The sequence below is a fragment of the Geomonas propionica genome, assembly GCF_016458235.1.
Taxonomy (GTDB): domain Bacteria; phylum Desulfobacterota; class Desulfuromonadia; order Geobacterales; family Geobacteraceae; genus Geomonas; species Geomonas propionica.
The window spans coordinates 453,998-569,340 of record NZ_JAEMHK010000001.1; the positions used below are offsets into that span (position 1 = coordinate 453,998).

General features: G+C 63.1%; 95 protein-coding genes, 1 tRNA gene and 1 other RNA gene (2 of these 97 running past the window's edge). 55 read left to right on the forward strand and 42 right to left on the reverse strand.

Annotation, left to right across the window (positions count from 1 at the left end; translation table 11 throughout):
- The 15 genes from JFN90_RS02090 to JFN90_RS02160 all read right to left on the reverse strand — a co-directional run.
- Positions 1–1,017 carry the 5' portion of a complex I subunit 4 family protein gene (locus tag JFN90_RS02090; protein WP_199393440.1) on the reverse strand. The gene continues 462 nt to the left of window position 1, outside the view, so 1,017 of the gene's 1,479 nt are visible here — the first part of the coding sequence; the start codon lies at positions 1,015–1,017; its stop codon lies beyond the left edge, outside the window.
- A gap of 35 nt (positions 1,018–1,052) precedes the next feature.
- Positions 1,053–2,930, reverse strand: a complete 1,878-nt coding sequence (gene nuoL / locus JFN90_RS02095; RefSeq protein ID WP_199393441.1) for an NADH-quinone oxidoreductase subunit L — start codon at positions 2,928–2,930, stop codon at positions 1,053–1,055.
- 14 nt (positions 2,931–2,944) lie between these two features.
- Positions 2,945–3,253: an NADH-quinone oxidoreductase subunit NuoK gene (gene nuoK, locus JFN90_RS02100; protein ID WP_199393442.1), complete on the reverse strand. Its 309-nt coding sequence runs from the start codon at positions 3,251–3,253 to the stop codon at positions 2,945–2,947.
- Positions 3,250–3,735, reverse strand: coding sequence for an NADH-quinone oxidoreductase subunit J family protein (locus JFN90_RS02105; protein ID WP_199393443.1), 486 nt, complete (start codon positions 3,733–3,735; stop codon positions 3,250–3,252). The genes nuoK and JFN90_RS02105 overlap by 4 nt, the downstream gene beginning before the upstream one ends.
- A 130-nt stretch (positions 3,736–3,865) precedes the next feature.
- The gene (gene nuoI, locus JFN90_RS02110) at positions 3,866–4,396 is read right to left on the reverse strand and encodes an NADH-quinone oxidoreductase subunit NuoI (RefSeq protein WP_199393444.1); all 531 of its coding nucleotides are present in this window, start codon (positions 4,394–4,396) and stop codon (positions 3,866–3,868) included.
- A gap of 136 nt (positions 4,397–4,532) precedes the next feature.
- Positions 4,533–4,982 (reverse strand): ankyrin repeat domain-containing protein, encoded by a 450-nt coding sequence (locus JFN90_RS02115; protein ID WP_199393445.1) that lies wholly within the window; start codon positions 4,980–4,982, stop codon positions 4,533–4,535.
- Positions 4,983–5,027: 45 nt separating this feature from the next.
- The gene (nuoH, locus tag JFN90_RS02120; RefSeq protein ID WP_199393446.1) at positions 5,028–6,017 is read right to left on the reverse strand and encodes an NADH-quinone oxidoreductase subunit NuoH; all 990 of its coding nucleotides are present in this window, start codon (positions 6,015–6,017) and stop codon (positions 5,028–5,030) included.
- 66 nt (positions 6,018–6,083) lie between these two features.
- On the reverse strand, positions 6,084–8,021 hold the full coding sequence (locus JFN90_RS02125) for a 2Fe-2S iron-sulfur cluster-binding protein (RefSeq protein WP_199393447.1): 1,938 nt from the start codon (positions 8,019–8,021) through the stop codon (positions 6,084–6,086).
- Positions 8,022–8,027: 6 nt separating this feature from the next.
- A complete protein-coding gene (locus JFN90_RS02130; protein ID WP_199393448.1) occupies positions 8,028–9,290 on the reverse strand; it encodes a complex I 51 kDa subunit family protein in 1,263 nt (420 codons plus the stop codon).
- 134 nt (positions 9,291–9,424) lie between these two features.
- Positions 9,425–9,898, reverse strand: coding sequence for an NADH-quinone oxidoreductase subunit NuoE (nuoE, locus tag JFN90_RS02135; protein WP_199393449.1), 474 nt, complete (start codon positions 9,896–9,898; stop codon positions 9,425–9,427).
- Positions 9,899–9,919: 21 nt separating this feature from the next.
- Positions 9,920–12,304, reverse strand: coding sequence for an NADH-quinone oxidoreductase subunit B/C/D (locus JFN90_RS02140; RefSeq protein WP_199393450.1), 2,385 nt, complete (start codon positions 12,302–12,304; stop codon positions 9,920–9,922).
- Positions 12,301–12,702 (reverse strand): NADH-quinone oxidoreductase subunit A, encoded by a 402-nt coding sequence (locus JFN90_RS02145; RefSeq protein WP_199393451.1) that lies wholly within the window; start codon positions 12,700–12,702, stop codon positions 12,301–12,303. The genes JFN90_RS02140 and JFN90_RS02145 overlap by 4 nt, the downstream gene beginning before the upstream one ends.
- A 101-nt stretch (positions 12,703–12,803) precedes the next feature.
- The gene (locus JFN90_RS02150; protein WP_199393547.1) at positions 12,804–14,186 is read right to left on the reverse strand and encodes a GspE/PulE/PilB domain-containing protein; all 1,383 of its coding nucleotides are present in this window, start codon (positions 14,184–14,186) and stop codon (positions 12,804–12,806) included.
- A gap of 162 nt (positions 14,187–14,348) precedes the next feature.
- A complete protein-coding gene (locus JFN90_RS02155; protein WP_236018800.1) occupies positions 14,349–14,741 on the reverse strand; it encodes a GreA/GreB family elongation factor in 393 nt (130 codons plus the stop codon).
- A gap of 198 nt (positions 14,742–14,939) precedes the next feature.
- Positions 14,940–15,479 carry an acyloxyacyl hydrolase gene (locus tag JFN90_RS02160; protein WP_199393453.1) on the reverse strand — a complete coding sequence of 180 codons (540 nt, stop codon included), beginning with the start codon at positions 15,477–15,479 and terminating at the stop codon, positions 14,940–14,942.
- 212 nt (positions 15,480–15,691) lie between these two features.
- On the opposite strand from JFN90_RS02160, the gene JFN90_RS02165 reads away from it, so the two are divergent.
- Positions 15,692–16,063 carry a hypothetical protein gene (locus JFN90_RS02165; protein WP_199393454.1) on the forward strand — a complete coding sequence of 124 codons (372 nt, stop codon included), beginning with the start codon at positions 15,692–15,694 and terminating at the stop codon, positions 16,061–16,063.
- Between the two features lie 75 nt (positions 16,064–16,138).
- On the opposite strand, the gene JFN90_RS02170 is transcribed toward JFN90_RS02165, so the two are convergent.
- Entirely contained in the window at positions 16,139–16,615 is a 477-nt protein-coding gene (locus tag JFN90_RS02170; RefSeq protein ID WP_199393455.1) for a peroxiredoxin, read from the reverse strand.
- A 135-nt stretch (positions 16,616–16,750) separates the two neighbouring features.
- Here JFN90_RS02170 and JFN90_RS02175 point away from each other — a divergent pair, with 135 nt between their 5' ends.
- Positions 16,751–17,281 (forward strand): hypothetical protein, encoded by a 531-nt coding sequence (locus JFN90_RS02175; protein WP_199393456.1) that lies wholly within the window; start codon positions 16,751–16,753, stop codon positions 17,279–17,281.
- A 120-nt stretch (positions 17,282–17,401) separates the two neighbouring features.
- Here the strand turns inward: JFN90_RS02175 and JFN90_RS02180 are convergent, their stop codons facing one another.
- The gene (locus JFN90_RS02180; protein WP_199393457.1) at positions 17,402–18,601 is read right to left on the reverse strand and encodes a protoporphyrinogen/coproporphyrinogen oxidase; all 1,200 of its coding nucleotides are present in this window, start codon (positions 18,599–18,601) and stop codon (positions 17,402–17,404) included.
- A gap of 151 nt (positions 18,602–18,752) precedes the next feature.
- On the opposite strand from JFN90_RS02180, the gene JFN90_RS02185 reads away from it, so the two are divergent.
- On the forward strand, positions 18,753–19,646 hold the full coding sequence (locus JFN90_RS02185; protein WP_199393458.1) for a DnaJ C-terminal domain-containing protein: 894 nt from the start codon (positions 18,753–18,755) through the stop codon (positions 19,644–19,646).
- A gap of 88 nt (positions 19,647–19,734) precedes the next feature.
- Here JFN90_RS02185 and JFN90_RS02190 read toward each other — a convergent pair whose 3' ends face one another.
- The 3 genes from JFN90_RS02190 to mfd all read right to left on the reverse strand — a co-directional run bounded on the left by JFN90_RS02190 (position 19,735) and on the right by mfd (position 25,272).
- Positions 19,735–20,697 (reverse strand): peptidylprolyl isomerase, encoded by a 963-nt coding sequence (locus JFN90_RS02190; protein WP_199393459.1) that lies wholly within the window; start codon positions 20,695–20,697, stop codon positions 19,735–19,737.
- 95 nt (positions 20,698–20,792) lie between these two features.
- A complete protein-coding gene (locus tag JFN90_RS02195; RefSeq protein WP_199393460.1) occupies positions 20,793–21,740 on the reverse strand; it encodes a peptidylprolyl isomerase in 948 nt (315 codons plus the stop codon).
- A gap of 58 nt (positions 21,741–21,798) precedes the next feature.
- On the reverse strand, positions 21,799–25,272 hold the full coding sequence (gene mfd, locus JFN90_RS02200) for a transcription-repair coupling factor (protein WP_199393461.1): 3,474 nt from the start codon (positions 25,270–25,272) through the stop codon (positions 21,799–21,801).
- A 207-nt stretch (positions 25,273–25,479) separates the two neighbouring features.
- Between mfd and JFN90_RS02205 the strand changes: the two genes are divergently transcribed.
- The 8 genes from JFN90_RS02205 (at position 25,480) to JFN90_RS02240 (ending at position 33,063) form a co-directional block, all read left to right on the forward strand.
- Positions 25,480–25,818 carry a hypothetical protein gene (locus tag JFN90_RS02205; RefSeq protein ID WP_199393462.1) on the forward strand — a complete coding sequence of 113 codons (339 nt, stop codon included), beginning with the start codon at positions 25,480–25,482 and terminating at the stop codon, positions 25,816–25,818.
- A 123-nt stretch (positions 25,819–25,941) separates the two neighbouring features.
- Positions 25,942–26,032, forward strand: a tRNA-Ser gene (locus JFN90_RS02210).
- 33 nt (positions 26,033–26,065) lie between these two features.
- Positions 26,066–26,164: signal recognition particle sRNA small type (ffs, locus tag JFN90_RS02215), an RNA gene on the forward strand.
- A 78-nt stretch (positions 26,165–26,242) separates the two neighbouring features.
- Positions 26,243–28,024, forward strand: coding sequence for a DNA polymerase III subunit gamma/tau (gene dnaX, locus JFN90_RS02220; RefSeq protein WP_199393463.1), 1,782 nt, complete (start codon positions 26,243–26,245; stop codon positions 28,022–28,024).
- A 48-nt stretch (positions 28,025–28,072) separates the two neighbouring features.
- A complete protein-coding gene (locus JFN90_RS02225; RefSeq protein WP_199393464.1) occupies positions 28,073–28,387 on the forward strand; it encodes a YbaB/EbfC family nucleoid-associated protein in 315 nt (104 codons plus the stop codon).
- A 141-nt stretch (positions 28,388–28,528) separates the two neighbouring features.
- Positions 28,529–29,122, forward strand: coding sequence for a recombination mediator RecR (gene recR, locus JFN90_RS02230; RefSeq protein ID WP_199393465.1), 594 nt, complete (start codon positions 28,529–28,531; stop codon positions 29,120–29,122).
- A gap of 78 nt (positions 29,123–29,200) precedes the next feature.
- A complete protein-coding gene (nifJ, locus tag JFN90_RS02235; RefSeq protein ID WP_199393466.1) occupies positions 29,201–32,752 on the forward strand; it encodes a pyruvate:ferredoxin (flavodoxin) oxidoreductase in 3,552 nt (1,183 codons plus the stop codon).
- A gap of 110 nt (positions 32,753–32,862) precedes the next feature.
- The gene (locus JFN90_RS02240; RefSeq protein ID WP_135868829.1) at positions 32,863–33,063 is read left to right on the forward strand and encodes a cold-shock protein; all 201 of its coding nucleotides are present in this window, start codon (positions 32,863–32,865) and stop codon (positions 33,061–33,063) included.
- 80 nt (positions 33,064–33,143) lie between these two features.
- On the opposite strand, the gene JFN90_RS02245 is transcribed toward JFN90_RS02240, so the two are convergent.
- Positions 33,144–33,821, reverse strand: coding sequence for a pentapeptide repeat-containing protein (locus JFN90_RS02245; RefSeq protein WP_199393467.1), 678 nt, complete (start codon positions 33,819–33,821; stop codon positions 33,144–33,146).
- Positions 33,822–34,034: 213 nt separating this feature from the next.
- Between JFN90_RS02245 and uvrA the strand changes: the two genes are divergently transcribed.
- From uvrA to JFN90_RS02265, 4 genes are all read left to right on the forward strand, one after another.
- A complete protein-coding gene (gene uvrA, locus JFN90_RS02250) occupies positions 34,035–36,872 on the forward strand; it encodes an excinuclease ABC subunit UvrA (protein WP_199393468.1) in 2,838 nt (945 codons plus the stop codon).
- Between the two features lie 19 nt (positions 36,873–36,891).
- A complete protein-coding gene (locus JFN90_RS02255) occupies positions 36,892–37,056 on the forward strand; it encodes a hypothetical protein (RefSeq protein WP_199393469.1) in 165 nt (54 codons plus the stop codon).
- A gap of 74 nt (positions 37,057–37,130) precedes the next feature.
- A complete protein-coding gene (locus JFN90_RS02260; protein ID WP_199393470.1) occupies positions 37,131–37,700 on the forward strand; it encodes a hypothetical protein in 570 nt (189 codons plus the stop codon).
- 162 nt (positions 37,701–37,862) lie between these two features.
- The gene (locus tag JFN90_RS02265) at positions 37,863–38,849 is read left to right on the forward strand and encodes a serine/threonine protein kinase (protein WP_199393471.1); all 987 of its coding nucleotides are present in this window, start codon (positions 37,863–37,865) and stop codon (positions 38,847–38,849) included.
- An 85-nt stretch (positions 38,850–38,934) separates the two neighbouring features.
- Here the strand turns inward: JFN90_RS02265 and JFN90_RS02270 are convergent, their stop codons facing one another.
- The 3 genes from JFN90_RS02270 to JFN90_RS02280 form a co-directional block, all read right to left on the reverse strand.
- Positions 38,935–39,429 (reverse strand): hypothetical protein, encoded by a 495-nt coding sequence (locus JFN90_RS02270; protein ID WP_199393472.1) that lies wholly within the window; start codon positions 39,427–39,429, stop codon positions 38,935–38,937.
- Entirely contained in the window at positions 39,426–40,679 is a 1,254-nt protein-coding gene (locus tag JFN90_RS02275) for a HAMP domain-containing protein (protein ID WP_236018802.1), read from the reverse strand. The genes JFN90_RS02270 and JFN90_RS02275 overlap by 4 nt, the downstream gene beginning before the upstream one ends.
- A 145-nt stretch (positions 40,680–40,824) precedes the next feature.
- The gene (locus tag JFN90_RS02280; protein ID WP_199393474.1) at positions 40,825–41,328 is read right to left on the reverse strand and encodes a shikimate kinase; all 504 of its coding nucleotides are present in this window, start codon (positions 41,326–41,328) and stop codon (positions 40,825–40,827) included.
- A gap of 408 nt (positions 41,329–41,736) precedes the next feature.
- Here JFN90_RS02280 and JFN90_RS02285 point away from each other — a divergent pair, with 408 nt between their 5' ends.
- The 4 genes from JFN90_RS02285 to JFN90_RS02300 all read left to right on the forward strand — a co-directional run bounded on the left by JFN90_RS02285 (position 41,737) and on the right by JFN90_RS02300 (position 46,365).
- Positions 41,737–42,264: a DUF4402 domain-containing protein gene (locus tag JFN90_RS02285; protein WP_199393475.1), complete on the forward strand. Its 528-nt coding sequence runs from the start codon at positions 41,737–41,739 to the stop codon at positions 42,262–42,264.
- Positions 42,265–42,351: 87 nt separating this feature from the next.
- Positions 42,352–42,810: a DUF4402 domain-containing protein gene (locus JFN90_RS02290; protein ID WP_199393476.1), complete on the forward strand. Its 459-nt coding sequence runs from the start codon at positions 42,352–42,354 to the stop codon at positions 42,808–42,810.
- A gap of 9 nt (positions 42,811–42,819) precedes the next feature.
- Complete coding sequence (locus JFN90_RS02295) at positions 42,820–43,644, forward strand: fimbrial biogenesis chaperone (RefSeq protein WP_199393477.1); 825 nt, start codon at positions 42,820–42,822, stop codon at positions 43,642–43,644.
- A gap of 30 nt (positions 43,645–43,674) precedes the next feature.
- Positions 43,675–46,365 carry a carboxypeptidase-like regulatory domain-containing protein gene (locus tag JFN90_RS02300; protein ID WP_199393478.1) on the forward strand — a complete coding sequence of 897 codons (2,691 nt, stop codon included), beginning with the start codon at positions 43,675–43,677 and terminating at the stop codon, positions 46,363–46,365.
- Positions 46,366–46,371: 6 nt separating this feature from the next.
- On the opposite strand, the gene JFN90_RS02305 is transcribed toward JFN90_RS02300, so the two are convergent.
- From JFN90_RS02305 to JFN90_RS02315, 3 genes are read right to left on the reverse strand one after another with little or no spacing between them, the layout of a single operon-like run.
- A complete protein-coding gene (locus JFN90_RS02305; protein WP_199393479.1) occupies positions 46,372–46,680 on the reverse strand; it encodes a hypothetical protein in 309 nt (102 codons plus the stop codon).
- Positions 46,681–46,723: 43 nt separating this feature from the next.
- Positions 46,724–47,509 carry a rhomboid family intramembrane serine protease gene (locus JFN90_RS02310; protein WP_199393480.1) on the reverse strand — a complete coding sequence of 262 codons (786 nt, stop codon included), beginning with the start codon at positions 47,507–47,509 and terminating at the stop codon, positions 46,724–46,726.
- A complete protein-coding gene (locus JFN90_RS02315; protein WP_199393481.1) occupies positions 47,496–48,227 on the reverse strand; it encodes a SprT family zinc-dependent metalloprotease in 732 nt (243 codons plus the stop codon). Before JFN90_RS02315 ends, JFN90_RS02310 begins: the two co-directional genes overlap by 14 nt.
- 179 nt (positions 48,228–48,406) lie before the next feature.
- On the opposite strand from JFN90_RS02315, the gene JFN90_RS02320 reads away from it, so the two are divergent.
- Positions 48,407–50,020, forward strand: coding sequence for a hypothetical protein (locus JFN90_RS02320; protein ID WP_199393482.1), 1,614 nt, complete (start codon positions 48,407–48,409; stop codon positions 50,018–50,020).
- 13 nt (positions 50,021–50,033) lie between these two features.
- On the forward strand, positions 50,034–51,392 hold the full coding sequence (locus tag JFN90_RS02325; protein ID WP_199393483.1) for a LysM peptidoglycan-binding domain-containing protein: 1,359 nt from the start codon (positions 50,034–50,036) through the stop codon (positions 51,390–51,392).
- Positions 51,393–51,397: 5 nt separating this feature from the next.
- Here JFN90_RS02325 and JFN90_RS02330 read toward each other — a convergent pair whose 3' ends face one another.
- Positions 51,398–52,117 carry a lytic transglycosylase domain-containing protein gene (locus tag JFN90_RS02330; protein WP_215906652.1) on the reverse strand — a complete coding sequence of 240 codons (720 nt, stop codon included), beginning with the start codon at positions 52,115–52,117 and terminating at the stop codon, positions 51,398–51,400.
- Positions 52,118–52,333: 216 nt separating this feature from the next.
- Here JFN90_RS02330 and JFN90_RS02335 point away from each other — a divergent pair, with 216 nt between their 5' ends.
- Positions 52,334–52,993, forward strand: coding sequence for a YceH family protein (locus JFN90_RS02335; protein WP_199393484.1), 660 nt, complete (start codon positions 52,334–52,336; stop codon positions 52,991–52,993).
- 118 nt (positions 52,994–53,111) lie between these two features.
- Here the strand turns inward: JFN90_RS02335 and gdhA are convergent, their stop codons facing one another.
- The 4 genes from gdhA to JFN90_RS02355 form a co-directional block, all read right to left on the reverse strand.
- Positions 53,112–54,461: an NADP-specific glutamate dehydrogenase gene (gene gdhA / locus JFN90_RS02340; RefSeq protein ID WP_199393485.1), complete on the reverse strand. Its 1,350-nt coding sequence runs from the start codon at positions 54,459–54,461 to the stop codon at positions 53,112–53,114.
- Between the two features lie 348 nt (positions 54,462–54,809).
- Positions 54,810–55,880 (reverse strand): type IV pilus twitching motility protein PilT, encoded by a 1,071-nt coding sequence (locus tag JFN90_RS02345; RefSeq protein WP_199393486.1) that lies wholly within the window; start codon positions 55,878–55,880, stop codon positions 54,810–54,812.
- Positions 55,881–55,927: 47 nt separating this feature from the next.
- Entirely contained in the window at positions 55,928–57,646 is a 1,719-nt protein-coding gene (locus tag JFN90_RS02350; protein WP_199393487.1) for a DUF4388 domain-containing protein, read from the reverse strand.
- A 122-nt stretch (positions 57,647–57,768) separates the two neighbouring features.
- Positions 57,769–58,575, reverse strand: coding sequence for a triphosphoribosyl-dephospho-CoA synthase (locus JFN90_RS02355; RefSeq protein WP_199393488.1), 807 nt, complete (start codon positions 58,573–58,575; stop codon positions 57,769–57,771).
- 412 nt (positions 58,576–58,987) lie between these two features.
- On the opposite strand from JFN90_RS02355, the gene JFN90_RS02360 reads away from it, so the two are divergent.
- From JFN90_RS02360 to priA, 5 genes are all read left to right on the forward strand, one after another.
- Positions 58,988–61,486, forward strand: a complete 2,499-nt coding sequence (locus JFN90_RS02360) for a penicillin-binding protein 1A (RefSeq protein WP_199393489.1) — start codon at positions 58,988–58,990, stop codon at positions 61,484–61,486.
- Positions 61,487–61,704: 218 nt separating this feature from the next.
- Positions 61,705–61,989, forward strand: a complete 285-nt coding sequence (locus JFN90_RS02365; protein ID WP_015718556.1) for an HU family DNA-binding protein — start codon at positions 61,705–61,707, stop codon at positions 61,987–61,989.
- A 452-nt stretch (positions 61,990–62,441) separates the two neighbouring features.
- Positions 62,442–63,782 (forward strand): DEAD/DEAH box helicase, encoded by a 1,341-nt coding sequence (locus JFN90_RS02370; RefSeq protein ID WP_199393490.1) that lies wholly within the window; start codon positions 62,442–62,444, stop codon positions 63,780–63,782.
- 140 nt (positions 63,783–63,922) lie between these two features.
- Complete coding sequence (locus tag JFN90_RS02375; protein ID WP_199393491.1) at positions 63,923–65,110, forward strand: FprA family A-type flavoprotein; 1,188 nt, start codon at positions 63,923–63,925, stop codon at positions 65,108–65,110.
- A 70-nt stretch (positions 65,111–65,180) separates the two neighbouring features.
- On the forward strand, positions 65,181–67,439 hold the full coding sequence (gene priA / locus JFN90_RS02380; protein ID WP_199393492.1) for a replication restart helicase PriA: 2,259 nt from the start codon (positions 65,181–65,183) through the stop codon (positions 67,437–67,439).
- Between the two features lie 131 nt (positions 67,440–67,570).
- Here the strand turns inward: priA and JFN90_RS02385 are convergent, their stop codons facing one another.
- The 3 genes from JFN90_RS02385 to JFN90_RS02395 form a co-directional block, all read right to left on the reverse strand.
- Entirely contained in the window at positions 67,571–69,421 is a 1,851-nt protein-coding gene (locus JFN90_RS02385) for a cytochrome c3 family protein (protein WP_199393493.1), read from the reverse strand.
- 398 nt (positions 69,422–69,819) lie between these two features.
- Positions 69,820–71,673, reverse strand: a complete 1,854-nt coding sequence (locus JFN90_RS02390) for a B12-binding domain-containing radical SAM protein (RefSeq protein WP_199393494.1) — start codon at positions 71,671–71,673, stop codon at positions 69,820–69,822.
- Positions 71,670–72,227, reverse strand: coding sequence for an MXAN_5187 C-terminal domain-containing protein (locus JFN90_RS02395; protein ID WP_199393495.1), 558 nt, complete (start codon positions 72,225–72,227; stop codon positions 71,670–71,672). Before JFN90_RS02395 ends, JFN90_RS02390 begins: the two co-directional genes overlap by 4 nt.
- Positions 72,228–72,382: 155 nt before the next feature.
- On the opposite strand from JFN90_RS02395, the gene glmU reads away from it, so the two are divergent.
- The 5 genes from glmU to dcd all read left to right on the forward strand — a co-directional run bounded on the left by glmU (position 72,383) and on the right by dcd (position 77,275).
- A complete protein-coding gene (gene glmU, locus JFN90_RS02400; protein ID WP_199393496.1) occupies positions 72,383–73,756 on the forward strand; it encodes a bifunctional UDP-N-acetylglucosamine diphosphorylase/glucosamine-1-phosphate N-acetyltransferase GlmU in 1,374 nt (457 codons plus the stop codon).
- Between the two features lie 90 nt (positions 73,757–73,846).
- Complete coding sequence (gene glmS, locus JFN90_RS02405) at positions 73,847–75,676, forward strand: glutamine--fructose-6-phosphate transaminase (isomerizing) (protein ID WP_199393497.1); 1,830 nt, start codon at positions 73,847–73,849, stop codon at positions 75,674–75,676.
- Between the two features lie 234 nt (positions 75,677–75,910).
- Positions 75,911–76,153: a FitA-like ribbon-helix-helix domain-containing protein gene (locus tag JFN90_RS22590; protein WP_407931911.1), complete on the forward strand. Its 243-nt coding sequence runs from the start codon at positions 75,911–75,913 to the stop codon at positions 76,151–76,153.
- On the forward strand, positions 76,154–76,591 hold the full coding sequence (locus JFN90_RS02410) for a type II toxin-antitoxin system VapC family toxin (RefSeq protein ID WP_199393498.1): 438 nt from the start codon (positions 76,154–76,156) through the stop codon (positions 76,589–76,591).
- A 165-nt stretch (positions 76,592–76,756) separates the two neighbouring features.
- Positions 76,757–77,275 (forward strand): dCTP deaminase, encoded by a 519-nt coding sequence (dcd, locus tag JFN90_RS02415; protein ID WP_199393499.1) that lies wholly within the window; start codon positions 76,757–76,759, stop codon positions 77,273–77,275.
- A gap of 137 nt (positions 77,276–77,412) precedes the next feature.
- On the opposite strand, the gene JFN90_RS02420 is transcribed toward dcd, so the two are convergent.
- The gene (locus tag JFN90_RS02420) at positions 77,413–79,140 is read right to left on the reverse strand and encodes a response regulator (RefSeq protein ID WP_199393500.1); all 1,728 of its coding nucleotides are present in this window, start codon (positions 79,138–79,140) and stop codon (positions 77,413–77,415) included.
- A 355-nt stretch (positions 79,141–79,495) separates the two neighbouring features.
- Between JFN90_RS02420 and JFN90_RS02425 the strand changes: the two genes are divergently transcribed.
- From JFN90_RS02425 to JFN90_RS02505, 17 genes are all read left to right on the forward strand, one after another.
- The gene (locus tag JFN90_RS02425; protein WP_199393501.1) at positions 79,496–80,725 is read left to right on the forward strand and encodes a hypothetical protein; all 1,230 of its coding nucleotides are present in this window, start codon (positions 79,496–79,498) and stop codon (positions 80,723–80,725) included.
- Positions 80,726–80,806: 81 nt separating this feature from the next.
- Positions 80,807–81,538: a LamG domain-containing protein gene (locus JFN90_RS02430; protein WP_236018804.1), complete on the forward strand. Its 732-nt coding sequence runs from the start codon at positions 80,807–80,809 to the stop codon at positions 81,536–81,538.
- 121 nt (positions 81,539–81,659) lie between these two features.
- Positions 81,660–82,319 carry a Crp/Fnr family transcriptional regulator gene (locus JFN90_RS02435; protein WP_199393502.1) on the forward strand — a complete coding sequence of 220 codons (660 nt, stop codon included), beginning with the start codon at positions 81,660–81,662 and terminating at the stop codon, positions 82,317–82,319.
- Positions 82,320–82,543: 224 nt separating this feature from the next.
- Positions 82,544–83,443: an NADH-quinone oxidoreductase subunit B family protein gene (locus tag JFN90_RS22675; RefSeq protein ID WP_199393503.1), complete on the forward strand. Its 900-nt coding sequence runs from the start codon at positions 82,544–82,546 to the stop codon at positions 83,441–83,443.
- Entirely contained in the window at positions 83,440–83,970 is a 531-nt protein-coding gene (locus JFN90_RS02445; RefSeq protein ID WP_199393504.1) for an NADH-quinone oxidoreductase subunit C, read from the forward strand. Before JFN90_RS22675 ends, JFN90_RS02445 begins: the two co-directional genes overlap by 4 nt.
- Positions 83,967–85,049, forward strand: a complete 1,083-nt coding sequence (locus JFN90_RS02450; protein ID WP_199393505.1) for a hydrogenase large subunit — start codon at positions 83,967–83,969, stop codon at positions 85,047–85,049. Before JFN90_RS02445 ends, JFN90_RS02450 begins: the two co-directional genes overlap by 4 nt.
- Positions 85,050–85,057: 8 nt before the next feature.
- Entirely contained in the window at positions 85,058–85,411 is a 354-nt protein-coding gene (gene hypA, locus JFN90_RS02455) for a hydrogenase maturation nickel metallochaperone HypA (protein WP_199393506.1), read from the forward strand.
- An 87-nt stretch (positions 85,412–85,498) separates the two neighbouring features.
- Positions 85,499–86,065, forward strand: a complete 567-nt coding sequence (locus JFN90_RS02460; RefSeq protein WP_199393507.1) for a 4Fe-4S dicluster domain-containing protein — start codon at positions 85,499–85,501, stop codon at positions 86,063–86,065.
- On the forward strand, positions 86,062–87,969 hold the full coding sequence (gene cooS, locus JFN90_RS02465) for an anaerobic carbon-monoxide dehydrogenase catalytic subunit (protein ID WP_199393508.1): 1,908 nt from the start codon (positions 86,062–86,064) through the stop codon (positions 87,967–87,969). The genes JFN90_RS02460 and cooS overlap by 4 nt, the downstream gene beginning before the upstream one ends.
- 55 nt (positions 87,970–88,024) lie before the next feature.
- Entirely contained in the window at positions 88,025–88,915 is an 891-nt protein-coding gene (locus tag JFN90_RS02470; protein WP_236018806.1) for an ATP-binding protein, read from the forward strand.
- A gap of 253 nt (positions 88,916–89,168) precedes the next feature.
- Positions 89,169–89,846: a response regulator gene (locus JFN90_RS02475; protein ID WP_199393509.1), complete on the forward strand. Its 678-nt coding sequence runs from the start codon at positions 89,169–89,171 to the stop codon at positions 89,844–89,846.
- A 95-nt stretch (positions 89,847–89,941) separates the two neighbouring features.
- A complete protein-coding gene (locus tag JFN90_RS02480; RefSeq protein ID WP_199393510.1) occupies positions 89,942–92,152 on the forward strand; it encodes an ATP-dependent helicase in 2,211 nt (736 codons plus the stop codon).
- Positions 92,153–92,207: 55 nt separating this feature from the next.
- Complete coding sequence (locus JFN90_RS02485; protein WP_199393511.1) at positions 92,208–92,942, forward strand: glycine zipper family protein; 735 nt, start codon at positions 92,208–92,210, stop codon at positions 92,940–92,942.
- Between the two features lie 151 nt (positions 92,943–93,093).
- Positions 93,094–94,062, forward strand: coding sequence for a 4-hydroxythreonine-4-phosphate dehydrogenase PdxA (gene pdxA, locus JFN90_RS02490; protein WP_199393551.1), 969 nt, complete (start codon positions 93,094–93,096; stop codon positions 94,060–94,062).
- Between the two features lie 37 nt (positions 94,063–94,099).
- Entirely contained in the window at positions 94,100–95,071 is a 972-nt protein-coding gene (locus tag JFN90_RS02495) for a transglycosylase domain-containing protein (protein WP_199393512.1), read from the forward strand.
- Positions 95,072–95,280: 209 nt separating this feature from the next.
- Positions 95,281–96,354: a response regulator gene (locus tag JFN90_RS02500; protein ID WP_199393513.1), complete on the forward strand. Its 1,074-nt coding sequence runs from the start codon at positions 95,281–95,283 to the stop codon at positions 96,352–96,354.
- Positions 96,355–96,360: 6 nt separating this feature from the next.
- Complete coding sequence (locus JFN90_RS02505) at positions 96,361–98,805, forward strand: sensor domain-containing diguanylate cyclase (protein ID WP_199393514.1); 2,445 nt, start codon at positions 96,361–96,363, stop codon at positions 98,803–98,805.
- Here JFN90_RS02505 and JFN90_RS02510 read toward each other — a convergent pair.
- The gene (locus JFN90_RS02510; RefSeq protein WP_199393515.1) at positions 98,795–99,799 is read right to left on the reverse strand and encodes a hypothetical protein; all 1,005 of its coding nucleotides are present in this window, start codon (positions 99,797–99,799) and stop codon (positions 98,795–98,797) included. The two genes, JFN90_RS02505 and JFN90_RS02510, sit on opposite strands and share 11 nt — an antisense overlap.
- Positions 99,800–100,185: 386 nt before the next feature.
- On the opposite strand from JFN90_RS02510, the gene JFN90_RS02515 reads away from it, so the two are divergent.
- The 3 genes from JFN90_RS02515 to JFN90_RS02525 all read left to right on the forward strand — a co-directional run bounded on the left by JFN90_RS02515 (position 100,186) and on the right by JFN90_RS02525 (position 104,265).
- Entirely contained in the window at positions 100,186–101,844 is a 1,659-nt protein-coding gene (locus JFN90_RS02515; RefSeq protein WP_199393516.1) for an ATPase, T2SS/T4P/T4SS family, read from the forward strand.
- Between the two features lie 12 nt (positions 101,845–101,856).
- The gene (locus JFN90_RS02520; protein ID WP_199393517.1) at positions 101,857–102,930 is read left to right on the forward strand and encodes a type IV pilus twitching motility protein PilT; all 1,074 of its coding nucleotides are present in this window, start codon (positions 101,857–101,859) and stop codon (positions 102,928–102,930) included.
- Positions 102,931–103,095: 165 nt separating this feature from the next.
- Complete coding sequence (locus JFN90_RS02525; protein ID WP_199393518.1) at positions 103,096–104,265, forward strand: aminotransferase; 1,170 nt, start codon at positions 103,096–103,098, stop codon at positions 104,263–104,265.
- 137 nt (positions 104,266–104,402) lie between these two features.
- Here the strand turns inward: JFN90_RS02525 and JFN90_RS02530 are convergent, their stop codons facing one another.
- Positions 104,403–105,242: an alpha/beta fold hydrolase gene (locus tag JFN90_RS02530; protein ID WP_199393519.1), complete on the reverse strand. Its 840-nt coding sequence runs from the start codon at positions 105,240–105,242 to the stop codon at positions 104,403–104,405.
- Between the two features lie 482 nt (positions 105,243–105,724).
- Here JFN90_RS02530 and JFN90_RS02535 point away from each other — a divergent pair, with 482 nt between their 5' ends.
- Both JFN90_RS02535 and JFN90_RS02540 read left to right on the forward strand, forming a co-directional pair.
- Positions 105,725–105,928 (forward strand): hypothetical protein, encoded by a 204-nt coding sequence (locus JFN90_RS02535; protein WP_236018807.1) that lies wholly within the window; start codon positions 105,725–105,727, stop codon positions 105,926–105,928.
- Positions 105,929–105,970: 42 nt separating this feature from the next.
- A complete protein-coding gene (locus JFN90_RS02540) occupies positions 105,971–109,903 on the forward strand; it encodes a multicopper oxidase domain-containing protein (protein ID WP_199393521.1) in 3,933 nt (1,310 codons plus the stop codon).
- 204 nt (positions 109,904–110,107) lie between these two features.
- On the opposite strand, the gene JFN90_RS02545 is transcribed toward JFN90_RS02540, so the two are convergent.
- Positions 110,108–112,846 (reverse strand): phosphoenolpyruvate carboxylase, encoded by a 2,739-nt coding sequence (locus tag JFN90_RS02545; protein ID WP_199393522.1) that lies wholly within the window; start codon positions 112,844–112,846, stop codon positions 110,108–110,110.
- 173 nt (positions 112,847–113,019) lie between these two features.
- Between JFN90_RS02545 and JFN90_RS02550 the strand changes: the two genes are divergently transcribed.
- Positions 113,020–113,169, forward strand: a complete 150-nt coding sequence (locus JFN90_RS02550) for a hypothetical protein (protein WP_199393523.1) — start codon at positions 113,020–113,022, stop codon at positions 113,167–113,169.
- A 91-nt stretch (positions 113,170–113,260) separates the two neighbouring features.
- Here the strand turns inward: JFN90_RS02550 and JFN90_RS02555 are convergent, their stop codons facing one another.
- From JFN90_RS02555 to JFN90_RS02565, 3 genes are all read right to left on the reverse strand, one after another.
- The gene (locus tag JFN90_RS02555) at positions 113,261–113,680 is read right to left on the reverse strand and encodes a hypothetical protein (protein ID WP_199393524.1); all 420 of its coding nucleotides are present in this window, start codon (positions 113,678–113,680) and stop codon (positions 113,261–113,263) included.
- 211 nt (positions 113,681–113,891) lie between these two features.
- Positions 113,892–115,115 (reverse strand): multiheme c-type cytochrome, encoded by a 1,224-nt coding sequence (locus JFN90_RS02560; protein WP_199393525.1) that lies wholly within the window; start codon positions 115,113–115,115, stop codon positions 113,892–113,894.
- A 132-nt stretch (positions 115,116–115,247) separates the two neighbouring features.
- On the reverse strand, positions 115,248–115,343 hold the final stretch of the coding sequence (locus JFN90_RS02565) for a chemotaxis protein CheX (RefSeq protein WP_199393526.1). The gene runs 402 nt beyond the window's last position; 96 of the gene's 498 nt are visible here — the last part of the coding sequence; its start codon lies off the right edge, out of view; its stop codon occupies positions 115,248–115,250.

The following is a 115,343-nucleotide window of genomic DNA, read 5'->3' on the forward strand; positions in this document are numbered from 1 at the left end:
TAGCAGCGCCCCCGAAACCGCCACGGGACTCCAGGCGGCGATGCCGAGCGCGACGAACCCCATGTGGCTGACGCTCGAATAAGCCAGCATCCGCTTCATGTCCCGCTGCGCAAAGGCGATCCAAGCGAAGTAGCCGATACCGAGCACGGCCACCACGTAGATCAGTGGCGTGAGGGCGCGCGCAGCCTCGGGAAAGAGCGGGAACGCGATGCGGATTAGTCCGTAGGCGGCGGTTTTGGACAGGAGGCTGCCGAGCATCAGGGTGCCGGCCACGGGTGCGTCGCAATAGGCATCCGGCTGCCAGGTGTGCAGCGGGAACAGCGGGAACTTGATGGCGAAAGAGAGCAGGAACGCGGCGAACATCCACAGGCCGAGGTCATACGGGATAGTAGTGTGGACCAATGCGGGGAGCCCGAAGGTGTAGCTTCCACTCTGCGCCCCATGCATCAGGTAGAGCGCGATGATCGCCACCAGCATGAGCAGCGATCCCACGAAGGTGTACAGGAAGAACTTGATGGTGGAGTACACCGGCCGGCCGTTCCCCCAGACGCCGATCAGAAGCAGCATGGGGATCAGCATCGCCTCCCAGAACAGGTAGAAGAGGAACAGGTCGAGGCTCAGGAACAGACCCTGGACGGCAGCCTGAAGGGCGAGCAAAAGGGAGAAGAACAGCCCGGCGCGCTCCTTCACCTGCCAGGCGGAGAGCACGGCGATCAAGGTGATGAACGCCGTCAGCAAGGTCATGACCAGGCTGATTCCGTCCATGCCCAGGGTAAAACGGATCCCGAACCGCTCGATCCACGCCGAATCCTGGTAGAGGAAGAATCCGGCAGGCGCGCCCGTGGCTTTCTCCCCGGTCAGCGCGAGAGGCCAGAGGCACAACGCGAGCTCCGCTACGCTGAAAGCGAGCGCCACCCCACGCGCCGCCGCGTCGCTGCGCCGGAGGGCGAGCACCAGCAGCGACCCGCAGAGCGGGAGGAAGATAAGCAGGGTGAGTATCGGGATGAGAGAAGTCATCGGTAGTTCCCGTTGGCGCGCAGGCGCCGGTTACGTTACAGCGCGAGCCAGGCGAGGTAGCCCAGTATCAAGGCTGCCCCGGCGGCGAAACTGATGAGATAGACAGCGACCTTCCCTGTGCTCCAGCGCCCAAACAAGCGTCCTGCGCCGCCAACTCCGGAACCAAGCCCGTCCACTGAGGCATCGATCACCGCTTCATCGACGCGCTGCCACAGGAACCGGGCAAGCGCATGATAGGGGCGGATCAGCACGAGGTCATACAGCCTGTCGAAGTACCATCCTTGGGCAAGGAAGGAGATCAGTGAAGACGGCTGTGCCTGTGCCTCCCGCATCCGTTCGGCCCGTCCCTTGCCGTAGCGGAGATACGCTGTCAGAAGGCCGACCAGCGCCAGGGCGCCGGCCACGGTCTGCAGACCGATCTCCTGCTCGTGCGAAGCCGACGGGAGGTCGTCGGCGGGGAGTGACGCGAAGAAGCCGCTCAGATAACCGCCCCCGAGGTAGGCTGGGAGGTCGAGCAGACCGCCGAAGAGCCCGAGGATGGCGAGCGGGATCAGCACCACCTGCATCACGGTGAGCCCCGAGCTGCGGTGCACGTGCCCGTTCTCCCCGGCGAAGACCAGGAACACCAGCCTGAAACTGTAGTAGGCGGTGATCAACGCGGTTATCAGCCCGAGCAGGTACAGGGTTTGGTACAGCACTCCGCCCTTGAGCCAAACCGCGAGCAGAATGCTGTCCTTGCTGAAGAAGCCGCCGGTGAGAGGGATGCCGGCCAGGCAGGCGGCGCCGACCAGGAAGCTCCAGAATGTCAGCGGCAGCGAACGCCTCAGCCCGCCCATCTTGTAAATGTCCTGCTCGTGGTGCATGGCGGCGATGACGCAACCCGCGCCGAGGAAGAGCAGCGCCTTGAAGAACGCGTGCACCAGCAGGTGGAAGGTTGCAGCGGTCACCGCCCCGGCGCCGACGCCGAGCATCATGTAGCCGATCTGGCTGATGGTCGAGTAGGCCAGCACCCGTTTCAGATCGCGTTGCGCTAGGGCGCAGGTGGCACCGTAGAAGGCCGTGACTCCACCGGTGATAGCGATAGCGGCGAGAGCGATTTCGGAGCCGCCGATCAGCGGCAACAGGCGCGCCAAGAGGTAAACACCGGCGGTCACCATGGTGGCGGCGTGGATCATTGCGGAAACCGGGGTCGGGCCAGCCATCGCATCGGGGAGCCAGACCATGAGCGGCACCTGCGCCGACTTGCCCATGGCGGCGATCAGGAACAGGATGCCGAGCATGGTGATGACGGAAACGGGCATCAGGAAGCCCATGCCGTTCACCTTGGTGATGGAGAGGGTACCGAAAAGCTGGAACAGCCAGGCCAGTGCGATCATGAGTGCCACGTCGCCGATCCTGGTGGCGATGAACGCCTTTCTGCCGGCGTCGGCGTTGGCGGGATCCGAGTACCAAAAGCCGATCAGCAGGTAGGAGCAGAAGCCGACCCCTTCCCAGCCGAGGTACAAAAGCGGCAGAGTCTCGCCGAGGACGAGGGTCAGCATGGCGAACACGAACAGGTTCAAGAGGGCGAAGTAGCGCGCGTAGTCCTCGTCTTCGCGCATGTAGAAGACGGAGTAGATGTGGATCAGCCCGCAGACGAAGCCGATCATGACCGTCATGGCAAGCGAGAGGGGGTCGAGGTAGAGCGAGATCGGGATGGCGAGGTCGAAGGTCGCGAACCAGTCGGCAAGGGTGACGACCTGCGGTCCGGTGTAGGCGGCGGCCGCCAGCGCGGCGCAGACGAAGCTCCCCCACACCGTGGCGCAGGCGAGCACCTCCACCAGCGTGCGCGGCAGCATACGGCCGGCGACAGCGAAGGTGAGTCCGCCCAAAAGCGGGAAAAGGAGCATCAATGTCAGGTAGGTAGGAAGCATCGTGATCCTTGTCGTCAGCCTTTCATTGAATTGAAGTCATCGGTGTTGACGGTCTGCTTGCGCCGGTGCAGGTAAACGACCATGGCGAGAGCCAGCGAGACCTCCGCAGACGTGAGCGCCATAAGCATCAGCGAGAACAGCTGGCCATCGGCAATGCCCCAGTGGGCGGAACCACCGACGAAGGTGAGCATCACCGCGTTCAGCATGATCTCGATGCCGATCAGCATCATGATCACGTTGGCGCGCCAGGCGATTACGCAGCCAAGGCCCATGGCAAACATCAGCGACGCCACGATCAGCACATGGGAAAGCGGTACGCTCATCTGCGCCTCCCGAGATAGAGTGCGCCCACCAGCGCGAAGAGAAGCTGCATGGAAACGACTTCCACCGCAACGCCGTACTGCTTGAACAGGGCGAACGCGAACTGGCGCACCGGGATTTCGGTGAACCCCGGCGGCACCGCCTGCACGCGTGAGGCGAGCAAGACAACCAGTGCCCCGACCACCGCGCCCGCCAGGAGCAGGGCAGGCAGCCAGTTCTTGAAGTTCGGCTTGGCGAGCTTCTCCGGCGACTCCAGTTCCAGCATCATGATGACGAACAAAAAGAGCACCATGATGGCGCCGGCGTAGATGATGACCTCGAAGGCAGCGATGAGCGGCGCCCCCAGGAGGTAGAACATCAGGGCCAGGGCGAAGAACGAGGTCACCAGGTACACGATGGAGCGCACCGCCTGCCGGGCCGTAATGGCGAGCAGTATCCCGATCAGGAGTACCGCCGCCAGTATGTAGAAAAGGGTCGCTTCCATTTCACTCCAGACTGGTTCCGATCTAGCGTCCCCGCCCCCGGAGGGGGAGGGTCAGGGAGGGGGAAAGTCCTTGTGCCGGCAGTTGCCCCCCCCTCCCAACCTCCCCCCTCAGGGGGGAGAGGATTGTTTCTTACGGCAACAGGCTCCTCGGGTCCGCCGGGGCCTGTTCGCCGGGGCTGCTGCCGCGCGGCTGCACCACGCCGGTCCCGGCATGGCGGTAGAAATTGTAATTGGGATCCTTGCCGGTGCCGTCGATGAGCAAATCCTCCTTCTCGTAGATCATGTCCATGACCTGGCGCTTGCAGTGGAACATTTCCGGCGACATCTGGATGGCGAGCGTCGGGCAAGCCTCGGCGCACATGCCGCACAGGATGCAGCGCGAGAAGTTGATGCGGAACCAAGCGGCGTAGCGCCGACCGTTCTCCCCTTCCGCCGCGGCCATCGAGATGCAGTCGACGGGGCAGGCCCCGGAGCACAGATAGCAGGCGACGCAGCGCTCGGCGCCGTCGGGGTCGCGGGTCAGCACGATGCTGCCGCGGAAGCGCTCGGGCATGACCCGGCGCTCCTCGGGAAATTGCACCGTGACCGGTTTCCGGAAGATGTGCCGGAAGGTGATGGAAAGCCCGGTCAGGATTTCTTTTATGTCGTTCAGTATGGGCATCTGTTCCTGCTCGAAGTGTCGTTGGTGCCGTAGTAGATGCCGGCAAAATGGTTTTGGGCCGCCCGCTGCGTCAACAGCTCGAAGGGTACGGCCGGGGCCCGGCAAGCAGCACTGGGCTGCCTGCCGGAAGGAGGTGTTAGTTGGGCCGTAGTGACTTCATCAAGACGTCGAGGGTCTGTCTGTGCTGGTTGTTCTCTGCGTAGGCCAGGGCGGTGGTTCCGGAGTACGACATTGCCAGCGGGTCGGCCCCGCTGTCGACCAGCATCTGCGTGGTCTGGGTGCAGCCGTAGTTGGCTGCCAGCATGAGAGGCGTGTGGCCGTCACGGTCGCGGGCATCGACCTCGGCTCCCTTTTGCAACAGCAGGCGTACCACATCCGCGTTGCCGTGCGCCGCCGCGAAGTGCAGCGCGGTTTTTCCTTTGTCGCTTCTAGCCAGGAGGTTGGCGCCCCTCTCCATCAGGTCGACCACCTCTGCCAGGTTGCCGGCCTTCGCTGCGTCCATGAGAGCGGTGTGGCCGTTTTTGTCCACCGCATCCACCTGTGCCCTGAACCCTGCCCCCAACTCGACTTCCACGGTTGTTGTCATCGCAGTTCCTCCTTTGTGAGAATACATTGCCCAGTACAACGCCTCTTATCGTAAAGCCAGCCACCACCCGGTGACTAGAATGTTGAGAAGAGCTAGCGGTGTCAGGAACTTCCAGCCCAGGTGCATGAGCTGGTCGTAGCGAAGGCGTGGGAGGGTTCCCCTGACCCAGATGAACAGGAACGAGAATAATCCGACCTTGATGAAGAACCACACGATCGGCGGCAGTAGCGGCCCGCGCCATCCGCCCAGAAAGAAGAGCGAGGCGAGCGAGCTCAGCGAGATGATGTTGATGTACTCCCCGACGAAGAAGAGCCCGAAGCGCATCCCGGAGTATTCGGTATGGAAGCCGGCCACCAGTTCCCCCTCAGCCTCGGGCAGGTCGAACGGGATCCTGCGGCATTCCGCCAGGATGCTGACCAGGAAGATCAGGAAGGCGACTGGCTGGTACACGATGAACGGCATGTCGGCCTGCGCGTTGACAATGTCGGCCAAGCTCAGCGACTTGGACAGCATCACCACGGGAACCAGCGACAGCCCCATGGAAAGTTCGTAGGAGATCAGCTGGGACAGGCCGCGGATGCTCCCCAGAAGTGCGTACTTGGAATTTGAGGCCCATCCGCCCAGTGCGACGCCGTAGACCGCGACCGAGGAAAGTGCCATGAAGAAGAGCACCCCCACGTTCAGGTCGGCGATCTGCAGGTTCACCTGGCGTCCGAAGAGCTGCAGCGGCGCCCCCACCGGGATGATGGCGAAGGTCAAGATGGCCGGGATGGCGGCCATGGCCGGCGCCATGGAGAACAGCAGCCGGTCGGCGGCCTTCGGGATCATGTCCTCCTTGGTGATCATCTTGATCACGTCGGCCAGGGGCTGCAACAGGCCGAACGGGCCGACCCGGTTGGGGCCGATCCGGTCCTGGAGAAAGCCCAGGATGCGCCGCTCGGCCAGCACCAGGTATGCCGCGCCGGTCAGGATGATCGCGTAAAGCAGCACGATCTTGCCAATCATCAGCGCTATGTCGGTGGCGGTCCAGATCATAATCGTTCCTCCCGCCAGCGGCGGGACTTTCAGGTTAATAGGTGTCCGTCCTGTAGGGGCGAATAATCATTCGCCCAAACCCATCTCAAAAATACGGGCCCCTTCGCCCTCAGGGTCGAGGCTCTTCAGTGCGTGCCATTTTCCGGTCAACGGCTCGACTGCCTCGCCCCCTAGCCGCTCGATCAACTGCGCCATCACCCGCCACGCGTCGCGCTCGGCACCACCGGGAACCTCCTTGCGGTGCACGTGGGGCGGATGCAGGGCGACTGCCTCGGTGGCGCTGCCGTAGTACTTCGGGTCGAGTCCCTTCAAGGGGAGCCCGGCGACCCGGGTGCGTTGGAAGCGCTGGGCACGTCCCTCGTAGTTGATGGTGGTGCCGTCCGATTCCACCCAGGTGGTGGTGGGAAGGAAGATGGGGCTTGTCGCCTCCACCGGTCCCCGGCGCCAGTCGGCGCTTGCCAGGACCTCCAGTTCGGAGAGCAACACTTCCGGCACATCCGCCTCGAAGCACACCACCCCTCGCACCTGCCGGCTCGACACAAGTTCCGCCAGTGGGACTGCGGCGTGTTCCTGCGCGAGGAGCGCGGCGGCGAAACCGTTGGCGCCCGGCTGCAACATGACCAGCTTGGCACCGCTGGAGGCCATTTCCGCCAACAGGTCGGGATCCTTGCTGCCGGCACCGCAGATGATCACCCCTTTGCCGCCCCCCTCAAAGGGAACTTGGTCCAAGGTTTCCACGGCTGTGTACTTGAAAGGGAGCGTGCTTTGCACAGGTAAGGCATCCCCGGCCACCAGGAAGACCTGCGCTCCGGCAAGATACGCCTTGCGCACCGCCAGGGCCAGCATGGGGCCTTCCTCCATCAGGTCGACGGCGTGCAAAGAGACCCACTGCGCCTGCTCAATGTCTTTCACGTAGGCCGCACTCTCCTCGTGGAGAAGCTTGGCTGCCGCCACGCTCCCCTGCTGTTGAGCAGGATCGTCATAGTAGCAAAGCCTGGCTCCGCCCGCGGCCTCGGCCAACTGCACCAGCAGGATCATCCCTTCCAAAGAGAGCCTCGTGGAACCGACCAAAGCGAGGTTGTCGGCGCCGTTATTTCGTACGAACTCCGCAATCGATTTGGCCGCCGCGTCGACGGCGACGTCGTAGCCGCAGGTGGCGCCGTCCAGGCGTGGCTCCCGCGGCCGCTGCGGGTCGTTCAGGTAGGACTTGTCGAAGCGGGCCCGGTCGCAGATGAACCAGCCGTTCACCTGGTCGTTGCGGCGCCCGACGATCTTGATGGTCTCGCGCTGGAAGTTCTGTGGCGAGGTGTTGCATCCGACCGAGCAGTGCTGGCAGATCGAGGGGGCGAACTGGTAGTCCCAGTAGCGGGCCCGGAAACGTCCGGTCTTGTCGGTGAAGACGCCGGTCGGGCAGATGTCGACGAGGTTGCCGGAGAACGGTGACTCCAGAGGGCCCTCCTGGAACCGGCCGAAGTAGACTCGCCCCGCGCTCCCCATCACGCCGAAGTCGGTGCCGCCGGCGTAGTCCTGGTAGAAACGGACGCAGCGGTAGCACTCGATGCAGCGGTTCATCTCGTGGTGGATCCCCTCGCCCAGGTACTGGTTCTGGAAGGTGCGCTTCTTACCCTGATAGCGGCGGCGGCTGTGCCCCCCTGCGATGGTGAAGTCCTGCAGCAGGCACTCGCCCCCCTCGTCGCAGATGGGGCAGTCGTGCGGGTGGTTCAGCATGAGCCACTCGATGACCAGGGCGCGCATCTTGAGTGCTTCCGGATCGGTGGTGGAGACCACCATCCCGTCCTGGGCCGGCAGCGCGCAGGACATCTGGATACCCTTCACCGGGCCGTCCAGAAGTTTCACCGCGCAGAGCCTGCAGGCGGCGGCGATGGCCAGGGCCGGGTGGTAGCAAAAGTGCGGGATGGTGATCCCGACGCTACGCGCCGCCTCCAGCACGCTGGTCCCCGGCGCGACCTCCACCGGTATGTTATCGATGATAAGTTTCGGCATAGATTCCTATTTCAACGGGCACTTCTTCTTCTCGATATGCTCCCGCACCTCGTCCTCGAAATCCCGCAGCAGGCCGTCCAAGGGGGCCATGGCGCCAGGGGCGAGGGCGCAGAAGGTGTAGTTCAGGTACTTCACGTGCTCGCGCAGGATGGTGATGTCGTCTTCCTCGCCGCGCCCGTTCTCGATCCGGGTCAGGATCTCCTTCACGTAGGGCAAGCCTTCGCGGCACGGGGTGCACCAGCCGCAGCTTTCCCGGGCGAAGAAGTTGATCAGGTTCAGCGTTGCCTCCACCAGGCAATGCCCCTCGTCGAAGACGATGATGCCGCCGGAGCCGAGTCGGGAACCCGCCTTGGCCACCGAGTCGTAGTCCATGGGGAGATTCCAGTGCTCAGGCTTCAGGAACTGGGTCGATGCCCCGCCCGGGATGCAGGCCTTGAACTTCTTGCCCTCGCGCATGCCGCCGCAGGCCCCGCCGATGATGTCCCCGAGCGTGGTGCCGATGGGGAGTTCAACGCAGGCCCTGTTCTTGACCGAGCCGCTCACGCAGAAGAGTTTGCTGCCGGCCCCTTCCGGGTTGAGCGCCAGCCCCTTGAACCAGGCGGCGCCGTTGGCGACGATGGCCGGGACGTTGGCGAGGGTCTCCACGTTGTTCACCACGGTCGGCCCCTGCCAGAGCCCCTTGATCGCCGGGAAGGGGGGCTTGGAGCGCGGGTTAGGGCGTTTCCCCTCCAGCGCGTTGATCAGCGCGGTCTCCTCGCCGCAGATGTAGCGGCCGGCGGAGAGGTGCAGGTCCAGTTCGATGGAGTGCTCGCTCCCCAGGATGTGCTCGCCGAGCAGGCCCGCCTTCTTGGCCTCCTCGATGCCGCGCGCCAAGTTGGCCGCCGCCTTCTCGTACCCCTTCCTGATGAAGATGAAGGCGTGGCGTACCCCCAGCGCGTAGCAGGCAAGCGTCATTCCCTCGATAAGGCTGTACGGGTTGTGCTCCAGCAGCACCCGGTCCTTGTAGGTGCCCGGCTCCATCTCGTCGCAGTTGCAGATAAGCCAGCGCGGGCCAGGGAGGTCGCGGGGGACGAAGGACCACTTCCTGCCGGTGGCGAAGCCGGCGCCGCCGCGTCCCCTGAGCCCCGAATCGAGCACCGCCTGCTGCACATCGTTCGGGCTCATCCCGGAGAAGGCCTTCTCCAGCGCCTCGAAGCCCCCCTCCTCGCGGTACTCGTCAAAAGTCACCACGCGGTTCGGGCGGTTATGTCGGAAAAGAGGGAGTTCCATGATTCCTTGTTTTGATCCGTTCTATACTCCGTGCCAGCGCCCTCATCCGCCCCTTCGGGGCACCTTCTCCCGGAGGGAGAAGGGACGGGGCCCCCTCGCCCTCCGGGCGAGGGTCGGGGTGAGGGCTCAACTTTCTACGCCTTCTTCCGCTCCATTTCCAGTATCTCGTCCACCAGTTCCGGCGTCAGCCTGCCGTAGGGAGTCCCGCCGACGGACATGGCAGGGCTGTCGCCGCACATCCCCATGCAGCAGCAGGGAACCAGGGTGAACATGCCGTCCGCCGTGGTACCGCCCAGCCCAACGCCGAGCTTGTCCTTCAGGTACTGGATCAGCTTGTCGCAGTCGGCGCACCAGCAGGAGATGGAGTCACAGACGTGGATCACCTTCTTCCCCACCGGGCGGCGATAGATCATCTCGTAGAAGGTTGCGAGCTCCTCCACCTGCAACGGCGAAAGGCCCAGGAGCGCCGCAGCCTCCTCCACCGCTTCGTCGGTCAACCAGCCGTAGTGCGCCTGCAGCTCCTTCATCACGTCCACGGCCGCCTCACGCGCGGTGATGGCGGAGGCGACGCGCGCCTGGAGCGATGTTTTCAGTGTCTCGGGTATCATCCCCGGTGCTCTCCTTGCTAATTACCGGTCCAGGTCCGCCAGCACGAAATCGAGCGAGCCCAGTATGGCCAGGAAGTCCGACACCAGCCAGCCCCGGCTCAACTGCGGCAGCGACTGGATGTGCGGGAAGGTCGCGGTCCTGATCCGCATCCGGTAGGCAGTGTGCAAGCCATCGGAAACGGCGAAGTAGCCGTATTCCCCTTTAGGTGCCTCGATCGGCGCGTAGCACTCTCCTTTCGGGGGGGACATGCCGCGCGTGGTGTTCACGAAGTGATGGATCAACGATTCTATGTCTTCCAGTGCGTCGCGCTTCTGGGGCAGCACGTAGCGGTAATCGGACGAGATCCAGCGCCCGCCCGGCATCCCCTCGGCCGCCTGCTTCACGATGGAGAGCGACTGCCGCATCTCCTCCATGCGCACCAGGTAACGCGCGTAGCAGTCGCCACCCTCGGCAGTGGCCACCTCGAAATTGAAGCGATCGTAACTGCAGTAGGGCATGGTCTTGCGCAGGTCCCACGCGAAGCCGCACGCTCTCAGCATCGGCCCGGTCAGCCCCCACTCGAGCGCCTCGTCCTTAGTTATCGCGGAGACGCCTTTGAGGCGCGCGGTGAAGATGGGGTTTCCGGTCAGCAGTTTCTCGTATTCCGCGAGACGCGGCGGGAACCAGTTCAAAAACGCCTGCACCTTGGCCATCCACCCCTCGGGAAGGTCGTCCGCCACACCGCCGATCCTGAACCAGGCGGGATGCATGCGGCCGCCGGTGACCAGTTCGACGATGTCGAAGATCTTCTCCCGGTCGGTGAAGGTGTAAAAAACCGGGGTCATGGCGCCGATATCGGCGGCGAAGGTCCCGAGCCAAACCAGGTGGTTGGCGATCCGGAACAGTTCGCAGAGCATGACCCTGATGTACTGAGCCCGCTCCGGCACCTCGATGCCGCACAGCTTCTCCACTGAGTTGACGTAAGCGAGGTTGTTCTGCACCCCGGACAGGTAGTCGACCCGGTCGGTATAGGGGATGTACTGGTGCCAGTTCTGGCGCTCCCCGACCTTTTCGGCGGCACGGTGGTGGTAGCCGATCTCGGTGTCCATGTCGACGATCTCTTCGCCGGAGAGTTTGAGGATGAAGCGGACCACGCCGTGGGTGCCGGGGTGCTGGGGTCCGAGGTTCAGGATCAGCGTCTCGTCGTCGACGCGGTCGAAGAAGTCGCTGGCGGGCAACGTCTTCCTGCCGCGCGCCTCCTCTGCGGTATAGGGGGCCATCTCGGTGGCGCGCGAAGGATGTTCCTTCCGCAGTGGATGCCCCTGCCAGTCCGCCGGCATCAGGATCCTGCTCAGGTTTGGGTGCCCGGCGAAGCGGATGCCGAACATGTCGTAGGCCTCCCGCTCGTACCAGTTGGCGACGGGGAAGACGGAGGTGACGCTGGGAGTCTCGGGGTACTCCCCGTCCAGCTCGGTCTTGATCCGGATCCTGCCGGGGGTGTCGAAGCAGGTGAGATGGTAGTTCACGGTGAAGTCGCGGAAGCGGTCCCGGTCGCGGCGGCAGGACTCGTCCACGCAGGCGATGTCCTCCAGGCGGCGGAAGGGCGAGGACTTACGCTCCTTCAGGTGCTTCAGGAGTTCGGGCACCAGCCGGGCGGGGGCGCGGTAGGTTAGCATATCGGCGGCCGCTTCGTCCCTTTTCACATCGCTGCCGAATGCCGCCCGCAGCTCCTCTTCCAGGCCGAACTCGGGGTAGGGGAGCCGCGGCTGTTTCGGGCGCCAGATCTCGTCCGAACGCGGCGCGGCGAAGTAGGGGTGCTGCATCGAACTGCCGCGAATCGGGATTCCTTCCAGGCCGGGGCCGCGGGTGTCGCGCGACTTGGTGACGCCGTCAACGAGAATGGGGGCGACCGTCCCCTGCGTTCCCCCCTGCATGCGCAGCACCGGGCGGGTGGGGCGTTCCTCTGTTCTGATCTTTTGCTGCAGCAGCATGAGCCCTTCCAGGAAGGACTCCGGGCGTGGCGGGCAACCAGGGATGTACAGGTCGACCGGAAGGATCTGGTTCACCCCCTGCACCACGGAATAGACGTCGTACATGCCGCCGGAGTTGGCGCAGCTCCCCATGGAGATGACCCACTTGGGTTCGGCCATCTGGTCGTATAGCCTCAGGATGCTCGGGGCCATCTTCTTGAAGACGGTACCCGCGATCACCATGAGGTCAGCTTCGCGGGGGGTGCCGCGCAAAACTTCGGCGCCGAAACGCGAGACGTCGTAGCGCGAGGTGAAGGATGCCATCATCTCGACAAAGCAGCAGGAAAGTCCGAAGAACATCGGCCAGAGTGAGTTCGCCCTCCCCCAGTTGATCAGGTCGTCCAAGGAGGTGAGGAGGACGTTTTGCGATATGTTTTCGTCGTCCCTCTCGGTCAATGTTTACCTCGCATGCGGATTGCGGAAGGACCCCACTCGAGCCCACCCTTCATCCAGAGCCAGATCAGCCCCGACATCAGGATGATGACGAACACGGTGATGTGCACCAGCCCCTGGATCCCGAGCAGGTCCCATGCGGTGGCCCAGGTCAGGATGAAAGAGCCCTCGACGTCGAAGACGATGAAGAAAATGGCGATGAGATAAAAGGGGACTTGTGATGCGTGACGGGCGGCGCCGGTCGGGACCACCCCTGATTCGTACGGGATGTGCTTATCAGGTGTATCGCGGCCCGAGCCGAGGAAATAGGCCGCCGCCAGCAGGACGCCGATCAGCCCCACCGCGATGGCGGTGTAAATGGCTAAAGGGATGAACTCGACTTGCTGTGCGGTGACGGGCATACCGGCCTTCCAATGAGAATAACTGGGATTTAGTACCCGTATAATCTAGCGTAGCGCTACCGAAAGTCAATTAGCCCGCTGGGGGTGATGTGATCATTAAATCAGGTCATCATAATCTTGCTCTTTAGTATCAGGATCTCGAAAGCCATGGCCGCTTTAGTAATCAATTTTTGTACCTCGGGGAGTTTTTCATCCAGAGGCGCGCTTCCTCCTCCTACGTAGAGGACGGCGACCACGCGTCCCATCATCAGCAGCGGCACCAGCAGGTTATTGAAGGGAGTGCCGCCTCCCAAGGCTTCCATGATGGACTGGTTGCCGGGCGTGGGTGGCATCGGTCCCAGGAAGAAGCTCTTACTCTGGTTCACCACGTTCAGCACCGACGGCTCGATCAGGGAAAGCTCCAGCCCCTCAAACTCGGGAACCGGCCTGTTGTCGACCCGTGCCATCCAGCCGGTGGCTGTGCCGCCGCGCAGCAGGAAGAAGGCGACCCGCTTGAACTGGGGGCCCAGATGCCCGGTGATCAACTCGGCAATCCAATCGCGGTCGTCGGCTTCCGCCAGCCCGACCAGAACGCTCTCCAGCGAGTAGTCCTGCTCCGGCTCCTCGAACTCTTCCTGGTACAGTTCGGCCAATGCCGTGGGCTCCGGCGCGATCGTCGCCGGTTTGGTCGGGGCGGCCGCTGGGGGCTCAGGTGCCGGAGTCGCCAGCGGTGCCGCTGCCTCAGGGGCCGGAGCTGCGGGCGCTGCGGGTGCTGTCGCGGCTGCGGGCGCAGCGGGGGGCGCAGCGGGGGGCACTGATGCAGGCGCTGCAGGGGCCACCGGGGCTGCGGGAGCTTCTTGCAGCACGTCCAGGCTCAATTCCTCGAGCATGGGGAGGTCGAGGACCTCGTCTTCGACGTTCGTTGGCCATTCTTCAAGCGTTGCCTTGGGAGCCTCCGGCACAGGGACGGCAGTCATCACCCGTGCCGCGGGCGCAGCGGGTTGCGGGGCGGCAGAATGGGAAGCATGATGCCTGGTCCTGCCCCTGCTGCCGCCCTCGACGCTGATGTAGCGCACTTCGCGCTTGATCGCGTAGTACTTCTCCATGGCCGTGACGATGCGCAACTCCGCCGCGACGACCGGGACGATGATGTAGCCCGTGGCGAAGGCGATCTCGTCGATGGCGTGCAGGTCGGTGGGGTCGACCATGGCCAGGGTGACTTTCCGGTTGTTGAGCGCGATGGGAATGACTTTGTACTTCTTGACGTAGTCGAAGGGGATCAGCTTTATGATGTGAGGGGGGATATCGAGGAGCTCCCCCGGTGCGGCGTAGGCGACGCCAATTTTCTGGCTCAGGAACTCCGCCAGGTCCAGCTCGTCCAGGTACCCCATTTCCACCAGGTTGGTACCGAAACGTCCACCGAATATGGCTTGTCCTTTGAGAGTTTCATCCAACTGGGCCGGAGTGATCTTCCCGGCCTGGACCAGCATTTCGCCTAAACGCATTTTCTTCAAGCTATCCTCCGCCAATGCATCAAATTACAGGTGAAACTCATTGAACCAGCGCCAGAGTGGCAACGACCCGGCACCAGTTGTAGATCTTGTTAATCAGGCGCTAATTTAGAGCTGGCGCAGGACAATGTCAATAGCAAAGCCGGGTTGCGACACTCAGCAAAGCTCAACAATTTCGTAGCAGCTGCCTCCCAGTTCCACGTCGTCTCCCACTGACTTTCCGATGAGCTGACTTCCCAGCGGAGAAGCGGCGGTAATCACCATAATCTCCTCGCCGTCGAGCTGCAGTTTCAGCCCCCCTTCCCGCGGCCCGATGAAAAAGGTCTTGGTCGTTCCCGACTCGTCTCGGAGCGTCACCAAGGCGGTCAGCCGGATGTTGTCGTTCTCACCGAAGGGCTGCAGCGTAAGGTGCTGGTAAGTCTGCAGGGCATGTTTCAGCTCCTGGGCCCGGTTCGCCTGCCCTTGGGCCACATATGAGGCTTCGAGGCTGAGCGTGTCGTACTTGTTGTCGGGGATATTTTCTTCGTGGATGGCGGCTTCGTGAGCCATTTTCGCTGCATTGGACAAAACCGAGAGGTCCTGCGTCAGTCTTTCGATGATAAGCCGGTGCAAACGGCCCTTTCTGGTAGTAACGATGGGGAACCTTCCTGAGTTGAAATATCCTGCCGGGGCCGTATCAGGGCGTGCCCCGGTCTTGGGTGGGGACGATACTATAACGCGGCACGGGATCTGTCAAAAGGAAGATGGTCACCTTCGGGGATACCAGTTGATACCAAAGAGATGCATATTGAGCCCGGGGTTGATCTCGCCGTTTAACCCGGCGTTGGACATGTGCTGGAAGCGATATGAAAGAGCGATGGCCGGGGTGAAGTGATAGATGACGCCGGCGTGGGAGATGAACTGCTGTACGCCGTTGTAGTCTCTCCCGCCGAACCTGTCGCGGCTCAAAATGGCGACGCTGACGCCGAGGTCGAGTTCGAGGGATTTGGGATTCCCGATATCGAAGGCCGGGCCTATGGCGCCGACGAACCCGCGGTCGTCCCCGCTGGAAAGCGTGCCGGCCGTGAGGGCAACTTCGGTTGATACCCCCCAGCCGCCACTGCTACGCAGGCTCCAGGTGAGCTGGTAGCTGGCGAAGGCTTCGAGGATTTCCGCACCGTGATCCTTGCCATCGGCCGAGAATCCTCCTCGCACCCCGAAAGGGCCCCAGCTGTTGGCCGACGCGGAACCTGCTGTCCCTAAAGACAGAACGAATGCGATCAACACTAGGCGGCGGATTGTTCTCATGGCGGGCTCCGAGTTAGCTATTGTTAACGACATAACATTTAAGCTGGTTTTTTTTTAAATTCAAGCGACTGTCACCAGAGCTCGGGGGGCATGACGCTTCCCACCATCCTCGCTTCATTGTGTTGCTTGCGTAAAAATAACGCTGGATGTACTATTTAATAGGCGCTAACAGGCAGAAAGAGGCAGGCAGTAACAAGCCCAAGGAGGTGGCCATGAAAGGATACCAACTGGTAAAGGAGATCAGAGAGGCGAAGGGCGCTCACCCCGACCGGGTATTCATCAAGTGGTGGCGCAATGAGGAGGACTTCATTGACTTTGACCTGCTTGACAGGTTCCTGCAGAATTTGAAAGAGAGTGAGAAGATCGACGGCTTCGAGTTGATCAACGAGGATGAGATGTGGCGTACTCTGGAAGCCCGCTGTCAGGGCAGGGTGTCCAGAGAAAGAAGAGACGGTGATTGGGTATTGCACTGGACACCGCCGCCGAACAAAAAGGTGGAGGAAGTCCAGACTGAGTATCCATACACCCCTGAATCAATGGTGAAGATCCTCGATTCAGAAACCAACTACAACTATGTCGATTGACCGTCCGACCGGATGGTCGCCGGTGGCCAGGGTAACAAAGAGAGGGGCGAAGCGGATTCGCCCCTTTTCTTTTGCCTAACGTCCCTTGGCCAGCATCTTGAAGAAATCGAGCACCTTGTCCGGGTGCTCCGAGGCCTTGGCGACCTTGGGCCAGTGCTTGATGACGATCCCATCCGGTGAGATGACGACGGTGGAGCGGATACTGCCGATGGTGGTCTTGCCGTATTGCACCTTTTCGCCGTAGGCGCCGTAGGTTTTCATGACGGCTGCGTCCGGGTCGGAGAGGAGGGTGAACGGGAGCTTGAAATCCGCGATGAACTTATCGTGCGACTTCATGGAGTCCTTGGAAACTCCCACCAGCACCGTACCGAGCTGTTCGAACAGCGAGTGCAGTTTGGCGAACCCCACGGCCTCCGCGGTGCATCCGGGGGTGTTGTCCCTGGGGTAGAAGAAAAGGACCAGGATCCTTCCCCGGTAATCCGCGAGCGTGTGCTCCTTCCCGTCGCTCCCCTTCAGTCTGAAGTCCGGGGCTTTTTGTCCTTCCAAAAACATGACGACCTCCTAGGATGTTCTTCTCATGAGCCGGTAAACCATAGCAGAATGGCGGGAGTTGGCAAGAGGAATCACGCTGTTGTAACCGGTGCGGATTCGGGTTATGCTGCCGCAGCTTTGCGGGAGGGGTGGAATATGGGCGGTATGATGCAGGTGGCAGTCGATCCGGAACGGTGGCATCACTTTGCCGGGGTGCTGCTGGTGATCGGACTGGCGGTATTGCAGGCGCGGGTGGGGAGGGCAGGAGCCTTTTGGCAGATCTGTTGGGCGCTCCCGGGGACACTATTGCACGAGTTTTCCCACCTGCTGGTCGCTGCGGTAACCGGCGGGCGGCCCATAGGTTTCACGGTGATACCCAGGCGGGACGGTCCCGGCCGGTGGGTGTTGGGGGCGGTCACCATCAGCAATCCCGGACCGGTTTCCGCGCTTCCCTCGGCGCTGGCGCCGCTGTTGTTGAACGTGGCAGCCTACTACCTGTACCTGGGATGGCGTACCTGGTTCCCGGGAGATCTGCCGCACACCCTGTTGATGTATGTGGCCATATATGTTTTCAGCTACAGCTCGATCCCCTCGGGGCAGGACCTGAAGGTCGCGGTCTCCAGTCCGGCCGGGGTGTTGCTGTATGGCGGGGTCGCGGGGTTGTGCGTGTGGCGGTGGGGTCTTTAGGGGCGGGTGCGACCGTGCGTTCTGGTGCGGTAGAGGCGCTCCGTGATACTCCGCACCCGGCACAAAAAAGCCCGCCCCACTGCGTGGACGGGCTTTTTGCACAGTTAACCGCAGCGGGCGTTACAGCGACGCGGACAGCCTTTCGAACTCTTTCTTGGAGCGCACGATGCAATCCTCGACGGCCATTCCGGCGAAGTAGTTGCCGGTGACGTAGAGGTTGCTGCCAGCCACGAGACGGTCGATCTGGTCGGTGAGGGCCTTGTGGCCGACCACCGGAGAGGGTAGCTGGCTCTCGCGCTGCACCACCTGCTCGAGATCTCCTTCCTGCACCTGCAGTACCGAGGCGATCCGCTTCAGCTTGGCCTCCAGGGAAACCTTGCCGGCTTTGTAATGGAAGCTGAACCCGCGATAGCTGTCATGCAACACGGTGTCGCGGGAGACGGCGGAGTAGAACTCCTCCCCGATCGGGATCAGGCCGGCGATAAGCGGGAGCTTCAGCTTGCTCTTCTGCACCGCCACCCCTACGCTCTCGATAGTCTCCAGCTTGATCTGGGTGAGCACCTTGGCCAGTTCCGGCGCGATCTGAGCGGCAAGCTGGGCGCTTGCCGGGGGAGGGGCGGCCAGTGTCAGCCGCGGCGCCTGGTACACGGTCCCGTCCGCCAGTTCAACGGTGTAGCCGTCACCATCCTTGGCGATGCGCGTTACTTCGGCGCCCGTTTGCAGGGTAACCCGGTCCGCGACGGCGAGCTTGTCGATGACGCTGTTAAGCCCCCCCTGCAGGGTGAAGCTCTTGATGACGTCCTTTCTCCTGGGGCGTTTGTTGAACAGCATGTCGGCGGGGAAATCGTCGGCGCGCTGGGAGATGACGGCGTTGAAGGCGGGACCGAAGACTCGCTCGTAGTTCCTGCGGCCGACGATGCCGCCGTAATACGAGGCGACGCTCGCCCCGTCCTTTTTCTGGGTGAACAGCTTCCACGCGGAGCAGGCCAACTCGGGGAAGGAGAGCTGCGAGGGGATGCTCTTCACCTCGTTCTTCACCAGCAGCTTGAACGACACCTTTTCCCTCGGGAGGATGTTCCCCATCAGGCCGTGTCGCTCCATCAGTTCCAGCAATCCCCCGTAGGAGTTGTAGCAAGTGTGGGCCCCAAGCTCGAGCCAGAACCCGGCGGCGCTCCCTTGGAATCGATGCGAATGAAAGCAGCCGCCCGGTCGGTCGCTCTTCTCAAGGACCAGCGTATTCAGCCCCTTGGCAGCTGCATGGCTTGCGAAACTGAGACCGCTGATCCCTGCACCTATGACGATGGCGTCGAATTGCTTCATCTGGCAGCTCCTGTTTTTAAGGGTCGTTAATTCCAGCCTATATAAGCGCGCCTGCAGCGGGTTGTCAAGGTTTACAACATGTTGACAATGACCCGGTCAGCTATTACATTCTGTGCAGCTCAAACGAAGGAAATGTGAAAGGGATTTAAACATGGCGCAGAGAGATTATTACGAGGTGCTTGGACTCAAGAAGGGCGCTTCGGCTGACGAAATCAAACGGGCCTACCGCAAACTTGCGGTCAAGTATCACCCGGACAAGAACCAGGGCGACAAGCAGGCCGAGGAGCGCTTCAAGGAGATCAACGAGGCGTACGCGGTCCTGTCCGACCCGAAGAAGAAAGAGCAGTTCGACCAGTTCGGCTCCACCGATTTCCACCAGCGCTTCTCGCAGGAGGATATCTTCAGGAACTTCAACGTCGACGACATGTTCCGGGATCAGGGCTTTGGCACCGACGACATCTTCTCCCGCATCTTCGGCGATGCCGTACGGCGCCAACGCGGTGGCCGCGGCCGCCCCATGGCCGCCAAGGGAGAGGACTTCTCCATGGAGATCCAGGCCACCTTCCGCGACGCCTATGACGGCGCCGAAAAACGGGTGGCCTTCATGCGTGACGGCGCCCGTGAGGAGCTGTCGGTCAAGATTCCGGCCGGGATCGAGAGTGGAGCGAGGCTCAGGGTGGCCGGGCGCGGCGCACCGGGACGCATGGGCGGGCCCGCCGGCGACCTCTTCCTTTCGGTGACGGTGGGGACGGACCCCCTGTTCCAGCGCGAGGGTGCCGACATCGTGCTCAACCACGAGGTGCGCTTTTCGCAGGCGGTGCTCGGCGGCCACATCGAGGTGCCGACCATGGAGGGGACCAAGAGGATCAAGATTCCCGCCGGCATCCAGTCCGGCACCAAGGTGCGCCTGAAGGGGCTGGGCTTCCCGGTGCTCGGATCGCAGGCGCGCGGCGACATGTACGTGAGGATCGCGGTGCACGTGCCGGAAAAACCCACCACGCGCCAGCGCGAATTGGTGGAACAACTGGCGGCGGAAGGACTCTAGGTCCTGACGCAGCTCAATAAGGCGGAAAACAAAACCCCCTCGACCAGTGACGGCGAGGGGGTTTTTGTTACTTCAATGCCAAGACAGCTTAGGGCTGCTTGATGTCGATGCTGGCGGCGCTGCGCAGGTCTTTGACCCACTGGTTGAAGCGCTCGTCGGATTTCTTCTTGTAGAGCTGCTCTTCGATGGAATCCTTCACCTCCTCGAAGGGGCGCCCTTTCTCCTGGCTCTTTTGTTCCAGCTTGATGATGTGCAGACCGGCCGGGCTCGCCACCAGCGAGCTTACCTCGCCGGGCTTCATGGCGGCGACCGAGTTGCCGATTTCGGCCAGCATGTCGCTTTTCTTGAAGGTCCCCAGGTCGCCCCCGTCCTTGGCGGCCGCCGGGTCCTGCGAGTATTTCTTGGCCAGTTCCACGAAATCCTCGCCCGCCCGGGCCTTGGCCAGTACCTCGTCGGCGAGCTTACGGGTCTTGGCTGCCTCCTCGGCGCTTCCCTTCGGGTCCACTTTAAAGAAGATGTGCCGCGCGTGGAAGGTCTCGCTGCCGCCGCCGTAGTCGGCCCGGTGCGCCTCATAGTATTCGCGCATCTCGCGCTCGCCCACCTGGATCTTGGAGCGGACCTCCTGGCTCATGAGCCGCATCCGCTCCAGTTGTTCCTTGAGCTGCACCTTGTACTGCGGGACGGTGAGCCCCTGGGTCGCGAGCGCCTGCTCCAGGGCTTCCTGGGTCAGGTTGTTCTGCTTCTTAACGTCCTCGATGGCCAGCCGCACGTCCTCGTCGCTGACCTTGATATCCAGCTCGCGGATTTTCTGCTCGACCAGCTTGCGGTCCACCAGGCGGTTCAAGGCGGTGCTTCGGAGCGCGGTCTTCTCGGACGCCGGGAGCTTCTCGGCCTCCTTCTGCACCTGGACCAATTCCTTGTCGACGTCGATGCTGGTGATCACGTCGTCGTTGACGATGGCGGCGATACCGCTCACCTGTTTGGTGTTGGCGAAACTGGGAGTGACTGCGAGAAGGGCCAGCAGGCTGCAGGCCGTGATGATCTTAACCATGGGTTCTCTCTGTGGCCGCTGAGGCGGCTTGTGCAAAAACGGCCGGGACTAGCCCGGCCGTCTGTTTATTTCTGTTGTTGCCTGAATGATTCCGATTACTTCGCCTTGGCGGGCTGTGCGGCCTCGCCCGGGGTGCCGGGGTGTGCATCGCCACCCTTGGCGCCTTCACCGCCCAATTCCTTCAGGGCGTCTTCCTTGACGGAAATTTTGGCCTGCTTCTTCAGGTCCTCCTTGAGGGTCTTGAAGGTCTCCTGCTGCTTGGCGGGGGCCAGGGCTGCCTTGATCTCGTCCTTCACCTCGTCGAGGGTGCGGACGCCGGCCTGGCGGGAGCCGGTCTTTTTGATGATGTGGTAGCCGAACTGGGTCTTCACGATCCCGGAGGTCTCCCCGTCCTTGAGGCCGAAGGCAACCTTCTCGAAGTCGGGAATCATGGAGCCTTTGCTGAACCAGCCCAGGTCGCCACCCTTCGCGGCCGCGCCGTCGACGGAGTTCTTCTTGGCCAGCTCCTCGAAGCTCGCGCCACCCTTGAGCTGCTTCTCGATCTCCTTGGCCTGCACCTCGGACTTCACCAGGATGTGGCTAGCCCTGATCTGGGCGTCGGATTTGAACTTATCCTTGTTCTTGTTGTAGTAGTCCTGCATCTCGGCGTCGCTTACCTTGGCGGACTCCTCGATCTTCTTCTTGAGGAAAGCCTCGACGATGACGCGCTTCTTCAGGTCCTCGAGCTTGGCGGCCACTTCCGGGCTCTTGTCGATGCCGTCTTTGGACGCCTGCTGCAGGATCAGCTCGCGCACCACCATGGTGTCGATCATCTCCTTCTTCCCTTCCGGGGTCTCGGTCATCGGCTTGAGCTGGGGAGGCAGGGCGGCTTGCTCTTTGTAGAAATCCTTGTCGGTGATGCTGGCGCCGTTTACCTCGGCGAGGACGATCCCCTTGCCGGGGCCTTCCTGTTTAGCCTCCGTGGCCCCCTCCTGCTTTTTGCAGCCGGTGACGGCGACGCTGAGTGCGATAATAAGTATTGCGGCGGTTTTGCTGAAGTGCACGATTGGCTCCTTTTGTTATTAGCGTAAATTTATTCCAATCCGCGGGAACGCTAGCATATCACACTAGGCATTTCAAGACATTTCTGGCCTCGGCCAGCACCCCGTCGAACGAGCTGTCGCCGACCCGGACGTAAAGCCGGAAGTCGGGCGTAAACCTGTATTTTCCTTTCTCTTTCCGCAACAGCCCGGTGATGGCATCCGGCGAGACCGGCGTCCTCTCGTGGAAGGCGAGCGAGAGCTCTTTGCCGGAGAACTCGATCTCCTTCACCAGGAGCCGTTTCAGGGAGACGCGCAGGCGCATCACCTCCAAGAGGTAGAGCGCCGCGACGGGCAGCGGTCCGAAGCGGTCCGCCAGTTCCTCGCGGATGTCGTCGACCTCCGCCTCGTCGGCGGGCTGGGTGAGCTTCTTGTAGATGAGCAGGCGCTGGTTCGGGTCCCGGACGTAGTCCTCCGGGATGAAGGCGGGGACCTTGAGCTTGATCTCCGGCTCCACCCGCTCGGGGAGCGCTTCTCCCTTCAATGTGCGCACCGCCTCGTCGAGGAGCTCGGTGTAAAGCTCGAAGCCGACCGCCGCGATGTCGCCGCTTTGGCGGGCTCCCAAGAGGTCGCCTGCGCCGCGGATCTCGAGGTCGTGGGTGGCGATTCTGAAACCTGCCCCAAGTTCGGTCAGCTCCTGGATGATCTTCAGCCGCTCGCGCGCGTCGGAGGAGATGGAGCCCTCCCCGGGGATCAGGAGGTAGGCATAGGCGCGGGTCTTGGAGCGGCCGACCCTGCCGCGCAGCTGGTAGAGCTGGGAAAGGCCGAAGGTGTCGGCGCGGTTCACGATCAGGGTGTTGGCAGTCGGGATGTCGAGGCCGCTCTCAATGATGGTAGTGCACAGAAGGAGGTTCGCCTCGCCGTGCATGAAGGAGAGCATGACCTGCTCCAGCTCCTTCTCCGCCATCTGGCCGTGCCCGACGGCGATCTTCGCCTCGGGGACGATGCGCCTGAGCTCCTCGGCCATGGCGCCGATGGACTGCACCCGGTTGTGCACGAAGAAGACCTGGCCGCCGCGGCGTAACTCGCGCAGCACCGCCTCGCGGATCAGCTCATCCGAGGAGCGGGAGACGAAGGTCTTGATGGCGAGCCGGTCCACCGGCGGGGTGTCGATGATGGAGAGGTCCCGGATCCCCATCAGCGACATGTACAGGGTGCGCGGGATCGGGGTCGCGGTCAGGGTGAGGATGTCCACTACGGCCCGGAACTGCTTGAGCCTCTCCTTGTGGGCCACGCCGAAGCGCTGCTCCTCGTCCACGATCAACAGCCCCAGGTCCTTGAAGACCACGTCCTTTTGCAGCAGGCGATGGGTGCCGATCACGATGTCGACCTCCCCCTTCTTTACCCCCTCGAGGATCTGTTTTTGCTGCTGCGGGGTGCGGAAGCGGGACAGCATCTCCACCCGCACCGGATAATCCTTGAGGCGGGCCGCGAAGCTTTCCGCGTGCTGCTGGGCGAGCACCGTGGTCGGCACCAGTATCGCCACCTGCTTGCCGTCCAGAGTCGACTTGAAGGCGGCGCGCATGGCCACCTCGGTCTTGCCGTAGCCGACGTCGCCGCAGACCAGGCGGTCCATGGGGCGGGGGCTTTCCATGTCGGCGATGACCTGGTCGATGGCGGCGGCCTGGTCCGGAGTCTCCTCGAAGGCGAAGGAGGCCTCGAAGGCGCGGTACATGTCGTCGGCCGGGGAGAAGCGGTACCCTTCCTGGATCTCGCGGGCGGCGTGGATCTTCAGCAGTTCCGCCGCCATCTCCTGGATCTCGGCCCGGGCCTTGGCCTTGGCTTTTTCCCAGCTGGCGCCACCCAGGCGGTCCAGCCTCGGCTCGATCCCCTCGGCGCCCACGTAGCGCTGCACCAGGTTGATGCGGTCCACCGGGAGGTAGAGCTTGTCGCCGCCGGCGTACTCGAGGAGCAGAAAATCCCCTTCCATGCCGGTGAGGCTCAGGTGCTGCAAGCCCCGGTAGAGGGCCACGCCGAAGTCGATGTGCACCATGTGGTCGCCCGGCTTCAATTCCGCCAGCGAGGTGAGGAGCTGCTTCTTCTTCGCCTCCGAGAGGCCGCGCCGCTTCACCCTCTTGCCGAAGATCTCCTCCTCGGCAACCACCACCAGGCGCTCCTCTTCCAGGCGGAAGCCGCGCGAGATCTCGCCGATCAGGATCTCGACCCGGCCGGGGGGGCGGGAGGCTGCGGTCTGGAAGGAGTCCTGGGAGTGTTCCAGCGGGAGGCGGTAGTGGGACAGGAGCTCGTAGAGCCTCCTGGCCTGCCCGGCCTGGTGGCAGGGGACCAGCACGCGGTTTCCCGCGGCGATCCAGGTCACCATCTTCTCGGTCAAAGGGGCCAGCACCCGCTCCCCTTCCGGGTTGGTGTCCAGTCTCAGGTCCTGGTTGCCGGAGCAGGCGACCCGGAGCCGCTCGCCCCCTTCCCCCTCGATCTCAAGGCGGGGGAACTCCAGCCGCCGGCCGCCGGCCAGGGCGCTCTCCAGTTGCTGCGCCGAGAGGTACAGCTCGGTAGGGTCGCAGACGATGGCGTCGCGCAGTTCGGCCCGTTTGGCGGCGCTCTCCAGGTCCTCCCCGAAGCGCTGCAGCGCTTCGGCAATGGCGTCCGGGTCGACCAGGACCCGGACCGCGTCGGTGCCGACGTAATCGAGAATCGTTTCCAGCTCGGGGTGGAACAGGGGCTGCAGAAACTCGACACCGGGTGGGTAGATGGCGTGCTGCAGCTGCTCCAGGAGTTCGCGGCGCCGGTCGGCGCCGATGCCGAGGTGGTCGCAGCGGCGCTTGAGCCGCGGGGCCAGCTCCTTCACTACCTGCTCGGATAGGATCACCTCGCGGGAGGGGAGCAGCACCAATTCCTCCAGCGGCTCCAGGGAGCGCTGAGAGACGGGGTCGAACAGGCGCATGGTCTCGACCGTGTCGCCGAAGAACTCGATGCGCAGCGGCTGATCCCGGTCGGGAGGGAAGATGTCCAGAATCCCGCCGCGTACCGAGAAGGTGCCGCGGTCCTCGACCAAGGGGACGTGGGAATAGCCGAGCTTGACCAGCTTTTCCACCAGCCCGTCGCGCTCCAGCTCCTCGCCGGCCACCAGGTACTGGCAGACCCCGCCCAGGGTGGCGCGCGGGATCACCCGCTGCATCGCGCTCGCCACCGAAAGCACCACCGCCCGGGCACCGCCGTCCAGCATGCGTACCAGGGCGTTCAGCCGCTCGCCGACCAGGTCCGGGTGGGGCGAGGCGGCGTCGAAGGGGGTGACGTCCCAGGCGGGAAAGGCAAGCACGGATTCTGGCTTGGCGGCGAAGTAGCGAAGTTCGCGCGCGAGCTCGTCCGCGCTTTCCTGGTCGGCGGTCAGCACCAACAGCGGCGGGGCGCCGTTGTCGGCAAGCCGCGACAGCAGGTAGGCCGGCGCCGATCCCTCGAGCCCCGCTACGCTCACGTGGCAGGTGGGGGAGGTCAGTTTCTCGTTGAGCTGTTTCAGGTACTGCGCTTCTGGCATGGTCATCGTATCGGGGCGGGGCCTTTCGCTTTGGTGGGTTGAGCAGTCAGCACCGGTTGAGCATAGCAAAAACGGGGCCGATTATCCAGATACTTGGCAGGCAAAGTTTTTGCGCCGACCCCAAATAAAAGTAAAGAAAAAACGGCAGCAGCCGAATAGGCTCTTGAAGCCTGAGGAGAAATAGCTGTGAGAAGCTTAATTAAGGGTGAGCTTATGAAACAAGAAGATGTCCTCCACTCCGACGTGATCAATTACTTCAGCGCGGAGTTTGCTGCACTAGAGGAACGCCTCCACTCGGGCCGGCTGGAAGACTACCGTGAGCGCGTGCTGGTGAGCCGCAAGATCTCCGAGGCCGTGCATCTGCTCGCACCCTACGTCCGCAGCGATCCCCGGGCCCGGCACCTGGTCAAGAACGCTGAGGCACTCAGGAAGGAGCTTCTCTCGGTGCGCTCCATCATCGCCAAGCAACTGCTGCAAAAAGACAAGCAAACCCTCCTGCAGGCCATCCTCACGCGCAAAAAGGGCCGCCGCCCCGACGAGATCGCCGGCTGACCGCAGCGCACTGGTGCCGGGTCCGGCCCACCGTTGCTGAAGGGCCTCCCGACGTTTTACGTCCCCCTGAAGAATTCCCTTTACAATTAATGCGGTGTGTATTATATATCTCCTCCTTGTTGTGGAGAGATGTCCGAGTGGTTGAAGGAGCACGCCTGGAAAGCGTGTGTACGTTAATAGCGTACCGAGGGTTCGAATCCCTCTCTCTCCGCCATACTAATATTTACCCTTTGCGGATAGACCTGATAGCTGGGTCCCGCGCAACGGAAGGTTATGAACCCCGTCAGGTCCGGAAGGAAGCAGCGGCAGTAACCGCCCCCGTGTGCCGCGGGGTAGCCCAGCTATCAGCTCTTTCCGCAACCCCCCGCCCGCCCCACGCCCCGCACGAACCATGAACCACGTGAAGCCATAGAGGTACGCCGCCTTGTCCTATCTTGTCCTTGCTAGAAAATGGCGCCCCCAGACCTTCAGCGACCTGGTCGGCCAGGAGCACGTCAGCCAGACCCTTAAAAACGCCATTGACGGCGGCAGGGTTGCGCACGCCTTTCTCTTTACCGGCGCCCGCGGCGTGGGCAAGACCAGTTCGGCCCGCATCCTCGCCAAGGCCCTCAACTGCGAGAGCGGCCTGACCGTCGAGCCCTGCAACACCTGCTCCACCTGCCTCGAGATCACCGACGGCAACTCAGTGGACGTCTTCGAGATCGACGGCGCCTCCAATACCGGGGTCGACGACATCCGGGAACTGCGCGACAACATCAAGTACCTCCCCTCGCGCTCGCGCTACAAGATCTTCATCATCGACGAAGTGCACATGCTGACCACCAACGCCTTCAACGCCCTGTTGAAGACGCTGGAGGAGCCGCCGCCGCACGTCAAGTTCATCTTCGCCACCACCGAACCGCACAAAGTCCCCATCACCATCCTGTCGCGCTGCCAGCGCTTCGACTTCAAGAGGATCGCGCTGCCGCGCATCGTCTCCAGGCTGCGCTTTATCGTGGACCAGGAGGGGGTGCAGGTTTCCGACGAGGCGCTCTCGGTCGTGGCCAGGAAGGGTGACGGCAGCATGCGCGACTCCCTCTCCACGCTGGACCAGGTGCTTGCCTTCTGTGGCAATAGCGTCTCCGACGCCGACGTCGCCGCGCTTTTGGGCGTGGTGGACCGGCGCCTGATCATGGATGGCTGCCGCAACGTGCTGCAGGCGGACGTCAAGGGGGCGCTGGAGATCGTGGCCCAGGTCGATTCTTTCGGCTACAGCATGCGCCAATTCTGCCAGGAACTGATTAACCTGTTCCGCAATATCGCCATTCTGAAAGCGGTGGGGGACCCGGGAGACCTGCTGGAGCTCTCCGACACGGAGCAGGGCGAGCTGACGGCGCTGGGCGCGCAAGCCTCGGTCCAGGACCTGCAGCGCCACCTGGCCATCCTGCTCAAGGCCGAGGCTGAGATGGCGCACGCGGGCTTCCCGCGCCTGATCCTGGAGATGGCGCTGATGAAGATGGCGAGCCTGGCCCCGGCCATACCGGTGCAGGAGCTGCTGGCCCGCCTGGACGCCCTGGAAAAGGGCGGAGCGCTGCCGCCGCGCAGCGAGGCCCCACGCCCGTCCGCACCGGCGCCGCGTCCGGCACAGCACCAGGCGCCGCCTCAGCAGCACGCCGCACCCGCCCGTCCCGCGGCAGCTCCCGTTGCGGCAGCGCCGGTCGCGCCGGTCGCGCCGGTCGCGCCGGTTGCGGCAGCAACGCCGCCCTCCGCCGCGGCGCCGCAGGCGGCACCGTCCAGCTTTGCCTCCGGCGGCGACCTCTGGGGTGGCTTCGTGCAGGCGGTCAAGGGGAAGAAGCCGATGCTGGGGGGCGCGCTGGAGCAGGTCTACCCGGTCAAGGTGGCGCAGGGTGTGCTCGAAATCGGCTGCCTGCAGGGCTCCTTCCAGCTGACCCGGCTGCAGGACCCGGAGCAGATCAACGAACTGAAGGGCCTGGCCCAGGCCCACTTCGGCGTCCCGACGCAGGTCAAGGTGGTGGCGCTGAACGCGCCTCCCACGGACGCCGCCCCGACCCTGTCGGAAAAAAAAAGCCTTGAAGACGCCGAGCGAAAGGCCGTCCTGAGGCGCGAAGCGGAGGAGCACCCGCTGGTGGCCGCGGCGGTGGAGCTTTTCGACGGCGAGATCGCCGAGGTGCAGGAACTTCCTCAAAAAGAAGCGGCAAAATCATAACAATGTTCCGCGGTACGCTGCGACAATAAAGGAAAATTGGAGGATACGATGTCTAAAGGTTTGGCGCAGATCATGAAACAAGCGCAGATGATGCAGCAGAAGATGGGCAAGCTGCAGGAGCAGGCGGCCGAGAAGACCGCAGAGGTTACCACCGGCGGCGGCGCGGTAACAGTGGTTGTCAACGGCAAGAATCAGGTGCTCTCGCTGGTCATCAAGAAAGAGGCCGTCGATCCCGAAGACGTCGAGATGCTGCAGGATCTGGTGCTGACCGCCGTCAACGAGGCGCTCAAGAAGGTGCACCAGGAGATGAGCGAAGAGATGAGCAAGATCACCGGCGGGTTGAGCATCCCCGGCCTTTTCTAGAGGGGCGCCGCTTTTCGCAGGACACGGATAAAAGAGAGGGTGCATGCCGATTGGTGTGCACCCTTTAATTATCCAATTCTACGATCAAAATTTTTTTGGTAAAAATAACCAGTAAAAACTTGTTTTATCCATGGTGGGAATATGCTACATTTTTCGGGCTCGCTGACCAGGCTGGTGGGAGAATTGAAGAAACTGCCTGGCGTCGGTGAAAAAAGTGCCTTGCGGCTCGCCTTTCATCTGCTTAAATATCCCGGTAATATTGAGGCGTTAGCAGAGAGCCTGGTCCAGGTGAAGGAAAAGGTCCGTTTTTGCTCCCTCTGTTTTGCCATTACCGAGGACGATCCCTGCTGGATCTGCTCGGGGGAGCGCGACGGCGCCACCCTTTGCGTGGTGGAGGAGCCGCAAGACCTGCTGGCCCTTGAGAGAAGCCGGGCTTTCCGCGGCCGCTACCACGTGCTGCAGGGGGCGCTTTCGCCGTTAAACGGCGTTACACCCCGCGACCTCAGGATCGCCGAGCTGATGCAGCGGTTGGAAGGGGGCGAGGTGCGCGAGGTGCTGATCGCCACCAACTTCACGGTGGAAGGGGAGGCGACGGCACTCTACCTGACCAGGATGATCAAGCCGCTCGGGATCAAAGTGACGCGTCTGGCGCACGGCATCCCCATCGGCTCCGACCTGGAATACGTGGATGCGGCGACCGTGCAGCGGGCGGTGGAGGGGCGTTCCGAGCTTTAAAGCCCTTTTCACGAGTGAGAACTAGAACGATCTTTTACCGTAAAGCTCAATTGGATTTTCAAACACAGGAGGAAATCAATGTCCCGCAGAATGGTAACAATCGACGGTAACACCGCTGCCGCACACGTGGCCCACGCCACCAACGAGGTGATCGCCATCTACCCGATCACCCCTTCCTCCGTCATGGGGGAAATCTCGGACGAGAAGAGCGCCCGCGGCGAGAAGAACATCTGGGGCACCGTCCCCTCCGTCTCCGAGCTGCAGTCAGAAGGGGGCGCCTCCGGCGCCGTCCACGGCGCGCTCCAGGCCGGCGCCCTGACCACGACCTTCACCGCCAGCCAGGGCCTGCTGCTGATGATCCCGAACATGTTCAAGATCGCCGGTGAGCTCACCTCGACCGTGTTCCACATCTCGGCGCGCGCCATTTCGGCCGCCGCGCTAAACATCTTCGGCGACCACTCCGACGTCATGGCTGCCCGTTCCACCGGCTGGGGCATGCTCTGTTCCAACAACGTGCAGGAGGTCATGGACTTCGCGCTGATCTCCCAGGCGGCCACCCTCAGGGCGCGCGTCCCCTTCATGCACTACTTCGACGGCTTCAGGACCTCGCACGAGGTGCAGAAGGTCGAGGAACTCACCTTCGACGACATGCGCTTCATGATCAGCGACGAGCTGGTGCAGGCGCACCGGTCGCGCGCGCTCACCCCGGACCGCCCGGTACTGCGCGGCACCGCCCAGAACCCGGACGTCTACTTCCAGGGTCGCGAGACCGTCAACGGCTACTACCCGCAGGCGCTTAAGATCGTGCAGGAGGAGATGGACAAGTTCGCCGGCCTCACCGGCCGCAAGTACTCCGTCGCCGAATATGTGGGTGCCCCTGACGCCGAGCGCGTGGTCATCGTGATGGGCAGCGCCGCCGACACGGTCCAGGAGACCCTGGAGACGCTGATCGCCTCCGGTGAGAAGGTGGGCCTCCTGAAGGTGCGCCTGTTCAGGCCGTTCCCGGTCGACGCCGTCGCCGCCTGCCTGCCGGCCAGCGTCAAGAAGATCGCCGTGCTCGACCGTACCAAGGAGCCGGGCTCCCTGGGCGAGCCGCTCTACCTCGACGTCAGGACCGCCATCGGCGAGGCCATGGCCGACGGCAAGACCTCCTTCAAGTCCTACCCGATCATCGTGGGCGGCCGTTTCGGCCTGGGCTCCAAGGAGTTCACCCCCGGCATGGCCAAGGGCGTGTTCGACAACCTGAAAGCCGACAAGCCGAAGAACCACTTCGTGGTGGGCATCAAGGAAGACGTCACCAACTGCTCGATCGATTTCGATGCCGCCTTCGTGAACCCCTCCGCCGGGACCTACTCCGCGATGTTCTTCGGCCTGGGCTCCGACGGCACCGTCGGCGCCAACAAGAACTCCATCAAGATCATCGGGGAAAACACCGACAACAACGTCCAGGCCTACTTCGTCTACGACTCCAAGAAGGCCGGCACCGTGACCGTGTCGCACCTGCGCTTCGGCAAGGGCGAGATCCGCTCCCCGTACCTGATCGACCAGGCGGACTTTGTGGCCTGCCACAACTTCTCCTTCCTGGAGAAGTACGACATGCTCTCCCGCGCCAAGGTCGGCGGCACCTTCCTGCTCTGCTCGCTGACCGACGACAAGGAAGCCGTCTGGAACGCCATGCCGGTCGAGGTGCAGCAGCAGATCATCGACAAGAAGCTCAAGTTCTACGTGATCAACGCCATCGCCCTCGGCGAGAAGCTGGGCCTCGGCGCCAGGATCAACGTGATCATGCAGACCGCCTTCTTCAAGATCTCCAACATCATGCCGCTCGACGCGGCTATCGCCTCCATCAAGGACGCCATCAAGAAGTCCTACGGCAAGTCCGGTGAGAAGGTGGTCGAGATGAACAACAAGGCTGTCGACGCAGCCCTGGAGAACATCTTCGAAATCACAGTCCCGGCTACCGCGAGCAGCAAGATCAAGAAGCCTGCCGTCGTGAGCGCCCACGCCCCGCAGTTCGTGCAGGAAGTCACCGCCCAGCTGATCGCCGGCCGCGGCGACGACGTCCCGGTCTCCATGCTCCCGGCCGACGGCACCTTCCCGACTGCGACCTCGCAGTACGAGAAGCGCAACATCGCCGTCGACATCCCGGTGTGGGACGAGCAGCTCTGCATCCAGTGCGGTATCTGCTCCTTCGTCTGCCCGCACGCCACCATCAGGATGAAGGTGTACGAGGCCGACAAGCTCGCCGGCGCGCCGGAGACCTTCAAGTCCGCCGACGCCCGCGGCAACGAGTTCAAGGGGATGAAGTGCAGCATCCAGGTCGCCCCCGAGGACTGCACCGGCTGCGCCGCCTGCGTGGCCAACTGCCCGGCCAAGTCCAAGGAAGACCCCAAGCACAAGGCGATCAACATGAAGTTCCAGGCGCCGCTCAGGGTTTCCGAAGCCGCCAACTACGACTTCTTCCTCAGCATCCCCGAGACCGATCCGAGCCTCCTCAAGCTCGACACCCTCAAGGGGAGCCAGCTGGTGCGCCCGCTCTTCGAATACTCCGGCGCCTGCGCCGGCTGCGGCGAGACCCCGTACCTGAAGCTCATGTCCCAGCTCTTCGGCGACCGCGCTCTCATCGCCAACGCCACCGGCTGCACCTCCATCTACGGCGGCAACCTGCCGACCACCCCGTGGGCGAAAAACGCCGACGGCCGCGGCCCGGCCTGGTCCAACTCCCTCTTCGAGGACAACGCCGAGTTCGGCTTCGGCATGAGGCTCGCGGTGGACAAGTTCAACCAGGCGGCGCTTGAGCTGATCGACACCCTCTCCCTCCCGGCCGACCTGGTCGCCGAGATCAAGGGCGCTGACCAGAAGACCCAGGCGGGCGTCGAGGCGCAGCGGACCCGCGTGGCCAAGCTTAAGGAGATCCTGACCGCTTCCGGCGATGCAGCAGCCAAGAAGCTCCTCTCCATCGCCGATTACCTGGTCAAGAAGTCGGTCTGGATCGTGGGCGGCGACGGCTGGGCCTATGACATCGGTTACGGCGGCCTGGATCACGTCATCGCCTCCGGCAAGAACGTAAACCTCCTGGTGCTCGACACCGAGGTCTACTCCAACACCGGCGGACAGGCCTCCAAGTCCACCCCGATGGGCGCCGTGGCGCAGTTCGCCGCGGGCGGCAAGCCGCAGGCCAAGAAGGACCTGGCCATGATCGCCATGGCCTACGGCAACGTCTACGTCGCCAAGGTCTCCCTCTCCAACCCGGCCCAGGTGGTCAAGGCGTTCATGGAGGCCGAGGCGTATGACGGCCCGTCCCTGATCCTCGCCTACAGCCACTGCATCGCCCACGGCATCGACATGTCCACCGCCGTCGAGACCCAGAAGCGTGCGGTCGCTTCCGGCCACTGGCCGCTGGTCCGTTACAACCCCGAGTTGGCAGAGCAGGGCAAGAACCCGCTCGTCCTTGACAGTAAGGACCCGAGTATCTCTCTCGAGGAGTACGCTTACGGCGAGAACCGCTACCGCGTCCTGAAGAAGAACAATCCGGAGGCGGCCGCGACTCTCATGGCTCGCTCATCCGAACTCACTGCCCGCCGTTTCGATCTGTATAAGCGGATGGCGGAAATGGAGTACGAAAAATAGAAATAACTAACAAAAGCGCTTGACAGGGGCCAGACCCGTGCATAAAATCTTTACCTGTGCCGGGGATGGTCCCGCAATCACGTAAAAGAGTAGTAACAGGAGAAGTCGCAATGGCTAAAGGTGTAGTGAAGTGGTTCAATGACAGCAAGGGTTTTGGTTTTATCGAGCAGGACAACGGCGAGGATGTCTTCGTACATTTCTCCGCAATCCAGTCCGATGGTTTCAAATCCCTGGCAGAAGGCGATTCCGTAACTTTTGACGTGCAGCAGGGTCCGAAAGGTCTCCAGGCCGCCAACGTAGTAAGGGTTTAAAGTCATCCTTTAAACGACAAAAAGCCCCCGGGGGAAACCCCGGGGGCTTTTTTTGTGGTCTTTGCGGGATGGACGAATGATTATTCGATGCAGTTCCCCACCGACCCCGCCCGGCAGATGGTCTTGTCGGTCCACATGGCGCCGTCGAGTTTGGCGCCGGCGAGCCTCGTGCCCCGGATGCGGGCCTGGTTCAGCGAGGCGCCGCACAGGTTGGCGCCGGTCAGATCTGCCAGCTCCAGGTCCGTCTCGGAGAGGTCGGCGCGCTCCAGGTTGACCGAATGCAGGTTGGCGCGGTTGAACTTGGCGCCGGTCAGGTCGTAGCCGGTCAGGTTGAGGCCGCTCAGGTCGGCACCGGCAAAGTCGCGGCTGCCTGCCAGCACCCCCTGGACTTCCGCCTGGGTCATGCGCCGCTCCAGCACCTTGGCCTTGACGGTGACGCCTCCCTTCCCCTTGCCGGTACCATTTTTGCCAGCTTTTGCCCCTTTCCCGTGCTTTTTAAGCGTCGCCTTGGCAGCTTTCTTCCCCGCCTTTTTCGAGGAGACCTGCGCCGTCGGCTTGCCCGACTCGACCTCCTTGGCGAGTGCGGCCAGCTTCGCCTCGGCTGCCTTAAGTGTCTGGGCTTCGGCTGCATTCTCCTTGGCCACGTTTTCCTTCACGGCCGGCTCCGGCGCGGGTTGGGCGTGAAGGGTAGTGGCGCCGGCAAAAAGCCAGACGGCCAGGGCGAAGGGTGCGATATGGGCTGCAAGATGGCGGTTCATGGTCGCCTCCGTGACGTTTTTACTTTCCGGCTGGGCCGGAGCGAAGCTCATGTCCTTATCGGCACTTTTCGTAAAACCTGAAGGATGTCTGCCTTGCGGTGCCGGCACCATTCTCATTATACTGGAGCTGTCGGCTGCACAATGAACGAGGCATGTGCTATATTTTACAGCTGCGCGCCTGACGGCGCCTGACAGACATAGAACGGGAGCATCATGGCAACGGACAAGATCATCGTAAAAGGTGCCTGCGAGCACAACCTGAAATGCATCGACGTTGAGATCCCGAGGGACCAGCTGGTGGTGATCACCGGCATCTCCGGTTCCGGGAAATCGACCCTCGCCTTCGACACTATCTACGCCGAGGGGCAACGGCGCTACGTCGAATCGCTCTCCGCCTACGCGCGCCAGTTCCTGGAGCAGATGGAGAAGCCGGACGTGGAGTCGATCGAGGGGCTTTCGCCCGCCATTTCCATCGAACAAAAGACCACCAGCAAGAACCCCCGTTCCACTGTGGGGACCGTCACCGAAATATACGATTACCTGCGCCTGCTCTTCGCCCGGGTGGGGCAGCCGCATTGCTACAACTGCGGCCGGTTGATCTCCTCGCAGACCGTGTCCCAGATGGTGGACCAGATCGCCGCGCTTCCCCAGGGGGCGAAGCTCACCCTGCTCTCCCCCATCGTGCGCGGCAGGAAAGGGGAGTACAAGAAGGAGCTGGCCCAGTTGAGAAAGGACGGCTTTGTCCGGGTGGTGATCGACGGCGAAACCCATGATCTCGGCGATGAGATCACCCTGGACAAGAAGAAAAAGCACGACATAGACATCGTGGTGGACCGCCTGGTGGTGAAGCCCGGCTTCGAGAAGAGGCTCGCAGACTCGCTGGAAACGGCGCTCTCCCACGCCGAGGGGATCGTCAAGGTGGCGCTCTCCGAGGACGACACCCGCGACATCAAGGCCGAGACGATGCTTTTCTCGGAGTCGGCCGCCTGCATCGAGTGCGGTATCTCGTACCCCGAGATGACCCCGCGCATGTTCTCTTTCAACAATCCCTACGGCGCCTGCCCTGACTGCACCGGCCTCGGCACCAGGATGTACCTCGACCCGGAACTGGTGGTACCCGAACCCGAGCTATCGCTCGCCGACGGCGCGATCGCACCGTGGCAGACCCGCTTCTCCGGGTGGTACCAGTTGACCCTGGAGGCGCTCGCCAAGGCCTACGGCTTCAGCATGCACACCCCATTCAAGGGGCTATCCAAGAAGGCGAAAGAGGTTGTCCTGCATGGCTCAGGCGGCGATCCGGTCGACTTCTGGTGGGTCGACGACGCCGGTAAGCGGCACACCTACCGCAAGCCCTTCGAGGGGGTGCTCAACAACCTGGAGCGGCGCCACCGCGAAAGCGAGTCGGAGACGGTGCGCGAGGAGCTGGAAAAGTACATGGATGTGATGCCGTGCCCTACCTGCAACGGCGCGCGTCTGAAGAAGGAGGCGCTCTACGTCCTGGTGGGGCAACAGAACATCCAGCAGGTCACCTCCCTCTCCATCAAGGACAGTCTCACCTTCTTCGAGGCGCTCACCCTCACCGAGAAGGAAGAGGACATCGCGCGCAGGATCCTGAAAGAGATCCGGGAGCGTCTCAACTTCCTGGTCAACGTGGGGCTCGACTACCTCTCCCTGGACCGCTCCTCGGGGACCCTTTCCGGCGGCGAGGGGCAGCGCATCCGCCTGGCTACCCAGATCGGGTCGTCCCTGGTCGGCGTCCTCTACATCCTGGACGAGCCCTCCATCGGTCTGCACCAGCGCGACAACGGGCGGCTTTTATCGACGCTGCGGCACCTGCGCGACATCGGCAACACGGTATTGGTGGTCGAGCACGATGAGGAGACCATCACCGAGGCGGACTGGGTCATCGACATGGGGCCGGGCGCCGGCGTGCACGGGGGCGAGGTGGTGGCCGAGGGAACACCGGCCGAGATCATGGCCAATCCCCACTCGCTGACCGGGCGCTACCTCTCGGGAGCGCTCACCATTGCCGTGCCCAGGAAGCGCAGGAAGGGGCACCGCTTCCTGAATATCGAGGGGGCCAGCGAGAACAACCTGAAGCACGTCAGCGTCGACGTGCCGCTGGGGGTGATGACCTGCATCACCGGCGTATCCGGCTCGGGCAAGTCCTCACTCATCATCGACACCCTGTACAAGACCCTGAACCAGCGCCTCTACAAGAGCCGGGAGAAGGCGGGGGCGGTGCGGGCCATCCATGGCACCGAGGTGCTGGACAAGGTGATCAACATCGACCAGTCGCCCATCGGGCGCACGCCGCGCTCCAATCCAGCCACCTATACCGGCCTCTTCACCGAGATCCGGGAGATCTTCGCCCAGCTCCCCGATTCCAAGATGCGCGGCTACAAGCCGGGGCGCTACTCCTTCAACGTTAAGGGCGGGCGCTGCGAGGCCTGCTCCGGGGACGGCATCATCAAGATCGAGATGCACTTTCTCCCCGACGTCTACGTCCAGTGCGAGGTCTGCAAGGGGGCGCGCTACAACCGCGAGACCCTGGAGGTGAAGTTCAAGGGGCGCTCCATCGCGGAGGTACTCGACATGACCGTGTCCCAGGCCCTGGTCTTTTTGGAGCACATCCCGCGCACCCGCGCCAAACTGCAGACCCTGGAGGAGGTGGGGCTTGGCTACATCAAGCTGGGGCAGTCCGCCACCACGCTCTCCGGCGGTGAGGCGCAGCGCGTGAAGCTTGCTAAGGAGCTCTCCAAGCGGGCTACCGGACGCACCATCTACATCCTGGACGAGCCGACCACCGGGCTTCATTTCGCCGACATAGCGAAGCTCCTGGAGGTGCTGCACAAGCTGGTGGACGCCGGCAACACCATAGTGGTGATCGAGCACAACCTGGATGTCATCAAGACCGCGGACTGGATCATCGACCTCGGGCCGGAAGGCGGCGACCGCGGCGGTGAGATCATCGCCGTGGGGACGCCGGAGCAGGTGGCACGGGTGGAGCGCTCCTACACGGGGCAATACCTGAAGAAGATGCTGCTGTAGCGCACAGGAGGTCGGGGCCATGGCGGACAAAGGAAACTGCGGTCACGACGATAGCGGGCAAAAGGGATGCGCGGCCTGCAAGCGGGAGGAGATCTTCCCCTACTGGTGCCAGTCCTGCCAGCGGTCGGTCCCGGAGAAGCGCTGCCCGTATTGCGGATTGAAGGCGCAGAAAAAGAAGGATTGAAAGGGGGACTTGCCGCCGAACTGCGTTATAATCTGCTCATTGTTGTCCGGGGATGGACCAGAAAGGATTGCCCCATGTGTGCGAAATCTTTTAACAAAATGATACTGCTCCTGCTCCTGCTGATGCAAGTCGGCTGCGTGAGCCTGCTGCCGCGCACCAAGGCGGTCACCGAATCGCCCTGGGAGGAGTACCAGACGGCGAAGGCATCCTACGATGACATCATCGTGGGAAAAACCACGGTGGAGGACCTGCAGAAGCTCGGCTTCGACATCAAGTCCTCACCCAACATCAAGATCCTCAACTACCTCGACATCGCGGCTATGCTGCAGGGGATGCCATCCAAGGAACTCGACCCGGGGCTGCAGGCCTGCCTCAGGGCCAGGTCCGATTGCCGCGCCTATGTTTTCGAGCCCAAGCGAAGCTACAGCAAGCGGGTCGGCAACTTCTGGCTCGACATTTTCAACTTCAAGCGCAAGACCCACGAGACCGGGTGGCGTTTCAAGGCGCTGGTGGTCTTCGTGAACCATCACGTCGCCTATAAGCTCTCCAGCGGGGAGCCCAAGATCGACCAGATGACGGAACAGACAAACCCGCTGGGGCCGTTCCAGGCACCGGCGGACATATTCACCAAGGCCCTGTTCTAAGGCTTCTGATGGCGTCGCCCTTATGGCCTGCTGCGCAGCGCGCAGCAGGCTCTTTTTTTGCCCGCTCGGCGACCGGGCCAGGGCAGGCGTCACGCCGCTTGGTTCCGGGTGCGATTGGTGCTATTGTGCGTGGATGAAAAATATGCCGGAGAGGATCCCCTAATGCAAGATGCCCAGCACCCGTTCCACACCCTGACCCCGAATTTCATCATGGACGCCGTGGAGAGCCAGGGTTACCGCTGTGATTGCCGCACCTCGGCCCTGAACAGCTACGAGAACCGCGTCTACCAGGTCGGCATAGAGGAAGAGAAGCCGCTCATCGCCAAGTTCTACCGTCCCGGACGCTGGAACGACGATCAGATCGTCGAGGAGCACCGCTTCACCCTGGAGTTGGCCGAGCACGAACTCTCTGTGGTGCCGCCGCTTCTGAATTCCTCAGGCGAATCGCTTTTCCACTATCATGGCTTCCGTTTCGCGCTCTACCCGCGCCAAGGGGGGCATGCCCCCGAGTTCGACAACGACCAGAACCTGCTGATCCTGGGACGCATGCTGGGGCGCATCCACAATATCGGCGCGGTGCGCCCGTTCCAGCATCGCCCCTCCCTGGACAGCCGCGACTTCGGCCACGACAGCGTCGCCCTGATCGGTGAGCGCTTCATTCCGCAGGAGTACCGGGAGAGCTACCAAGCGGTAACCAGCCAGCTTTTGCAGGTGGTGGATGAGGCGTTCGCCTCGGTGCCGCAGGTGCGCTACATCCGCGCGCACGGGGATTGCCATGCCGGTAACATCCTTTGGCGCGACGACGCACCGCACTTCGTCGACTTCGACGACGCCCGCATGGCCCCGGCGGTGCAGGACCTCTGGATGATGCTTTCCGGCGACCGCCCGCGCCAACTGGCCCAGCTCGCCCAGCTGATCAAGGGATACGAGGAGTTCTGCGATTTCGACCCCGCCGAGTTGCGCCTGGTCGAGGCGCTGCGTTCGCTGCGCATGCTGCATTACAGCGCCTGGCTCGCGCGCCGCTGGGACGACCCCGCCTTTCCCACCGCCTTCCCCTGGTTCAACACGGTCCGTTACTGGGGCGAGCACATCCTGCAGTTGCGCGAGCAGCTCTCGGCGCTCGAAGAGCCGCCGCTGGAACTGCCGTAGCGAAGCTGCGGGCACAACGACGAAGAGGCGGCCGGATATCCGGCCGCCTCTTTTCATGTCGCTGCCCCGAAGGGCACGTATTTCCCTAGCGCGCCTTCTTCTCCAACTCCTGGTCCAGGGTCTTCAACTGCTCGATGCGCTGGTTCAGCTCGGTTATCTCCCGGCTCAGGGTCTGGTTGCTCCCTTTGAGCACCTTGTTCTGGCGCCGCTGCTCCTCGAGGGAGCCGATCTGTTCGGTTACCGGGGCTGCCAGCGCGGTCCACTGGCTTGCCGGATACTCCTTTTTCAACCGCTTCAGCAGGTGCTGCGCCTGCGCCGACCCCGGCTTCGCCTTCAGGGTCAGGAGCGCCAGCCGAAAGAGGGCCTCGTCGGTCACACCGGTGACGGCGGGTCCGTTGCAGACCGTGTCCAACAGATGCATGGCGCCGTGGGTGTCGCCTTCTTTCAGCAGCGTTTCCGCCTGGGTCAGTTGCCTCGACCCGTTGTAGCGCTCCAGGAAGTTCCCCTCACTCGGGGCGGTGGTGGCGCACCCCGCGCAGAAAAGGGCGGCCAGGCAGACGATGTAAGTGCGGACCCTCATGCGGTCACCCTCCCCGGGGCCCCGATCAGGTACTTGCTCCCCGCTTTCTCCTTGGCTTTGTCCTTCACCTTGGCCGCGGCCCTGGCAATCTCGACGGCGGAGGAGTACTGGTCCCTGCCGCAGATGATGACCGCGATGGAGATGGTCATGACCGGGAAGAAACGCTGCACCCCGTAGCGGTCGGACCCCTCGATCCCACCCACTTTCAAATCCTGCGGCGAATAGTGTTTGACGACCTCGGCGCTGAAGCTGTCGATGACGGCCTCGCAGACCGCGGAGACGCGCTCGGCATGGATCACCATGACGAAGTCGTCCCCTCCCACGTGCCCTACGAAGCCGTCCTTGCCGCCATGCGCTTTCACCGCAGCCTGGATCAGGTTACCGGTCAGGCGGAGCAACTCGCTTCCCTTGGCGTAGCCGTAATGGTCGCCGTACGGCTTGAAGTTGTCCAGATCGGCGTAGCAGAAGGCGAAGATTTCCCCGCTTTGAAGGCGTTCATCGAGGACGCGCTCGATGGCGAAGTTGCCGGGAAGCCGGGTCAGGGGGCTCGCGTCCAGGCTCATCTGCTCGAGGACCTTGAGCCGCGCCGCCATCTTGGTGAAGTCCCGCGCCAGTTCGCTGATCTCGTCACCGGAGGGGACGTCGGGGTTGTAGTCGAAGTCTCCCGCGGCGATGCGATGGGTCGCGCTTTGCAGCTCGCGAATGGCCCCGAAGGTGCGGTAGGTGACGAAGGGTGCCACGCCGATGGCGAGCAGGAAGCCGGTGCATGAAATGGCCACCGTCCACCAGATAGTCTGTTTCTGCTGTTCGTCCGCGCGGGAGAGCACCAGCTTCAGCATGTCTTTTCGCTTCAGGTACGAGGCGTCCACGGCATTGAGCAGCTTGAGCGCCGCCGACCGCACGGGGGCGGTGCTGCCGGTATGGCCGGCGAAGAGGTCTTCCGCCGCTTTTTGATAGGCGAGGTACAGCCCCTTCAACTGCTTCAGGTCGGCGGTCGGTTTCCCCTTGCCAAGCAGGTCCAGGCTGGCCAGGGCCTCCGCTTGTCGCTGATGAAACAGGTCGATGAAGGCGGGATCCCTGAGGATGGCGTACTTGCCGGCGAAGCCCTCCTGGCTCAAAAGCGAGGTGCGCAGTTCGATCAGCGCGCTGATGACGGGGAGTTCGTTGTTGGCGATGCTTCGGGTGATGTTGGTGCTGCGGTAAATATTGTAGGACGAGAAGACGAGCGCGGCCGCGGTGAACAGGGCCATGGCTGCGTATCCCGCGCTTATCTTCTGGATCAGGGAGAGTCCCGACAGGCTGAGTCTCGAAGACTTTTTTGTCTCGACGGTTTCAGGCATGAGGTAGATATTAGGGGAGTGTGCAGACAAAGTCAACGCGATTGGCGTCCGTTCATCATGACACGCCGCATTGAGACATGACCCTGGTGGCTGCTTCCTGCAGGTTCTCGCCGTGGAGCAGCACGATGGTCTGGGCGTACTTGTGATACAGCCCGAAGCGCTTTTGGTACAGTTCCTCTAGTCCCCCCTCTCCCATGCCGACGATGCCGCGCGGCGCCGCCCGGGCGATGCGCCCGTGCAGGTGCTGAATCGGGACGTCGAGAAAGACAACGGTAGAGATGGCAGCGAGGCGGTGCATGGCGGCATCGGAATAGACCACGCTGCCGCCGGTGGAGATGACCATCGCGCCTTCCGCCGGCAGGGATAGCACAGTTTCCTCCTCAATGCGGGCGAACTCTTCGGCCCCCACCTGGTCCACCACTGCCTGAAGTTTCTTCCCGAAGCGCTTCTCGATGCAGTGGTCGGTGTCGATAAAGCGCCACCCCAACCGGGTGGCGATGACCCTTCCTATGGCACTCTTGCCCGAACCGGGCATCCCTATCAGCGTCAACCTGTTCATTTTATTTCCCTTCGCGGTACCCGTATCCAACACGACAACAACATCTTACCAGTTCGGACGCGTCGTGGAACATGACACCATTAAATTTGTAGAAAACTTTTTAAGGTTAGATATATTTAATCGTCGTGAAAAATCCCGCGTGCTTGGCCCGGATGGACGACGCTCTGGCGCTCCGGAACAGGCACCTGTACCTGCCAGAAGGGCACCTCGTTTGGCGAACGGACTCCGGCGCAGAAATGCCGGCCGATCCGTTCGGAGGACCACATGCAATGGCGATCATGGGACGGTAACAGTCGCAGCGGTGTTCAATTGCACCATGGCCGGGGCAGGCCGCCGCCGGGGCAGCGCCCGTTGGGTTGGGAGCTACCATCAAAGAGCGTGCGGCCACGTATTAAAGGAGATACCCCTATGAAGACGTTACCTAAAATCTTAGTTGTGGCAGGATGCGCCGCCCTGGCGTGGAGTGCGGGCACAGGCGTCAGCCAGGCGGCAACCATGGCGACCCCCACGAGTGCCATAGTAGTGATGCCGATCACCATAACCAAAGATGCTGACCTGAGTTTCGGCAAGTTCATGTCTGGTTCCTCAGGTGGTTCCGTGGCGGTCGACAAGGACAACAAGCAGACCGTCGGCGGAGGTGTGACCACTACTGCCGCCTTTGGTGGTACTGCCACGGCGGCAGCGTTTCAAATTTCGGGTGAACAGGGCGGTACCTACGCCGTCACTTTACCTGCAACCGTAACCTTGACCGATGGCGGCACTAACACCATGACAGCTGGGTCCTTCACTACCACCATCAACGGCGCCCTCGGCAGCACGGGGACCTTTGGCCCGGCAGCTGACATCCTTAAGATCGGGGCAACTCTGACGGTGGCAGCCTCACAGGCATCCGGAAACTATACTGGCAGCTTCAATGTAGACGTTGATTACAACTAACCGTCGAATTCAACGTTCATCAAGGGGGGCGGAACCTCGCCCCCCTTGTCTATTGCGCGTCCGGAAACGGAATAGGGAGAGTTGGTGATGCGCATACGGGCCAAATTCGTCGCGAGCCTTCTGGCGCTGTGGTGCATGGTTCCGGCCACCGCTTTGGCAGCGCCAACCGCGCTGGCAAAGAATCAGGATTTCGACTTCGGCAGGGTGGTGGGAGGTGCGGGGCGTTCCGGCGTGGTTACCATCACCTCCGCCGAAGTGAGAACCTATACCGGGAATGTCCTCCCTTTGGGAACCACCTTCTCCGCAGCCCGCTTCACCATCACCGGCAACGTAGGGAAAAGCTACACCATCACCTTGCCGGTCAGTTTCGTCATCAACGCGGGAGTCGACCAGATGACGGTAACGGCCGTTACCTCCTCCATACCCCTGACAGGAGTCATCCCGGCCGGCGGCGCGGTCAGCTTTTCAGTAGGGGGGACGTTGAACCTCGGGGCTGTACAGCGCAACGCGAAGTACAGCGGCAGCATGAACATTTCGGTCAAGTAAGGAGGCCTCGTGAAGCTACTGCTCGCCAAGTGGGCGGCTATGGTGATAACCGCCACGAACATAATCATCGGCATCCCCACCGTGACGGTGGTCGCGGCAGACCTCATGGTGTACCCAACCCGGGTTGTCCTGACGGACAAGCAACGTGCCGCGCAGGTTGACATCATCAATGCCGGTGAGGCGCAGGCGACCTACAAGATCACCATGGTGCGCAAACGAATGACGGAGACGGGAGACTTCCAGGGTGTGACTACTCCGGAAAAGGGTGAAAAGTTCGCGGACGAAGTAGTGAAGTATTCCCCTCGCCAGGTGACTCTTCTGCCGGGAGGCGGCCAGACCATACGCATCCTGTTCAAGGTCACCCCCGACCTCGAGGCGGGGGAGTACCGGTCGCACCTGCTGTTCACCAGGTCGACCCCCGCCGTGGCAAACCTGCCCGAGAAAGAGGACATCGAGCCCGGGGTCATCAAGATGAACATCGTGGCGAACGTGGGGATATCGATACCCGTGATCGCCCGGCACGGTGACCTGCAAGCCGTTGCAGCGATAGATCCCAAGTCCGTTGCACTGTCCGGTGACAAACAGCAGGTGCTCTCTTTCACCATGTGCAGGTCTGGCACCAGGTCGGTCCACGGCGACGTGGCAGCTTACCGTGGCCAGGACAAGGTAGCGGAAGGAAGGGGCTTCGCCATCTACACCCCCAACACTGTGCGCAAGGTGGCCATAGTGGTGCCGGAGAGCTCGCGTCTCAGAAGCGGCGACACTGTACGCTTGGTCTTCACCGAACGTGGCGAAAAAAAGCCGCTGGCTGAGACTGCCGTCGTTCTTCCCTAGCCCATGGTGCCCCGCGCAGGCGCCCATACCGTGCACGTACGCTTCCCCCTGCTGTTCATTCATCTCTTCATCCTGGTTTCACTTTCCTATGGCGCGGCCGTTGACGAACCCGGTTCCCCTGCACCCAGTGATCAGGAGGTGATCGTCGCGGTTGAACTGGACAAGGAAGGGGTGGCGGAGAGCTTCCTGCTCGTGGAGAAAAACGGGCAGATCTTCGTCCCTGTCTGCTCCCTTGCCGAAGCTCTGTCGCTGGCAATCAAGTGCGATCAGAAGAGGGCCTTCGGCTTCGTCCTGAGCCAGGACCGCCCTTTCGTGATCGACCTGGACGAGGGGTACGCCGTTCATGGCAGGGAGGCGTTCTCCATCAACGGCGAGGCATACGTGCAAAAGGGGGAGATCCTGGTGAACTCCGGCGTGCTTTCCAGGTGGCTGCCGGTGGATTTCAACCTGCGCCGGGAAACCTCCACCCTGGAGCTTAAGGCACGCGAACCGTTGCCGCTGCAGGCTTTGAAAAAGCGGCAAGCCTTCCCGACTCCCAAGCCGCCGCCACAAGCCAAACAGTACCCTGATGCGACCGCAACGAGAGCGGCTGTGTCTATCCCGGCTGTCGACCTCGCAACGCAGTGGAGCCTTGGCTCGAACGGTGCCAAGGGCAATCACGGCAGCATGCAGAATTCGATGGATATCGCCGGCGATCTCCTCTACATGACCGGTGAGGCTCATCTGCTCGCGGTGAACGACGATCTCAAGCGGCTCGATCTCACCATGTCCCGGCGTAGCGCGCCGGGCTACCGGGCTGGGCCACTGTGGTTCAACCAGCTGGCGCTCGGCTCGACCCAGGCCCCGTACGTCGACGGGGTAGGCGCTCCTATTAAACCGATGTACGGCTTGTTCCTTTCCAACCGCCCGCTGATCGGGGCGGGGCAGTTCCTGTCCCACGACATACACGGGCAGCTCCCGGCCGGATGGGACGCCGAACTCTTCCACAACGGCACCCAGGTCAGGTACCAGCCTCCGACGGCGGAGGGGATGTACCATTTCGTCAACCTGCGGGTTTACTACGGCGTGAACAGTTTCAAGGTGGTGCTGCATGGGCCCTTCGGGGAGCGCAAGGAATCCGAAGAGGTCTTTGTTTCCGACGCCACGACTCCTACTGGGGAATTTCTCTATTCCCTATCCGCAGGGTGGCGGACGGGGCTCGCGCGGCGCACGGATCCCGAAGGAGAACAGGCGTCATCCAACGTCACGTTCACGTCGGACTTCGGCCTTACCAGGAACCTGACCGGGTCACTGCTTGTGGTCAGGCATGCGGAGCGGGCAACGGGGGAGCGGGAGTATTTAGGCGTCGGGGCGAGAACCACCTTCGGATTCGCCTTGCTGTCACTGGAAGTAATTCAGGCGTTGGGGGCGGGGACCGGCCAGGAGGGGCAGCTCATCAGCTTGAAATCCAGCAGCCGGGACCTATTCGGTTTGAACCTGGAGTTGGTGCAGCGGTTCTTCAACGACTACGAGTCGCCACAGTTTTATTACAGAAGCGATCCGCTGCGCACCCTCACCAGCCTCAGGGGAAACTCATCCTTCAGTTTTATAGATAGAATTCGTGTGCCGTACTCGCTGGAGCTCAGCTTCGGCACCAGGAGGTCAGGGGAGACAGAAACGACGTCGCAGTGGCGCGTTTCCGGCGGCTGGAACGGTTGGAACACGACACTGCAGGCTGACCTGTCCCGGCTGCAGAGAAAGAACTACGCGACCGGGCAGGTGCAGGTGAGCACCAGGCTGAGCGAGGTCAGCGTGAGGGGGGAGGCGGGGTACTCCTTCCTGCCCGTCGCCAAGCCTGGCAGCGTCAATCTCAGCGCCGACCTCGAGATGGCGCCGGGGCTGCAGCTGAACTCGGTGCTCTCCCATGCACCGGCGGACCGGTTAATCGGGTTGCGGCTCGGGGTGTCGAAGCGGTTGGGGCGGGTGGGATATTCGGTGGCTGCGCACGGAAGCACCGACGGGGACTACGGTTTCGACGTGGGCGTGCGCTCTTCAGTCGCGGACGTGGCCGCCGGCCGGCTGCTGGCTTCGGCCGAACCGTTGGCGCCGTACGGCATGATCGCGGTTTCCGCCACGGTGGCCGAACCGGACGGGAGAAGGAGCGCCTTACCGCGGGTGGATTTCCTGTTGAACGGTAGCCGGGCCAGGGCCATACCAGACGGCGCCGGCGCCCAGGTCATCGCCTTCCTGCAGCCGGATATCCCGGTCGATGTGAGCGTGGACATGACGTCGATCGAGGACCCCTTCATGGTCCCCACCGAGGAGGGGTGTCGCATCGTACCGAGGGCGGGGGTGGTCGCCAGGTGCGCGTTCACCCTGGCCACCGGCGGCGAAATCGACGGCACCGTGACGGTGCGCCTGGCGCGCGGGGGGGGAGTTCCTATCAGGGGGGTACGGGTCGAGCTGGTCGGGGTGGAAGAGCGACAGGGCAGGGCGCAGGCGACGACGCTGTCGGAGGAGAGCGGCTACTACCTGTTCAAGACGGTGCGTCCGGGGAGGTACCAGGTCCGCATACCGGCCGACGAGGTGCGGCGGCTGAAGGCGAGCGCGTTGCCCCCCCGCGGCGTGACGGTGCCGCCGGGAGGGGACATGGTATCTGGCATCGACTTCGAACTGGTACCGGCCGACGAGGCCCCGGGGAGGATCATCAACGGGCCGGCTCCGGTGTTGGACAAGGAGTAGGTGTGATTAGTTCCTGGCGGGGAGCAGAGTGGCCTGCAAGAGGTCGCGCAGCGCCTTGTCGGAACCCGATTCGCGGTTCACGATGGTCTTTCTTTCCCGGCGCGAGATGAGGATCGCGAGGTGCTCGGCGGCCTCCGCGGTTCCCCCGGCTATCGAGGTGGAGAGCTGGCAGAGGATCTGGACCGGCAGGCCGTTCCTGAATCCCTGGACCAGTTTGGCGATCTCGTCGTGGCGCTGCTCATAGCTCCAGGTCTGGTAGACCTCGTCGCCGATGTTACTCAACTTTCCCTGTATGCCCGCCAGCTTGTTCAGCATTACGTCTCCTGTAGCCACCGGGGATGCCCCGGGTGCGGCTCGATCATTTTTTGTGCTCGTGGCTGAAGATGTGATCCCTGCAGTAGCCGTACTGGCCGTTGCATTTCGGGCAGTAGCGGAAGTCCATGTCGGGATGGGTCTTCTCGGTGATGCCGCAGGTGGTGCACTTATGCACCAGTTCCTTCTCCCGGAACTGCAGCCCGCCGACCTTCTTGGTGATCTGTCTCTTGCCGTGGCGCAGGTTGAGATAGATGTCGTTGGCGAAGAAGATCAGGTAGTTGGCGATGGCGGCGAGCACCATGATCCGGGAGGGCCAGCCGCCGACGACGATCTGGTAGGCGTAGCCCAGCCAGGTCAAGAGGGCCAGCCACTTGATGCGCACCGGGATTACGAAGAAGAGCAGGATCTGGAATTCCGGGAACAGGGTGGCGAAGGCGAGAAACACCGACCCGGCCAGAAAGGCGTTGCTGACCGGGTAGTCCGGAACCAGGAAAGAGGCGGCGAAGGTGATCAGGCACCCCAGCAGCAGGTAGGCGTTGTAGCGGAAAGCGCCCCAGTGCTCCTCGAGTGTCGAGCCGAGCATGTAGAAGAAGTACCAGGCGATCAGCGTGAAGATGAGACTCGACTGCGGCGGGTCGAACGGGATGGTGAAGATGCGCCACCACTCCCCGGACAGGAACAGGCTGGCGGAGAAGTAGGTCGCCATCCGGTCCAGCTTCCCCGTCATGTACATCAGGTAGAAGAAGGACTGTCCCGCGATGAGGTAGATGGTCAGGTTGGGAATCGCGTAGCGCCCTATCTTCCTGTCCAGGCGGTCAATAAATTTCATGCTGCGGGCCCCGGTCCTTTTGCTCCTGCGCGCTCTTCGGCGGGGTCACCTGGGGGGCATCCACGTCGATGTCGGTGTCGGTGGGACGGAGAGCTTCGGCCGTGTGCACCAGCGGCGGCCCCTTGGGCGGTTCGACGCCCTCAGGGGACTTGTCCTTCATGATCTTGTTGAGTTCCTCTACGGTGAGGATCTTGAGCGTTGCCAGTTGTTCCAGATCACTGGGGCGGGCATATTCGACGGCGAAAGCGAAGTCTTCACTGTCGTAGTCAGTTCCCTGTTTGTAGTTGCTGCGGACCATCGCCTGCAACGGAGTAGGGTTGCGGGTCAGATACAGGCGCCACTCGTCACGCTGCTGGGTAGACATGCCGTTGAACCAGACGTGGTGAGCTAACTCATGCAGCATTACCTTGCGCAGTTGCGCATCGGTGTATTGCTGATAGAGGTTACGATAAATGAGCTTGGTATCCGGTCGGTACGCGCCCAGGTGTAGCTTCACCTCGTTGGGCATCATCACCTCCTCAAAGGAGGTCCCGGAAACGCGCAAAGTGCTCCGGTCCGGGTCGTAGCGGTTGAAAAGCGCGGAAAGGAACAAATCATCTTTGGAGAGTTTCTTAACTGCGTCGCCCTGACCCCAACTGATGGGGACATATGTTGTGGCACATCCGCTGAGCGCGAGGGCCGTGACCACAAATAACAATTTTCTCAACAAGCCTTGCATTACCAACTCCTTGGAATGGGCCCGCCAATGCCGGTCCGGCAATAATCTAACATAATTAAAGACCGCAACGCAACAAAATGCATACAATGTTTTATCTCTAATGAATTCACATGGGCCGAATAATATTGATTATTCCTCTTGCCTAACCTAAAATGTGACGCTAAAAATCAAGGGAACCCATGACGCGCGTCCTTCTCATCGCAGACACCCAGCGGGTGCAACGAATCTTCCACAGCATGTCAGAGCAGGGATTTCTGCACCTGCAGACAGCGTCAACTCTCGCCCTTGGCGAATTCGAACTCTCCGCATTTTCCCCCGATATCACTTTCGTACAAAGCCGCATTTCCGGGTTTTCTGGAGATATCCTGCTGCGCCACCTGGACAAGATGCTCCCCGCCCAAGGGCGTCTGGTGCTCCTGGCCGGCGACAGCGAGGACGCTGCCCAGGCCAAACGGCACGGCAGGATCTCGCTCGATCTCACCATGGACGACGAGCTGCTGGAACAGTCAGTGGCTGCGCTGCTGGCAGGGGAGCCGCTCCCTGCCGCACCGATTTCCGAAGAGCCGCAGTCTGCCAGGCCCGTTACAGCCAAGGTGCGAAAAGCCGCTCCCGCAACCGCCGCGGCGCCCGAAGATGCCCCGCCGCCAGTCGCCGCTTCGGAACGTTCAGAACCGGCACCGCTTGAGGAACCGATAAGACGTGAGCTACCGGCACAGCTTGAGCAGCCGGCAGCGGCCCCGGCCCCATCCGTCGCGTCTCAGCCGCCGGCGCTGGAACCGGCTAGGGAGGATGAGTATCCTCCCGTCAAGGCGAGCGGCAAGAGCGCCGCCTCCGCATTTGAATATGTAATGCAGCAGGCGGAGGCGCGGAGCCTGCCTATGGAAGAGGCGATCTCGGAGGTGGAAGACAGAGTCGAGGTCACCAAGGTGGGCTCGAAGAAGGAGGTTGTCGCGGAGACGTTATCCGCTCCCCCCGTACTTGACGGGGCGGCCAAAACGGGGGGCGGCTACTACGCCGGCGAGACGGTGGCCGAAGCCCTGCGTCGTGCCGAGCAGAAGAAATCGCGTAGACCGTTTCTGTTCATCGTGCCGGTCCTGGTCTTGATTTCAATCCCGCTGGTGTCGTACTTGGCAGGCAGGAACTCCGCGCCCGATCAGGCGGCTTTGCTCACCGCCAAACCGGCGGCGAAACCGGTGCCTGCCCCGGCCAAGCCGAGCGCGTCCGCACCGTCAGCGCCGGCGATCCCGAAGGCGCCCGCACCGGCCGCAACGCAACCGGCCTCGGGTGCCGCCCCCGCCCCCCAAAAGGGTGTGCCGTCCGCCGCCGCCCCCGCGGCGAAGGCCTCCGCTGCTGCAACGACTCCGGCGCTGCAGCCGCAGCCGGCTCCTGGCGCGAAGCCCGAAGTCAAGGCTCAGGTCCAGCCCCCCCGCAAGCGTGGCCTGGAGACCCTCCCCGCGATGCTGGAAGGGACCAAATTGGACCTCGAGTATGGCAATAAGCACCCCGGTTGGGTCAGATATCTCGGCATCCGGGCCGAGTACAAGCTGTTCAAGGAGAACAACGTCTTCCGGGCCATCCAGGTCATTCCCGTACCTGGCGGCATCATTTCCGATGACCTGTTGCAGAGGGTGCTGCGCCAGTTCGGCGGCGCGGACAGCTATCGCGTCGAATCGACTACAGGCAAGGGCGAGTACCTCGTCGAGCAATGCGCTACGCCGGGCCCGGCTGCACTTACCATCTACCGCAACAAGACCAACAAAAAGGTGAAGGCCCTGGTGGTCTACTACCCCTGAAAAAGGCGACCCGATGATCCCTGCCAACAAGGCGACACTGCTCCTGGCGCTCCTGTTGATCCCTGCCCGGCTCCTCGCTGCTCCACCGGAGTTCCAGATCGACATCAAGGAGCTGGACCGGCAAAAGCCGGCGGCGCCCAAATCCGTCCAGAAGCCTGCTCCCAAGCAGCATAAACAGGCCCCCAAGAAGAAAGAGCCGGAGGCGAAGGCTCCGCAGGAGACCAAGAAGGAACATGCGGCCCCCGCTGGCGAGCACGTCCGTTACACAATCAAGCCGGGGGACCACATCTTCAAGATCCTGGTAGGGCACTTCGGCATGTCGAACGAGGCGGCCGAACGCCTGGTGCCGCAGATCATCGAGCTGAACGGCATCAAGAACATCAAGTCCCTGGAGGTGGGGCGCACCCTGCTGATACCGGCCGCGGCCCTGCATGGGGGCGAAGCGAAGACGGCCAAGAAGGAAAAGGGGCGGACCCATCCGGAAGGACCGGCCGCGAAGGCGAAAGGGGGAGAGGCGCCCAGGGAGGGCCGGGAGGCCAAATCGGCACCGCTCCAAGCCCCCAAGGCACCGGAGCCCACCGCCGAGGCTCCCCGGGCACCCGAACCCGCCCCCGAGGCACCGAGGGCACCGGAGCCCGCTGCACCCGTTCTGGCGCCGGCCCCTGCGCCTAAAACTGTCCCGGTCCCGGTACCCATCCAGAAGGAACCGGTCCCGGCAGTGCCGCAACCTGCTCCGGTGCCGAAACCCGCGCCAGCCCCGGCTCCGCAACCCGCTCCTGCCACCAAGGCCGAACCGGCACCGGCGACGGCGCCTGCTCCGGTCCCCAAACCGGTGTCGCCGCCTGCTACACCGTCCAAGGCTGCGACTCCGGCGGCCGCGCCTGCCACCCCGCAAGCCCCTACCTGGGTCTGCTCGGTCAGCCGCCATGACGCCGGCAGCGTGGTGGACTCGGTGCTCAACGCCATCTCGGCGACCTGGAGTCGCAACAAGATCATCCAGTCGGCCGCAGGCGCCGCCACTCCGTTCAGTATCAGGGTGGACCGCTACTTCGAGTACAAGGGGAAGCGCTACATCGTAAGCATCGGCGAGAACGACCCGTACAACTACACCCTGATCAGGATCCTGGAGACGGCGGGTTATCGGGTGCTGATGCTGACCGGGAAGGAAGACTTCAAGGCGGTAACGGAGAAGTTGTTCGCGTTGGTAGGGATCGCGCCGGCGTTCGGGCCGCATGCCTTGCCGGAGGGGACGCACGCGACCGGGTTCCTGGTCCAGCAGGACGACGCAGCGGGGAAACGGGTCCTGATCACGGACACGGCGCCTCCCCTGGGGCACAAGTGGCTGATGCCTGCGGGGTGTGGCGCCAAGTAGAACCTCTAGGGGATGGGGATAGCCGAGTGCTCCCCATCCTCGGTGTAGTAACCGATATTATCCTGGGATAGGGCGTTGCTCTGCGGGGAAGCAGCCGGTGGGAGTGCGGTCTTGGCGGTGGTTTCGGCAGGGGCGGCTTTTTGCTGCAGCACTTCCTTGGGCGTGGGCACGGTTCCCTTCACCTTCGCCTTGAACTCGTCCGCCTTGCCTTTCTCCGCCTCGTCCACCCAGCCCTCGACCTTCTGACGCACCAAAGCCTCAAGGTTGTCGTTGAACGGCCTGTACGCCGCTTCCTGCCGCAGCGGTTTCACCCGCTGCAACTGATCGAAGACCTTTTTCGAATAACGGTCGCGCTTGTCCGGGGTCTGGCTGTTGTAGCAGCCGATTGCCTTCCAGGTGTAGCCGTACTTTTCCATGCACATGGAAAGGATCCAGGCGCCGGTCTTCACGCTGTTGCAGGCGTCGCCCAGGGAACTCCAGCGCTGCTTGCCGATGGTGGGAGCCCAGCTCGAGTTGATCTGCATCAGCCCGTAATCATAGGTGCCGTTGCTGTTGTAGTTGATTGCGGAGGGATTGAAGTTGGATTCAACCTTGGCGATGGCCCGCAGGATCTGCGGGTTGATGCCGTATTCCATCCCGGCTTCTTCAAAGCAGAACGCGGAAGCATCGGTTGCCGCCAGGAGCATCAGGGCGGCGGCCGCGTAAAGCAGTCTGATTTTACCCATCACGGGTTCCTCATCAGGGGGTGTGGGGTCATCCGCCGCCGAGGTGAGGTTGGCGCGGGCGGATGCCGGCGGGCTGATAGGCTGCCGGCCGGAGTGCAATTCCGGTACATAATACATTTTCCGAATCGGCATGTCATCTGCTAAAGTACCGCTGTCGTTCGGAGCGCCTGCGACTGCGGTCGCGCTGGCCGCCATTTTGACGCAAAGGAGCAGCCGATGAGAATGAATCTGACCGAGCTGGAGATCAGGGTCCTGGGGTGCCTGATGGAGAAGGAACTGACCACTCCGGAGTATTATCCGCTCACCCTGAACGCGCTCGCTGCCGCCTGTAACCAAAAGTCGAACCGGGATCCGGTACTGAGTCTTTCCGAATTGGACCTCCAGCGCGGGCTCGAGGCACTGGGCGCGCGCGGGCTGGCGCGGCTCACGACGACTGGGGGGCGCGTGAACAAGTACGTGCACTCCATGGGGGACAAACTGGGGTTGGCCGCCCCGGTCCGGGCGGTTCTGGCCGAGTTGATGTTGCGGGGCCCGCAGACGGCGGCGGAGCTGCGCGGCCGCAGCGAGCGTATGGCGGAGGTGGGCGACCTGGCGGCGGTGGAGGAGATTCTGCTCGAGCTGCAGCAGCACGGTCCTCCCCTGGTGGTGCGGCTGCCGCGGCAGCCGGGGCGCAAGGAGTCGCGCTACGCCCAGGTTTTCGCGGGGATGCCGGAGTTTCCCGAGGAGGAGCCGGAGCAACCGGGCGCCGCCCCGGTGGCGAGGCCCCGTGTGGGAAATCAGAGGCTGGAGCAGCTGGAACAGGAGGTCGGCGCCTTGCGCGACGAGATCGGCGAGCTGCGCCGGGAAGTGGAGGAGATGCTGGCGGCATTCTCGTAAGTAAGCTTGGAAACAGGGCAAATCCCCCCTGTCCTCCCTCCACACACACAAATAAAAAAGAAGGCTCGACCATGCGGTCGAGCCTTCTTCCTTTTTGCAGCTTCTGCGGCGAGTTGGTTTAGATCAGGCCGTGGGCCACCATCGCCTTGGCGACTTTGATGAAGCCGGCGATGTTGGCGCCGTTTACGTAGTTGCCCGGAGTGCCGTACTCGGCGGCGGTCTCGTAGCAGGTGTCATGGATGTTCTTCATGATCTGCGCCAGGCGCTGCTCAGTGTACTCGAAGGTCCAGGCGTCGCGGCAGGCGTTCTGCTGCATCTCAAGGGCGGATGTGGCGACACCGCCGGCATTGGCGGCCTTGCCCGGGCCGTAGGCGATGCCCGCCTCGAGGAACACCTTGACCCCTTCCGGCGTGGTAGGCATGTTGGCCCCTTCGCCCACGGCGACGCAGCCGTTTTTGACCAGGGTGGCGGCGTCCTTGCCGTTGATCTCGTTCTGGGTCGCCGAGGGCATGGCCACTTGGCAGGGGATGTCCCAGATGTTGCCGTTGGCGATGTACTTGGCGTCCTTATGGTACTTGGCGTAGTCCTCGATGCGGCGGCGCTCGACTTCCTTCAGCTGCTTGACCAGGTCGAGGTCGATGCCTTTCTCATGGAAGATGACGCCGTTGGAGTCGGAGCAGGTGACGCACTTGCCGCCCAGTTGATGGATCTTCTCGATGGTGTAGATTGCCACGTTGCCGGAGCCGGAGACGGAGCAGGTCTTGCCGTCGAAGGAATCCTTGCGCACCTTGAGCATGGCGTCGACGAAGAAGGTGGCGCCGTAGCCGGTCGCCTCGGTGCGCACCAGGGAGCCGCCCCAGTCGAGCCCTTTGCCGGTCAGCACACCCGGCTCGTACCGGTTGGTGATCCGTTTGTACTGGCCGAACATGTAGCCAATTTCGCGTCCGCCGACCCCGATGTCGCCGGCCGGCACGTCGGTGTGCTCGCCCAGGTGGCGGTACAGCTCGGTGATGAAACTTTGGCAGAAGCGCATGATCTCGTTGTCGGATTTACCCTTGGGGTCGAAGTCGGAACCACCTTTGCCGCCGCCGATGGGGAGGCCGGTGAGGGAGTTTTTGAAGATCTGTTCGAAACCGAGGAACTTGATGATGCCCAAGTAGACCGAGGGGTGGAAGCGCAGGCCGCCCTTGTAGGGGCCGAGCGAGCTGTTGAATTCGACGCGGAAGCCGCGGTTGATGTGTACGTTGCCGGCATCGTCCTGCCAGGGCACCCGGAAGATGATCTGGCGCTCCGGCTCGCAGATCCTCTCGATGATCTTGCGCTCCGTGAATTCCGGGTGCTTCACCAGCACCGGTCCCAGCGATTCCAGCACCTCGCGGACTGCCTGGTGGAACTCGACCTCGCCCGGGTTTCTCTTCAGCACTTCCTGAAAAATCGGCTCTACTTTTTCGTCAATTTGCGGCGACATACATCCTCCTTTGCGCATTGTAGGAGTGGCCTTGGCCACTCTTTCATCAGTCACGCCGGGGGTGAGAGTGCGGCGTGCTGAAATATGGTGCAGATGTATGCATGTCGTGAACCATTTTTAGGCACCGGTGTATATAAAATGTGCAATATCGGCAATGGTGCCGGTTTTGTTGGCAAATGCGGATGGCGATGAAAGTTGGGCGGTGCTGATAATGTAAGCAGTGGCGGGCGAGTGAACTACATTTTGTACACTATTTAATCTTGTGAAGTACACAGTGAAGGCGAGGGGGTGAGCAAAAAAGGGACCACGGGGGCCGTGATCCCTTTCCGGTTCGGGGTGCGGGGCGGACTAGTTGGTGAACATGAGCTTGCGCTCCAGGTCCATCGAGTGGGACAGGCGCTTGGCCTCCTCCATGGTGATCTGCTCCTGCTCGTGCAACTGGATCAGGTGCTGGTCGAGGGTCTGCATCTGGTATTGGCTGCGGCCGTTCTCCATGTGTGCCTCGATCTCGTCCAGGCGCCCCTCGCGGATGCAACTCTGGATGGTCGTGGTGGCGCGCATGATCTCCAGCACCGGGATGATGTTTTCGCCCGTCTTGTTCATCACCAGGCGGATGGAGACGGTGGCCACCAGGATGTCGGCCAGCCTCTGCCTGACGATCTCCTGCGCATCGGGAGGGAAGTGGCCGAGGATCCTGTTGATGGTTGATACCGCGCCCTGGGTGTGCAGGGTCGACATGACCAGGTGCCCGGTCTCGGCGGCCATCAGGCAGGACTCGATGGTGTCGGTGTCGCGCATCTCGCCCACCATGATCAGGTCCGGGTCCATGCGCAGCGCCGCCTTCAGCGCCGAACTGAAGCTGTCGGTGTCGATGCCGACCTCGCGCTGGATGATGCAGCTCTTCTCCGAATGGAACAGGAACTCGATGGGGTCCTCGATGGTGATGCAGTTGTAGCTGAAAGTCTCGTTGATGTGGCGCAGCATCGAGGCGAGCGTGGTCGACTTGCCGTTGCCGGTCGGGCCGGTGACCAGGATCAACCCGTTGGGAGCCTTCACGATCTCGCCCAGGACCGGCGGCAGGCGCAGTTCGTCAAAGGTGCCGATGTGGGCCGGGATCACCCTCATGATGATGCCGAAATGGCCGCGCTGGCGGAAGATGCTGACGCGGAAGCGGGCGCCGCTGGGGAGGGAGAAGGAGGTGTCGTACTCCTTCTGGTCCGGTTCCCAGCGCCGGCCGTGGTGGGTCATGATCTGGGCGGCGATGAACTCGGTGTCCTCGGCGGTGAGGCTGGGAAGCTTGGAGCGGATGATCTGCCCTTTGCCGCGGAAGAAGGGAGGATTGTCCACCTCGAAATGCACGTCGGAAACCTTCTTGCTGAAGGCGATTTCCAGAATCTGGACGAATATCTTGGCATCCATGGCGTCCCTCTCTTGCTAAGGCAAATTGAAATGAATGGCAGGTGGGGCTACTTTTGGGCGCAGCGCTTGCGGTACAGGATGTTGTCGATCACGAGGCCGGCGTGCTGGGACAGGATCTCCAATAGCGGCAGTTGAGGATCGGTCCCGCTGCCCGGCCCGAAGTCGGCATAGATGATGGCGATGACACGCCCGAAACTCTTGATGGGGAGGAGCAGCGCCTTGCCGGTCAAGGGAGCCCCGATGGCGGCGTACATGGTGTCGCGCAGCGTCTGGTCCGCCTCGGTGTAGCAGATCTCGCCGTTGAGGGCGCGCTGGTACAGCGAGTCGGCCGGCGCGCTCAGGCGCAGCTTGACCGAGGTGACCGCGCCGGCTGCATCCACGCCGATGGCCCGCTCGGCGATCAATTCCGAACGTACTACGACCAGGGTCACGCCTCGGCGGAAGACGGCGCAGGCCGCCTGCAGGAGCGCGAAAGTCACCTCGGGGGGGTCGCGCTGTTCGGAGAGGGCGAGAAGCTGGTTGCGGACCTTTGCGGACTGGTCCTGTGCGGGCTTGCCGTGGTCATGGTCCAGGTAGGCGGCCAACGTCCGGCAACTGTCGATGGTGTCGGAGATGAAGGTGCCCGGGCGTTGTTCGCGGCTGGGGCGCGGCAGCAATGCAGAGACGCCGCTTTCCTGGGCAGCGGCGCAGAGCGGATAGTCTACCGGGGTGGCGAGGAGCGCGATGGTGAGCTCCGGGAAGCGTTCCCGCTTTTGCTTGACCAAAGCGGCCAGGTCGCGCCCGTTCCTGGCGGAGGGTTCTCCCGCGTCCAGAAGCAGCAGCGGGGACTTCTCCCGGGAAAGGGCCTGGTCGATGATGGGGTCGAGCTGGTCCGGGTCGTCGGTGGCGCAGATGAAGCGCGGGCCGCAGACCGTGGCGCAGCACTCGCGCATGAGTCTTTCGGTGGTCAAAAGGACTACGCCGAGGTCGCTCCCCGATGCCGCGGCGCGGCTCGGCAACTGCTCCAGGTAGTGGAACAGCTCCTGCTGCTCGCGGGCGGGGATGCCGGCCAGTTCGCCCTGCAGCCGGCTCGCGGGGGTGTCGGGCACCTCCTCCTGGAGCGCTGCAAAAAAGGTCGGGATGTGCCGCTCCAGCCCCTCCAGCTCCTCGAGTCCCAGGTCGGCAGCGGAGAGCTCGGCTGCGGAGAGCTCCGCTGAGCTGCTGCGCTGCGCCTCCGGTGCGGCGATGTTGCCGAAGATCGACTCCGGCGTCAGGGTGCCGTCGCGCTTGCGCTCGTCGTAGATACGCAGGGCGTCCATGAGGATGCTCTGCGTGTTCATGTTGATCTGCTCGGGAAAATAGCGGTACTCGTCGGAAACGACGACCTTGTCCACCTCGAGGCAGAAGGTCCCCCGGGACCAGGTGAGCACCTCGACGATGGTCATCTCGATGAGCGCTTCCAGCCCCTGGTAGGCCGACTGGGTGGGGACGGTGCCGTCCTCGATCAGCATCTGGATGATCGGCTTGCGGTCGTCGCCGGCGTCGCGCTGTTGGATCAGGGCCTTTTCCAGGGCCTCGCGGCTTAGAAGACCCATGTCCAGCATGACCTGGCCGATGCGGATCGAGTTGTTGACGTGATTGGCGCTGACGATGAAACCGTCACGGAAGACGAGCTGGCTCTCCCCTTTGGCGCCTCTCAGCGTAAGGGTGCCGGTCTTGCCGGTCTGGTGCAGCAACTGGATGACATCCACTAAGGGAAGGTGGTCTAAATCGCCTTCAAAGGACATGCCGGTACCCTTGTCTGCCTGTGGTGGGTGAGGTGGAGCGGGTCAAGCGGGAGGATTCTAACATGGGGCTGGGGCTAAGTAAACCGGTATTGCTGAGGAAATGGCAAAAAGGATGACGGGGGCTAGGCCGCCTCGAGTTCGCCGGTGTGGCTGAGCCAGGCGAGGGCGAGTGCGAGCAGGCCGGCGACGCCGCCCATGGTGAGGCTGCGGCTAACGTAATGCGCGTTGCGCTGGGACAGAAAGGCAATGAAATCGTCGCGTTGCGCCACCATCCGTTCCAGGAGCCGTCCATCCTCGCGTACCGTTTTGAGGCCGCTGCGGCCGCCGCTGCGCAAGGTGGTGCTGTCCTCCACCGTCTGCATGAGTCTTCCCATCATAGCGAATACGGCGCTGCCGCGGTTGCCGCCGTCGGCGAGTTCACGCCGGTAGACGGGAAGGGCCTCGTCGAAAAGGCTGGGCAGTCCCGCCAGGGCCTCCTCGCGGATTCCACCTCCCTGGAAGCGGTTGCGCACCCGCTGCGAGGACCCGGGGTCGCCGTGCTCGAAGAAGAGCTCGGCTAAGGCGACGATCGAGGCGCGCAGGCTGGCTTCGTCCCGGCCGGGAGCGCAGGCGCTGGCGCAAAGGACCAGTCCCCCCAGGAAGATGTACCCCTTGTGGCAGCTGCTCCCCACCGCCCGCTGCACCGCGCGTTCCGCCGCGACCCCCAGGCGCACCCGTGCTGCCAGGTCCTCGCCGGAGAGGACCGCGTCGCACAGGTCCATGAGGTACAGGGAGACGATCTTCAGCGACTCCTCCATGCGGGGCACCGAGAGTTCGGGATGGGCGCCGCAGTCGCACAGATCCACGAGCCCCGGTTTCGGGGTCAGGTAGAGCTCCATGAAGGCTCCGCGCGCGAGATTCTTGGCGAGTTTGGGGAGGTAGCTGGTCATGTCCTGGATCGTGCTCCGGGGTCCGGGTCTGGGTACTGCGACAGCATCATAGCATTTTTTGGCTCAGGAGGAGAATGTGTATACATTATAAAGGGATAAAGAGCGCGAGCGGCCAGTGGCACCGGGCGCTCGAGCCGCGCCGAGGGGGACGCTCGGCGTCCCCGTGGCGAGCGCGCGCCGGGGGAGGAGGAGCACAATAACCTTGAATTACAGGTGCAATCTGGGATACCCTGCAGTCTTGGCGCCCGCCTCCCGGGCGCGGCAAAACCACGATGCACCCGCAGGTTCCCGACCAGCTCTGCCCTTGCCGCAGGGGGCCCAAGGAGCTTCCCGCCTCCCAGACCATCGGCCTACCGGGTACGCCAGGCCATGATCCCGCGCACGCATCAACCCGATTGGAGACCCTCTCGACATGGAAATTTACAAGGCGCAGCCGCGACAGCCGCAGCGCAGGTTGAAAAAAGCACCCACCATGAAGTACCTGCTTTGGGGCGCCGCCGGCGGCTCGACCATCATGCTGCTGGCCTTTCTGGGGTACTTTTTCTACCTCCTGGGGGCGCTCCCCAAGGTCGACCGTCTGGCCGACTACCGCCCCCCCATACTCTCGCAGGTATTCGGCCAGGACGGCAACCTGGTGGGCGAGTTCTACCTGGAGCGGCGCACCGTGGTACCGGTGGACAAGATGCCCAAGCGGCTGATCCAGGCCTTCGTGTCCGCCGAGGATTCCAACTTCTACCAGCACAAGGGGATCGACTACGTGGGTATCGCCCGCGCCGCCGTCAAGAACCTGATCTCCATGCGCAAGAAGGAAGGTGCCTCCACCATCACGCAGCAGGTGGCCAAGTCGATGCTGCTCACCCCGGAAAAGAAGTTCTCCAGGAAGCTCAAGGAGGCGATCCTCGCCAAGCGGATGGAGGAGCGGCTCACCAAGGACGAGATCCTTTATATCTATCTGAACCAGATCTATCTCGGGGCCGGCGCCTACGGCGTGCAACTCGCGGCGGAGACCTACTTCGGCAAGGAAGTCGACAAGCTGAACCTGGCCGAGATGGCGATGTTGGCGGGACTTCCCAAGGCCCCCAACAGCTACTCCCCGATCAAGCACCTGGAGCGGGCCAAGGAGCGCCAGGGGTACGTCCTGGAGCGGATGGTCAAGGAAGGGTACATCACCCAGGCCGAGGCGGATTACGCCAAGGCCACCCCGATCGTGATCCAGCCCCTGAAGAAGGTGAACGCGGAGCAGTCGGCCTACTTCCTGGAGCAGGTCCGGCAGCAACTGGTGGAGAAGTACGGCGAGGAGCGCCTCTACAAGGACGGCCTGAAGATCTACACCACCATGAACGCCGAGATGCAAAAGGCCGCCTATGACTCCGTGGTCAACGGTCTGAAGGCCGTGGACAAGCGCCAGGGTTTCCGCGGTGCCGCCAAGTACCTTGCCGAGGCCGAGGTGGAGCCCTTCTGCAAGAAGGTCGAGGATGACATCGACGAGCTCTCCTTGAAACAGGGGGCGGTCTACCAGGGGGTGGTGACCGGGGTCGACGCGGCGAAGCGCGAGTTGACCGTTCGCGTCGGCGACCGCACCGGCACCCTCCCCAAAAAGAACATGGACTGGGCCGGCAAGGTGGAACTCCTCAACAGCTACGGCAAACCGCAGTCGAAGAAGGCGATCGGCCTGGGGGCGGTACTCGATCTGCAGGTCAAGGAGCCGGACAAAAACCGCACCGGCGCGGTCTTCGCCCTGGACCAGGTACCCGAGGCGCAGGCGGCCCTGATCGCCCTCGACCCGATGACCGGTGGCGTGCGCGCCATGGTTGGGGGATACGACTACAAGAAGAGCCAGTTCAACCGCGCCATGCAGGCCAAGCGGAACCCCGGCTCCGCCTTCAAGCCGATCATCTACGCGGCGGCCTTGGAGCACGGCATGACCACGGCCAGCATCATCGACGACTCCCAGGTGGAGTACGAAAGCGGCGGCGACAAGGCATGGAAACCCAAAAACTACGACAACGTCTACCGCGGCCCGGTCACCATGCGCGAGGCCCTCACCAATTCCATCAACGTGGTCAGCGTCAAGATCCTCGAGCAGATCGGGGTGGGGAGCGCCATCGAGTACGCCAAGAAGCTGGGGATCACATCGCCCCTGGCCAGTAACCTCACCCTGGCCCTCGGCTCGTCCAGCGTCACCCCGATGGAGCTGACCAGCGCCTACGCCGTGTTCGCCTCCGGCGGCTATCGCACCACCCCCTACTTCGTCACCAAGGTCCTCGACCGCGACGGCAACGTGCTGGAAGAGGTGCAGGAGCCCAAGGTGCCGGTCTTCGGCCAGATGTCGAACGCCGCGGCGGCCGACACGGCGGCGGAAGGGGAGGGGGAGGGGGAGGACGCCAAAGTCCCGCCCGCCGTGCCGCAGCCGGGACAGCCGGTACTCACCGAGGCAACCGGCGGCGTGATCCCCGTCATCCCCCCCGAGACCGCGTTCATCATGACCAACCTTATGGAAAGCGTCGTCACCAGCGGCACCGGCGGCAGGGCGCGCGCCCTGGGACGTCCGGTGGCGGGCAAGACCGGCACCACCAACGACATGAAGGACGCCTGGTTCGTGGGCTACGTGCCGCAACTGGTGGCGGGGGTCTGGGTCGGCTATGACCAAGAACGCAGCCTCGGTGCCGGGGGATCGGGGGGACAGGCGGCGGCGCCGATCTGGACCGAGTTCATGCAGCGCGCTGTGGCCGGGATGCCGGTGAAATCCTTCCCGACCCCGGGCAACGTCACCTTCGCCCTCATTGACCCCCGCAACGGGCACCTGGCCAAGGAAGGAACCCCGGGAGCGGTGCAGGAGTGCTTCGTCTCCGGTACCGAGCCGACCACTTACGGGGCGGACCCTGCCGGGGATGCGGTGTCCGCGCAGTAAGCTACCGTTATTATTGAGGAAACGTCGGAAGCGGCCCTTTGTTTCGCCGCCCCAAACGCTGCCGCGTAAACCCTTGACAGGAGCGGATCGAGGTCTCAAAACGAGGCTAGATCCGCTCCTGTCGCGGATAAAAAGAAACCGGGTTCAAGAAAACCCTTGCAAATTACGAATATATGATTATAGTGGCGTTAATTTAATCCAGCCAAGGAGGGTCACACATGACTAAAGCAGAACTGGTCGAAGCAGTGGCGAAGTCCGCAAACATCCCCAAGGCCGCAGCCGAGAAGGCCGTCGGTGCATTCATCTCCACCGTGAGTGGCGCGCTGAAGAAGGGCGACAGGGTAACCCTGGTAGGTTTCGGCAGCTTTGAAGTGGCCAGCCGTCAGGCGCGTACCGGCAGGAACCCGCAGACCGGCAAGGAGATCAAGATCGCCGAAGCCAAGGTACCCAAGTTCCGTCCGGGCAAAGCCCTGAAGGATGCCATCGCTGCCAAGAAGAAGTAGTCTCGGACCAGCCAGCGACGTGCCCCTCCACGACTGTTGCTACGTCACCGGCACGCAGAGAACCCCGCCCCCAAAGCGGGGTTTTCTCTTCTAAGTCGTATACATTGAAAGAAAACCTTGCCTTTATCGGGCGCATGTAGTAAAGCTGTCTGCCTGACTGACATCAGTTCCACCGGGGCCAACGCCCCTCCCATCGATCCAACCCCTCGCATTCAGGTTAATCCCCACGAGAAATGCGGCAGCAGCTAATTGGTTGGCGACGATGTATGGTTTGCCGGTCATATGGCGTGTTGCCGAGTATCGTTTTCAGCTAAGCCTGCGACAATCGTTGTCGCGGCGGGTTTGGCACGCCCCACATTTCAGCACCCTCAGGCGAAAAGCCGCGTCCGTCCCATGGGGATGTCCGGGACGCGAGCGTGGCCTCATTTTGCCCGAGGGAGAAAAGGAAACACATGTCTTTTGAAACCCTGAACCTCTCCGCCCCCCTCATCAAAGCAATCAGCGCCTGCGGCTACACCGAGCCGACCCCGATCCAGGCCGAGTCGATCCCGCTGGCCCTCTCCGGCCGCGACCTGATCGGCAGCGCCCAGACCGGCACCGGCAAGACCGCGTCCTTCGTGCTTCCCGCTCTGGAGCGCCTCCTGGTCCCGTCCCCGGTACGCGGCAAGGGGCCGCGCATCCTGGTGCTGACGCCGACTCGCGAGCTGGCCATCCAGGTGGTGGACGCGGTGAGGACCTACGGCAAGTTCATGCGGGTGCGCTGCGGCGCCATCCTGGGCGGCATGCCCTATCGTGACCAGATGATGCTCCTCTCCAGCCCGGTCGACATCATCGTGGCCACCCCGGGGCGCCTGATCGACCACCTGGACCGCCGTTCCATCAACTTCTCCCGCCTGGAGATGCTGGTGCTGGACGAGGCGGACCGCATGCTCGACATGGGCTTCTCCGAGGACGTGGACCGCATCGCGGCCGCTGCCCCGGACGAGCGCCAGACCCTGCTTTTCACCGCCACCATGGATGACGCCATGGCGAAACTCGCCCAGCGTCTCTTGAAGGACCCGGTTCGCGTCGCGGTGGACGTCCAGCAGGTGACCAGCCTGCAGATCGAGCAGCGCCTGCACGTGACCGACGACATGCGCCACAAGAACCGCATTCTGCAGCACCTGGTGGCCGACGCCAGCGTCACCAAGGCCATCATCTTCTCCGCCACCAAAAAGGACGCCGACCAGCTTGCCTTCGAGCTCTACTCGCAGGGGCACGCCGCCGCCGCGCTGCACGGGGACATGTCCCAGGGTGCGCGTAACAAGACCATCACCAACATGCGCCGCGGCAAGGTGCGGCTGCTGGTCGCCACCGACGTCGCCGCCCGCGGCCTGGACGTTTCCGGCATCAGCCACGTAATCAACTTCGACCTGCCCAAGTTCGCCGAGGACTACGTGCACAGGATCGGCCGGACCGGCCGCGCCGGCGCAACCGGCATCGCCATCTCGTTCTGCTCCATGAGTGAGGTCGCTTATCTGGATCGCATCGAGCGCCTGACCGGCAAGCCGCTTCCCCAGCACGTCATCGAGGGGCTCGAGCCGACCCGCCCCCTGAGAAGGAACAACTCCGGCCCCGGCGCCCGCAACGGCCGCCCCGGCTTCGACCCGCGCAAGAAGGGCTTTGCCCCCAAAGGGCGCCCGTCCCAGGGAGGGCGTCCCGGCCAGAGCGCACGTCCGGGACAGGCGACCGGCAGGCGCGACGCCCAGCCGGTAGTCGAGTACCGTCGCGGCAGGGGCGGCGCGGGGAACTAGCCTTTTCCTTGCTTTAAGTCGTTGGTTTTGGTATCGTTTGCACCTGTGTATACGGCCCCCCGGTGTTCCGCCGCGGGGGCCGCTTGCGACTGAGCGGCGCCGGTTTCCGGCAGCCAAGAGAGATTCGAAGGGGGTAGCAGATGTCCGCAGCAGTTGAACTTGGAAAGGGTCTCCATTGGATCGGGGTCAAGGACCCGAGCCTCGCCGTCTTCGACGATCTCTTTCCCACGCAGTTCGGTACCACCTACAACTCGTACCTGGTGCAGGGTGAGTCCCACATCGCCATCATCGACACGGTCAAGGCCAAGCGCTTCGACGAATTCCTGGAAAAGATCCGCTCCATCACCGATCCGGCCAACGTCGACTACATCGTGGTGAACCATTCCGAGCCGGATCATTCCGGCTCGCTGGCGCAGCTCCTGAAGCACTGCCCCAAGGCGACGGTGGTCTCCAGCCAGGCGGCGCGCACCTTCCTCGGCAACCAGATCCACGTCCCCTTCGAGTCGCGCATCGTCAAGGACAACGACCGAATCGACCTGGGCGGGCGCACCCTGAGCTTCATCGCCGCACCCTTTCTGCACTGGCCGGACACCATGTTCACCCTCTTGGAAGAGGACCAGGTGCTCTTCTCCTGCGACGCCTTTGGCTCGCACTATGCCCCGGAAGGGCTCTTCGCCGACGAGTGTCCCGACTTCTCCGGAGAGACCCGCTTCTACTTTGACTGCATCATGCGTCCCTTCAAGGAGCGCATCCTGCAGGCGGTGGCGAAGCTCGACGGCGTCGAGCTGAAGATGCTCTGCCCGAGCCACGGCCCGGTGTACCGTAGCGACGCCAGGAAGGCGATCGAGCTGTACCAGAAGTGGTCCCAGCCTAAGGCCGCTGGGCGCCGCGTCGCCATCTTCTACATCTCGCCGCACGGCAACACTGAGCAGATGGCCGAGGCGGTGGCCAAGGGGGCCGGCGATGCCGGCGTCCACGTCACCCTGTGCCACATCAACCATGCCTCCGTCGCCGACATCCGTGACCTCATGGAGGAGTGTGACGGCCTCATCTTCGGCACGCCGACCATCAACCGCGACATCCCGAAACCGATGTGGGACGTGCTCGCCTATCTCTCCACCGTGAGCCTCAAGGGGAACATCGGCGGCGTCTTCGGCAGCTACGGCTGGTCCGGCGAGGCCTGCCGCATGGCGGAGGAGCGGCTGAAGAGCATGAACTTCAAGCTCCCGGCGCCGCTGATCCGCGCCCCCTTCATGCCCAAGCCCGAGATCCTCGCCGAGTGCGAGGCACTGGGGCGCGCCGTTGCCGAAGAGGTCCTGAAGAAGTAGCTCGTTGCCCCACCTTTCCCCCCTCTTGCCCTCCCCCCTCCGGGGGGAGGAGCCACAACCACTCTACTCCATGCAGACAGACAGCCCGCACATCGTAGAGGTCGCCATCCCCCTCCCTCTGGAGGGAAGCTTCCACTACCTGGTGCCCGAGCGCCTTTCGTCCTCGGCCCAGGCGGGCAAGCGCGTCCTGGTTCCTTTCGGGCGGCGCAAGGTGACCGGCTACCTGTTGGGGGACGCCGACGCGCCCGGTGCCGGTGAACTCAAGGAAGTGCTCGACATCCTTGACGAGGAGCCGCTCTTTACCGCGGCGGAACTCGACTTCTACCGCTGGATCGCGGGGTACTACCTGCACCCGTTGGGCGAGGTCATCAAGATGGCCCTTCCCGCAGGGATCAACCTGGTGAGCCGCTACCGCTGCGAGCAGTCCGAGGACGGCACCCCGGTGCTCAAGGAGTACCTGGCCGGCGGCAAGAGCGTGCGCACCGAGCGGCTCTACACTGCGGTCCCCGACAGCACGCTACGCCCGCGGGGGAAGGGGCTGGAGATCCTCGAATACCTCCTGGAGGTGGGTGAGTGCTCCGGTCCGCAGCTCAGGGAGCGCTTCGGCCCCTGCACCGCGCAACTGGGCCGTCTGGTCGAACTGGGGGCGGCGCGTCTGTCCCAGCGCGAGGTCTACCGTGATCCCTTCAAGGCCCAAGAATACGGCCACGACGCCCCGCTACCCCTGAATCCCTCCCAGGCCGATGCCCTGGCCAAGGTCTCGGCCGCCCTCGAGACCGGCGAGTTCTCCCCCTTTCTGCTGCACGGCGTCACCGGCAGCGGCAAAACCGAGGTCTACCTGCAATCGATCGCCGTGGCGCTCGCCACCGGCAAGAGCGCGCTGGTGCTGGTGCCTGAGATCGCCCTGACGCCGCAGCTGGTCGGGCGCTTCAAGCGCCGCTTCGACTGCGGCATCGCGGTGCTGCACTCCGGGCTTTCCGACGGGGAGCGCTTCGACGAGTGGCGCCGCATACGGCGCGGCGAGGCGGTAATCGTAATCGGGGCCCGCTCGGCTCTCTTCGCGCCGCTGCAGCGGGTCGGGGTGATCGTGGTCGACGAGGAGCACGAGGGGAGTTACAAGCAGTCCGAGGGGGTGCGCTACAACGCGCGCGACCTGGCGCTCGTGCGCGGCAAGCAGGGCAAGGCGGTGGTGCTGCTCGGGTCGGCTACCCCGCTGGTGACCAGCTTCCACGCCGCACAGACCGGCCGGCTCGGCTACCTGAGCCTCCCGGACCGGGTGCGCGACCTCCCCATGCCGGAAACGAGGATGCTGGATGCGCGCAAGCACAAGGGGGAGATCTTCCTTCCCGAACTCATCGAAGCGATGGGGGAGAACCTGGACGCGGGGGGGCAGACCCTGCTCTTCCTGAACCGGCGCGGCTTCGCCACCTACCTCGTCTGCGAGACCTGCGGCCACGTGTTGCGCTGCCCGAACTGCGCGGTGACCCTCACCTACCACCGCATCAAGGGGAAGCACGTTTGCCACTACTGCGACTTCACCATGCTCCCCCCGAGCACCTGCCCCGACTGCCAAAGCGGCGCCATCACCCTCCTGGGGCGCGGCACCGAGCGGGTCGAGGACCAGGTGCAAACGCTCTTGCCCGACGCCAGGGTTTCCCGCATGGACCGCGACTCCACCCGGGGCAAGGGGGGGCACGCCCGGGTACTGAAGGAGTTGGAGGAAGGTTCGGTGGATATCCTGATCGGCACCCAGATGATCGCCAAGGGGCATGACTTCCCCGGCGTCACCCTGGTCGGCGTGCTTTCCGCCGATGCCTCCTTGAACCTCCCTGACTTCCGCAGCGCCGAGCGCACCTTCCAGCTGGTGACCCAGGTGATGGGGCGGGCCGGGCGCGGCGACAAGCCGGGGCGGGTGCTGGTGCAGACCCTGGCCCCGGAGCACTACGCGCTGACCCATGCCGTAGCGCACGACTATCTCGGCTTCTACCGGGAGGAGATCGCCTTTCGCGAGGAGGTGGGGTATCCCCCCTTCGCGCACCTGGCGGCACTCACCTTCTCGGCGGTCGCCGCGGGGCAGGGTGAGAGTGTCGCCGACGAGGCCGCGGCCCTTTTGCGCCGCATCAAGCGCGAGGCGCGACTCCGGGTGGAGGTGCTCGGGCCGGTCACGGCCCCCTTGGGGAAGGTGCGCGGGCGCTTCCGCTGGCAGATCCTCCTGAAGGGGGTGGAGCGCGCCGACCTGCACCGGCTCCTGTTCCACTTCCGCGGCGGCTTCAGCCACCCCTCCACGGTCAGACTCACCATCGACGTCGACCCGGTGGACATGCTTTAGGTCCACCCCTTCCACCCTCACCCCTTCCCCTCTCCCAGAGGGCGAGGGGTTTTTTATTACCTGCGCAGAAGACAATAAAAAAAGGGCCTCCCGAATGGGAGGCCCTTTTTGGTTGCTGTTTCAGCAGCCGCTTAGTGGTGCGGATGCATGAAGGCGTAGATCATCAGCATCAGCAGAGTGATGCCGATGAACAGCGCAGTGAAGCCGAAGGCTTTCAGGCAGAAGTCGTAGAAGATGCCGGAAGACTTCTTGGCAGCGAACTTCTCGGTGATGCCTTCTTTCTCGTAACGTGCCCACTGATCGCCACGCTCTTCCACGAACTCGTGCTTGGACATCTGGCCGTTGAAGATGACGAAGTCCATCGGGAACTTCTCCGGACGTCCGTGGGTGTTGAAGAAGTGGACCGAGAAGATGAAGCCGGTCGCCAGGAGCGCCTCGTCCGAGTGGATGATGGTGGCCACGTTGAAGGCCCAACCCGGAAGCAGCATGCCGAAGAACTCGGGGAACCAGAGCATCAGGCCGGAGCCGCCGATGGCGAACATACCCCAGAAGACCGCGATGAAGTCGAATTTCTCCCAGTAGGTCCATCTCTCGAAGGCAGGCTTGGGCCCTTTGAAGAAGAACCAGCGCACCATGCCGATCACGTCGCTGATGTCGCGCAGGTTCGGGCAGAGGGAGTCAGGTCCGAAGAGCCTCTGCAGCGGGTTGCCCTTGATGTCCTTCCTGAGGAAGAGGAAGTGGATGCTCATGAACAGCGCCATTGCGAAGTACACGAAGGTGATGCCGGCGCAGATCCTGTGGATGAAGCCGGCGTTCGGTGCCCCGCCGTAGAGATCCATGAGGAACTTGGCCCAGATCTGGTCGCTGAACTTCAGCGGCAGACCGGTGAGGGAGAGGCCGAGGAAGCTGATGATGACCAGCAGATGCATGAACACGTGGACCCTTTTGAAGCGGCGGTACTGCTTGTGCCCGTCGGGTACGTGGTGCAGGATGACGCCCTCTTCGAGAGCTGCCGCCTTCTCACGGTTTTCCACGAAGCCGCGGATCATCCAGAGCAGGGTGTGGATCCAGAACACGGTGAAGGTGCCGATCAGCAGGCCGGTCATCGCGATGAAGGTGTAGAAAAGGATGGGGTACTTCTCGCGGTCGTTGTGCTCACCATGAGCGTAGAACTTGGTGAACAGCATGCTCCCTTTAGCGTGGCACTTGGAGCAGGTTTGCACCAGGTTCGCCGGGTTGACCGAGGACTTGGGGTCCTTGGAGGGGAGGATCGCGTGGGCGGTGTGGCAGTCAGCGCAGCCTGCGACCTTCTCCGGGTAACCGAGGCGGTAGTTCTTGCCGTGGTAGCTCTCCATGTAGCTCTTGACGGCCACTTCGGAGATGTGGTTGCGCTCGACCAGTTTCTGGTCGGCGTGGCAGCGGAGGCAAACCTTGGTGTGGAACTCACGGTTGGAATGGGAGTTCGGATCACCCAGGGCCTTGATCTCGTGCAGGTTGTGGCAGTCGTTGCAAGCCGCCGAATCCTGGTTCCCGGCGAGGACGCCCTTGCCGTGTACCGACTGGGTGAAGCCGCGCTCGTCCTTGTGACACTGGGTGCACTTGACGAGGACCCTACGCTTGTCCTTGTTCCAGTAGGTGTGGCTGTGCATGTCGGTGTGGCACTGTGCGCACCCGATGCCCTTCTCGCTGTGGATACTCTTGGCGTGCTCGGCCGCTTCCTTTTTGTGGCAGCGAACGCACTGGACTTTGCCCACCTTGATCTCGCCCCTCATGTGCTTGGCGAGTTCGACGATCTCGATGTGGCAGCTGGTGCAACCGTTTTTGCCGTGAACCGAGTTGGCCATCAGGTCGGCGGAAATCTTGTTGCCGTGGCAGCCCAGGCAGGTTGCCGGATCGATGGCCAGCCCCTGTGCAGCAAAACCGGGCCGGGCTAGTGCTAGGAGCAGTAGCAGCGGGATGAGGCGTGTGAAGACTTGAACCATTGTAATCTCCTGTATTTAGGATCGTTTTAGAACGCTTTAATCTAGTGGGGCGCTCGCAACGGCGCCTACTTTAATACGCGCGGCTTCATAAATCAACTGAAAAAGCGTCAATTAATAAGCAGGATACAACTTTGTTAACGGCGTTTTGCTGCAATAACTGCCAGTAACCACTTTGCCGCAGGTAACATGTTTCACTGTTAATTGTTCAAGGATAACTGCATGACTTCACGTGCTAGTTGAAACTCACTAAGCATGTGTCGTGTTAGATGGTTTATTAAATTAAAAGAATGAGATGGCGCGAAAATGAGTGTGGCTTGACTATTAATATTGCGTATACGGAGTCGGGGAGGGGGGTGTGGCGAGAGAGGGGCAAGCGGAGTAAAAAGATCCCATTAAGCCTAGGAGGGTGCGACTCGTTGTACGATCCCCTCCGCGAGGGCGAACTCCAGGAACTCATGGGCCTCTTCCTCGGAAAGACCGATGCGGCGGCAGAGTGCTGCGGCGCCCTGCTTACCGTCCAGCGCCTGCAAGAGTTCGAAATAGGCAGGGGAGACCGATTCGGTGCAGACCTCGCCGTGGGCGGGGTAGATGACGGCGCAGGAACCCGAGGGGCGGAAGCACGCGGTAAACTCGGTCAGATCCGGTTCGCCCGCGTCCAGGATCTCCAGCACCTCGTAGTTGAAGCGCGCCAGCGTGGTGCTTGCGGCGAGGACCAGTGGCTGCTTGAGCGGGTCGAGCTTGCGCAGCTGTTTGGGCCCCGGGGGCGTCGGCGGCGTGGCCATGAGCGCGGCGGCGTAGTGGTGGTGGTAGTCGGCGAGATCGAGCGCCAACGGCAGCAGCTTGGTCTTCTTCCTTTCCTTGAAAATCAGCTCCAGGAAGTTTCTCTGCAGACCCCAGATCTCCTCCTCGGTGATATCCGCCTCGGCGCGCTCTCCCAGGAAAGCGGCGAAGGCGGCCAGGAAGTCGCTGGGGGTGGACTTCACAGCGGCCACCACCGAGTTGAACCAGGCGACTGCCTTGCCACGGCTGTAAAAGACGTCGCAGGCTGCGGCGAGCTTGCCGGCCTGGGCCAACTGTTCCGGCGTGTACCCGGTTGTGGCCTGGACGGTGTAGGGGGGCGCGTCAAGGTGCTGCAGCCCCGAGGCCTGCGCTTTCCCGTACAGTCTCGTCCCCGGAAGCACCGCCAGGGGGAAGATGTCCAGATGGTTCGGGTAGAGCGAGAGGGCGAAGTCGAGGGAGGCTTGGAACAATTGGGGCGTGTCGCCGGGTAGCCCGTAGATCAGGTCGAAGCCGAAGATGGCGCCGCTCTGGTTCAAAAGAAAGGCGCGCTGCACGAAATCGTCGCGGTCGAAGCCGCGCCCCACCCCGCGCAGCACGGAGGCGTCGGCGCTTTGCAGGCCGATCTGCAGCGAACAGGTGATAGAGGCGAAGAGTTCCGCCATCTCGGCGTCGATGAACTCGCTGCGCACCTCGAAATGGAAATGGATCCCGGGGGCTACCTTCCGGATCAGGCGCAGGATCTCCTTGGCCCTTTTGGAGTCCTTGTTGAAGGTCGAGTCGAGCACGAAGACCTGGGGGACCTTGAGCCGGGCGAACAGGCGCAATTCTGCCTCGATGCGCTCCATGGAGAAGCGCCGCACCCCGCCGCTCCCCTTGTGGTCGAAGCAGAAGGAGCAGGCAAAATCGCAGCCGCGGGAAAGCTGCCAGAGGGCGCCTCCGGGGATGGTCGGGTCGAGCCGCCCGGACAAATAAGGGGATGGCACCGCATCGAGCTCCATCGGGGGCGGCAGCGTCCCGGCGGTTTCGCCGGGCGCCACGATGCCGGGCAGGCCCGACGGTTGGCCGCCTGCGGAAATGACACGGACCGCCTGCACCAACGTTGCTTCACCCTCGCCCCGCACCAGGAAATCGAAGACCCCCTCGTCCAAAAGGCCGGCCGGGTTCGCGGTCGGCTCGGCGCCGCCGGCGCACAGGACGGCGCCGGGAAGCAGCGCGCGCAGTTCCCTGGCCATGGCCACGGCATGGTCGCGGCTCCAGACGTAGATGGAGAAGGCGACCAGGTCTGGTGCGCTGCGGGCGATTTCCCGGGCACACTGCGCGGCATCGTTCTCCAGGAAGAACTCGGCGATAGTGGTCTGCAACGAGCCTCGCAGCGTCTGGTCGGCCAGGAGCGCCTCCTGCAGGAAGGCGCAGGCCAACGGCACCGCTTGCGGGGAAGGGTGGGGATGGATAGCGATGAGGGATATATTCATGTAGTCTTGGGGCGTGCCTTCAGGGAGGGCTTGCCCCCCTCGATCACCACGACGAAATCGACGTCGCGGCAACCGTACTTCTGCATCAGGGCGGGCTTTTGCCGGTTGATCGCTTCGGCCACCTTCTCCTTGGTTATGTTTTCCACGGGAAGGTTGCAGGCGAGGCGCGCGTTGACGTACTGCTGAAAGACGTTGTCGATCTGGGATTCTTGGGGGGGAGGCGGAGCGTTGGTCTTGCTCTGCTTTTCGCCCTTCTCAGCTTGGTGCAGCGACATGCGAAAGCGATCCCTTTGGAACTTCCCCTCCTCGATCAGGCGGTTGGTGCGGGTCCACTTCTGCTTGTGCACGCTCAGTGTGGCGACCAGGGAGTCGTACTTGAAGCGTTGGCTGGTGTTCGGGATGCTCACGTTCTGGTAGCGTCGCACGGCGCGCTCCACCGCTTCGAGCTGGCGCAACGGTTCGCGCTTCTCAATTCCGAAGAAGTATTGCTCGTACTTGATGACAAGTTCGCGCACGTCAAGCTCCAGCTTGGCTATGTCCTCGGCGACGCCCATGAAACCTCCACCGGAGGACTATAGCGATAAGTCTCGGTTTAGTAAACGATAAAAAGCACATGGGCAGGGGGGGAAGCGGCAAGTGAAACAGCTTGACCTGACCAGGCAATATTGTTAAAAAAGAGCAATTTGCTCAGTGGCAAGGGAGACTACCAATGAAGAAGATATCTGCAATAGTGCTGGCGGCCGGCATGGGGACCAGGATGAAGTCGGACCTGGTCAAGGTGATGCACCCGGTGGCTGGCCCGCCGATGATACAGTGGCCCGTCGCCGCCGCGTTCGCTGCGGGGGTCGAGCGGTGCGTCCTGGTGGTGGGGCACCAGCAGGAGAAGGTGCGGGATTATTTTAAGGATCGTGCCGAGGTGGCCTTCGCGCTGCAGGCCGAGCAACTGGGGACCGGGCACGCGGTGCGCTGCGCCATGCCCGAGATCGACGCGGCTGCGCAGACCGTGCTGATCCTCTGCGGCGACACGCCGCTGCTCACCGCCGACAGCCTGCGCGGCATGCTCGACGCCCATGAGAAGAGCGGGGCGTGCGTGACGGTGATGACGGCGAATTTCGACAACCCCTTCGGCTACGGCCGGATCGTCAAGGACACGGACGGCAAGGTGGTCGCCATCACCGAGCAGAAGGATGCCAGCGAAGCCGAGTGCCTGATCCGCGAGGTCAACGCCGGCGTCTACTGCGTCGACCGCGCCTTCCTCGCCGAGGCGGTCGAGAAGCTCGACAACGATAACGCCCAGAAGGAGTACTACCTGACCGACGTGGTGCGCCAGGCCAACGCCCGCGGCCTTGCTTGCCGCAGCTACCCCGTGACTGACGCCATCGAAATTTCCGGCGTCAACGACCGCGCCCAGATGGCCGAGGCGGCGGCGGTGCTGCGCCGGCGCATCAACTATGAATTGATGCTTTCCGGCGTCACCATGATCGACCCCTCCGTGGTCTACATCGACCGCGGCGTCAAGATCGGGCGCGACAGCGTGGTCTACCCGGGTGCCGTCATCAAGGGGAACACCGTGATCGGCGAGCGTTGCCAGATCGGCCAGAACGCGCTGATCAAGGATTGCCAGATCGCCGCCGACGTCGTCATCAAGGCGGGAAGCGTCATGGAGGACGCCAAGGTCGGCCCGGAGGCCGCCATCGGCCCGATGGCGCACCTGCGTCCCGGCACCGAGCTCTCGGCGCAGGTGAAAATCGGCAACTTCGTCGAGACCAAGAAGGCCTTCATGGGGGTGGGGTCCAAAGCCTCCCATCTCACCTACCTGGGCGACGCCACCATCGGCCGCGACGTCAACATCGGCTGCGGCACCATCACCTGCAACTACGACGGCGTCAACAAGCACAAGACCGTGATCGAAGACGGCGTCTTCGTGGGGAGCGACGTGCAACTGGTGGCCCCGGTCACCGTCGGCAAGAACTCCCTGATCGCGGCCGGCACCACCGTCACCAAGGACGTCCCCGCCGATTCCCTGGCCATCGCCCGCTCGCCGCAGGTGAACAAGGAAGGCTGGACCCTCAGGAAAAAATAACTGTCGCGCATCCGGCCAAGATGGTATTCTGTACCGTCTTGGCCGGATAGCCGAGTTATTAATTAACAAATCGACGAAACGGAGTCATATATGTGCGGTATCGTTGGGTTCACCGGGCGGCAGGAAGCCACCTCCATCATCATTGAAGGGCTGAGAAGGCTCGAATACCGGGGCTACGATTCCGCCGGGATCTGCACCATCAGCGGTGGCAAGGCGAGCATCAGGCGCAGCGAAGGGAAGCTCTCCAACCTGGAGAAGCTCCTGGCGACGAGCCCGGTGAGCGGCACCGTCGGCATCGGCCACACCCGCTGGGCGACCCACGGGCGCCCTTCCGAGATTAACGCGCACCCGCACCAGGCTGGTCCCATCGTGGTGGTGCACAACGGCATCATCGAGAACTACCTGCAGCTGCGCGAGGAGCTGAGGGCGCAGGGGCATATCTTCAAGAGCGAGACCGACACCGAGGTGATCTCGCACCTGATCGACCAGCGCCTGCAGGGGTGCGGCTGCTTCGAGCAGGCCGTGCGCGAGGCCCTGGCGCTTTTGAAGGGGGCCTACGCGGTCTGCATCGTGAGCGAGAACGACCCGGACCTGATGATCGCCGCCAAGCTCGGTTCCCCCATGGTGGTGGGCCTGGGCGAGGGTGAATTCTACGTCGCCTCCGACATCCCGGCCATCCTCTCCCACACCCGTTCCATGGTCTTCATGGAGGACGGCGAGATGGTGGTATTCAAGGGGGGCTCCGCGAGCTTCAGCACCGTCGCCGGTACCCCGCTCGAGAAGGCCCCGCGCCACATCGACTGGTCCGCCCACATGGCCGAGAAGGGGGGCTACAAGCACTTCATGCTCAAGGAGATCTTCGAGCAGCCCCGCGCCGTGCGCGACACCATCGCCGGACGGCTACGCGAGGAGCAGGGGGACGTCTACCTCGAGGACCTGGCCCTTTCCGATGCCGATCTGCAGGGGATCAACCGCATCTGCATCATCGCCTGCGGCACCTCCTGGCACGCGGCGCTGGTGGGCAAGTTCCTGGTCGAGGAGTACTGCCGCGTCCCGGTGGAAGTGGACATCGCCTCCGAGTTCCGTTACCGCAACCCCGTCGTCGACGACAAGACCCTGGTGATGCTGATCTCCCAGTCCGGCGAGACCGCCGACACCCTGGCCGCCATGCGCGAGTCCAGGCGCCGCGGCGGCAAGTGCGTCGCCATCTGCAACGTGGTCGACTCCTCCATCGCCCGCGAGGCCGACGGCGTCATCTATACCCACGCCGGCCCCGAGATCGGCGTCGCCTCAACCAAAGCCTTCGTGACCCAGCTGATCGCGCTCTACCTGTTCACCATCCGCCTGGGACGCTCCCGCGGCAAGATGGACCAGGAGTTGGGAAGAAAGCTCATCTCCGCCCTCGTGCGCGTCCCGGCCCTCATGGAAGAGGCCCTGAAGCTGAACGAGCAGGTGGAGAAGGTGGCGCGCAACTACCTCACTGCCCGCGATTTCCTCTACCTCGGCCGCGGCATGAACTACCCGATCGCACTGGAGGGCGCGCTGAAGCTGAAGGAGATCTCCTACATCCACGCCGAAGGGTACGCCGCCGGCGAGATGAAGCACGGCCCCATCGCCCTCATCGACGAGCACATGCCGGTCGTGGTGCTGGTGCCCAAGGGGGCGACCTACGACAAGGTGTTCTCCAACATGGAAGAGGTCATCGCCCGCGGCGGCCGCGTCATCGCGGTCTGCTCCAAGGGTGACGCCGAGGTGGCCGACAAGGTCGAGGTCGCGCTGGAGGTACCGGAAGACGGCGAAGAAGTGATGCCGATCATCATCTCCATCCCGATGCAGCTCTTGGCCTACCACGTCGCCGTCCTCAAAGGGACCGACGTCGATCAGCCGAGGAACCTGGCCAAGAGCGTCACCGTCGAATAATTTGTGCCGCAGGTGAAACTAAAAGGGGAGACAGCTTAGGCTGTCTCCCCTTTTTCGTGGATGAGCTGTTCAATGCGGGCGAGGGCAAGATTTTCTACCCCTGAGCAGACGCCGTTACGCTGCAGCTTGGCCTAATCGGCATCTCTTCTGCTGATGTCTTTGGGCGATGACACTGTTGCCAATATTGCAATCATTGCTTATAATGCAATCATTGATTGCACAGGGGAGGCGGAGATGGCTTCTATCACGATACGAAACCTAGATAACAGCCTGAAGAATCAGCTTCGCGTGCGTGCTGCACGTCATGGTAGATCTATGGAGGCAGAAGCACGCAGCATCTTGGCAGAGACCCTGAACCCGCAGCCGGTAGAGGAGAACTTGGCGCTGGCGATCCACCGCCGGTTCGCATCCCTCGAGTTAGACGGTCTCCCGATCCCCGATCGACAGACTGTGCGTTCTGCCCCGGATTTCGAGTAGATGGACCATATCGTTCTGGATACCAATGTTCTTTCCGAACTGATGCGCCCCCAGCCAAATCAGTGTGTGATGGAGTGGTTCGCTAAAAAAGTGGGCGCTGTCTTTTATATCAGCGCCGTCACACGGGCGGAGATCCTGCTCGGCATCGCGCTGCTGCCTGCAGGTAAAAAGCGTGATGCGTTGGCCGCTGCGGCTGCCGAGATGTTTAACAACGAGTTTGCTGGCAGATGCCTCTCCTTTGATGAAACAGGTGCGGAACGTTACGCGCAGGTCGTAGGTGGCAGACGTAGTGCCGGCTTAGCCACATCCACAGAAGATGCACTCATAGCGGCAACGGCTCTGGGCCACAGCTGTTCTCTCGCTACTCGCAACATCAAAGACTTTCAGCACATCGAGGGGTTGATCCTTCACGACCCTTGGAATTTGAAGGCTGAGTAATCGGTTCAACAAATGACAGAAAGAAAGCGCCGGCTGCGATGATCGTGGCCGGCGCTTTGTTGTTTGGGGAAGTTTTATCTGCTGGTTGAATGCTTCCGCCAAGTTAACGGGTACACTATTCAAACGCTACAACATCCCCGATACTGAGCAGTGGCGAGGTGGCTTATGTCTGTTTTGATAGGGCGGGAAATAAAGGACGCGATTGCTCGCGGTGAAATATCCATCGAGCCGCTGGAAGAGTCACAGATAGGCCCGGGATCGGTGGACCTGACCCTGGGAAACGAATTCAGGATCTTTAAAAAGGAGACCGGGGTCTGCCACGTGCACAACGAGTCCGACTTCGCCGATGTCACGGAAGCGGTCACGATCCCGGACGGCGACTTCATCACCATCGCCCCCTGCGAAATGATCCTGGGCATCACCAGGGAGCGGATCTCGCTCGCCGACACCATGGCCGGCTGGCTGGAAGGGCGTAGCCGTTTCGCCCGCTTCGGCTTGGCGGTCCATGTCACCGCCGGGTTCATGCAGCCGGGGATCTCCAACCAGCAGGTGCTCGAAATCGTCAACCTGGGGCACAAGACCCTGGCGCTCTATCCGGGGACACGCATCTGCCAGTTCGTCTTCGAGCGCTGCCTCGGGACGGCCAAATATGAAGGGCGGTTTGCCGACCAGGCGAAACCTTGAGACGAAACTGTCCGTAGTAGAGGTAATGGAAGCCCGGACAGCTTCCATGGACGACAAAAAGAATGGCCGCTGGGGTTACCCTCAGCGGCCATTTTGGTAACTCTACCCGTTGATGGCGCAGCTGCTGTCCTTTAAGGTTACGTCGAGGTCCACCTCTGGATCAGCTCCTGGAGCTGCCCGAGGTTAAAGGGCTTACTGATAAAATCATCCATCCCCGCGCTCAGGCAGGATTCGCGTGAGCCGGGCATGGCATGGGCGGTGAGGGCAATGATGGGGGTGTGTCTGCCGGCCTCGCCTTCCCGCTCCCTAATGGCGCGGGTCGCCTCGTAGCCGTCCAGCTCCGGCATCTGGCAGTCCATGAAGACCAGGTCGTAGGCCTTGCTGGCGACGGCAGATACCGCCTGCGTCCCGTTCTGCGCTACGTCTACCTGGCACCCCAGGGCGGTCATCATAGCGTGAGCGACCTCGCAATTGACCGGGTTGTCCTCGGCCAGAAGCACGCGGGCGTGGCACTGGGCCTGCAAAGTGGGCTCTTCGAATTCGTTCTCCAGCTCTATCGGGTCATCCTCCACGTCCGGCTCCGCATCGAGTACGGTGTTCAGGTAGACGATAAAGGTGAAGGTGGAACCCCGACCCTGCTCGCTTTCAACCCCGATTTCGCCCCCCATGAGCTCAACTAACTGCTTGGCGATGGCCAGCCCGAGACCGGTCCCGCCGTACTTGCGGGTCGCGGAGCCGTCCACCTGGGTGAACAGCTCGAAAATGCTACCGACCGCCTCCGCCGGGATGCCGATGCCGGTGTCCCGCACCTCGAAACCGACGTAGTGGCCGTCGCTACTTCTCTCGACCAGGCAGGCCGAAACCTTGACCGAACCCTGCTCCGTGAACTTCAGGGCATTGTTGACGATGTTGATCAGCACCTGGCGCAGGCGGTTCGGGTCGCCCACCGCGCGCCGGGGGAGATCCGGCCCGAACTGCAGCTCGAGCGCCACCCCCTTGCGCCGCCCCACCTCGCGGTACAAGTCGATGGCTCCCCGCACCGTCTCGTGCAAGTCGAAGGGAATCTTGTCGATCTCCAGCTTTCCCGCCTCGATCTTGGAGATGTTGAGGATGTCATTGATGATGCCCAAAAGCGACTCGCCGGACTGGTGCAGCATCTCGACATAGCCACGCTGTTTCTGGTTCAGGTCGGTGTGCAGCAGCAATTCCGCCATCCCGAGCACCCCGTTCATCGGCGTGCGGATCTCGTGGCTCATGTTGGCGAGAAACTGTGACTTGGCGCGATTGGCCGCCTCGGCAGCATCCTTGGCCTGCTTCAGCTCGGCGATGATCGCCTTTTGCTGCAGGTTGGCCTTGCTGATCTCCGTCGTTCGTTGAGTGACTTTTTCCTCCAGATCGCTGTTGGCGTTGCGGAGTTCGGCAAGGATCCGGGTGTTTTCGACCGCCAGGTCGACCAAGGTGCGCACCAGGTGGTCATGCGTTTCCATCAGGCGGCGCCGTTCCATGGCCCGGTTCACCGTGGCCACCACCATCTCGAGGTCATCGAACGGCTTGAAGAGGTAGTCCTGGGCGCCCAGTCGCAGGGCCTGGACCGCGGTTTCCAGCGACACGTGGCTGGTCATGATGATCACGTCGGTCTTGGCGTGGTCGGCTCCGATGGCGCGCAGGACGTCTATGCCGCTGATGCCGGGGAGGCGCACGTCCAGCATCACCAGCTTCCAGCAGGTCTGCCTGAGTTCTTCCAGGCACTCCTCGCCGCTGGCGACGCCTGCGCTGTCGTACCCTTCCTTGCGGAACAGGTCGACCAGGACCCCGCTTACCACCTCGTTGTCATCGACGATCAATATGTCGCGTCCCGCTGCCATAGTCCACTCCTGATCAAAAAAACAATTAATCGATATTAACAAAAATGACGATTGCCACAAGTCGGTCATAGACAGACATCGTTTCGACCACAGCGGTGGTCTGCTAGCAGGTGGTGAACGGGAGTCGGCGTGACAGTTTTTCAGAGCTGAACCCCTCGGCCGTTCTGTCATCACATGAGCTGTTGCATATCTCGTTTCCGGTGTTTTACTTCTGCTGTTGCCAAGCCAGCCATAGGGGATCACGATCACGGGGCTGGGATGACTGTGACAGCCATTCCGGCTTCTTTGTTAGGACAGATCTGCACTCTAACCACCCCGGGGTACCAAAGGCCGCCAGGCCGCTACAGGAGGAAACATGAAAAATGCCATAGTCGCAGGATGCACCTGGGCCATTGCCATCGCTTTGATGGGAACAGCGCCGGCAGCAGCGGCGGGAATGGACTTCCCACAGGGGACCGCCACCCCTTCCGAGACCTGCGGGGCGTGCCACAAAGCCATTTACCGCGAGTTCGCCTTCGGTTTCGGCAGCGATCTGCGCTACCAGCCGACGACGATCCCGCAGAAGGAAGGGGAGGTGATTCCGATGCCCGCGGGCGTTTCGGCAACCGCTACCGCCCACGCCTTCGCCGGGGCTGAAAAGTACCCGGTGCACGCCCGGGAGGCCGAGGAGGAGGGGCGCTCCTGCAACGCCTGTCACTATCCCGAGCCCTTCGCCATTCCCGACATCAACGTGGTGGAGATGACCAAACCCAAGGCGCGCGGCAAGGATAAGGAGGCGGTCGGCATTACCTGTGCGAGCTGCCACCTCACGCCAGAAGGGAAGATCCGTTCCGCCCATGCCGTCAGCGCCCCGCACACAACAGTGGTCGATCTCAACATCCAGACTTCGGCAATGTGCGCCTACTGCCACAGCATGGGCAAACGGGTGGTCGGCAAACAGACGCAGACCTTCCTGGAGTGGCGCGACGACTTCTTGAGGCCCGGGCTGGGCAGACGGCAGTGCCAGGACTGCCACATGCCGCGCACCATGCGCAAGGTGGCCGAGGATTACAATAATCCCGAGCGCCCCGTGGCGCGACACCTGTGGACCGGCGGACGCTCGCAGCAGCGCCTGGCCAGCGCGCTCAGCATGGCGATTAGCCAGCCCAACGAGGGTAAAGCCGATTTGGCCTTCCACCTGATCAACATCGGCGCCGGCCACTCGGTTCCCACCGGTTCCAACCGCCGGGCGATCTACCTAGACGTCGTGATATCCGACCAGATGGGCAAGCCAGTGGCGAACAAAGAGTGGATGTTCGCACCGTTCTACGGTCCACGCCCGGATGACAAGAAGTTCCTGGAGGAGGACAAGAAGCGTCCCGACGCGGTTGCGGCGAGCCAGGCGGACGCACAGGGACCGCATGAGGAAATCATCAGGGCCGGGGAGGAGCGCATCCTTAGCTGGACCCCGGCGCTGCCCAGCGGCAGCTACACCGTCAAGGCGCGCCTTATCTACGACCTGAACCGTTACAACAGCCGTTCTTTCACCGATGACCAGACCGACATGAACGGGGCCACCCTGGCCTTGAAGATCAAGAAGAGTTGAGAAATGGGCGCCGGGAGCCGATGCGTGTCTCCCGGCGCCGAGCGGACCGTACTGCATGAGTACCAGCGGGGGACGTGACCCATGATCCAGGTTATAAGAAGCGGCAGGAAGATGGTGATGTTACTGGTTATGGCAGCAATAGTCGCCGCGGCGCTACCGGTCCTGGCCAAGGGACCGCGGCAGATCAGTTTTGCAAGGGAGGCGCCGGGAGCAGAGGCGCGCAGTTTCAGCGCGCTGGTGGGTACCTGGCACGTGGATCGCGACGGCTCCCGCCCGGTCTACGCCGCCGACGGCCGCAACTGGGAGCAGGGCGTGATGGCTCCAGGGGCGGCAGCGAAGGCTACGGCGCTTTATGGAGCGGGCTCTGCTCAATTCCTTACAGGGCTGGAGCGCTATCGTTACTTCCCGCTGTCGGTCTGCAACGAGATCAAAAACTTCCGGGGCGGCAGCATCGAGGTGGCGTTCAAGGGGGTGAGCGGCAGGGAAGACCAGGCTGCGGGGATCGCCTTTGCTATCAAGCCGAACGGCGACTACCTGTTGCTGCGCGCCAATGCCCTGGAGGACAACCTGGTCCTGTTCCGGATGGAGCAGGGGCGGCGCGCCACGGTGCAGTGGGCCGATAAGGTGCCGGTTCCGTCCGGCCAGTGGCACGATCTCAAGCTGGTGGTGGAGGGGAAAAGGATCCTGGGATATCTGGACGGGGTCAAGTATGTGGACCAGCCCTGGGCCGAACCGGTCGACGGCCGCATGGGCCTCTGGTCCAAGGCCGATTCCTACGTCTTCTTCGACAAGCTCACCGTATCCGAAAGATGAGCGGACTGCGGGAAGAATGAAGGGCGTCGTCGGTGTATACGCGTCACCGGCGACGCCCGCCTTGCCTTTTGCGACTTGCCTGCTTCATAATGCACCGGTAACTCTCCTGGAGGAGCTATCGATGCCGAACAAGATGAAGCTTTCTGACGCAGACCTCCTTTCTCTCTTCCACGCCGACCCCGATTTTCAAACCAACTTCACGCCGCGCCACTATGCCCGCAAGACCCTCGTCTACTCGCCCTTCGAGGAGAAAAACCTGGTATTCGTGGTGAGAAGCGGCAGGCTGCGCATCTACCTCGCCTACGAAGACAAGGAATTCACCTTGGCGCTCCTGGAGAAGGGGGACGTTTTCAGCACCCATACCCCCGCCTTCGTGCAGGCGCTGGAGGGGACCGAGATCCTGGTCTGCAGCACCGCGACCTTCGGCCAGGCGCTGGCCCGCCGCCCGGAGCTTTCGCTGACCATGGTCAAGGTGCTCGGGGAATTGCTGCAGAACTCGATCCAGACTATAGAGGGGCTCGCCTTCAAGGACGTGCGGCTGCGCCTGGTCGACTTCCTGCTCGGCGCCGCGGCCGACCGGGGACGGGTGACCGCCGAAGGGACCGTGGTGCAACTGGGGCTTGGGACCGAGGATATCGCGCTCTTGATCGGCACAACGCGCCAAACCATTTCGCAGATCATCAACGACTTCATCAAGTCCGACCTGCTGCAGAAGATCGACCGCAAGACCCTGCTCATCAAGGATCTGGAAGCGTTTCAGGAGATGAAGGAAATTTCTTGATCGCGCCACACCACGCTTAAAGGCAAATCCCCCCTGCCCCCCTTCGCAAAGGGGGGGACGTAATAGCATAGGCATCGTCCTATTCCAACCTCATCAGCCGGTCCACCAATCCCGCAGCAACTAAACAAAAAAATCTCCAATTGTCGGCTTGCCGACAGACCGCACGCTCATTTTCCCCTACATTGCCACACATGCTGCAACGTGTCTGCAATGGGGAGAATGCGATGGCTATCCAGGAACAAGAAACGGCAGCCGAGCCGGTACGGCTGTTCCGCATCAACACCGGGTCCTGTAACGGCTGCGACGTCGAACTGGCGGTTACTTCTGCGGTGACCGAGTTTGACGTGGAGCAACTGGGCTGCCGCTACACGGAATCGGCACACGAGGCTGACATCGTCCTCATCACCGGCCCGCTAACCGTCCGCGCCAGGGACGAGGTGCTGCGGCTCTACGCAGCAACGCCGCGGGATAGAATCACCGTCGCGGTCGGCGTTTGCCCGGTGTCCGGTGGCGTGTTTCGCGACAGTTACGCAGTGGACGGCCCGCTTGAACGCCACCTGCCGGTCGACGTGAACATCCCGGGCTGCCCGCCGCGCCCCCTAGCCCTGCTGGCGGGGATTCGGCAAGCGCTGGAGGTCCGGCGTGCCCGCCGCGCGGGGGAGCCGATTCGGGAGCCGGGTGATCGAAAGCAACCTGCCGCCGATAACTTTCCCGCCCGGGGCAGGCTTAGCTTCGACGCTAGTGCCTGCGTGGACTGCCGTATGTGCCGCCATGTCTGCGCCGCCGGTGCGATCCGTTTCGAGGAGGGGGAGGGAGGCGTCCGCCTCACCCTCTGGCACAACAGCTGCGTCTTCTGCGGCCTGTGCAGCCACTACTGCCCCACCGGTGCCCTCTCCGTCACCGGCGACTGGCGCCTCGACCACCCCGCTGCCGATGCCTTCCGCCAGGTCGAGCGGGGCGAGGTTCCCTACCAACCCTGCGCCGGCTGCGGCGAACCCATTATCCCGGCCGCCCCGCAACTCCTGCACGCCGTCTTCCGCCGTCCCAACCCCGAGATTGAAAAACTAAAGAACCTCTGCCCGGCCTGCCGGCAGCGGATGAGCATAGGAGTGCCCAGACGATGAGCGATTTGACGACCAACGTTGCCGCCGCCATGGCCAGCGCGGCGGGCGAGCTGACCGAGGTGACGTGGCGCCGTGACCGCAAGGGAGTTTTAACAGGCTGGTGCCGGCTTCCTTCCGGCGAGGCCTTGCTCCCGGCGGCACGCGCCGTGGCGGAACTCGACGGCCGCCTGGCCATGGTAACCGCCTACCTGCCGGAACGGGCAAAGGAGAATGGGGCGCGCGAGATCGCCTACCACTTCGACCTGGACGGCGCCACGCTGACCCTGACGGTAATCCTCCCGCTGGAGTGGGCGCGGGTCCCCTCGCTTACCCCCATCTTCCGCAACTGCGATTGGCAGGAGCGGGAGCTGATGGAACTGTACGACGTGCAGGTGGTGGGGCATCCCGACCCGAGGCGCCTGTTCCTCGATCACTCGCTCCCCCACGCCCCCTTCGAGCGCCTGGTGCCGTATTCCACTTTCACCAACGCGGCCACCAGCAAGGCCCTCTGGGACAAGGTGCTGGCGGACGACCGGGAGGACGCATGACAACGAAAATCATCGAGATGGGGCCGCACCAGTTGGCGCTCGAGGAGCCCATGTACTTCCGGGTGCAGTTGGAAGGGGACCGGGTCGCCGACCTGGACGTCATGCCGGGGCAGGTGCATCGCGGCATGGAGCACCTGGTCATGCGCCGCAACCTGTACCAGAACATCACCCTGCTGGAGCGCCTCTGTTCGCTCTGCTCCAACAGCCATCCCAGCACCTTCTGCGCGGCGGTCGAAGACGTGGCCGGTATCGCCATCCCGGAGCGGGCCGAGTACCTGCGCGCCGTGGCGGACGAGATCAAGCGCATCGCCTCGCATCTCTTCTGCTGCGCGGTTCAGGCCAACGCCATCGGCGAAACAACGCTCTTTCGCCGGGTGATGGAGATCCGCGAAATCATGCAGCGCGCTAAGGAGGCCATCTACGGCAACCGGATGGACCTGGCCGCCAACGTCATCGGCGGCGTGCGCTACGACCTCACCCCCGAGGCCGCCAGCTACCTGGCCCAGGCTATGGAACAGATGAAAAAGCCGCTGGACGAGCTCTACCTGCAGTTTGGCAACAACCCGGTGCTCATGGGCCGCATGGCCTGGGTGGGGGTGCTGCCGCGCGAGGCCGCGGTCGAGTGCGCCGTGGTGGGGCCGGTGGCACGCGCCTGCGGCATCGACTATGACGTGCGCAAGAAGAGCCCCTACGGCGCCTACGACCGGCTCGACTTCGAGGTGGCGCTGCAAACGGCGGGGGACGTCCGGGCGCGCAACATGGTGCGGCTCGCCGAGGCTCGCCAGTCGGTATCGCTCATCGAGCAGTGCCTGGCCAAACTCCCGGTCGGGCCGCTCAGCGCCGACACGCTCCCCGAGATCCCGGCGGGGGAGGCCATCGCCAAGTCGGAAGCGCCGCGCGGCGAGCTCATGTACTACCTGCGCACCGACGGCTCGGACTTCCCGGTGCGCCTGAAGTGGCGCGTCCCCTCTTACATGAACTGGGATGCCCTCAAGGTGATGTTGAAAGGGGAGCCGGTAGCCAACATCCCGCTCATCGTGAACAGCATCGACCCCTGCATCGCCTGCACGGACCGCTAGGAGGCGCCATGCACGAGATCACCCTGGTCACGGGGCTTTTCGAGATCATCAACGAGCAGGTGGCGGCACAGGGGATCAAGTCCATCTCCAGGGTGCGCCTCAAGGTGGGGGAGTTGGCGGCGGTGGAGCCGATGACGCTGGCGGCCTGCTTCGAGGTGGTGGCGGAGGGGACCGTGGCCCAAGGGGCGCAACTGGAGATAGTGGAGGTGCCGCTCACCGGGCGCTGCCGAGGCTGCGGGGAGAGTTTTAGGATCGTGAATTTCAACTTTAGCTGCCCTGCTTGCGGGGGAGGGGACGTCGAGTTGGTTGGCGGGCGGGAACTGTATCTGGAGAGCCTGGAAGCAACCATGAAATCCCTTTAGCAACGCTCCTCCCCCAAGAGGGGGGACGTGGACGTGGACGGGTGGATGGAAGACGATGAGTAATCTGGACATGCAAAGGAGACCACAATGAAGCGACAACGTGAAAATGCCATCGTATTTGCCGACCCGGAGCGCTGTCTCGGCTGTCACGGCTGCGAGATGGCCTGTGCCGTGGCCCATTCCGGGACCGGGCTGCACCAGGCGGCGCTCGCGGGGCTGACCCTGAGGCCGAGGAACCGCGTGGTGGCGGCAGGCGGCGTGATGATGCCGGTACAATGCCGCCAGTGCGAGGACGCCCCCTGCGCCGCGGCCTGCCCCACCGGCGCAATGCTGCAGGAGAGCGGGCAGGTCGGGGTGCGCGAGAAGAACTGCGTCGGGTGCAAGGTCTGCGTCATGGTCTGCCCCTTCGGCGCCATCAGCGTGAAGCGCGAGGGGGCCGATCACGATAACTGCCGCACCAACGGCGGCATCGCGCGCAAGTGCGACCTCTGCGCCAGCACCGGCCGCGACATCCCCGCCTGCGTCGAGGCCTGCCCGACCAAGGCGCTCACCCTGGTGGACCTGGAAGAGTACCGTCAGACCCTTATTGAGGCGCGGGCCGCCGAGCTGGCCCAATCGCTCCAACATCTCAAATCAAGGAAGGCAAGGATATGACCATGAAGCTCAGCACCGATCCGTCCGCGGCGACCCTGTTGCCCATCGCCAAAAAAGAAGGCATCTCCACCGTTTGGGACCGTCACCGCGCCATGCAGCCCCAGTGCGGCTTCGGCCAGTTGGGCGTCTGCTGCCGCATCTGTTGGAAAGGGCCCTGCCGCGTCGACCCGTTCGGCGACGGCCCCCAGCGCGGCATCTGCGGCGCCGACGCTGACACCATCGTGGCCAGGAACGTGATCCGCATGATCGCGGCCGGGGCCGCCGGGCACTCCGAGCACGGCCGTCACGTAGCGCTTGCCCTGCAGGGCGTGGCCGAAGGGAGGCTCCCCGCCTACCAGATCCGCGACGAGGCCAAGCTGCGCGCGGTCGCGGCGAAGCTGGACATCTGCACGGAGGGGCAGGACATCCCGGCCATCGCCGCCGCGGTGGCCAAGGCGACCTTGGAGGACTTTCAGAATCAGGATCACGACGCCCCCTGTAACTGGATTGAGGCCACCCTTACCAAGAAACGCCTGGAGCGCCTGCAGGCCCTGCACGTCCTGCCGCACAACATCGACGCCGTCATCACCCAGATCATGGGGCGCACCCTGGTCGGGTGCGACGCCGACCCGGTCAACCTGATCCTGGGTGGCATCAAGGGGGCGCTGGCCGACTTCAACGGCATGTGCCTCGCCACCGAACTCTCCGACGCCCTCTTCGGGACCCCGAGCCCGGTGATCACCGCAGCCAATCTCGGCGTCATCAAGCCGGACGCGGTCAACATCGCGGTGCACGGCCATAACCCGCTCCTGAGCGAAGTGGTCTGCGAGGTCGCCGGGCAGATGGACGAGGAGGCCAGGAAGGCCGGCGCACCGGCCGGCATCAACATCGTCGGCATCTGCTGCACCGGCAACGAGGTCATGGTGCGCCACGGCATCCCGCTGGCCGCGAACTACCTCTCGCAGGAACTGGCATTGGTCACCGGCGCGGTCGACGCCATGGTGGTCGACGTGCAGTGCATCATGCCCTCGGTGAGCGAGATAGGCGCCTGCTTCCACACCGCCGTGATCACCACTATGGCCGAGAACAAGATCCCGGGCGCGACGCACGTGGACTTCAAGGAAGAGACCGCCCTGGAGAGCGCGCGCCGCATCGTCGCCACCGCCATCGAGGCTTACAAGCGGCGCGACCCGCGTCGGGTCAACATCCCTGACTTCAAGCAGACCGCCATCGTCGGTTTCGGCGTGGAGTCCGTGGTGGCCGCGCTGGCGACCCTCAACGCCGAAGATCCGCTCCAGCCGCTCATCGAGAACATCGCCAACGGCAACATCCGCGGCATCGCCCTCTTCGCCGGCTGCAACTCGACCCAGGTTGCCCAAGACAGCAGCTTCGTCACCATGGCCAAGAAGCTCGCCGCCAACAACGTGCTCATGCTCGCGACCGGCTGCGGCGCCGGCTCCTTCGCCAAGCACGGTCTGATGACCCAGGAGGCGACGCTGGAGTACGCGGGCGATTCGCTCAAGGCGGTCATGACCGCCATCGGCACCTCGGCCGGTCTGAACGGGCCGCTCCCCCTGGTGCTGCACATGGGTTCCTGCGTGGACAACAGCCGCGCCGTCCAGGTGGCGGTGGCCGTCGCCGACAAGCTCGGCGTCGATCTCGACCAGTTGCCGTTGGTGGCCTCCGCGCCCGAGGCGATGTCGGAGAAGGCGGTCGCCATCGGCACCTGGAGTGTCGCGCTGGGCATCCCGACCCACCTGGGCACCATGCCCCAGGTGACCGGTTCGGCCAAGGTGACCGAATTGCTGACTCAGACCGCCAAGGATCTCTTGGGTGGCTACTTCCTGGTGGAGCTCGACCCGAACCTCGCCGCGGACAAGCTCCTGGAGGTGATCGAGGAGCGCAGGAAGGGGCTGGGGATTTAGACATAGATTCCCCCTCCCGTCAAGGGAGGGGGAGTTAAGACAAGGAGCAGGAATTATGTGCGACCATCACAACCACGCGCATCATCACGATCACGATCATGACCACCACCACGACCATGATCACCATCACACCCATCTTCACGCCGTCCCCCAGCGCGGGCCTGGGCTGAAGATCGCGGTCACCGGCAAGGGGGGCGTGGGCAAGACCACTTTCGCGAGCCTCCTCTGCCGCGCCTTCGCCGACGACGGCGCCAGGGTGCTCGCCGTGGACGCCGACCCGGACGCCAATTTCGCGTCAGCGCTCGGCATTCCGGCGGAGCGCGCGGCGGAACTCCAGCCGGTGGCGCGCATGAAGGAACTCGCCGAGGAGCGCACCGGCGCGAGCGGCGGCTACGGCTCCTTCTTCAAGCTGAACCCGAAGGTGAACGACCTGCCGGAGAAGTTCTGCCTGGAGCACGACGGGGTCCGCTTCCTCTGGATGGGAACCCTGGAACAGGGGGGGAGCGGCTGTGCCTGCCCGGAGAGCACCCTGGTCAAGCGCCTGATGGGGCACCTGCTTTTAGAGTGCAACGAGGTGGTCGTCATGGACATGGAGGCGGGGCTCGAGCACCTCGGGCGCCGCACCGCTGAATCGGTGGACGCCCTGGTGGTCGTGGTGGAGCCGGGGCAGCGCAGCCTGCAGACGGCCCAGCAGATCATGCGGCTCGCGGGTGACGTCGGCATCGAGGAGGTGTTCGTGGTCGGGAGCAAGGTACGTGACGCGGAAGACCGCCGCCTGATCGAGGAGGCGGTCCCGGCCGAGCGCCTGTTGGGAGCCATCAGCTTCTGCGAGGGGGTGCGCCGCGCGGACCGCGAAAACCTCCCCCCGGACCGGCTGAGTCCGGAGGCACTCCGGGAGGTGCACGTCATCAAACAGCGCCTGCTTTCACTGCGGGGCAAAGGGTAGTAACGGGTCTGCACCCTTCCATGTCATCTTCCCCCACCCCCTGCCTCTCCCGCCACGGGGGGGAAGAACGGACACCGATCTTCAAAGGTCTACCGTATGGGCCGCACATCAATTGATGGCGGCCCATTTTAGTTTAGGTTCACATCTGCCGAAAAGGGGTACACCTGTGACCTTGACTTGAGAGCTGGCTACCGGTATTTTGATGCCAGAAATTGCATATTCAAAGAATCGAAAGGTTCTTGAGGGAGGACTCTTGCAGCCGACCATTTTGCTCGTAGACGACCTGCAGATGTTTCTGGAGATCGAGAAGGATTTTTTCAAGCATACCGACGTGAAGGTGGTGACGGCGCGCGATGGCGTCGAGGCGCTGGAAGCGCTGCAGCACCACAAACCGGCCCTGGTTTTCATGGACCTGCAGATGCCCAACATGGACGGCGCCAGTTGCTGCAAAGCCATCCGCTCCAATCCCAAGCACGCGGACACGCCGGTGGTCCTGATCTCCTCCAGCATCGTTGAGAAGGATCGCGAAGACAGCTTCGCCGCCGGCTGCAATTATTTCCTCAGCAAACCTGCGGGCCGGGACCGCTTCCTGGAGATCGCCCGCGAGTTCATCCCCGGCATCGACCGTCGCGAAAAACGGCTCCCCTGCGCAATGCCGGCCACCATGCTGCTTAACGGCGCCTCCGTCCCCTGCTCCCTTTTCGATCTCGGCGTCGAGGGTGCCTACGTGGCTACCGATGCCCAGGTGCAAGCCGGCAACGTGCTGCAGCTCTCCTTCACCCTGCCAGGCGGTACCGTGGTCGACACGGCCTGCCGGGTTGTTTGGAGCGACGCAAGCGGCAAGACCCGTCCCAAGGGGATCGGCGTCAAGTTTGCCCTCCTCTCCAAGCCACTGCGCTCCGCACTGGCCCACGCTTTGGAAAAGTTGTGAGGCAGATTCCCTTTTGACCTCGCTGGGGCTAAATGATATAAATAGGCGCTCGGCACTCCGAGGCACCTAAGCCCCGGCAGGCCCTAAGGAAAATCATGAAACTGCTCCACAATCTGAACCCTCCCCAGCAGGAGGCCGTGCAGCACGGCGAGGGACCGCTCCTGGTCCTGGCCGGCGCCGGCTCCGGCAAGACCCGCGTCATCGTGCACCGCATCGGCTACCTGATCCACGAGCGCGGCGTCCCCCCCTGGCAGATCCTGGCCGTCACCTTCACCAACAAGGCCGCCGGAGAGATGCGCGAGCGCATCCAGCACATGCTGGGGGAGGGGGAAATTCCCCTGGTCTCTACCTTCCATTCCACCTGCGCCCGCATCCTCAGAAGCGACATCAAGAGCCTCGGCTACGATTCCAACTTCGCCATTTATGACGACAAGGACTGCGAGCGCCTCTTGAAGGACTGCGCCTCCGAGATGAACCTGGATGAGAAACGCTACCCGGTGAAGATGCTCGGGAGCGCCATCGACGAGTTCAAGAACCAGGGGATGAGCCCCTTCGACGTCCCCGCCGACTCCCCCTACCAGGCCACCCTGGCCCGGGTCTACCGCTGCTACCAGGAGCGCCTCAAGCGCTGCAACGCGGTCGACTTCGGCGACCTGCTCCTGTTGACCGTGCAGCTCTTCGAGGAGCACAAGGAGGTGCTGGACAAGTACCTGCAGCGCTGGCGCTGGATCATGGTGGACGAGTATCAGGACACCAACCCGGTGCAGTACCGCCTGGTGCAACTGCTGGCCGGCGCCCGCCACAACCTCTGCGTGGTCGGCGACGACGACCAGTCCATCTACGGCTGGCGCGGGGCGGACATCCGCAACATCCTGGAATTCGAAAAGGATTTCCCGGGGGTCAAGGTGGTGAAACTGGAGCAGAACTACCGCTCCACCAGGACCATCCTGGACGGCGCCTGGCACGTGGTGCAGAAGAACAAGGGGAGAAAGCCCAAGCGTCTCTGGACCGACAACCCCGAGGGCGAACGCATCGTGTACCGCACCCTTCCCAACGAGTGGGAGGAGGGGCGCACCGTCTGCCGGGAGGTCGAGCGCTTCCTGGCCGAAGGTGGCGATCTGTCCGAGGTGGCGGTGTTCTACCGGACCAACGCCCAGTCCCGTGTCATCGAGGAGGCGCTGGTGGGCGCCCAGATCCCGCACCACATGGTCGGCGGCGTCCGCTTCTACGCCCGGCTCGAGGTGAAGGACATCCTCGCCTACCTGAAGGTGCTGGATAACCCTTCCGACGACGTTGCGGTGAAGCGGATCATCAACACCCCGCCGCGCGGCATCGGCAACACCACGGTGCAAAAGATCACCGACTTCGCTAACGAAAAGGGACTCCCTTTCTACGACGCCATGCTGGAGGGGGCCTACGGGCCGCTGCTCCCGGTCGCCGCACGCGGCAAGGTGGCCGCCTTCGTTAATGAACTGGAGGGATACAAGACCCTCAGCGAAAAGCTGCCGCTGTCCGAACTGACCGCCGCCGTCATCAACGATTCCGGCTACTATGCCCGACTGAAGGCCCAGCGGACTGAGGACGCCCAGGAACGCATCGACAACCTCCAGGAGTTGGTGACTGCGATGCAGAGCTACGAGACCATGCCGGGCGAGCACGGCCTTGCCGACTTCCTGGAACGGGTGGCGCTGGTCTCCGACCTGGAGCACGAAGGTGAGGGCAAGAAGTCTTCCGCCACGCTGATGACCCTGCACTCGGCCAAGGGATTGGAATTCCAACTGGTCTTCATGATCGGCATGGAGGAGAAGCTGTTCCCGCACGTGCGCGCGCTGGAAAACCCGGACCAGATGGAGGAGGAAAGAAGGCTCTGCTACGTGGGGATGACCCGCGCCAAGAAGCGCCTGTTCCTCTTGAACGTGCGCCGGCGCCACATCTTCGGGCAGGAGCAGATGAACGCTCCCGCCCGCTTCATCGCCGACATCCCCAGGGAACTCCTGGACAGCGGCGACCTTTGGCAGCGCCCCGAGCCCTCCCGCGACTTCTCATCTTCCTCCTCCCATAACCTCGCCTCCCTGTTCGAGGAAGAGATCGAGCCGGAGTTCGAGGACAACGAGGTGCGCATGGTCCCCGACGACGAGGACGACGGCATCTGGGTCGGGATGAAGGTGCGCCACGCCCAGTTCGGGCCGGGCACCATCCGGAAGATCGAAGGGGAAGGGGACAACCAGAAGGTAATCGTCTGGTTCAACTCGCTGGGTGGGCCGAAGAAGCTCCTGGTGCGCTTCGCCGGGCTTGAGCGGGCCTGAAAAGCGGTATATAGTTGCCATGTGTTGTTAATGAAAATATCAAGGAGGCTACCCCATGAGAAAACTAGCAGTCTTCATGATCGCCATGATGCTGTTCTCCGGATGCACCCACTACAAGAGCCAGTACGTTTCCTTCCGGCCGCCCGAGGCGTACCAGAACCACCTGGAGCAATCGGGTGTCTCATTGGGAGGCGAGGCGTATGCGACCTCGGATGCGGCGGAGCAGGCCTTCGGTTTCGACATCAAGGGCGCCGGGCTGTTGCCGGTCATGCTGGTCATGGACAACAAGAGCGGCAAGACATTGGAGCTGATGGCGGGGCAGACCTTCCTGGTGGACGAGGCCGGCAACTATTGGCCTATGGTCGCCAACAAAGTGGCCTTCGACCGGCTGGAGAGCTCGACCCAGTTCGGCTCCTTCTTCGGTAAGGGTGCCGGCAAGGGCGCGCTGCTCGGGGCCGCGGCCGGTACGGTGCTCGGCGCCGCGCTCGGCATCGTTTCCGGCAAGAGCGTGGCGGGGTCCCTGGGTAAGGGTGCCGCCCTCGGCGCCGCCGGTGGCGCCATCATCGGCGGGACCCAGGAGGGGACCTCCAACGACCGCGAGAACCGCATCTCCGACGACCTGAGGAGCAAGGGGCTGGAAGGGCGCCCCATCCCGGCCGACAGCCTCTCCAACGGTTTCATCTTCTTCCCGGGCGAGGCCCCGACCGCCAAGGAGCTGAGGCTGCAGTGGCGCGAGAAGGAGACCGGACTGGTGCAGAAATTGATCCTGCCGCTCAACGTGCGCAAGTAGGCGTACTTGCCGCAAGGGGACTGGCTCCGCCAGGTGCCTGTCCCCCTCGGTGACAAGCGGAATAGGGGCTCGCGGGCCCCTATTCCTTTGTGAGCAGTCAGGTAGCGAGTAAAGGAGAACAGGCTTGGAAAAACCGATTATCGCCGTCACCATGGGGGACCCAAGCGGCATCGGGCCGGAGATCATCGCGGCGGCGCTGGCCGACCCCGCCGTCACGGCGCTCTGCCGGCCGCTGGTGCTGGGCGACCGCGCCGCCATCGAGCGAGGCATTGCCGTTGCCGGTGCCAACCTCACCATCGTCTCCGCCCCGGACCTGCTTCCGCCCGCGGAACCCGCTCCCGGAGCGCTCTACCTGCGCGAACTCTCCACCCTCCAGCCCGACCAGATGGTCTACGGCCGTCCCAGCCCGGACGGAGGTGACGCTTGCTACCGCTACATCTGCGCGGCGGCGGAACTGTGCATGGACGGCACGGTCGCGGCCATGGCCACCGCTCCCATCAACAAGGAGTCGCTGAACAGCGCCGGGCACCACTTCCCGGGGCATACCGAACTCCTGGCGGAGCTGACCGGCGGGCACGAGGTGGTGATGATGCTCGCCGGCGACCGCTTGCGCGTCACCCTGGTTACCATCCACGAGGCGCTGGCCCAGGTCCCGCAACTGGTCACCTTCGATCGCGTCCTCTCCACCATCAGGATCACCAACGACTCGCTTTCGCGCTGGTTCTGCAAGAAGCCGCGACTGGCCGTACTCGCGCTCAACCCGCACTGCGGCGAGGGGGGGATGTTCGGCGACGAGGAGAGTCGCATCATCGCCCCGGCAGTGGCAGCGGCACGGGAAGAGGGGATCGACGCGGTGGGGCCGCTCTCCGCCGACACCCTGTTCCACTTCGCCGTGCAGGGGAGCTACGATGCCGTGGTCTGCATGTACCACGACCAGGGGCTGATCCCGCTCAAGCTTTTGCACTTTGATGACGGGGTCAACGTCACCCTCGGCCTCCCCATCATACGCACCTCGGTCGACCACGGCACCGCCTACGACCTGGCCGGCACCGGCAAGGCGAGCCCCGCCAGCATGAAAGCCGCCCTGGTTATGGCGGCGCAGATGGCGCGCCCACAGTGACGAAGTACGTTTATGCCCTGCTAGTAAAGGAACTGTTATGAAATTGAAGAAGTACCTCCTCTGGGGCGCCGGTCTCTGCGCCATCTACGCGGTCTACGTCGCCATCTCCCTCTTCTTCGTCCCGCCGGTCACCGTGCTCAAAGACAAGAAGATGAACATCACCATCCAGGTCAAGGACTGGCAGGGGAACTACCATCCGCTGGTGGTCGGCCCCAAGAACCGCTACTGGACCCCGCTCTCGCAGATCCCCTCCGAGATGAAATGGGCGGTCATCCTCGCCGAGGATGCCTCCTTCTACAAACACGAGGGGATCGACGTGAAGGCGATCAAGGAGGCGATCAAGTACGACCTGGAGAAGCAGAGCTTCGCCCGCGGCGCCTCCACCATCACCCAACAGGTGGCCAAGAACCTGTTCCTGTCCCGGGAGAAGACCCTGACGCGCAAGGCGAAAGAACTCTATCTCGCCAAGCGGATGGAGCAGGAGATCACCAAGGGACGCATCATCGAGCTTTACCTGAACGTGATCGAACTGGGGCCCATGGTGCACGGCATCGGCCACGGGGCGCGCTACTACTTCGGCAAGTCACCCGCCGCGCTCACCCCGCGCGAGTGCGCCTTCCTGGCGGCGATGCTCCCGGGGCCGCGCGTCGCCTACAACCCGTACAAGAACCTGGACAAGGTGCTCAAGCGCTCCAACATGATCCTGAGGCTATTGGCGAACAAAGGTGTGCTCTCCTCCGGCGAATACCAGGCCGCGTTGGCCGAGACGCCCAACATCGGCCGGATGCAGAAAAAGGTCGACGAGAGCATCAAGCAGGTCGAGGTCATGGCGAACCACACCAGCGCGACCGTGCCGCAGGGGCTTACCTCGGAGCCGGACAAGGGGCAGGCCGAGCCCGGCGCCGCCCCGGCCGAGCAGCATCCCGCCGCCGCGGAACCCGCACCGGAGAAGCCGCAGGAAGACGCCGCCCCCGCCAAGGATGCGGCCCCGGCGCAGGACAAGCAGTAGCAGGATAAGTCATTGCAGCGGATCAACACCCTTTGCCGCCCCTCCCTCTCCCTCTGGGAGAGGGGAAATCATCACCCCCGTCGCCCCCTCACAGCCTTTCCCCCACCACGCTTAAACTTATCTTAGAATTCTCCTCCTCAAGTTCCCATTAAATCTGCCGAAAATTACGAAGTAGACCAATCAGTGTCCCAAGCTACTGGAGAAGTGTCATGGAAACAGCTATATCAGGCCGCGTCATCCTCGTAGACGACGACCCTTATGTCTTGGAAAGCGTCGCCTTGCTCCTTTCTGTGAGCGGGTTCGAGGTGCACCCGTGCTCAAACGGCAGGGATGCGCTCGAGCTTTTGCGTCAGTCACCTCCCGACGTTGTCCTCACTGACGTGAACATGCCGCAGATGTCGGGCATCGAACTCTTGGAGCAGATCCACGACTACGACCGTGACATCCCGGTGATCCTGATGACTGCGTACGCCGAGTTGGAAATGGCGGTGTCGGCGATCAAGAAGGGGGCCTTTGACTTCATCATCAAGCCCTTCAAGACCCCCTACCTGATCTACGCCGTCGAAAAGGGGATCAACTACCAGAGACTGTTGCTGGTGGAGAAGAACTACAAGGCGGAGCTCGAGCGCCAGGTGCTGGACCGGACCCGGGAGTTGGGGGAGGCGCTGGTTCAGATGCGCAGCATGAGCCGCGAAACGATTGAGAGGCTGACGGCGGCGGCCGAATTGAGGGACGAGGATACCGGTAAGCATATCGCCCGCATCGGGCTGTACGCCAAGCGCCTGGCCGAACAACTCGAAATGCCGCGCGAGTTCGTGGAGGGAATCGCCATGTCCTCGCCGATGCACGACGTCGGCAAGATCGGCATCCCGGATGCCATCCTCCTGAAGGCGGGCCCGCTCACCCCCGAGGAGTTCGGCATCATGAAGAGCCACACCTCCATCGGCGGCAAGATCCTGGAGGGGTCCAGCCACCTGGTGTTGCAGATGGCCGCATCCATCGCCAACACGCACCACGAACGCTGGGACGGCACCGGCTATCCGCGCGGCCTGGTGGGGGATGCGATCCCCATGGAAGGGCGCATCGTCATGCTGGTAGACCAGTACGACGCCTTGAGGAGCAAACGGGTTTACAAGCCGGCGCTGGACCACGAAAGGACCGTGGAGATCATCACCAAGGGGGACGGCAGGACCATGCCGCACCATTTCGCTCCCCAGGTGCTGGAGGCTTTCGAAGCTGCGGCCGCCGATTTCGCCACCATCTACGCCACCCATAACGATTAAAAAGCCATGGTCAGGTTCAGCCTGAAAATAAAACTGGCGCTGGTGGCCTTTCTCCTGATCGGGATCGTGAGCACGGGTGTCGCCGGACTGGGCCTCATGTTCTTCATCAAGGAGTTCAAGGCCAGCATGGCCAGCCGTCAGTATTCGGTGGTCACCGCCATGGCCGCCGACATGGACGACCGCATTACTTCGGCGCAGCGGGAACTGGTCGCGGTGGCGATGAGCATCCCTTCCTCCATGGCGACCGACCCCGAGCGCCTGCAGCACTTCCTCGACTCCCGCCTCGACTTGCACCAGGTCTTCAGCGACGGCACCGGCTTCTATTCCCCCAAGGGGATCCTGCTCGCCTCGGCCCCGGGGCAGACCCTTTTCCTCGGCAAGGACTTCTCCAGCCGCGAATACTTCATCCACACGGTCGGCTCCGGCAAGCCGTACATCTCCGAGCCGCTCATCTCGGCGCGGGGCAACCTCCTGGTCATCTTCACCGCGCCTGTCCTGGGCGCAGACGGCACCCTGATCGGCGTCCTGGGGGGGAGGGTGGAACTCGCGGAGGAGAACTTCCTGACTCGTCTGAGCCGGCTGCGGGTCGGTGATGGCGGACACTTCTTCCTGTTCAACGACCAGCGACGCCTGATCGTGCACCCGAACCGGGATCGGATCCCGCTGCCGCTGTCCCCTCACGGCAAGCAGGAACTCCTAGACCGGGTCATCGGCGGCTACGAGGGAAGCGGCGAGATGGTCGGCCCCTCCGGCGTCGCCGGCATCTACTCTTTTAAAAGGCTGCAGTCGACCAAGTGGATCCTGGCAGCCGAGCGTCCGCTGGCGGAGGCGTACGAGCCGATCTACCGGGCCCGCACCCTGGTGCTCTACAGCCTGGCCGCGCTCATTCCCGTCGCCTTGGTCTTCGTCTGGCTCTTCGTCGGGCGCCTGACCGCCCCCTTGCTCACCTTCGCCGCCCGGGTGCGCAGCCTGGGTGAGGGGACCTCTTTCGAGCCGCTGCCGCTGCAAAGCCGGGACGAGATCGGCGAGTTGGTGCAGGCGTTCAATACCATGATGCAGGAACTGGTCAGCCAGAGAGGGCGGCTGGAGCACGAGAAGAGTTTCGCGGTGCAGCTTCTGCAGCACAGCGCGCTCCCCTGTTTTGTCATCGACGCCGAGCATCGGGTCATCATCTGGAACAAGGCGCTCGAGGAGTTGACCGGCGTCGGTGCCGGGAGCCAGGTGGGGCGGACGGAGGTGTGGCGCACTTTCTACGAGCAAAAGCGCCCGATGCTGGCCGACGTGGTGGTGGACGGAACGCTGCAGGAGATGGCCGACCTCTACGGCTGCTATGCCGACTCGGAATTGATCCCGGAAGGGCTGCACGCGGAGGGGTGGTACCGGCTCAAGGGGAAGCAGCGTTACCTCTGCTTCGATGCCGCCCCGATCAGGGACAGCGAGGGGCGCGTGGTGGCCGCCATCGAAACCCTGCAGGACGTGACGGTCAAGGCCAAGACCGAGGAGCGGCTCACCAACATGGTGGAGGCGATCGGAGAGAGCGAGGAGCGCTTCCGGCGCCTGGTGGAGCTCTCGCTGGACGGCATCGCCATCCTGGTGGGGCGCCGCTTCGTATTTATAAACCCCGCCGGCAGCGAACTGCTCGGGTGCCATGCCCCGGACCAGCTCTTGGGACGGGAGATGCTGGAGTTTATCGAGCGGGAGTCGGCGGAGCTTTTCCTGGAACAGGTGACCTACGCGGAGCAGGGGGACAGCAGCGCGCCTTGGATCGAGGAGCGGCTCTTGCGCCACGACCGGACCAGCATCGAGGTGGAACTGGGGGTGGGACCCTTCGTGTACCGCGGCGAGCGGGCGCTGCAGGTGATCTTCCGGGACATCACGGAGCGGAAGCTGGCCAAGGCGCGGCTGGAGAGCCTGGCCCACTACGACTCGCTTACCTCGCTGCCGAACCGGGTGCTCTTCTTCGACCGGCTAAGGCACGCGCTCTCCGAGGCGAAGCGCTACCAGCACCCGATGGCGCTCATGTACCTCGACCTGGACTGCTTCAAGGAGATCAACGACCGCTTCGGCCACGCCGCCGGGGATGCCGTGCTTTTGGAGGCGGGGCAGCGGCTGAAGGATTGCGTGCGCGCCTGCGACATGGTGGCGCGCATGGGGGGGGACGAGTTCACCATCATCCTGACCAAGATGGCGGAGCCCCAGGACGCGGCGGTGGTGGCGGGGAGGATCATTCAGGCCTTTGCCCAACCCTTCCTGGTGGAGGGGCAGGAGGCCGGCGTCGGGGTGAGCATCGGGGTCTGCATCTACCCGGAGTGCGGGGACGATCTGGACGGGATGGTGCGCGCGGCGGATGGCGCCATGTACCGCGCCAAGCAGGAAGGGAAGAACATGTACCGCTTCCACCCCCCGGCTGGGAGGGATGGAAGCGGCGAACCGGAAGGGGCTACAGCCTGAGGGCCTCGACGGCGACCTCGTCCAGGGCGTTGGTGGTGTCGAATTCGGTTTCGGCGCCGTCACAGGTCACGGCGATGGTCGCCGCGGCGCCGGGCTCGGCCTTGGTGTAGCGCAACAGGATCTGGGCGGCCTGCTCCAAAAGCTCGGGCGAGCTCTCGCCCATGACCGCGGCCAGGGGGCTCATGCCGTCCTTCCAACGCAGGGCGGCCTCGCCGGCCTGGATGGCGCGTTCCAACAGTTGGTTCTCGGCCTCGTTTCTCCCCATGACCACCTTGGTGCGGCGGCCGATCCGGAAGTGCCTGCCCAGCTTCAGCATCCGGAAGTCCCTGAGGTTCAACTGGTCCGAGTGATCGAAGACGTCGCGAATCTTGCCGACGAAGGAGAGCTCGGTCAACAGGCAGCCGCCGGCCGGGCAGGGATAGTTCTTCACGTCCAGTTCCTCGGCCAGTTCGAACTGCTCCTTGCGGGAGCGCCCCGAGATGGAGAGGAGCTTCTCGCGATCCACCCACCCCTCTTGCTCAGGAATGGTGGGCTGGAAGTGTTTGGCGGAAAGGGGGCGCAACAGGAGCCCTTCCAGGCCGCTCTCCCGCTCGATGATGCGCAGGGTGTCGCGGCGCTGGCTCATCGGGCGCTGTCCCAGCACCTCGCCGGTGATCACGAAGTCGGCGCCCGATTCCTCCATGTACTCCTTGGCCTTTTTCAGCAGGTAGATGCGGCAGTCGATGCAGGGGTTCATCCCCTTGCCGTGGCCGTGCTTGGGGTTCCTGATGATCTCCAGGTAGTCGGCACCCTTGTGCATCACCTTGATGGGGATCTTGAATTCCTCCGCCACCCGCACCGCCTCCGACTTGCAGCCGGCGTTCTTTCCGGTGCAGGTGCAGAAGGGGGAGGTGAAGTTGAGTGCCTCCACGGCGATCCCCTGTTCCAGGAGCACCTTGACGGCGAGGGTGGAATCGAGTCCGCCCGAGAGCAGGGCGATGGCTTTTCTTTGCATGCAAACTCCTTATTCAATTGACAATTCAGAATTGGCAATTGACAACGTGTGGTCTCGTTCTGTAATGATGGCAGTTACTTGCAACGCGACTGACAGATAAGCGGGAAGGGATCTGCGTTGAGGTTCTGCTTAAGTCGAGGTAGCGCATCCGGGGTAATGGTTTCATTCTAGCAGCCCGGCCTTGACGCTGGGCCTGCCGCCTCGGGCATTGTCAATTGTCCCTAGCCAATTGTCAATCGATTTGTCTGCTCCATTGCGAATACTGAACCGACTGCTTTGCTCCATCGTCGACTAGTCATCGAGCTGTCTGCTCCATTGTCAATTGGTTTGTTTTCGGGTACATTTCCCCCTGGCACCGCCAACTGCAGCATCCTGGAGGTTATGCAATGAACGGGCTTGTCAAGGAAGGGTCCATCGGTGAGGTACTCTTCAAATCCCAGATCATCACCGAGCACGAGTTGAGGGCCGCCCTCGAGGCGCAGAAGGTTTCGGGATGCCGGGTCGGCGAAGCGCTGGTCCGTATGGGAGTGGTCACCCAGGAGGACATCGACTGGGCGCTCGCCAACCAGTTGAACATCCCCTACGTACGACTCAAGAAGGAAAACATCGACCCTGCCGCCGTGGATAAGGTCCCGGCCCAACTGGCCCGGCGCCACAGCCTCTGCCCGGTGGTTCTCACCGGCAGCGAGCTCTCGGTGGCCATGGCCGACCCCCTCAACAAGGAGGCGGTCGAGGAACTCACGCGCGTCTCCGGTTGCAACATCAACATCTCGGTCGGCCTGATCCGTGAGATCCGGGAGATGCACGAGATCCTCTACGGGCCGGACGTCTCCCACCCCGAACTCGGTTTCACCTCCGGACAGTTCAGCGCCAACGTTCTCGCCGCGATAAACGCCGACCTGACCGGCGCCATGCTCCTGAACCACCTGCTCTTGCGCGTGGTGCAGCAGAAGTTCGCGGGAGTTGCCCTGCAGCCCCTGGGGGACCAGGTGCGCGTCGTGGCGCGTAGCGGCCACAAGAGCATCGAGATGGGGAGGATCGCCATCACCCACTACGCCCGCCTGACCGAGCGCGTCCGGCGCCTGTCGGGACTCCCCGTCGACGGAGAGGGAGCGGCCACCGGCGTGCTGAAGTTTCTTTGGCAGGGGAAGAAGATCCCCTTCCAGGCGCTTCTGATGACCGGCGACGGCGGCGACTACGTGACCCTAAGGCTGCACACCGTCGCGCCCCAGTTGAACACCATGGAAGACCTCGGGCTCACCCCGCGCCAGCACGACGACCTGGCCATCCTTGCCACCGCGAGGGACGGGCTGGTCATCTTCGCCGGGCGGTCCACCGAGGAGCGCAGCCGGCTCATCGACCTGTTTCTCGATTCCTGCGACCATGCCGACCGCACCGTTTTGCTGGTCGGGGAGCGGCTCGGCCGCGGCAGGAGCCGTTTCCCCCGTCTTGGCCACGCCCGTTGCGGTTGCGAGGACAACGCCGCGGTCATCGCGGCGGCCATGGACCACGACCCCGACGTCCTGGTGGTCGAGGACGTGACCGACCTTTCCACCTTCATCGCGGCGAGCAAAGCGGTCATGCGCGGCAAGCAGGTGGTGGCCGGGATGTCCCATGCCACCAAGGGGGAGGTGCTGAAGCAGCTCATCTACCTGATCCAGAAGAACTACCTGATTCCCACCCACGTGAGGGGCATCGTTTCCAGCCGCTGCGTGCTGCTGTTGTGCCCGGACTGCAAGGAGCGCTACGCTCCGGCGCCCGAGGAACTGGCGGCGCTCAGGCTGGTACCCGGCGAGCGTGCCTATTTCCGTCCGACCGGCTGCCCCGCCTGCGACCAGACCGGTTACCGCGGCAAAAAATACCTCCTGGACGTGATCCGGTTCGACAAGGATCTCCTGGAGGCGTTGGAAATGATCCGGGACAGCGATGAGCTGGTGCGCTATCTCAGGGAGAACGGCTTCCGCGGCATCGTGGAAGAGGGAGCGGAACTCCTGGAGCGGGGCGAGATCGCCCCGGGCGAGTACGTCGCCTCAATAATTCTGTGACGGAGATAAGACATGGCAAGGATTGATGCGCTGTTCAAACTGCTGCACGACGCCGGGGCTTCCGATTTGCACCTGTCCGCGGGGTCGCCCCCTATTTTTCGGCTGCGCGGTGAGATGGAGCGCCAGAACTTCAAGACTCTGTCCCACGACGAACTGAAGGCTATCCTGTACGAGATACTGACCCCCAAGCAGCGCGAGCACTTCGAGGAGAAGCACGACCTTGACTTCGCCTACTCGGTTCCCGGCCTGGCCCGTTTCCGCGGCAACTATATGATGCAGCACCGCGGCATCGCGGCGGTGTTTCGTATCATCCCCAGCAAGATCCTGTCTGCCGACGACCTGGGGCTTCCCGAGGGGGTCCGCAACATGACCAAGCTCAGGAAGGGGATGGTGCTGGTGACCGGCCCCACCGGGAGCGGCAAGTCGACCACGCTGGCTGCCATGATCGACCTGATCAACAGCACGCGGCGCGAGCATATCCTGACCCTCGAGGACCCGCTCGAGTTCATCCACGAGAACAAGATGTCGCTGTTCAACCAGCGCCAGATCGGCGAGCACTCCGAGAGTTTCGCCAGCGCGCTCAGGGCGGCCCTGAGGGAGGACCCGGATGTCATCCTGGTCGGCGAGATGCGCGACCTGGAGACCATCGGCCTCGCCATGAGCGCCGCCGAGACCGGTCACCTGGTCTTCGGCACCTTGCACACGAGTTCGGCGGCCAAGACCGTGGACCGCATCATCGACGTCTTCCCGAAGGACGCCCAGGAGCAGGTGCGCGCCATTTTGTCGGAGTCCCTCAAGGGGGTGGTCTGCCAGCAGTTGCTGAAGACCGCCGACGGCAAGGGGCGTGCGGCGGCCCAGGAGATCATGGTCTGGAACCCCGCCATCGGCAACCTGATCCGCGAGGGCAAGACCTTCCAGATCCCGTCCATCATGCAGACGGGAAGGAAGGACGGCATGCAGCTCATGGACCAGCACATTCTGGATCTTTTAAAGACCAAGAAGGTGTCGCCCGAGGAAGCCTACCGCTGCTGCCAGGACAAGCGGCAGTTCGAGCAGTACCTCACCGCGCCACCGCAGGAACACTAATAAGCAAAAAGGCAAAACCATTGGCCACGCTTGGGTCCGCAAGCGTGGCTTTTGTTTTTGATTTCTAGGTTTTAAAGCCGGAACTGGTGCACCAGGTGCTGCAGTTATGAAGCGTTGTATTAAGGGGCGTGCGGCAGAGCCACCATACTCATGAGGGGGAAGTGGATGAAGTTTCCCGTTTCGGAACTGATAGAGAGGGTCCACCCACCGCCGATCTCGGAGGTGAAGGGATGGCTGGCGGCCGCCAACCCGAAGCTCGCGCTGATTGACCTCTGCCAGGCGATCCCGGATTACCCGCCTCCGCCCGAACTGGTCGACCACCTGGAACAGGTGATGCGCGACCCTCTCACCTCGCGTTACAGCATCGACGAGGGGCTCCCCGAGGTGCGCGAGGCGGTCTGCCGCGGCTACCGCCGGCTCTATGACGCCTGCATCGACCCCTCCCAGATCTGCCTCACCATCGGGGCCAGCCAGGCGCTCTGGCTCGCCATGGTGACCCTGTGCCGCGCCGGCGACGAGGTCATCGTGCAGCTGCCCGCCTACTTCGACCACCCCATGGCGCTCGCAGTCCTGGGAATCCGCGCCGTGTTCGCCCCCTTTGACGAATCGACCGGAGGCTTGCCAGACGTCGCGGCCATCGCCGGGCTGATCACGGACAAGACGCGCGCCATCCTCCTGGTTACCCCCAGTAACCCTACCGGCGCCGTGATTCCGCCTGAGACCATCAACGAGCTCCACCAGTTGGCCCGGCGGCGCAACGTCGCGCTGGTGCTGGACGAGACCTACAACAGTTTCATCACCGGCGGCGTCCGTCCCCACGACCTGTTCCGGGATCCCTGCTGGGGGGACTACTTCGTCCACATCGCATCATTCGGCAAGACCTTCGCGCTCACCGGTTACCGGGCGGGGATGCTGGCCGCATCGAGCAAGTTCATCGAGCATGCTTTGAAGGCGCAGGATACCATGGCGGTCTGCCAGCCCCGGGTCACCCAGCACGCGGTGCAGTACGGCTTGGACCATCTTTCCGACTGGGTGGCGCAAAATCGGGTCATGATGGAGCGGCGCCACGAGGTGTTCCGGGCCGAGATGGCGAAACCGGGCAACCCGTTCCGGCTGGTGGCGAGCGGGCCCTTCTTTGGTTGGGTGGCGCACCCCTGTGCGGGGCGGACGGGACGGGAGGTCGCGAAGCGGCTGGTCGAGGAGTCGGGGATGCTGCTTCTCCCCGGGGAGGTATTCGGGCCGGGGCTGGAGGGGTATCTGAGACTCGCCTTCGGGAACATCAAGGAGGAGGTCATTCCCGAGGCGGTGCAGCGGTTCCGGGACTTCAAAAGCTGAAAACCCGGAAAACCATTTCACAGGGAGGAAATCTGAGAAAATCTGAGAAAGGCAAAAGAGGGGTGCGAAAAAATCGTCCTTCTCCTGTCTTTGGTTTCTCAGAAGTCCTCAGAAGTTCTCCCTGTTAATGGTTTGGCTTAAAGAGCTTCTTGCAGGAAATCGATCAACCCGTCGTTGACCTCCTCGGCGTGGGTCCAGTTGAGGCCGTGCGGCGCACCGGCCACGACGATGAGACGACTCCCCTCGACCGCTTCATGGGTCCGGCTCCCGGAGGCGGCGAAGGGGACGATCCGGTCGTCGTCACCATGGATGACCAGGGTCGGGATCTTGATGCTCAGCAGGTCCTCCCGGAAATCGGTCAGCCATGAGTGCACGCAGGAGTGCGTCGCGATCGGCGACGCCGTGGCCGCGATGTTCCAGCTAAGCCTAAGCACCTCTTCGCTCACCTTTTTCCCGCCGAACGCATGCACGTTGTAGAAGTTGCCGAGAAAGCTGGTCAAAAAGGAGAGCCGGTCGCTCCTGATTCCCTGCCGGATCCCCTGGAAGACATCCCCATCCAACCCCGCCGGGTTATCCGGCCTCTTGAGCAGAAACGGTGTCACCGCCGCCATGAACACCGCCTTCTTGATGCGCTCGGAGCCGTAGCGCCCCAGGTAGCGCGCCACCTCGCCGCCTCCCATAGAAAAGCCAACCAGTACTGCCTCGCGCAAATCCAGGGCGTTCAAAAGCGCGTTCAGATCGGCCGCCAGCGTGTCGTAGTCGTAGCCGGTAGAAGGCCGGCTCGACTGGCCGAAGCCGCGTCGGTCGTAGGTCACCACCCGATATCCTGCCTCCAGCAGGGCGGGAACCTGCCTCTCCCATGACCTGCCGCTGAGCGGCCAGCCGTGGATCAGCACCACCGGCTGCCCTTCGCCTAGGTCCTCATAGTACAGATCGATGTTGCAAGAGTTCTCCTTCCCCACGGTGATGTAGCTCATCGGTGCCTCCTCACTTTCCTCCCCCTTTCGGGTGGTTAGCCAGCGGTTATCCGACGCCGGATCCGGCGCAAGTTGTTCAGATACAACATTTCCTGGACAAGTCAAACGGACCGCTGAACCGTCCCGGCGCCACTCGCGATGGTCCGTGGCACAAGACCGATCCGCTGCAATGTGAAGGGGTGTGAAAAATATCAACTTGTATCCAAACGTATACGCCCCCCGCAAATCCATGATTAGAGCGGCTTTGCGTTTACTTCGCCTTATAAAGAGCTTCCAACTCGCGACAGCCGTCTCTAACCCCGACTGCGCCTTCTCAATCTGTAACTATTCGAATATTGGCTGAAAATTTTTTTTTATGATTTGTGGCACGATCCCTGTAATTACTTTGGCATTGGTTTGGCCTAGTCGGTCTAGACCTGTAATCAAAATCGGTGACGTGACAACTACAGGGCGTAAAGGAGGAAACGGTTATGAGGCGATTAATGACGATGATAGCGGGACTGATAGTGTCCCTTTCGTTGGCGGTAGCCGCGAATGCAGCTCCGGCCGCAAATGGGACGGCTCCAAAGACAGGGAAGGGCATCCAGAATGCCAAGAAGGTAGCGCAAGCCAAGATGGAACGAAGCAAGAAGATGCAGGAATTGGAAAAGAAAGGGCATGCCAAGAGACAACAGGCAAAGAAGTAAACCAGCAACGAAATGACCTTGATATGTAAAAAGGAGGAAGTTATGGACAGGCTGAGAACAACATTGATAGCGTGCCTGGCAACACTGGTGATCACGCTTTGGGGACTGGCTCCCCCACCAGCACAGGCCATCGACGAAACCAAAGTACCCCATTATTTCGGACCGGCTCCCAACTGGGCGCTGAGCCCGCTGCCGACGGTTGACCCGGTTACCAGCGCAGTCTCCGGCGGCATCAAGAAGTTCGTGAACCGTCTCCCCGGCTTGGGCGAGGGGAATGCGAACGACCTCGGCCAGTACCTCCCGGTGGCCGTCGCCGACACCACCACCTACCCGGGAGCTGACTACTACGAAATCGGCGTGGTGCAGTACCGCCAGAAGATGCACTCCGACCTGCCGCCGACCCTGCTGCGTGGCTACGTGCAGCTTTCCACGACGGTGGTCCCGGGCAAGCAGGTTGCCCTCACCAACGCCCTGGTCGACGGCACCACGGTGTCCGTCGCCAGCTACACCGGCGTGACTTCCCCTAACTACCTCGGACCCGTCATCGTGGCCCAGAAGGACCGTCCGGTCAGGATCCTGTTCCGCAACCTTTTGCCTAACAACGCAGGCGGCGACCTGTTCCTCCCCGTCGACGCGACCATGATGGGCTCCGGGATGGGGCCGATGTCCATGGTCACCCCGACCGATGCCGGTACGGTCACCGACACGGTACGTAACCCGCTTTGCACCGCCAACCCCAAATCCGACATGTGCTTCAAGGACAACAGGGCCACCTTGCACCTGCACGGCGGCGTGACCCCCTGGATCAGCGACGGTACCCCGCACCAGTGGACCACCCCGAAAGACGAGTCGACACCCTGGCCTGCAGGCGTGAGTGTTAAGAACGTGCCCGACATGCCCGATCCGGGCCCCGGTGCCATCACCTTCTTCTACACCAACCAGCAGAGCGCGCGTCTCATGTTCTACCATGACCACGCCTGGGGCATCACCCGTCTCAACGTCTACGCCGGTGAGGCTGCCGGCTACGTGATCCAGGACGAGACCGAGCAGGCACTGATCAGCAAGGGGCTCATCCCCGACGGCAACAGCACCATCCCGCTCATCGTGCAGGACCGCACCTTCGTGCCGCAGGGCGACAAGGTTGCCCGTACCGGCCAGCTCTACGACCAGGACCCGACTTGGGATGCCGACCGTTGGGGCGGCTTTGGCAACCTCTGGTACCACCACGTCTACATGCCCGCGCAAAACCCGAGCGACCCGAGCGGCATGAGCGCCTTCGGCCGCTGGATGTACGGCCCCTGGTTCTGGCCCCCGGCAAAACCGATGTACCCGCCGATCCTGAACCCGCGTTTCAACATGGACCCGGCGACCGCGTTCACCACACCGCTCGCCAAGCCGTGCGACCTGAACGATTCCACCACCTGGCAGTACCAGACCGACCCGTTCTGCGAGCCTGAGATGATCCCGGGTACCCCGAACATCTCCGTCGGCATGGAGCAGTTCAACGACACGCCGGTAGTCAACGGCACCGTGTACCCGTACACCACGGTCGATCCCAAGGCGTATCGCCTGCGCATCCTGAATGCGGCCAACGACCGTTTCTTCAACCTGCATATGTATGAGGCCGACGTTAACACCGCCAGCACCTCCCTGAACGCCGATGGCAACCCGATCGGCGGTACCGAGGTGGCCTTCAAGATCGCTGAACTGGCGGCGGCACAGCTCGACCCGAACGTGTTCCCGACTCCGGACACCACCCTCTCCCCGAAAGGGCCGGACTGGATCCAGATCGGCAGCGAGGGCGGCTTCCTGCCGGCACCGGCCGTGATCCCGCCGCAGCCCATCACCTGGATCACCGATCCCACCCGCTTCGACGTGGGTAACGTGGACCAGCACTCCCTGGCGCTGGCACCGGCAGAGCGGGCCGACGTGATCGTCGACTTCTCCAAGTACGCCGGCAAGACGCTGATCCTTTACAACGACGCCCCTGCGGCCTACCCGGCACGCGTGGCGAGCTACGACTACTACACCGGCGCCCCCGACCTCTCTCCCGTCGGCGCCCCGGGTGTAATTCCTGGCTACGGCCCCAACACCAGGACCGTGATGCAGATCAGGGTCAACCCGCTGCCCGACCCGACGGTAACCCCGGCCCCGTTCGACCTCCCCTCGCTGCAGGCGGCGTTCGCGCACCAGGCCGATGGCTCCGGCGTATTCGAATCCGGTCAGCATCCGATCATCGTCGGCCAGGCCGCCTACAACTCGGCCTACGGCACCAACTTCCCGGCGGGCAGCTGGTGCAACGCTCCGGGGAGCACCAAGCAGTCCTGCGACGGCTTTGCCCGGATCTCCGACCAGGGCGGCAACCTTTTCGGCTTCAACACCCTGTTAGGACCCAACACGAAGTTCCAGATCCCGCTGCAGCCCAAGGCCCTGCATGACGAGATGAACGCGGTTGCCTTCGACGAGTTCGGCAGGATGACCGCCAACATGGGCCTCGAGGCGGTTCCGGCCGCTCCGGGCGCACAGAACGTGATCCTGTACCCGTACGTCAACCCGGCCACCGAACTGATCGACGGCACCAACCTGCCCAAGGGCGACCTGAACGTCACCCCGATCTCGACCCAGGACGGCACCCAGATCTGGAAGATCACCCATAACGGGGTGGACACCCACCCGATCCACTTCCACCTCTACGACGTGCAGGTACTCAACCGCGTGACCTGGGACAACATCATCATCCCGCCGGATGCCAACGAGCTCGGCTGGAAAGACACCGTAAGGATCAGCCCGCTGGAAGACACCATCGTCGCCCTGAGGCCGATCGTTCCGACGCTGCCGTTCGAAATCCCGAACAGCGTCAGGATGCTCAACCCGATGATGCCGGCCGGCTCCACCGCGATGTTCGAGCCCACCGACATCTCCGGCAACCCGACCAACGCCATCATCAACCAACTGGTCAACTTCGGTTGGGAATACGTGTGGCATTGCCACATCCTCAGCCACGAAGAGATGGACATGATGCGCCCGGTCTCCTTGGCCCTGCCGCCGAAGCAGGCTGACGGCCTCGCCTTCACCACCTCCGGTTCCGGCAACAAGGCGCGGCTCACCCTGAACTGGAACGACAACTCCATCAGCGAGACCTCGTTCGTGGTGAAGAAAACCACTGACGGCACCACCTGGACCACCGTGGGCACCATCGCCTCCCCGCTGGACCAGGCCAACACCACCGGGCCGAAGACACTGCAGGATCCGGCCATCTACAACCCGAACGTGGTGACCGAGTACCAGGTACTGGCACTGAACACCGTCGGCTACGGCGGGCAGATGCCGAGTATGACCGTGCAGTCGGCCTCGGCACCGCTCTTCACCGGTAGCGTCCCGGTAGATCCGACCAACATGAACGCGGTTCTGGCTGCCGGACCGAAGGTCACCATCACCTTCACCGACAACGCCACCACCGAGACTGGGTTCGTGCTCGAACGCTCCGTGAACGGCGGCGCCTTCACCCTGCTCGCCAAGCTTCCGGCCCGCAGCAACACCGGCAGCGTAACCTACACTGACAACCTGACCCTCTCGGCAGCCGACACCACCTACACTTACCGTGTCGCCGCCGTGAACGTTGCCGGCCTGTCCGGGTACGCCGTTTCCCCGACCATCCTGCTTCCGGCACAGCCGGCCGCACCGGGGAACTTCACCGCAACCAACGGCAAGAACACCGGCAACAGCAGGAGCGTGGTCCTGAATTGGCAGGATCTCTCCAGCAACGAAACCGACTTCACCATCCAGAGAGCCACCGACTCGGCCTTCACCAAGAACCTGAACAGCATCACCGTCAATGCCGGGGTGACCACCCTGACCCAGACCGGGCTTGCCCGCAACACCAAGTACTGGTACCGGATCAGGTCCAACAACGGCATCATCGTTTCCTCCGGATGGGTGAACGCTACGCCGTTGCCCATCACCACCAACCCGTAGTATCAGCCGTCCATGCCTGGGGAGGAGGTGCTGGTCCTCCTCCCCGGGGATTTTTTCCAAACCAGCAGCAATGCAAAAAGGCCCCCTGGCAGAAGCAAGGGGGCCTTCGCTTTGTCCGCAGCCCGTTTGCGGGGAAGGTTTCTCCGTGTGAAGAGGGGTAGGCGGGAGCCCAGACAACGAAGACGGAGACGGCGAGGCGGAAATTCAGCCGGTGGTGCCAAGCCCTGCAGCGATCGCGTTCACCGTCTCCAGGAGCCGGAACAAGAGCCCTCCGGACATGGCGCTGTCTTTGCGCGTGGTGTCCTGGCGCCATTGGCGCAAAAGGGCGATCTGGCGCTCGTGCAGCACCCGGAGAGCGTCCTCGCGCCGCGCCAGCGAGCTGTGCACGGCGGCGCGACGCTCGGCCAGTGAGCCGCCGTAGATCTCCTCGAGCATCCTCACGGTGCGCTGGTACTCGCCGGCGATGGCGGCGAAGATCGGCTCACGGATCCCCTGGTCGTGCACCAGTTCGGCGTAGCTTTCCATGATGGCGAGGTTGGCGCTGGCGACGCTGGTGGCGGCGTTACTGATGATGTAGTGCAGCACGGTCCAGCTCTGGCAGTTGCGGACCAGTTCGCCGAACAGGGCCGGTTCCTGGTTCATGAGCTCCTCCAGGGCGAAGCCGATGCCGTACCAGCCGGAGAGGAAGTAACGGGCCTGGCTCCAACTGAAGACCCACGGGATGGCGCGCAGGTCGCCGAGGCTCGCCTGGGCGGTACGCCGCGCCGGACGCGAACCTATGCTGCTCGACTCGATCACGTCGATGGGGGTGGCCTCGCGGAAGAAGGTGACGAAGCCGTCGCTGTTCAGGAGTTGCTGGTAGGCGGTCCTGCTCCGCGCCGCCAGACGATCCATCACCGGCTCCAGCGGGTGCCCGGGGCCCGGGCCGCCACGTTGCGGGATGCTGACGCCGGCGGTCCCGGCGAGCAGCAGTTCCAGGTGGTAGGCGGCGTTCAACGGGTTGGAGTACTTCTGAGAGATCACCTCGCCCTGCTCGGTGAGGCGCAGGTCCCCTGCCGCCGATCCCTCGGGGAGGCCGCGCAGGAAGCGGCTGGTGGGGCCGGCGCCGCGGCTGATGGTCCCCCCCCTGCCGTGGAAGAAGCGCAGCCGCACCCCCTGGCGCCGCGCGGCCGCCAGCATCGCCTCCTGGGCGCGGTACAGCCCCCACAGGCTCGCCATAATCCCGCCGTCCTTGTTGCTGTCGCTGTAGCCGACCATGACCTGCTGCACCGGTTGTCCGCCGCCCAGCTGGGCCAGGGCGCGGCGCGTCATGGGGTGCCCCAGGAACTGTTCCAGGATCGCGGCGCTTCCCTCCAGGTCCTTGATGGTCTCGAAGAGCGGGACCACCGGGAGGAGGCAGGCGAGTCCCTCACCCGTGCGCACGACGAGCCCCGCTTCGCGCGCCAAAAGGTAGACCACCAGCAGATCTGAGAGGGAGCGGGTCATGCTGACGATCAGGGCGCCCAGCGACTCCGCGCCGTAATCCCGGATCTGGGTCGCGAGCACACGGTAGCAGCCGATCACGCTCTCTGCTTCCTTGCCGGGCTTGGCGTCGGGGAGCAGGAAGGGGCGGGGTGAGGCGAGCTCCCGGTCCAGGAAGGCGAGCCGCTCCGGCTCCTGCCACTGCGAGAAACCTCGCTCCGTCAACCCGGCCGCCGCCATCAACTGCTCCACCGCCTTGTCATGGAAGGCGCTGTTCTGCCTGACGTCGAGGGAGGCCAGGTGGAACCCGAACACCTCCACGCAGCGCAGCACCGGCACCACGTCGGCAAGCGCGAGCCGCGTAGCGCCGGTGGCCACCAGGGTGTCCCTGAGTAGGCGCAGGTCGCCTTCGAGCTCGTGGGGGCGGCAGTAACGGGAGCCGGAGTCGCCGCAGAGGGTTTCCTCACCCCCAGAGATGTCGACCGGGAGCTTTGCCTTCATCAGGTTCACCAGTTGGCGCCAGGGCTCCTCCGGGTTGCGCCGGAGCGCCTCGGCGCCCAGCGCCCCGGTTGGTGCGGCCAGTTCCTGCAGGCGCTTGGCAAGCTCGGGGGGAGGGGGGAGCAGCAGCCGCGAGATGCTGAGCCGGCTCCCCAGGGTGGTGAGCTGGCCGTGGATCAGCATGAGCGCGTTCAGCCTCAGCTCCCTGAGCGTAGCGGCGGTGACCTCGGCGGTGACCAGGGGGTGCCCGTCGCGGTCCCCCCCCACCCAGGTGCTGAAGGAGACCTTGGGGAGGCGGTCGGTGAGCGGCGACAGGGGGCGCGCCAGTCCCGCCTCGCGCCAGGCGCGGCAGATCCTCTTGTCCAGGATCGGAATCACCCGGGGAAAGATCTCGCGCAGGTGGTAGATGATGGCCGCCAACTCATTCAGGACCTGCGGCTTCTCCAGGTGGATTTCTCCGGTGCGCCAGAGTCGCTCCAGCATGGTGACGATTTCCTCGCGGATGTCGTCGCGCTCCAGCGGGGTCCAGACCGTGTTCTCGCGTTTCACCAGCAGGAGGTAGAGCTCACGCAGGTGCCTCAGCACCGAGGCCCGCTTCGCCTCGGTGGGGTGGGCGGTGAGCACCGGCTCCACCCTGATCTGTCCCAGGAGTTCCGCGATCTGTTCCTGCGGCACGCCGCTCTTGTTCAGCTTTTCCAGCACCCTTCCCCAAAGGCCCGGCTCGGCCACCAGCCCCTGGCTCGCCTCCACCGCCCGCCGCGTCTGTACGGCGAAGTTCTCCTCCGCCATGCTGAGCAGCTGAAAGGCAATGGACCAGGCCCGCACGAACTTGCAGTCCTCGGAGGGGGCCATGGAACCGGTCTTGGGGAGGCAGGCCGCCAGTTGGGACTCGCCCAGGCCGTGGAACATCTCGGCCAGGCATTCCATCAGGTAGTCGAGGTCGCGTTGCAGTTTTTCCGGTATGGCTGCGCCGGGGTCGGACATGACGGCTCCTCCTGCCAAGCCCGTTGCGGACGGGCTCGCAGCATGGCTGATATGGGGCGGACGACAGAGATGAATGATACCCCAGAATCCCCTGATGGGAATGCCGGGGGTGGCTTGTTCATGTGAAGAGCCTTATGGTAAGGTCTTATTAAGGGAGGCAAAGGAGGTTTATTATGAAAACGATACTGCTCGTGCTCCTGATCATCATAGCGGTAATCCTGACCATCTGGTACCTGGTAATCCCCGCCGACGTAGTGATTGGTTCCTTCAAGGCTTTGCGCCGTGGCGAGTGGCACGGCTGGAGACGGGACAAACCTCGGTAGTGGCACGCCAAGCGAACTGTGGACACGTAAAAGGCCCCTGGCTGTCGCCAGGGGCCTTTGTTTGTTTGGGCAAGGGGCAAGTATCCGCGGGTTACGGGACGCTGTTGAAGTCGTCGCGGCGGAAATCCTCTGTCGTTCCATAGGAGTAGGAGAAATTCACCCGCTTGACGCTGTCCGGCCGGGCCAACGGAATCTCGATGAGGAACGGTTCGCTTCCGGTAAACCGCCCGTCGAAGGTCTTGGTTCCCTTGCCGAGCTCCTTGCCGTTTTCATCAAGCAGCTTCGCCGTCAACTGGAGAGAAGTGTAGGGGAGGTCCGGCCGCACGTTCTTGAGGGTGCCGTCGATGCGCATCCCCTTGTCGGTGTTTTCTGCTTTCCAGGAGATATCGAGCTCGTGATTGCTGAATTGGTGGGCGCTGTACGCAGGGTTGGCGTCCTGCTTCACGCGTGGAACTGCACAGGCGCTGATGAGAGAAAGAATCGCGATCGACAGCAAGAGCTTCTTCAGCATAGGTCACCTCCGCATTTTGATGGGAACTTACCCAGTGTAGTCCCGTTATCCGCACGTGCAATGTGACTTTTCTCCGGGGCTGTTTCCAAAATTCTACCTTGTTGGATGTGACAATGTTGCCGTGGCCGGCGTGATGGAGCGGCCGGACGCAAAAACAGCGGGGCGTCAGGGACGCCCCGCTGCGGGGACAGCTTCTTTATCTGTGGTCAGGTTACTTCTTGTGGCCGGACTCGCGGGTCATCGAGGCAGCCTCCGCCTTGATGTCCACCAGGTCCTTCTGGAGCTCGGCCAAGCCGTACCAGGTGACGTAGTCGGGGTTCATGTGGAACGCCCCCTGGAAGGCACGCATGCGGTGCTCGAGGAACATCACGTACAGGGTCTGCTCGATCGGGGTCCTGGTGTCGTAGAAGGTGAGCAGGTCCGGGTAGGCCGGCTGACCCTGCTGCGGCTTGATGATCCCCTTCTCGTAGAGGCCGGCGACGATGGTGATCGCCTCAGCCATCAGTTTGTCGGCTTCCTTGATCATCTGGTCGGCGTTGCCGAGCTGGGTCTTGGCGTAGGTCGCACTGTGGCACTTGCTGCAGATGCCGACCATTTTGTCGCGGGACGCTTGCCACTCTTCCTTGGTGAGGCGTGCCACCTTGCCCGCCTTGACCAGCTCGAGGCGGCCGGTCGGCTTGCCTGCCGGGTCGAGGACCCCGAGGCCTTTCAGGATGGTGACGCGGTAGCCCATCCACTCGGCGTCTTCTTCGGGGAGACGCAGGGCCAGGAAGCCCCAGGAGGTCATCACGTTGTGGTCGCCGTCGCCCATATGGCAGGTCTGGCAGGTGGGGGCGCGGCCGGTGTCACCTTCCATCTGGTAGATGGAGCCGTGCTTGGAGTTGGACCACATCTCCCACTGCGGATGGTCGAAGCCCATGTGGCAGGTGCGGCAGGCTTCCGGCTTCTTGGCCTCGGCCTTGCTGAACTTGTGGCGGGTGTGGCAGGAGTTGCACGGGGAGCCGTACTGCCCATCGGCGCGCGACTTTTCGTCGCGGATGCCGACCTTGTGGCAGCCGCCGCAACCCTTCATCCCCTGGATGTAGGCGTGGGGCTGGATCTTGTTGGTCGGCATGGCGTCCATGGCCACCCAGGCGACGGCGTGCTTGCCGGAGGCGTACTGGTCATGCTGCTTGGTGTGGCACTCCTTGCAGGTCTTCTCGGTCGGCATGGTCACCTTGGCGACATCCTTGGCGCTCTGGTGGGCGGTGCCGTGGCAGCTGGAGCAGTCGACGCTGCCGCTCTTGCCCATTTCACCGGACAGGAAGTCCTTGACGATGTTCGGCGTCACCTTCTCGTGACAGGTGATACAGTTGCTCTTCCCGGCGAACGCCGCCCCGGCCAGCATCAGCACCAGCGCCAGCGCCCCTCCCAGTTTCTTCAAACCATGAATCATGCAATGTCCTCCCCTTTGATGAGTAAAAAAACGAGGCACATGTAAACCATATCCCCGGGAGGAATTCCTTGATGTAGGTCAAAAAACGGTAAACGGCACCTGCGGGCGCCGGCCGGCCGCAGCCGACTGCGGTTACTGTTCCACGGCCAGTGCCACCATGAACCAGTCCTCCTCCGAGTCAAAGAGCAGCGTCATCACCTCGGGCTTCTTCGACACGTGGATCGCGTA

Excerpts from the sequence above, each read along its gene's own strand:
- nuoL (WP_199393441.1), bottom strand. The coding sequence starts at position 2,930 with ATGCTTCCTACCTACCTGACATTGATGCTCCTTTTCCCGCTTTTGGGC.
- nuoK (WP_199393442.1), bottom strand. The coding sequence starts at position 3,253 with ATGAGCGTACCGCTTTCCCATGTGCTGATCGTGGCGTCGCTGATGTTT.
- JFN90_RS02105 (WP_199393443.1), bottom strand. The coding sequence starts at position 3,735 with ATGGAAGCGACCCTTTTCTACATACTGGCGGCGGTACTCCTGATCGGG.
- nuoI (WP_199393444.1), bottom strand. The coding sequence starts at position 4,396 with ATGCCCATACTGAACGACATAAAAGAAATCCTGACCGGGCTTTCCATC.
- JFN90_RS02115 (WP_199393445.1), bottom strand. The coding sequence starts at position 4,982 with ATGACAACAACCGTGGAAGTCGAGTTGGGGGCAGGGTTCAGGGCACAG.
- nuoH (WP_199393446.1), bottom strand. The coding sequence starts at position 6,017 with ATGATCTGGACCGCCACCGACATAGCGCTGATGATTGGCAAGATCGTG.
- JFN90_RS02125 (WP_199393447.1), bottom strand. The coding sequence starts at position 8,021 with ATGCCGAAACTTATCATCGATAACATACCGGTGGAGGTCGCGCCGGGG.
- JFN90_RS02130 (WP_199393448.1), bottom strand. The coding sequence starts at position 9,290 with ATGGAACTCCCTCTTTTCCGACATAACCGCCCGAACCGCGTGGTGACT.
- nuoE (WP_199393449.1), bottom strand. The coding sequence starts at position 9,898 with ATGATACCCGAGACACTGAAAACATCGCTCCAGGCGCGCGTCGCCTCC.
- JFN90_RS02145 (WP_199393451.1), bottom strand. The coding sequence starts at position 12,702 with ATGCCCGTCACCGCACAGCAAGTCGAGTTCATCCCTTTAGCCATTTAC.
- JFN90_RS02150 (WP_199393547.1), bottom strand. The coding sequence starts at position 14,186 with ATGCGTTTAGGCGAAATGCTGGTCCAGGCCGGGAAGATCACTCCGGCC.
- JFN90_RS02155 (WP_236018800.1), bottom strand. The coding sequence starts at position 14,741 with ATGGCTCACGAAGCCGCCATCCACGAAGAAAATATCCCCGACAACAAG.
- JFN90_RS02160 (WP_199393453.1), bottom strand. The coding sequence starts at position 15,479 with ATGAGAACAATCCGCCGCCTAGTGTTGATCGCATTCGTTCTGTCTTTA.
- JFN90_RS02165 (WP_199393454.1), top strand. The coding sequence starts at position 15,692 with ATGAAAGGATACCAACTGGTAAAGGAGATCAGAGAGGCGAAGGGCGCT.
- JFN90_RS02170 (WP_199393455.1), bottom strand. The coding sequence starts at position 16,615 with ATGTTTTTGGAAGGACAAAAAGCCCCGGACTTCAGACTGAAGGGGAGC.
- JFN90_RS02175 (WP_199393456.1), top strand. The coding sequence starts at position 16,751 with ATGGGCGGTATGATGCAGGTGGCAGTCGATCCGGAACGGTGGCATCAC.
- JFN90_RS02180 (WP_199393457.1), bottom strand. The coding sequence starts at position 18,601 with ATGAAGCAATTCGACGCCATCGTCATAGGTGCAGGGATCAGCGGTCTC.
- JFN90_RS02185 (WP_199393458.1), top strand. The coding sequence starts at position 18,753 with ATGGCGCAGAGAGATTATTACGAGGTGCTTGGACTCAAGAAGGGCGCT.
- JFN90_RS02190 (WP_199393459.1), bottom strand. The coding sequence starts at position 20,697 with ATGGTTAAGATCATCACGGCCTGCAGCCTGCTGGCCCTTCTCGCAGTC.
- mfd (WP_199393461.1), bottom strand. The coding sequence starts at position 25,272 with ATGACCATGCCAGAAGCGCAGTACCTGAAACAGCTCAACGAGAAACTG.
- JFN90_RS02205 (WP_199393462.1), top strand. The coding sequence starts at position 25,480 with ATGAAACAAGAAGATGTCCTCCACTCCGACGTGATCAATTACTTCAGC.
- JFN90_RS02225 (WP_199393464.1), top strand. The coding sequence starts at position 28,073 with ATGTCTAAAGGTTTGGCGCAGATCATGAAACAAGCGCAGATGATGCAG.
- recR (WP_199393465.1), top strand. The coding sequence starts at position 28,529 with ATGCTACATTTTTCGGGCTCGCTGACCAGGCTGGTGGGAGAATTGAAG.
- nifJ (WP_199393466.1), top strand. The coding sequence starts at position 29,201 with ATGTCCCGCAGAATGGTAACAATCGACGGTAACACCGCTGCCGCACAC.
- JFN90_RS02240 (WP_135868829.1), top strand. The coding sequence starts at position 32,863 with ATGGCTAAAGGTGTAGTGAAGTGGTTCAATGACAGCAAGGGTTTTGGT.
- JFN90_RS02245 (WP_199393467.1), bottom strand. The coding sequence starts at position 33,821 with ATGAACCGCCATCTTGCAGCCCATATCGCACCCTTCGCCCTGGCCGTC.
- uvrA (WP_199393468.1), top strand. The coding sequence starts at position 34,035 with ATGGCAACGGACAAGATCATCGTAAAAGGTGCCTGCGAGCACAACCTG.
- JFN90_RS02255 (WP_199393469.1), top strand. The coding sequence starts at position 36,892 with ATGGCGGACAAAGGAAACTGCGGTCACGACGATAGCGGGCAAAAGGGA.
- JFN90_RS02260 (WP_199393470.1), top strand. The coding sequence starts at position 37,131 with ATGTGTGCGAAATCTTTTAACAAAATGATACTGCTCCTGCTCCTGCTG.
- JFN90_RS02265 (WP_199393471.1), top strand. The coding sequence starts at position 37,863 with ATGCAAGATGCCCAGCACCCGTTCCACACCCTGACCCCGAATTTCATC.
- JFN90_RS02270 (WP_199393472.1), bottom strand. The coding sequence starts at position 39,429 with ATGAGGGTCCGCACTTACATCGTCTGCCTGGCCGCCCTTTTCTGCGCG.
- JFN90_RS02275 (WP_236018802.1), bottom strand. The coding sequence starts at position 40,679 with ATGGCCCTGTTCACCGCGGCCGCGCTCGTCTTCTCGTCCTACAATATT.
- JFN90_RS02280 (WP_199393474.1), bottom strand. The coding sequence starts at position 41,328 with ATGAACAGGTTGACGCTGATAGGGATGCCCGGTTCGGGCAAGAGTGCC.
- JFN90_RS02285 (WP_199393475.1), top strand. The coding sequence starts at position 41,737 with ATGAAGACGTTACCTAAAATCTTAGTTGTGGCAGGATGCGCCGCCCTG.
- JFN90_RS02290 (WP_199393476.1), top strand. The coding sequence starts at position 42,352 with ATGCGCATACGGGCCAAATTCGTCGCGAGCCTTCTGGCGCTGTGGTGC.
- JFN90_RS02305 (WP_199393479.1), bottom strand. The coding sequence starts at position 46,680 with ATGCTGAACAAGCTGGCGGGCATACAGGGAAAGTTGAGTAACATCGGC.
- JFN90_RS02310 (WP_199393480.1), bottom strand. The coding sequence starts at position 47,509 with ATGAAATTTATTGACCGCCTGGACAGGAAGATAGGGCGCTACGCGATT.
- JFN90_RS02315 (WP_199393481.1), bottom strand. The coding sequence starts at position 48,227 with ATGCAAGGCTTGTTGAGAAAATTGTTATTTGTGGTCACGGCCCTCGCG.
- JFN90_RS02320 (WP_199393482.1), top strand. The coding sequence starts at position 48,407 with ATGACGCGCGTCCTTCTCATCGCAGACACCCAGCGGGTGCAACGAATC.
- JFN90_RS02325 (WP_199393483.1), top strand. The coding sequence starts at position 50,034 with ATGATCCCTGCCAACAAGGCGACACTGCTCCTGGCGCTCCTGTTGATC.
- JFN90_RS02330 (WP_215906652.1), bottom strand. The coding sequence starts at position 52,117 with ATGGGTAAAATCAGACTGCTTTACGCGGCCGCCGCCCTGATGCTCCTG.
- JFN90_RS02335 (WP_199393484.1), top strand. The coding sequence starts at position 52,334 with ATGAGAATGAATCTGACCGAGCTGGAGATCAGGGTCCTGGGGTGCCTG.
- gdhA (WP_199393485.1), bottom strand. The coding sequence starts at position 54,461 with ATGTCGCCGCAAATTGACGAAAAAGTAGAGCCGATTTTTCAGGAAGTG.
- JFN90_RS02345 (WP_199393486.1), bottom strand. The coding sequence starts at position 55,880 with ATGGATGCCAAGATATTCGTCCAGATTCTGGAAATCGCCTTCAGCAAG.
- JFN90_RS02350 (WP_199393487.1), bottom strand. The coding sequence starts at position 57,646 with ATGTCCTTTGAAGGCGATTTAGACCACCTTCCCTTAGTGGATGTCATC.
- JFN90_RS02355 (WP_199393488.1), bottom strand. The coding sequence starts at position 58,575 with ATGACCAGCTACCTCCCCAAACTCGCCAAGAATCTCGCGCGCGGAGCC.
- JFN90_RS02360 (WP_199393489.1), top strand. The coding sequence starts at position 58,988 with ATGGAAATTTACAAGGCGCAGCCGCGACAGCCGCAGCGCAGGTTGAAA.
- JFN90_RS02365 (WP_015718556.1), top strand. The coding sequence starts at position 61,705 with ATGACTAAAGCAGAACTGGTCGAAGCAGTGGCGAAGTCCGCAAACATC.
- JFN90_RS02370 (WP_199393490.1), top strand. The coding sequence starts at position 62,442 with ATGTCTTTTGAAACCCTGAACCTCTCCGCCCCCCTCATCAAAGCAATC.
- JFN90_RS02375 (WP_199393491.1), top strand. The coding sequence starts at position 63,923 with ATGTCCGCAGCAGTTGAACTTGGAAAGGGTCTCCATTGGATCGGGGTC.
- priA (WP_199393492.1), top strand. The coding sequence starts at position 65,181 with ATGCAGACAGACAGCCCGCACATCGTAGAGGTCGCCATCCCCCTCCCT.
- JFN90_RS02385 (WP_199393493.1), bottom strand. The coding sequence starts at position 69,421 with ATGGTTCAAGTCTTCACACGCCTCATCCCGCTGCTACTGCTCCTAGCA.
- JFN90_RS02390 (WP_199393494.1), bottom strand. The coding sequence starts at position 71,673 with ATGAATATATCCCTCATCGCTATCCATCCCCACCCTTCCCCGCAAGCG.
- JFN90_RS02395 (WP_199393495.1), bottom strand. The coding sequence starts at position 72,227 with ATGGGCGTCGCCGAGGACATAGCCAAGCTGGAGCTTGACGTGCGCGAA.
- glmU (WP_199393496.1), top strand. The coding sequence starts at position 72,383 with ATGAAGAAGATATCTGCAATAGTGCTGGCGGCCGGCATGGGGACCAGG.
- glmS (WP_199393497.1), top strand. The coding sequence starts at position 73,847 with ATGTGCGGTATCGTTGGGTTCACCGGGCGGCAGGAAGCCACCTCCATC.
- JFN90_RS22590 (WP_407931911.1), top strand. The coding sequence starts at position 75,911 with ATGGCTTCTATCACGATACGAAACCTAGATAACAGCCTGAAGAATCAG.
- JFN90_RS02410 (WP_199393498.1), top strand. The coding sequence starts at position 76,154 with ATGGACCATATCGTTCTGGATACCAATGTTCTTTCCGAACTGATGCGC.
- dcd (WP_199393499.1), top strand. The coding sequence starts at position 76,757 with ATGTCTGTTTTGATAGGGCGGGAAATAAAGGACGCGATTGCTCGCGGT.
- JFN90_RS02420 (WP_199393500.1), bottom strand. The coding sequence starts at position 79,140 with ATGGCAGCGGGACGCGACATATTGATCGTCGATGACAACGAGGTGGTA.
- JFN90_RS02425 (WP_199393501.1), top strand. The coding sequence starts at position 79,496 with ATGAAAAATGCCATAGTCGCAGGATGCACCTGGGCCATTGCCATCGCT.
- JFN90_RS02430 (WP_236018804.1), top strand. The coding sequence starts at position 80,807 with ATGATCCAGGTTATAAGAAGCGGCAGGAAGATGGTGATGTTACTGGTT.
- JFN90_RS02435 (WP_199393502.1), top strand. The coding sequence starts at position 81,660 with ATGCCGAACAAGATGAAGCTTTCTGACGCAGACCTCCTTTCTCTCTTC.
- JFN90_RS22675 (WP_199393503.1), top strand. The coding sequence starts at position 82,544 with ATGGCTATCCAGGAACAAGAAACGGCAGCCGAGCCGGTACGGCTGTTC.
- JFN90_RS02445 (WP_199393504.1), top strand. The coding sequence starts at position 83,440 with ATGAGCGATTTGACGACCAACGTTGCCGCCGCCATGGCCAGCGCGGCG.
- JFN90_RS02450 (WP_199393505.1), top strand. The coding sequence starts at position 83,967 with ATGACAACGAAAATCATCGAGATGGGGCCGCACCAGTTGGCGCTCGAG.
- hypA (WP_199393506.1), top strand. The coding sequence starts at position 85,058 with ATGCACGAGATCACCCTGGTCACGGGGCTTTTCGAGATCATCAACGAG.
- JFN90_RS02460 (WP_199393507.1), top strand. The coding sequence starts at position 85,499 with ATGAAGCGACAACGTGAAAATGCCATCGTATTTGCCGACCCGGAGCGC.
- cooS (WP_199393508.1), top strand. The coding sequence starts at position 86,062 with ATGACCATGAAGCTCAGCACCGATCCGTCCGCGGCGACCCTGTTGCCC.
- JFN90_RS02470 (WP_236018806.1), top strand. The coding sequence starts at position 88,025 with ATGTGCGACCATCACAACCACGCGCATCATCACGATCACGATCATGAC.
- JFN90_RS02480 (WP_199393510.1), top strand. The coding sequence starts at position 89,942 with ATGAAACTGCTCCACAATCTGAACCCTCCCCAGCAGGAGGCCGTGCAG.
- JFN90_RS02485 (WP_199393511.1), top strand. The coding sequence starts at position 92,208 with ATGAGAAAACTAGCAGTCTTCATGATCGCCATGATGCTGTTCTCCGGA.
- pdxA (WP_199393551.1), top strand. The coding sequence starts at position 93,094 with ATGGGGGACCCAAGCGGCATCGGGCCGGAGATCATCGCGGCGGCGCTG.
- JFN90_RS02495 (WP_199393512.1), top strand. The coding sequence starts at position 94,100 with ATGAAATTGAAGAAGTACCTCCTCTGGGGCGCCGGTCTCTGCGCCATC.
- JFN90_RS02500 (WP_199393513.1), top strand. The coding sequence starts at position 95,281 with ATGGAAACAGCTATATCAGGCCGCGTCATCCTCGTAGACGACGACCCT.
- JFN90_RS02505 (WP_199393514.1), top strand. The coding sequence starts at position 96,361 with ATGGTCAGGTTCAGCCTGAAAATAAAACTGGCGCTGGTGGCCTTTCTC.
- JFN90_RS02510 (WP_199393515.1), bottom strand. The coding sequence starts at position 99,799 with ATGCAAAGAAAAGCCATCGCCCTGCTCTCGGGCGGACTCGATTCCACC.
- JFN90_RS02515 (WP_199393516.1), top strand. The coding sequence starts at position 100,186 with ATGAACGGGCTTGTCAAGGAAGGGTCCATCGGTGAGGTACTCTTCAAA.
- JFN90_RS02520 (WP_199393517.1), top strand. The coding sequence starts at position 101,857 with ATGGCAAGGATTGATGCGCTGTTCAAACTGCTGCACGACGCCGGGGCT.
- JFN90_RS02525 (WP_199393518.1), top strand. The coding sequence starts at position 103,096 with ATGAAGTTTCCCGTTTCGGAACTGATAGAGAGGGTCCACCCACCGCCG.
- JFN90_RS02530 (WP_199393519.1), bottom strand. The coding sequence starts at position 105,242 with ATGAGCTACATCACCGTGGGGAAGGAGAACTCTTGCAACATCGATCTG.
- JFN90_RS02535 (WP_236018807.1), top strand. The coding sequence starts at position 105,725 with ATGACGATGATAGCGGGACTGATAGTGTCCCTTTCGTTGGCGGTAGCC.
- JFN90_RS02540 (WP_199393521.1), top strand. The coding sequence starts at position 105,971 with ATGGACAGGCTGAGAACAACATTGATAGCGTGCCTGGCAACACTGGTG.
- JFN90_RS02545 (WP_199393522.1), bottom strand. The coding sequence starts at position 112,846 with ATGTCCGACCCCGGCGCAGCCATACCGGAAAAACTGCAACGCGACCTC.
- JFN90_RS02550 (WP_199393523.1), top strand. The coding sequence starts at position 113,020 with ATGAAAACGATACTGCTCGTGCTCCTGATCATCATAGCGGTAATCCTG.
- JFN90_RS02555 (WP_199393524.1), bottom strand. The coding sequence starts at position 113,680 with ATGCTGAAGAAGCTCTTGCTGTCGATCGCGATTCTTTCTCTCATCAGC.
- JFN90_RS02560 (WP_199393525.1), bottom strand. The coding sequence starts at position 115,115 with ATGATTCATGGTTTGAAGAAACTGGGAGGGGCGCTGGCGCTGGTGCTG.